This is a genomic window from Pseudomonas sp. JL23, from assembly GCF_056933585.1.
The window spans coordinates 2,504,467-2,619,809 of the sequence record NZ_CM167795.1 but is presented as its reverse complement, the minus strand read 5'-3'; the positions used below and the strand labels follow the sequence as shown (position 1 = coordinate 2,619,809).

Below are 115,343 nucleotides of genomic sequence, written 5' to 3'. Positions count from 1 at the left end.
GGTACTTGGGTATGCGGCCCAGTCCCGCATCGATACTGGCGTGATGCCACGCCTCACTGTTATCCATATGTTGAGCACTGATATAGAACGACTTGAACGCACCGTTTAATAAGTAATCAATGCGGTAGTGTTTGCTCTGGGACATCTGCGTTGCGCCTCCATTAGTGGCATCCTTGGAATTACAACGGACCGGCGGGCAATAAAAAAAATTCAGTCTTTTTCAAAGTCGGCAGACCAATAGCATCTGCCGACTTGAATAACCGCGCTCAGCGAATCCCCAGGCGCTTGGCCAGTCGGCTGAGATTGGCTCGATCCACACTCAGCTCCCGGGCAACTTGCGCCCATTTGCCTTGATGCCGAACCAGGGCGTCGTCGATGAGGACTTTCTGGTAGTGGTCAACAGCGCTTTTCAGGCTCTCGCCCTGGTTGACCGACACGGGTCTGTCCTGCCCGATCTGCGGCTCGCTGGTGGGTTGTTCCTGCGCAAGATCCAGGGCGGCGGCTTCGATGGTGAGGATGCGCGGGCGCTCTCCGTGCCCGGCCAGGGACTTGAGCACGGCGCGGCTGATCAGGTGCTCCAGTTCGCGGACATTGCCGGGCCATGAGTAGCCGACCAGCAGTTTCTGCGCCTCGGGGTTGAGACGCAGGCTGCGCAGGCCCATGCGTGCGCGGTTTTCTTCGAGGAAGAAACCCGCCAGCAGCAGGACATCTCTGCCGCGCTCGCGCAGTGGCGGAACACGCAGGGGATACACACTCAAACGGTGGTACAGATCAGCGCGAAAACGCCCGGCGCGTACTTCCTCGGCCAGATCGCGGTTGGTGGCGGCAATGATGCGTACATCGACGTGATGTTCCTGATCAGAGCCGACCCGCTGCAACTGGCCGCTTTGCAGCACCCGCAGCAGCTTGGCTTGAACCGGCAGCGGCAGCTCGCCAACTTCATCGAGAAACAGCGTACCGCCGGCCGCCAACTCGAATTTGCCACTGCGCCCGCTGACCGCACCGGAGAACGCGCCTTTGACGTGACCGAACAGTTCGCTTTCCACCAACAGCTCCGGCAAGGCCGCGCAGTTGAGGCTGATCAGCGGTTTCTGCGCCCGTGGCGACTGGCGGTGAATGGCTTCGGCCACCAGCTCCTTGCCGCAACCGGTCTCGCCGGTGATCAACACGGTCAGGGGACTGTTGCCGACCAGCTGGATTTCTTCTTGCAGGCGTTTGTGTATCGGGCTTTGGCCGATCAGTTCACGGGGGTTGCGACCGCCGGCAGCACGTTTATAGATTTCCGCGAGCTGGCGCTGGTCCTCGAAATTGCGCGCCAGCTGCTGGATACGTTCGCTGGCCATCACCGTGGCCGCCGCCAGGCTGGCAAAGGCTTGCAGGTTATCCAGGTCCGCCTGGCCGAAGCTGGTCGGGTCAAGGGAGTCGAGGGTGATCAGGCCCCAGAGCTTGTCCTGCACGTACAGGGGGCAGCCCAGGCAGTCATGGACTTCAAGATGCCCGGCCAGGCCCTGGACCAGGCCGTCGTAGGGATCCGGCAGTTCGCAGTCGCTGGCAAAGCGCGTCGGCCCGAGGTTTTCCATGATGATCTTCAGGCGCGGATGCTCATCGACCTTGAAGCGCCGCCCCAGGGTATCCGGGCTGAGCCCCTCCACCGAGAGCGGCACCAGCACGCCACCTTCCAGCTTGAGCAGGGCCACGGCATCACTGGGCAGCAACTGGCGCAGCGAACTCAGCAGGCGTCGATAGCGCTCATCGTCCGGCAACTCACGGGACAGGTCGGCCACCAGGGGCACCAGGGCGGTCAGCAAGGGGTGTGTCATTACGACTCCGGGCAACGACTATGCAAGGGGTCATTATGACCCTGATCACAGACCGCGTGAACGGATAATCTGCCTGCAGACGACGGACTATCGACTGCATATTGTTAATCAATTGAAACAGCAAAAACGTCGACATTTCTGACGCCAGCCCACCGACGAACAAGTTGCAGGGCTATTGATTTTATTGAGATGGAGAATTCGCAGTTACGTTACATAGTGCGCCTGTCCCCCCGGCCGGAGTGCTGATCAATGCCCAGAATTCAGGGAAGAGTTCTCGAAACTTACCCACCCTTAGTTGTCGATCTCGACGGCACCTTATTGCGCTCTGACTTGTTGCTGGAAACAACAATGGCATTCGTTCGAAGCCATCCCATGCAACTTTTCAAACTGTTTGGGTGGCTGATCCACGGCAAGGCGGCACTCAAGCAAGGTCTGGCCCTGGCCACTCAGCTCGACGTTACGGTATTGCCGTACGACCCGGCCGTCATCGAGCTGATCGAGACCGAGCGAGCCAGTGGCCGCATGATCATCCTCGCCACTGCCGCCCACGACAGCCTGGCCCGACGGATTGCCGAGCACTTGCAATTGTTCGATCTGGTCTGGGCTTCCGACGCTGAACGCAATCTGTCGGCGGACAACAAGCGCGATGTGCTGGTGGCGCATTACGGTGAGGGCGGCTTCGACTACATGGGCAATTCCCGGGATGACCTGAGCGTCTGGCAGGCATCGCGCAAGGCCATAGTGGTCAACCCCGAAGCCGGTGTGCAAAGTCGCGCCCAGGCCCTGGGTAATGTCGAGCAGGTAATCGAGTCCAACACTGCCAGTCTCAAGGACTGGCGCAAGGCCCTGCGCCTGCACCAATGGATGAAGAACGCGCTGATTTTCGTGCCATTGCTGGCAGCGCATCAGCTCAATCAGCCGCTGCAAATGCTGAACGGCCTGCTTGCCTTCCTGTTTTTCGGCCTGTGCGCCTCCAGCGTGTACATCCTCAACGACTTGCTGGACCTCACCGACGACCGTCATCACCAGAGCAAACGCAACCGACCGTTCGCCAGCGGGCGCCTGTCGATCAGATCCGGGCTGGTGCTGGTGCCGCTTTTGCTGCTCGGTGCCTTCGGCGGCGCCGCGCTGCTCCTACCCTGGCAGTTCTGCGCCGTGCTGGGGGCCTATTATCTGCTGACGCTGGCATATTCGTTGTCGCTGAAACGGCAAATGACCCTCGACGTGATCGTCCTCGCAGCGCTCTACACCTCACGCATCCTCGCCGGTGCCGCCGCCTTCAACCTGCCGCTGACGTTCTGGATCCTGGCCTTTTCCATGTTCATGTTCCTCAGCCTGGCGCTGGTCAAGCGCTATGCGGAACTGCGCGAAGCCCGGCTCAAGGACCTCAAGGACAAGACCCGCGGTCGCGGTTACTACCCCGCCGATCTGGACATGATCGCCTCCCTCGGCGCCACTTCCGGGCATCTGGCGGTCATGGTCCTGGCGCTCTATATCCACGAAGGCACCACGGTAGCGCTGTACAGCCATCCCCACGTGATCTGGCTGGCCTGCCCGCTGCTGCTGTTCTGGATCACCCGGGTGTGGATGCTGACCCATCGCGGACAGATGAATGACGACCCGGTGGTGTTCGCCATTCGTGACCGGGTCAGCCAGTTGATCGGTGCGTTGTTCGCCCTGGTGTTCTGGATCGCCGCATGAATACCGACCTGCATTCGTGGGGGCGCTACCCCCTGGCCGCGCAACAGGGCCATGCCTGTCCGTGGATCGACGACCTCAGCGGCCATGTCAGCCGGGTGATCCGGGATCACGGCAGCAGCCTGCCCTATGGCAATGGCCGCAGCTACGGTGACAGTTGCCTGGCCGCCAGCGATCAGGTGCTGCAGATGCGCAGCCTGGACCGCTTTATCCGCGCCGACTGGATAAACGGCACAATCCGCGTCGAGGCCGGCATCACCCTGGCCGAGGTCCTCGCGGCGGCGATTCCCCATGGCTGGTTTCTGCCAGTGACTCCCGGTACACGCTTCGCCACCATCGGCGGTGCCATCGCCAACGACGTACATGGCAAAAACCATCACCTGCGCGGCACTTTCGGCCGCCATGTATTGCGCTTTGGCCTGCTGCGTAACGGCGAACCGGCGCGCATCTGTTCGGCGCTGGAAAATCCGCAGCTGTTCGCCGCGAGTATCGGCGGCCTGGGCCTGACCGGGGTGATCAACTGGGCCGACCTGCAACTGATGCCGATCCAGGCCAGTCAGATCGATACCCAGGTGGTGCGCTTCGCCAACCTGGCGGAGTTCTTCAGCCTGTCCGCTGAACTGGATCATTTGCACGAGTACAGCGTGGCCTGGGTCGACTGCCTGGCCAAGGGCAGCGAAACCGGCCGTGGCGTATTCATCGTCGGCGATCATGCCCGCTATGGCAGCCTCGACGTCTGCCATGAGCGCTCGCTGAGCGTGCCTTTTACTCCGCCCTTCTCGCTGATCAATCGTCTGTCGCTACAGACCTTCAACACCCTGTACTGGCACGCCCACCCGGCCAAATCCAGCCAGCAGCGCAGCGCCTATGAGCCGTTCTTCTATCCGCTGGATCGGCTGCAGCACTGGAATCGCATCTATGGCCCGAGGGGTTTCCAGCAGTACCAATGTGTGATTCCCGAGGCAGCTGCCGAAGTTGCCATGGCCGAACTGCTGGGGACCATTGCCGACACCGGCCAGGGTTCGTTTCTGGCGGTGCTAAAGCGCTGCGGCGACATGACCTCGCCGGGGTTGCTGTCGTTTCCGCTGCCAGGCACTTCCCTGGCCCTGGACTTCCCGCAGCACGCTGACCTCACCCACAGCCTGTTTCCGCGCCTGGACGCCATTGTGCGAGCGGCAGGCGGCCGACTGTACCCGGCCAAGGATGCCCATATGAGTGGCAGCGATTTTCGCCAGGCCTACCCCGCCTGGGAGCAACTGGAAGCGCTGCGCGACCCTTCCCTGATGTCCCGCTTCTGGAAACGAGTGATCCTATGAAACGAGTCCTGATCATTGGCGCCACTTCGGCCATTGCCACCGCCTGCGCCCGCCTGTGGGCCGCCGAAGGCAGTGATTTTTTCCTGGTCGCACGCCAGGCCGAAAAACTGGAAATCACCGCCGCCGACCTCAAGGGTCGCGGTGCGAAAAAGGTGGTCGGACACAGCATGGACGCCACCGATATCGCCGCTTACCCGCAGATGCTCGCCCAGTGTCTGCAAGCCCTGGGGCAGATCGATGTGGCGCTGATCGCCCATGGCACCCTGCCCGATCAGAAAGCCTGCGAGCAGGATGTCGACTTGGCCATGCAGGCGTTTGCCATCAACGGCACGTCGGTGATTGCCCTGCTGACGGTACTGGCCAGGCAGTTCGAAACCCAGCGCTGCGGCACCCTGGCGGTGATTTCTTCGGTGGCAGGTGATCGCGGGCGCCCCTCCAACTACCTGTATGGCGCGGCCAAGGCGGCGGTCACGACCTTTAGCGAAGGCTTGCAGGCGCGGCTGTTCAAGGTCGGCGTGCATGTGCTGACGATCAAACCCGGCTTTGTCGATACGCCCATGACCCGCGGCCTGAACTTGCCGGCGGCGCTGGTGGCGCAACCGGCCCAGGTCGCCGAACGGATTGTCCATGGTATTACCCACAAGGTGCCGAGCCTCTATGCGCCGGGGTTCTGGGCCTTGATCATGCTGGTGATCCGCGCCATTCCACAGCCGCTATTCAAGAGGTTGAACCTGTGAGCGAGGCATCGGTGAACAAAAGCCTTAGCCTGTCCGGCTGGCGTTACCGCGCCGTGGTGCTTTCCGTGGTGGCGTCGGCTCTTGGTTATCTGGGATTTTCCCTGTGGGGCGGCTGGCAGGCGGTCAGCAACGCCATTGGCGAAGTCGGCCTGATCGGGATTGTGATTGCCCTGGGCATGTCATCGCTGAACTATGCCCTGCGCTTCATCCGCTGGCAGATCTACCTCAATGTGCTCGGCCACCGCCTGCCCTGGCGACCAAGCCTGAATATCTACCTGGCCGGCTTTGCCCTGACCACGACCCCCGGCAAGGCCGGCGAAGCCCTGCGTGGGGTGCTGCTAAAGACTTGGAATGTGCCCTACCCCCAAAGTTTTGCGGCATTTTTCAGCGAGCGCCTGTCGGACCTGTTCGCCGTGGTACTACTGGCGTTGTTCGGTCTGTCCCTGTACCCGGCGGCGCAAACCATGGTGGTCGCGGGCGTGGCGTTGATCGTCATGGCCTTGCTGATGCTCTCCCAACGGCGCCTGCTTGAGCGTCTGGCCCAGGCCAGTGCCCATGGGGAAAGCCGCCTGCATCGGCTGTCCGGGCATCTGTTGGAGGTGTTGTTGCAGGCGCAACACTGCCATCGCCTCAAGCTGCTGCCCGGCGTGACCCTGCTCAGCGTGCTGGCCTGGGGCGCCGAGGCTCTGGCGTTTCACTGGATCCTCGGCTGGATGGGCGCCGATATCAGCCTGACCTTTGCCGTGTTCGTCTATGCCTTGGCCATGCTCGCCGGGGCCATCAGCTTCATGCCCGGCGGCTTGGGTGGTGCCGAGGCAGTGATGGTCGCGCTGCTGATGTGGAAAGGCATGGCCAGCGCCGATGCGATTGCCGCCACCGTGCTGATTCGCCTGGCGACCCTGTGGTTTGCCGTCGGCATCGGCGCGTTGATGCTGCTGCGCATCAGGAGCACCGGGCAAACGGAGGAGAAGATTTGAGATTTTATCGATTGAGCGCAGCCAGGACGGTTGCGACACGGCATAGGAGCGAAAGTATGACCCAGACCCTGCGCATGGCCCTGCTGTTGCTGGCGGCGGCCGTCGTCGCCAGCTTTGTCGCCTCCAGCGGCCCGATCCAGTGGATGGACAACGGCGCATTCCTCGCTGACGCGACTCAAGGCCATTACCTCAGCGAGAGCCTGGGGCCGTTGGAGCACCCGCTTTATCAGTTCTTCAACAGTCTGTTCTATGCCCTGTTCGGCTCCTGGCTGCTGAGCCTGCTCAATTCGATCCTGCTGCTGCCCATGGCCTGGTTGATCTACCTGCTGGCCCTGAATGTCGGCGCAGACCGCCGCCTGGCCCTGCTGGCAGCAGCGGCGGCAGTACTGTCCCATGCCGTGTTCTGGATCTCGACCAAGACCGAGGTCTACATCTTTCACTCACTGTTCGTGTTGCTGGCGTACTGGATTCACCTGGACCGGCAATCGCGACTGAGCAGCCTGAAAAAACTCTTTCTGATCGGCCTGGTCACCGGCTTGGGCGCTTCGGTGCATCAACTGACCTTCGTGGTCCTGTTGCCGCTGTATATCCAACTACTGGCACGCTACAAAAGCCGGATCCTGATCACCCTGCCCGGCTTCGCCCTGGGTTTTGCCCTGGCCTGGCCGGCGATTGCCCACGACCTTGGCGATGGCCTTAACCTGATCGACATCGCCCGACGCTATATGACCGGCACCACCGCCAAAGCCAGTGGGTGGCAAGGCAGCCTGTTTCGCTTCGACGATATGTGGCACGAGAAGAACTCGGTGTTCCTGTTGCTGTTGTCGCTGCTGGGCCCGCAACTGCTGGGCTTGATCATGTTTCCCGGCGACAGCCGGCAACGGCTGCTGTGGAGCGCGGCGGTGCTGAACTTTGTCTTCGCGGTGTCCTACAACGTCACCGACCGATTTACCTTCTTCCTGCCCGGCGTGCAGTTGCTGTGCATCCTCGGCATCCTGCGCCTGCACAGCCTGCTGCCGACAGACCGCCAGGGCAGCGCGCTGCTGCATCTGTCGGTGCTGACTTCGCCGGTGGTATTGCTGCTGGTGTATACGCTTTACAGCTGGGGGGCGATCCGTTTGCCCAGCCATACCGAGCCGCTGCCGGTGCGCAACGATATCCACTATTTTATGGTGCCCTACCTGCCGGATCGTTCAGCAGAAAGCTTTATCCGCGCCTACGCCACGACCATTCCCGAAGGCGCGCTGATCCTCGCCGACTGGACCCCCATGGGCGCCCTGCGCTCGGCCCAGGCCAGCGGCGAGCTGCGCGGGCGCAGCCTGTTGCAGTGTGATGAGGCCGGCAATATCGACCCCTACCTGCAAGGCCCCGGCGCCTGGCTGGTGCGCACCAGCTATTGCGCCATGGTCGGCGAACGCTATGCCCTGGAGCAGCGGGCGCTGGGGTATGTGTTGCATAAAAAATAGGCCGGATTATCGCGAGCCAACGCTCTCGCACAATAAACATGCCCCTGTAGGAGCTGCCGAAGGCTGCGATCAGCGGTGCATCAGATAAATCCCATCGCAGCCTTCGGCATCGCCTACAACTAAAGAACCTACACCGCGCTGGACGCCGGACCTCAGCCCTTCTTAGACTGTGTCGCTGCATGACGAAATGTTGCGAAGCATGTCAAGGTGAGGAATAGGGCTCGATGAATCGAAATGAACTGCGCAAGGCGGACATGAACCTGATGGTCGTGTTCGAAACCCTGATGCAAGAGCGCAACGTGACCCGTGCCGCTGAAAAACTGTTCCTTGGCCAACCCACCATCAGCGCCGCGCTGAACCGTCTGCGGGCATTGCTCAACGATCCGTTGTTCATCCGCGTCGGCCACCGCATGGAGCCGACTGCCCGAGCCCACGAGATCCTGCGACACCTGTCCCCGGCGCTGGATGCCATGTCCATGGCCCTGGGCCAGACCCGCGAGTTCAATCCGGCGCAAAGCAACATGACCTTCCGCATCGGTATGTCCGACGACGTTGAGTTCGGTCTGTTTCCGGCGATGCTGCGTGCGTTGCGGGTCGAGGCGCCGAAAGTGGTGATCGTGGTCAAACATGTGGACTACTGGAATATTTCCGACCTGCTGGCGTCCGGCGAAATCACCGTCGGCGTCTGCCTGACTCGAGAGCTGCCAGCCAATGCCAAGCGCAAGACCCTGCGCCGCATGAAACCCCAGGTGGCCCGTGCCGATGGCTCGAGTGAGCCGCTGACCCTCGACGAATACTGCTCGCGCCCCCACGTGGTGGTGTCCCATGTGGCGAATATCAGCAGCTTTGCCGATGACTGGCTCAGTGCCCTGGGACGCAAGCGCGAGGTGGTGTTGTCGGTGCCGCAATACAGCACCCTGCCGGCCTTGATGGCAGGCACCAACCTGTTGGCCAATATTCCGGCGTATACCGGGCGGTCGATGATGGAGTTGGGATTATTGAGGCATGAACCCCTGCCCTTCATCACGCCGGCGCTGGAACTGTCCATGGCCTGGTTGAGTGTGATGGACAACGATCCGGCGGAGCGCTGGCTGCGTTCGCAGCTGGAGAAACACATGGGGGACGAATCCGTTTCGGCCCCCATGCAGCCTGAGTGAGGCTTAGCCGAAACGACCGGTGATGTAGTCTTCGGTCTGGGTTTTCGACGGCTTGGTGAAGATGGTATCGGTGTCGCCGTGTTCGATCAGTTCGCCCATGAACATGAACGCGGTGTAATCCGAGCAGCGCGCCGCCTGTTGCATGTTGTGGGTCACGATGACCACGGTGAACTGCTCTTTGAGCTCGGTGATCAGCTGTTCGATACGACCGGTAGAGATCGGGTCGAGCGCTGAAGTCGGCTCATCCAGCAGCAACACTTGTGGACGCAGGGCAATGGTGCGGGCGATGCACAGACGCTGCTGCTGACCACCGGACAGGCTCTGGGCGCTCTGCTTGAGCTTGTCCTTGACTTCATCCCACAGCGCGGCACCACGCAGGGCCTCTTCCACACGCTCTTCCATCTCGCGACGGGAGAGTTTTTCGTGGTGTTTCACCGCGTAAGAGATGTTGTCGTAGATCGACATCGGGAACGGCACCGGCTTCTGGAACACCATGCCGACGTGGCTGCGCAGGCGGTTCATCGAGTAATTAGGGGCCAGGATGTTTTCGCCGTTCAGAATCACTTCGCCCTTGGCTTCCTGCTTCGGGTACATCGAGTAGATACGGTTGAACACGCGCAGCAGGGTCGACTTGCCGCAACCCGATGGGCCGATGATCGCGGTGATGCGTTTCTCGGGAATGGTCATGTCGACCGATTTCAGTGAACGAACACCGTTGTAGAAGAAGTCCAGGCCGCGTACCTGAATCTTGGTTTTTTCGTCGGCAAGGGAAAGGTTATTCATCAGGACGCCCTATTGCGCAAAAGGAGTAAACGGGAACTCAGACTCAGAATCAGTACGAACAGCGTCAGAATCAGTGCACCGGCCCAGGCCAGGGAGTGCCAGTCATCGAACGGGCTCATGGCGTACTGGAAGATCACCACTGGAACGCTGGCGATCGGCTTGAGCATGTCGCTGCTCCAGAACTGGTTGCCGAATGCGGTAAACAACAGAGGTGCGGTTTCGCCGGTGATACGGGCCAGAGCCAGCAGCACGCCGGTTACGACACCGGCCTTGGCGGCGCGCAGAACGATCTGCAAGGTCAGCTTCCACTGCGGTACGCCCAGCGCCAGCGCAGCTTCACGCATGGTGGTCGGTTGCAGTTGCAGCATTTCGTCGGTGGTGCGGACCACGACCGGGATCACCAGCAGCGCCAGGGCCAGAGCACCGGCAATCGCCGAGAAGCCGACCTGGTGATTGGTGATGGCGTTGAGCGGCAGGATCACTGCGGTATAAACGAACAGACCCAGGACAATCGACGGAGCCGAAAGCAGGATGTCGTTGACGAAGCGTACGGCATTGCCCAGCTTGGTGTGGCGAGCGAACTCGGCCAGCCAGATACCCGCCATCAGACCAATCGGCGTACCGATCAACAGGCCGATACCGGACATCAGGAAGCTGCCGTAGAAGGCGTTGGCCAGACCACCGGAGGAACCCGGTGGCGGGGTCATCTCAAGGAACAGGCGGGCATTGAGCGCCGCGAAGCCATTGATGATGGTGGTCAGCAGGATCCACACCAGCCACAACAGACCAAACACCGTGGCGCCGCAACTGAGCACCATGGCGACTTTGTTCTTGATGTCCCGCTTGCGGTACAGATTTTCGTTAGCGGCCTTAGTCATAGCCCCTCCTTGCGCGATAGACGAGACAGCATCAGGCGGGCGATCGCCAGAACGATGAAGGTAACCACGAACAGCAGGAAGCCCAGGGCAATCAGCGACGAGCGATGCAGATCGGTGTAGGCCTCACTGAACTCGTTGGCGATTACCGAAGCGATCGAGCTGCTCGGCATCATCAGCGATGCGGAGAACTGGTGGGCGTTACCGAGAACGAAGGTCACCGCCATGGTCTCGCCCAGTGCCCGGCCGAGACCAAGGAACACGCCGCCGACTACTGCCGAACGGGTATAAGGCAGGACGATATCCCAGACCACTTCCCAGGTCGTACCACCCAGCGCGTAAGCCGACTCCTTGAGGGTGGTCGGCACGCTGCGGAACACTTCAGTCATTACCGAAGTAATGAAGGGAGTGATCATGATCGCCAGCACAATACCGGCGGTCAGCATGCCGATACCCAGGGGCGGCCCCTGGAAAATCGGGCCGATCAGCGGCAAGGCGCCCAGGTAATCATTGATCCATGGGGCCAAGTGTTCAGCCATGAACGGGCCGAATACGAACAGGCCCCACATGCCGTAGATGATCGAAGGAATGCCCGCCAGCAATTCGACGGCGGAGGCAATCGGCATCCGCAACCACGGCGGCGCCACTTCTGTTAGAAATACTGCGATGCCGAAACTCACCGGTACGGCGATCAGCAGCGCGAGAAAGGATGTCACCAGAGTGCCGTAAATCGGGACCAACGCACCGAAGTGACCGTTGACCGCATCCCACTCGGTACTGGTAAGAAATTCGAAGCCAAAGGTCTTGAACGCCAGGGCACCGCCCCAGAGTGTGGAACCTGCGATACTCGCCAGCAGGACCAGCACCAACAGCGCCGCGCCCAGCATCGTTCGACGAAACCAGGCGTCGTGACGATGATCGCGTGCTGCGCGTTTTTCGCTTTCGGATATAACGTCAGGGACGACAGCAGACATATATTGGGTGTTTTCAGTCATGGTGGGGTCCACTCGAAAAGAAACCCTGCCATCGAGTGGTCGATGGCAGGGGTTAAGCCGGATTACCTGAGGTTACTTCTTGAACTCGGTTTTCCAGTAGTCTTCGATCTTGCTGACCAGCGACTTAGGCAGCGCTACGTATTCCAGCGCCTCAGCCTGAGACTGGCCTTTTTCCAGGGACCATTTGAAGAAGTCGAAAGCAGCAGCGCTTTTCTCGGCGTTCTTCGGTTCTTTGTACATGATGATCCAGGTGGTGGCGGTGATTGGCCATGCAGCGTCACCTGGAGCGTTGGTCATGATCAGGTTGAAGTCTTTGGCGTCTTCCCACTTGGCGCTGTCAGCAGCGGCAGCGAAGGCTTTAGCGTTAGGCTCGATGACCTTGCCAGCAGCGTTTTTCAGCTTGGTGTAGGAGATTTTGTTCTGAGTAGCGTAGGAGTACTCAACGTAGCCGATCGAACCTTTGATCTGCTTAACGTAGGCAGCCACACCTTCGTTACCCTTGCCACCCACGCCCACTGGCCATTGCACAGCGGAGCCAGTACCAGGACCGGTTTTCCACGCGTCGCTGACTTTGCTCAGGTAGCTGGTGAAGTTGAACGAAGTACCCGAGCCGTCCGAACGGTGAACGACGGTGATGGCTGCGTCAGGCAGTTTCACGCCGGAGTTCAGAGCAACGAGCTTCGGATCGTTCCATTTGGTGATCTTGCCCTGGAAGATGTCAGCCAGAGTCTGGCCATCCAGTTCCAGCTTGCCGGTTTCGACGCCTTCGATGTTGATCACCGGCACGATACCGCCGATGACGCTTGGGAATTGACCCAGGCCAGCTGCTTTCAGATCGTCAGCCGACAGAGGAGCGTCGGAAGCGCCGAAGTCAACGGTAGCGGCCTTGATTTGAGCGATACCACCACCCGAACCGATGGACTGGTAGTTGATGCGATTGGCGGAATCCTTGCTGTAGTCCTGGGACCACTTGGAAATAACCGGGAAAACGAAACTCGAACCAGCGCCTGTAACATCAGTCGCGTGTGCCATGCCGCTCAGGCACATCGAAGCCAGAAGCAGCGACAGACGTTTTTTAGTCAACAGAATCACGGTGATACCTCAATCCAAGAGAGTTTGTGGGTGGTCCACACTTAAGAAGGCCCGAGGCGGATTTAAAACCTGAAATGTTGCTGTTTAATGACAGTCTCTCGTTCGCCGCTGAAATCGAGGTTTTTTGTAGCCGATTTCCTACACCTGACTCTCTTTGGATAAATATAATTTTCTATTTAAAACATAAAGTTATGATAACTCATAGAATATATCAAAACGCCATCACGGCATTAATGGCGCTTAGCCAGCCCCTTCCCCGCCCTCCCCCTGATTACCCGTTTTTTTGCACCGATCCAGAAGTTGGATGACCTTAAAAGCAATTACTTAGGGGTGGTATTAATAGGAATTGGTCTAGCAGTCTTTCCAGGTATTGGCGATGTAACGCCCGCTGGCGCGCCTTTATTTTAGAGAGCCTTTTCACAAACCGAGTAAGCGCCCATGAACACCTGTCAGTTGATAAACGCCAGCCTTGTCAGCCTGTCGCTGCTTGCCAGCTGGGGCGCAAATGCCCATGAAACAGGCTCCGCGAGCGAAAAGATCACCGTTCTCGACCAGCAGCCGATGCTCAATGCTCCCGGTCTCAAGGCCATGGTGTTGACGGTGGAATATGCTCCGGGCCAAGCCTCCATTGCCCATAGCCATACCGGCAGCACCTTCGCCTACGTGCTGGAAGGCGAGGTGGTCTCCCAAGTCAATGATGGCAAGGCCATTACCTATAAGCAGGGCGAAACCTGGTACGAACCGGCGGGCTCGAAACATTACGTTTCAAAAAACGCCAGCACTAGCAAACCGGCGAAGATTTTGGTGTACATGCTGCTGGGTGATCAGGACAAAGTGCTGGAGCCCTTGGCCAATAACTAAGACTCCAGTGCCCGCCACTGCACATAGCACACCACCACAGGCATACCGTGCTCGGCGCAGAAGTCCAGCCAGCGCAACTGGTTGTCCTGCAGGCGATCCCCCGGCCCCTTGACCTCAATCATGCGATAACTGCGCTGCTGGGGGAAAAACTGGATCAGGTCCGGCATGCCCGCGCGATTGGCCTTGATATCCAGCAACAGGCGGCGAAACCAGTGGCGCAAGTGTTCAGCGGGCAGGCAATACAGCGCCTGCTCCAGCAGTTCGGCGCTGAGCACGCCCCAATAAACGAAGGGCGACTGCAGCCCGGCCTTGCTCACGAAGTGCTCGCGGATGGTGTCCTTGTAGGCCTCAGAGTCCAACTGCGCCAGGCAGGCGTCAAAGAGTTCGACCCGACGCGGATAGAAATCCGGGCTATGCAGATCGCTGGGGCCACTGTGGAACGGATGGAAGAACGCCCCCGGCAGCGGCGCGAACACCGCCTGCCAGCACAGCAGGCCAAACAGCGAGTTGATCAGGGCATTCTCGACGTAATGCACCTGGGCGCCCTCTTCATGCAGATGCAACTGGATCAACTGCTCGACACTCAGGTCCGCCTGGGGCACCACACTCAGGTCCAGACGGCTGACTTCCCGAGCCGCCCGCCGCCGCTCAACCGGCAAACCCAACGCCCGTTGCAGACGTGGCAATACCCGTACCAGATGCTGCAACTCGGCGTCGCTGCGCGGTTCGGCCCGCACCTTTTCCAGCAGAGCCATGGCTTGGGCATGGTCGCCATTGAGCTCCAGCACGCGAATGTGCCGCGAACGGGCGCCGGGATACTCACAAGCGGCATACAGCTCAAGGGCCAAGGGCCAGTCCTTGAGCCGCTCGGCCTGCTGCCCCAGCTGGAACAGCAGCTTGGCCCGGCGCATTTGCAACCAGGGATTGCGGCTTTCAATGGCACAGGCATGCTGCGCCAGCAGGCTCAGCTCGGCGCCCTCCTCCAGAGCCTGGCGGCAGGCATGCAGGCGCATGCAGGTATCGATATCGACCCGTTCGTTGATGCCCCGGGATTCCAGGGAGAATTCGACCTTTTCGTAGCGATACACCCCCAAATCGGCAAGGACGAACTCCGACCAGTCCTGATACAGATTGCCGAAATACAGCAGGCGCAAGCGGTCGCTGATTGCCATGATTTGCAGACTAAACAGCGGATCGGTGCACTCGGGATACCACTGCGCCCAAGGCCGGGCCAGTGGATACTGGGGCTGCAAACGGGCCAGCAGCGCCGCCTTCTTCTCGCTGGTCTTGATCCCCTGCTCACGAAAACAGACGCTCAGCTCATCCTTGCGCAACAGCCCGAACAGTTGCTCCAGACTGATCTCGGCCTGACCGTCGACCCAGCCATTGGCCAGCAACGGTTGCACTGCCAGCAGGGTGTCACCCAGCTCGGCATACTCCAGCTTGCTGGCGCGAAACAACGTGCCCTTGCGCATGATCATGCGCACCAGCAAACCCTGGCTCGGTTCGGGCAGGTGCGCAAACTCTTCGATAAAGCGGCGTTCCTGCGCATCCAGCAGGTCATCATAGCGACGCGCGACCCAATCCAGGGCCTGTCGAAAGTTTTCCAGGTAGTACAGCGGATTTTCCAGGGGATCTGTAGTCACGAAACGGTTCACGGCGTAGGAAACGGACATGCCAAGGATACTGGCTATCCATACAGATTCCAGCCCCCCATCGTCAGGCGCGGCTTATTGGCCGATCAATGGCAGGCCGACAGCCTATAGAATCACCCCACCATCTTTGTCGAGGGATCGTCATGAGTGCGCTTATTTATCTGGCCGGCTTCGATGTATTTCGCCCGGACGCCACCGAGCATGGCCGTTATCTGAAAAGCCTATGCGCCCGCCACGGCCTCGAAGGCCTGTATCCGTTCGATAATGAGGTGCCGACGGACCAGCCCCCTGCCGCAACGGCCGAACTGATCTGCGGGATGAATATCGCCATGCTGCGCCGCTGCACAGCCGTATTGGCCAACCTCAATATGTTTCGCGGCCTGGAGCCGGATTCAGGCACCGTCTTTGAAGTGGGCATGGCGGTGGCACTGGGCAAGCCGGTATGGGCGTACTTCGAGTCAACCGATTCCTTGCGCGAACTGGTGCCCCACGACGCCAACGGCTTCGATGCCTGGGGGATGCAAGTGGAAGATTTCGGCTTGCCGCGCAACCTGATGCTGGCCTGCACCTGGGCGGGCAGCAGCGCGACGGTGGAGCAAGGGGTAGAAGCGTTGGCGAAGTATCTATCGCCTGCCTGAAAGTTGATGTGGGAGCGGATTCATCCGCGAAGGCATCGGCACCTTCAACATCCTCGGAGCTGACGACCGTATTCGCGAGTAAATTCGCTCCCAACTGATTAACCAGGGGAACCCTGGGTTAACCCAACATCGACGAACCGACATCCAGCTTGTCCGAGTCACTGAACTCGTCCAGCCCGAGGATATCCAGGTCCAGTTCGCCTTCCGGATCGAAATCTTCGTCGGCGTCGGCATCGTTCAACGGCGATTGATCACCACCGAAATGGTGGTCTGCATGAGCCCAAACAGGCACGGTTTCAAGTTCAGTATGTGTCTGCATGAGGGCTGTCTCCTTATCGTCCTTCCCATAACCGGGCTTCAGCCCGTAAATGACAGGCTAACCCAGACCAGCCAGTTGCCGCTACGGTCAGCTTTAGGCCCAACTGAAAAATTGTGCGCTGCCCTCACGCAGCATCTGCACCATGCCCTGGCCCGCCGGTGACAGGTAGCCACCCTTGCGCACGCTGACGCCGACGGTACGTTTCATGGTGGTCTGGGGCAGTTCGACCTCGCGCAGATGCTGCATGATTTTGCCGAACTCCAGGGTCTCGCGGGCGATGAAGCTCAGCAGGTGAGTCTGGGCGATCAGCCCCGGCAGCAGGGAAATCGAGTTGGCCTCGATCTGCACCCGAGGCGCTGGCAATGACTGTCGGGCAAAAGCTTCATCCAGCCATTTACGCGACGACACCCCCAGCGGCGGTAGCACCCAGCGGTAATCGCATAGATCGTGCATCTTATAAGGCTGCTGAAAGATCGGATGCTTATGACTGGCCACTACCACCGCTTCATCTTCGAGAATGTTGAAGCTGGTGATCTGTTCGTCGCTGGCAATCACTTGGCAGATGATCATGTCCAATTGCCCGGAGTTGAGTGACTCACGCAGCAGGTCGTCCTGACCGATGACCAATTTCAAAGTGATATCCGGCGCGCGCAGGAGCAATGCCGAGGTGAGTTTGGGCAGCAGATGCTCGGCCATGGTCGCCGCACAGCCCACGCGGATATTACCTACCGTGCCACTGGCAAAGTCCCGCACCTCGCGTTGGGTCTGGGCAATGCTCTGTTGCAGCACCTTGCCCCGGGCCTGAAGCAGTTCGCCCACCGGGGTCAGCTTGATGCGTCGGCCATCGCGCTGGAACAGTTTTGTGCCAAAGGACTCTTCCAGACGCTGGATGCTTTTGGTCAACGCCGGCTGGCTGCGGTTGAGCTTTTCCGCCGCCCGGCCCAGATGCCCGAGTTCGGCAATGGTTTCGAAATAAGCCAGATCCCGCAGATCCATAATTGATCAACCAAAGTTATCGATTCATGACTATTAGAAAATAGACTTGATCGATTCAGCTGTCGATACTGACGGCGTTAAACGCCATCCCGCTGCCGTCATCAATGAGGAGAACCTTCTTGCCACGCGCTGCCACCCTGTCGCTACCCACCCTGCACCCATCCCTGCAATGGCTGGCCCTGGTCGTCCTGGCAGGTTGCGCCGGGCAACTCCTCGCTCAACTGCATATCCCCGCTGCACTGTTCCTCGGCCCCATGCTGGTGGCTATTGGCTTTGGTGTCAGCGGCGCAACCATCCGCATGCACAAACAGGCCTTTCGCCTTGGCCAGGGCACAGTGGGAGTGCTGGTGGCCCACTCCATGAGCATGGGCGTACTGATGACAGCGCTGGAGTCCTGGCATGTGATGCTGCTGGGCACGGTGCTGACTATCGTACTCAGCGCCGTGGTCGGTATCGGCCTGGTGCGCTACTCGGGGATTCCCGGCAATACCGCAGCCTGGGGTACGGCGCCCGGTGCGGCCTCGGCCATGGTGGCGATGGCCGAAGACTACGGCGCTGATGGCCGCGTGGTAGCGACCATGCAATATGTACGCGTGGTTTGTGTGGTGATGGTCGGCGCAGTCGTTGCCAGGCTGATCGGCGCACCGGGTAGCGGTACGGTCGCTCACAGCGTCGACCTGTCACTGCACGGTGCCAATCTGGTGAATTTCGGCCTGAGCCTGGCGGTGATCGTCGGCGGCGTGCTGGTCGCTGCACGCCTACCGGCCGGTGCGCTGCTTGGCCCGCTGTTTATCGGCGGCGCACTGCAACTGAGCGGCCTGCTGCAAATCACCCTGCCGCCGTGGATGCTGGCTCTGGCGTATGGCTGCATCGGTGGCTATATCGGCCTGCGCTTCGACCGCGCCACCATCGACTACGTGTGGCGCCGCCTGCCGACGATGATCATTGGCTCACTGGTGCTGATCCTGCTCTGCGCCCTGTCGGCCTGGGTGATGGCGGCGATGATGGGCAAGGACTTCCTTTCTGTGTACCTGGCCACCAGCCCCGGCGGCCTGGATGCCATGGCAATCATCGCCATCGACACCCATTCCGACGTCGGCTTCGTGCTGGCCATGCAGACCCTGCGCCTGTTCGGCGTGATCATCAGCGGCAGTTACCTGGCGCGGCAGATCATCCGTTTCGCCCCCAAACCTGCCTGAGACCCTGTCAGACCAACGCCAGACCACTGGCCAGGCTCGGCGCCAGCGGCAGCATCGGCAGCAGTACCGCCTGATAGGCGTGATAGAGATCCGGCTTGCCGCCCCAGATATCAGCGCTGGGCAGGTTGTCCGGATTCAGCTCATGGCGCCAACTGCCGTGTTCACGGTCGATGAACAGGGTCTCGTTGAACTCCCAGAACACCCGGTACCAGTCCTCATAGACGTGCTCGCCGGTGCGTTGCAACAGCGACGCTGCCGCTGCAGCCGCTTCGCAGTGCGTCCAGTGCAGGCGATGGCGCACCACCGGGTGATTTTCCCAGTCCAGGGTGTAGACGATGCCGGGCTTGCCATCGACGTTCCAGCCGTAGCGGCAGGCGTTGGCGAACAGACCACGGGCATCTTCGACCAACCAGTAAGGCGCTGGCATTTGCGCGCGCTGCAACGATGCTTCGAGGTGCAGCAGCAACCGCGCCCATTCAAAGGCATGGCCCGGCGTGGTGCCGAACGGACGGAAGCCATCCGCCGGGTTCTCCAGGTTGTAATCCTTGAGGGGCTGCCAATCCAGGCTGAAATGTTCGATGACCTGAAAGTCGTTGGCCACGGCATGGCCATGAATCACTCGTTCGACAATGCTCAGCGCCCGCGTCAACCAGCGCGCATCGCCTGTGACATCGGCCAGGGCGAGAAAGGCCTCGGTGCTGTGCATGTTGCTGTTGGCGCCGCGATAGGCTTCCTCATCACGCCAGTCCCGGGCGAAGGATTCGCGCATCGCGCCCTCTTCTTCGCTCCAGAAATGGCTATGAATGATCTGGATGGCATCGTTGAGCAGCACCTGCGCCCCAGGACGCCCGGCGACCACGGCGGAGCTGGCGGCCAGGGCGACAAAGGCATGCAGATAAGCGGCCTTGCCCGTGTCAGCGGCGTATTCCAGCGGCGCGCAAAACCAGCCGCCGTGTTCGGCATCACGCAGCGGCCCGGACAACGCAGCGATGCCGTGGTCAACCAGCGCAGCACAGCCAGGAATGCCACGGATATGGGCCATGGCAAAGCTGTGAGTCATGCGCGCGGTGTTCATGGTTTCGGCGTGGGCGTCAGCGGGCAGGCACCCCTGATCGTCGAGATTGCCGAAGCCCTGAGGGAGTTTTGCGGCCTTGGCGAAGGCCAGCAGGCGATTGCCTTCCTGTTCCAGCCAGTGCCGATGACCGGGGGCACGCAACCAGCTGCTGAAGGTGTAATTGTTATTGTCCATGGGCTGTTTCGCCTCCATCGATGGTCGAGTCTCAGCGGCCGGACCAGGCGGCCGTGGCGCATGATGCGCGCCACGGCGGGGGTACGGCAAGCCACCTGGATCACGGGCTGGTGGGAGCCGCCTTGGTGGCGATCGAGTGCGAAGCGCTCGCAAAAGCGTCGGTGACTGAGCCGAAACTATCGCCAGCAAGCCGGCTCCCACAAGGCCTCATTTCACATCATGGGGAAATGCAATCAACAATCATCACACCCGGAACCGCGCCACCACCTGACTCAACTCTGCCGCCAGTCGCGACAGCTCGTGGCTGGACGAACTGATCTGGTTGGCTCCCGTGGTCGATTGCATCGACAGGTCGCGGATATTGACGATATTGCGGTCCACTTCCCGGGCCACCTGGGCCTGTTCTTCGGCGGCGCTGGCGATGACCAGGTTGCGCTCGGAGATCTGCTGGATAGACGCAGTAATCGACACCAATGCCTCCCCTGCCCCCTGAGCCAGGGTCAGGGTCGAGCCGGCCTGTTCGCGGCTGGCCAGCATCGACTCCAGGGCCTGGGCCGAGCCACTGCGCATGGCCGAGACCATCTTGTCGATTTCCAGGGTCGATTGCTGAGTGCGATGAGCCAGAGCACGCACTTCATCCGCCACCACGGCAAAACCGCGACCGGATTCCCCGGCCCGTGCCGCTTCGATGGCCGCGTTGAGGGCCAACAGGTTGGTCTGCTCGGCAATCGAGCGAATCACGTCCAGCACCTTGCCGATATCCTGAGACTGGTCGGCCAGGCTCTGCACCAGGTTCGAGGTCGACTGCACGGTGCTGGTCAGGGTCTGGATCGACTGCACGGTTTCCACTACGCGCTTCTGCCCGGCCTGGGCCGAGTCATTGGAATCGTTGGACGCTTCGGATGTGGACACCGCATTGCGTGCCACTTCTTCGACCGCCGAAGTCATTTCGTTGACCGCCGTGGCGGCCTGATCGATTTCGGCGTTCTGCTGATGCAGGCCGCGGTAGCTGTCTTCAGTGATCGAATTCAGTTCGGTGGCCGCCGCCGCCAGTTGCGTGGCGGAGCTGCCGATATGGCTCATGGCCGAACGCAGGTTGCCCTGCATCTGTTCAAGAGCGCGTTGCAGGCGGGTGACTTCGTCGCTGCCATCAACCTTGATGGATTGGGTCAGATCGCCCTTGGCCACATGTTCGGCCGCCGTTACCGCGTCTTCCAGTGGGCGCACGATACTGCGGGTCAGCCACAGCGCCAGGCCTATGGTGCCGAGACCGGCGATGATGACGAAAATCAGCACAATGGTGCGCGAGTGATCGTACTGCGCTTCGGCCGACTTGCCCTCGATCTCGACCTGTTTGGCGTAGTACTCGCTGAAGTCGTTGAGCTGCTTGCCGGAACCGTCGACGATGGTTTTCATATCCACCAGCAACAGCTTGAGCAGGCCATCGCGATTGCCCTGGTCGGCAAGGACAAACGATTGCTGCAAGCCTTTCTGATAGTCATTCAGGGTCGCGCGGAACGGCTCGTACAAGGCGCGCTCTTCAGGGGTATCGACAAACTTGTCCAGGGTTGCCAGGCGATCGCTCAGGTCCTTGTTGCGCACATCCATCTGACCACGATAGGTGGCGATATTCTTCTGATCCGGATCCAGGGCCATGCGCAGTGAGATCGTGCGGATGCGCAGCATGATTTCACGAATGTCGTTGACCACGCGGATGCTCGGCATCCAGTTGCTCTCGACGGCCAGCTCGCTCTGGCGAATCGTCGACATCTGCACCATGGCGAACCAGCCAAGCAACACGACCAGCAGAGAAATAAGGGTGAAACCCAGGCCCGCGCGGCGGGCGATGGTCATAGCGCGTACATTCATGGCCGCAGTCTCTTGTTATGAGGGCAGTGTCGAGGACAGTTCTAATTGTCCTACAACTTCAGGCTATCGACCTGGCCGCCCTCTTCTTGACCCTGCGCGAAGAAAAATTACCCAAGCGGTTCATACATGAATCACCGCTCAAACCTGCTCCGATATCTCGATCAGATTGAGGTCCGGATCCCGTACATAAACCGAACGAATCGGCCCGGTGGCGCCGGTGCGCATGATGGGGCCTTCGATGATTGGCCAGTCGACGGCGTGCAGGTGCTCGATGACCTCGTCCAGCGGGATCGAGGCGATGAAACACAGGTCCAGCGCCCCCGGCACCGGAACATGGGCCTTGGGCTCGAACTCCTGACCGCGGATATGCAGATTGATTTTCTGGTTACCGTACTTGAATGCCATGCGCCCGGCCCCGAAGGTTTCCAGCTGCATGCCCATGACCCTTGTATAAAAGTCGACAGTGGCATCGGCGTTGACGGCGGTGAGGACCAGGTGGTCGAGATGATCGATCATGATGTGATCTCCTTGAGTGGCGACTCTTGCTGTTGCATCTCCATGACCCGCGCCGGCACCGGATGCAGGTCCAGGCGGCGCCCGGCCTTGAGGATCTGGCTCGGGACATCATGGCCAATCAGGTGCGGTAATCGCCCGGCAGCCGCCAGCACCCGATCCAGGTCAATGCCGGTGTCGTAGCCCATCAATTGCAGCATATGCACCAGGTCTTCGGTGCAGACGTTACCGCTGGCTCCCGGCGCATAAGGACAACCGCCGAGGCCGCCGAGGGACGCATCGAAGCGGTCAATACCGGCCTCGATGGCCGCCAGTGCGTTGGCCAGGGCCATGCCACGGGTATTGTGGAAATGCAGGGTGGTCTGCAGGTGCGCGAAGCGCTCGCGAACCTGCGCCGACAGCGCCCGGACCTGGCTCGGAAAAGCCATGCCCGTGGTGTCGCAAAGAGTCACGCCACGCACGCCCAGTCCGGCAAAACGGTCAACCCAGCGCAGCACTTCATCGTTGGCGATATCCCCTTCCATCGGGCAGCCAAACACCGTGGACAGCGACACATTGATTGCCACCGGCCCCTGGCCGACAACCTGCACCACTTCCTTTAACTGGGAGAAGGACTGTTCGCGGGTCATGCGCAGGTTCGAACGGTTATGGCTCTCGCTGACCGACATCACCAGATTGGCTTCATCGATGGCACAGGCCAGGGCCCGTTCGGCACCGCGCACATTGGGCACCAGCACGGTGTACTCGACGCCCGGATGACGCTGGATGCCCTGCATCACCTGCTCAGCATCACGCAACACCGGGATGGCCTTGGGCGAAGTGAGCGAAGTGACTTCGATCTTGGCGTAGCCGCACTGGCTCAAGGCATCGACCATGGCGATCTTGTCGGCGGTGTCGATGAACCGGGCTTCGTTCTGGAAACCGTCACGGGTGGCGACTTCCTGGATATACAAGCGTTTCATTGACTGGGCTCCTGTTCAGATGATGCCGCGACTACGCCATTGGGCACGGTGCTCGGCGTCGATACCCAGGCTTTCGAGAATTTCGTCGGTGTGCTGACCCAGGGTCGGCGCCGGCCGCTCGACGCTGCCGGGGGTGACGCTGAGTTTGGGCACGATGCCTGGCAGGGTGACGGGCGTGCCGTCGTCCAGATGGCTGTCGAGGAGCATGTCCCGGGCGCGATAGTGGGGGTCGCTGGCGATATCGGCTGCGTTATAAATCTTGCCCGCCGGAATCCGCGCCTCGGTGAGCCGGGCCAGGACGTCGTCCAGATCATGCTGCGCGGCCCAGGCGGAAATCGCTCCATCGATCATCTCGACCTGGCGCACGCGCCCGTCGTTATGGGCCAGCGCCGGATCGGCGGCCAGATCAGGGCGCTCGATCAGGGCCATCAAACGCTGATAGATGCTGTCGCCATTGCCGGCGATCAAGGCATAGCGGCCGTCGCGGCAGCGGTAAGCGTTGGTCGGGGCAATCCCCGGCAGGCTGCTGCCTGCGGGCTCACGGACCACATCGAACACCGAGTACTCCGGAATCAGGCTTTCCATCATATTGAACACTGATTCGTACAGTGCGACGTCAATCTGCTGCCCGGCACCGCCGTTCTGCTCACGATGGCGCAGAGCCATGAGCACGCCGATCACCCCGTGCAGTGCCGACAGGGAATCACCAATGGACACGCCGACCCGCACTGGCGTGCGCCCCGGCTCTCCGGACAAGTGACGCAGCCCGCCCATGGCTTCGCCGATCACGCCAAAGCCGGGACGGTCGCGATAGGGGCCGGTCTGCCCGTAGCCGGAGACCCTGAGCATGATCAGGCCGGGATTGAGCGCCCGCAGCGTCTCCCAGTCCATGCCCCAGCCTTCGAGGGTGCCGGGGCGGAAGTTTTCGATCAGCACATCGGCCTCGGCAATCAGCCGTCGGGCGACTTCCTGGGCTTCGGCTTCGCGCAAATCCAGGGTCACCGAGCGCTTGTTGCGCGAGGACACCGCCCACCACACCGACGTGCCGTCATGCAGCAGGCGCCATTTACGCAGCGGATCGCCACTGCCCGGCGGTTCGACCTTGATCACATCGGCACCGAACTCGCCCAGCATCTTGGCGGCAAACGGTCCGGCAATCAGCTGGCCCAACTCGATGACCTTGATTCCCTGCAAAGGCTTTTGCATAAGCTCCCCGTTAGTGGTTTGATCTTGCGTGGGGAGGATTGTCACCCTTGGGCGGGCTGCTGAAAATCGGTTATTCGTCCATGACCCTTTCCCAACGGGAAAGCCTTGTCATGCAGGCTGAAGAAATACGCCGCTCCTGTAGGAGCGGCTTCAGCCGCGAGGCTTTTAAAGGCCTCCCGGCTAAAGCCAGTCCTACAAAAAAGCGCTGTGCCTACAGATCCGGTGCTTGACCTCCAACTTGCAGCGCCTGAAACAATCGCAGTGCCTCCGGCTGCAACCCCGCCACCGATTTGACCCCCAGCAACAACGTACGCGTGGCCCAGTCATCGGTCAGCGCAACCGAGCGCAAGCCGGGGCCGAACGGGCCAGGCTGCAGCAGCTCGGGGCGCACGGCAGCGTGGGGCAGCACGCCAATACCCAGGCCCGCCTCGATCATGCGGCAGATGCCATCGAAGCTGCTGACCTGGATCCGCACATTGAGCACCCGCCCTGCCCGTAGCGCGGCATCGCTGATCCGCCGCAGCAACGAGCTGCCCTGATTCAGGGCCACATAGTCGTAGGCCAGGGTGTCGCTGAAGGCAACGCTGGACAGCCCGGCCAGGGAATGATCGGCAGGCACCAGCACGGCCAGTTGATCATGGCGATAAGCGAAGGTCTCGAGATGCGGCGCCGGCACGTTATCGGCAAACACGCCGATATCGGCGCGCCCACTGCCCACCGCCTCGATGATCGCCTCGCTCAGGGCCTCCTCTAGGCTGATGCGTAGCTGCGGGTTGTCCTTGAGAAAATGCGCCAGGTCGTCAGGCAAAAATTGCAGCACCGCCGAGGTATTGGCCCAGACCTTCACATGCCCACGCACGCCCACGGCGTAGTCGCCGACATCCACGGCCATGCGATTGACCCCATCAAGAATGCTCCGTGCATGCTGACGCAGGCCCTGCCCCGCCGAAGTCAACTCCAGGCCGCGAGGCAAGCGGATAAACAACGCGCAATCGGTGATGCGCTCAAGCTCGGCAATGCGCTTGCTCAACGCCGACAGGGTCATGCCCGCATGCTCGGCGGCACGGGTCAGGCTGCCATGCTCGGCGGCGAGGAGAAAGACACGCAGGGACTGCAGATCGAAGTGGGCGGGGTTGATCATGGGGGGCCTCTCTCAAATCAGTCTACGTTGGAGCGAGGCTTGCCCGCGAACCGGACAACGCGATGCATAAGACACACTGCAGCGAGGCCTTCGCGGGCAAGCCTCGCTCCAACAGGCGCTCGATCTATTTTCTGCAGCGGTTGGAATAAACCCCAGCCCGCTTCGTCGTACAGGCTCAAGAAGTTAAACCTACCTGTAACGAGAGAAGCTGCCATGAAAACCACCCTGATCGCCCTGACCCTGCTGACCCTGAGCGCCGTTGCCACTGCCGCCAGTGCCAATACCCAGAACCAGGTGCCGGTAGAAAACTACACCTATGCCACTCATCTGGATATCGCCAAAGTCACCCATACCCCGGACATGGATTTCTGCGGCGTCAAGCCGGTGCAACTGGGCTACATCGACCACGCCGGCCAGCCCCACAACCTGCGCTATCAAGTCGTCGGCAATGGTTGCGACAGCGACAACTGAGTCGAAAGCGGGCGGCTACAACAACAATAACGCCCAGCCCTTCCCCCACTCAGCGCCTGGCTGCCAGCTGCCATACCCGCGCCAGATCCCGTGCCCGCTCATGCAGCAATGTAGCCGCATGGCGACAGGCGAAATCCAGGGTCATCGGCCCGCTGGCCAGGGCAAATGCAGCACTGATGCCGTGCGGATACAACTGCTCGTAACCTTCGCCCAGGGTGCCCGCCAACACCACCACCGGCACACCCTGGCGACGGGCGACCCGCGCCACGCCAAAAGGCGTCTTGCCGCGTAGGGTCTGGGCATCGAAGCGTCCCTCGCCGGTCAGTACCAGATCAGCGCCAGTCAATGCCTCGGCCAGACCGTTCAAGTCGGCCACTACTTCGACACCCGCACGAAACGACGCCTGCAGATACGCCTTGGCGGCAAAGCCCATACCCCCTGCCGCACCGCTGCCAGGTTGATCGCGTACATCCTTGCCCAGTACCTGCGCCGTCAGTTCGGCGAAATGCCCAAGCGCAGCGTCCAGCGCCAGCACCTGTTCAGGTGAGGCGCCCTTCTGCGGACCAAAGATATGGGACGCGCCATTAGGGCCACATAAGGGGTTATCGACATCGGCGGCGATTTCGAACTGCACATCGGCCAGACGCTTGTCGAAACCGGACAGATCAATCCGCACTGCCTCGGCCAGGGCCAGACCACCGGCTGCCAGGGTCTGACCGCTGGCGTCGAAGAAACCTGCCCCCAGCGCTGCAAGCATGCCGCTGCCCGCGTCATTGGTGGCGCTGCCGCCGATGGCCAGAATGACCCGTCGGGCGTCCTTGTCCAAGGCGGCACGGATCAATTCACCGGTGCCGAACGTGCTGCTGATACAGGCGTCGCGCTGTTCAAGACTGAGCAATTGCAGGCCGCTGGCCATGGCCATTTCGATGATTGCCGTGCGCGATTCTTCGAGCCAGCCCCATTGCGCGTCAACCGGCTCGCCCAGCGGACCGCTGACGGTATTGCTCTGCCACTGGCCATTACAGGCCGCCAGCACCGCTTCGATGGTGCCCTCGCCGCCGTCGGCCATGGGGCACTTGACCAGTTCGGCGTCGGGCCAGACCTCTGTCAGGCCCGTGGCAATGGCATCGGCGACAGCCTGGGCACTGAGGCTGTCCTTGAAGGAGTCGGGGGCGATGACGATTTTCATGGGATATCTCTTCAAACAACACTATTCGAATTGGCGATATTTCTTTGTGGGAGCGTGGCTTGCCCGCGAAGGCGATGGGTCAGGCATCAAATCTGTATCGGATGTACCAGTCTCTTCGCGGGCAAGCCTCTTTCCTACAGTTGTCTATCCGCAGATACTCTCACTGCCTCAACCCTTTGCCGCCTGCCCTTCGCACAATGAACCGCCCGGCGCTTTGGTCATTCGAACAATGCCCGCCTCAGGCCGGGCGCGGGCTCATGTGCAGACCCAGGCACAGACGCAGCAGATCATCGGTGCGATAAGGATCGCAGCCACTCAGCTCAGCGATCTTTTCCAGACGATAGCGCAGGCTGTTGCGGTGGATGCCCAAGGCTTCGGCGCAGGCCTGGCTTTCGCCGCTGTATTCGATCCAGCCGCGCAGGGTTTCCAGTAGCTGGGCGTGATCACGCAGGCGGTTGAGCGGTTCGGTCAAGCCTTCGGCCAGAGGGTCATGACGATAACGCCAGAACAACACCGCCAGCCGGTTCGGCGCCAGGCGCAGCAAACGCTGGCCGGGCTGCACATGGCTGGCGTAATCAAGCAAGTCGCTGGCGGCGGCGCAGGCCTGGCGCAAACCCGGCAAATCGGCCGAGCGCTCCACCGTGGCCATGCGCGCTACCGCCCAGCCCTGTTCGTCGAATTGCTCCAGCAGCAGGGCATCGTCGCGCTCGCGGCCTGCGGCCCGGCACCAATACAACAGCGTCGGCTCGCGCATCACACACCAGCTATTGGCATAGCGGCCATTGAGCCAGGTCATCACTGCGCCACCCGCTTGAGATTGCGCGGGCAACTGGATCAACACCGCCTGACGCGGCAACTGCGGTTGCAGGCCCAGTTGTTCGGCTTCCAGCACCAGACTGTCCGGGCAATCGGCCAGTAACAGCCGCGACAGCAGGTCCTCGCTGCGCTGCTGCCGCCACTGTTCACTGGCCTGCTGGCGGCGGTGTTCCATGAGCATTTCCGCAGTCATGCGCACCAGCTCACCATAGACCCGGACCCGCTCCGGCTCGCCGGTGATACCCAGCACTCCCACCAGCTTGCCGTCGAGCATCAGCGGCAGGTTCACGCCCTGGCGCACGCCATTCAGGCTTTTGGCCGCCTGCTCGTCGATTTCCACCACCCGACTGTTGGCCAATACCAGTTGCGCACCTTCGTGACGGGTATACAGGCGCTCGGCATCTCCGCTGCCGATGATGATGCCCAGGTAGTCCATGACATTGACGTTGCACGGCAGAATCGCCATGGCCCGGTCGACGATGTCCTGGGCCAACGCGTGATCAAGGGCAAACATGAGCAGCTCCTGCCAGGTTATTCATGAGGCGCCAGCCGTTCGCGGCTGTTGCTCAGGTGGGTCCACATGGCGGCGCGAGCGGCGTCCGGGTCCTGGCGGCGGATGGCGCTGAGCAGCGCCTCGTGTTCGAGGTTGGCCAGATGGGCATGGTGCGCCAGATTGACTCCGGCCCGTTCGCTGGAAGCAATACGGCTGCGGGGAATAATGCCGCTGCCCAGGTGCTGCATGATCTCGACGAAATAGGCATTGCCAGTGGCTTCGGCAATCAGCATATGGAAGCGCCGGTCGGCCTCGACGCAGCTGTCTTCGTTGGCCAGCAGTTCCTGATAATCATCCAGCGCCTGACGCATCGCCGCCAGATGCGCATCGGTGCGACGCAGCGCAGCCAGGGCCACGGCCTGGGTTTCCAGGCCCAGGCGCAGCTCGAGAATGGCACGCACACCGGAGGCGGTCTCAACCTTCAAGTGCAGGCCCGTGGACTCGTTGCGCTCCAATACAAAAGTGCCGACGCCATGGTGCGTCTCCACCAGCCCGGCCGCCTGCAATTTAGAGATGGCCTCCCGCACCACGGTGCGGCTGACGCCATGCTCGCGGACGATCTGGTTTTCCGAAGGTAACTTCTGCCCGGCCGCCAGCCTGCCCGACGCGATGCGCTGGCTGAGGTCAGCGACCAGGTCGGTGGCCAGGTTATGCGGGCGACGTCTGGCGGGGCTTGGAACGGGGTCGGGCATGGCTGCGGATCCGGCTGCGAATCACGCGATCATAGCATCGGCCTTGTATGACGAGTCAGCCTCAGTACTTGTTGAACTTGTATAACAAGTAGCTGAAATCAGCCTGAATCGGGATCACCGCTGATCCATAAAAAGGATATCTCTTCATTTTAAAAACCTCGATGAAATATTTATTTACAGCTTTCAGCTCATCAAAATCAGCGAAAAATCGACTAAAAACCACAAATAACGCTTAAATCACGAAAAAATCACCATTTTCAAAAAACAGTTTCAAGTCGCAAAAGAACATTGATCGCCTCTTGCGCCGGTTTTTTTTACTTGTATGATGACGAACAACACCAGGGGCCTCATGCCCCGCCCCGCATAAAAATAACGAGTGGGACATCACAATGAAGACATCCAATCCCGGGATGAACGCTGCTGACGATTCGGTGCTGAAATCCGCCGTTTCCAAGGTCAAGCGCCATATCCTGCCGCTGTTCGTAATCATGTTTATCGTCAACTACATCGACCGGGTGAACATCGGCTTCGTGCGTTCGCACATGGAGCATGACCTGGGTATCGGTGCAGCCGCCTACGGCTTCGGTGCCGGGCTGTTCTTCCTCAGTTACGCGCTGTTCGAAGTCCCCTCCAATATCCTCATGCAGAAAGTCGGCGCCCGCCTGTGGCTGACTCGCATCATGTTCACCTGGGGCCTGGTCGCCGCCGGCATGGCCTTTATCCAGACGGAAACCCACTTCTATATCCTGCGCTTCCTGCTGGGTATCGCCGAAGCCGGCTTCTTCCCCGGCGTGATCTACTACTTCACCCGCTGGCTGCCCGGCGTCGAACGCGGCAAAGCCGTGGCGATCTTCCTCAGCGGCTCGGCTCTTGCCTCGCTGATCTCCGGCCCGCTGTCCGGGCTGCTCCTGCAAATCAACGGCCTGGGCCTTAAGGGCTGGCAGTGGATGTACCTGATCGAAGGGCTGTTTTCGGTAGGGCTTTGCGTGTTCGTCTGGTTCTGGCTCGACTCGCGCCCGGCCGATGCCAAGTGGCTGAGCCAGGAAGAACAACTGGCCCTGACCACCGCCATCGATGACGAGCAGAAAGCCCGCGAAGCCGCCACCCCGGTCAAGCCGTCGATGTTCGCACTGCTCAAGGACAAGCAAATCCTGCTGTTCTGCGTGCTTTACTTCTGTATCCAGCTGACCATTTACGCGGCGACCTTCTGGCTGCCGAGCATCATCAAGAAAATGGGCGACCTCAGCGAAATGCAGGTCGGCCTGTTCAACTCGATCCCGTGGCTGCTGTCGATTATCGGTATGTACGCCTTCGCCTCGTTCTCGGCGAAATGGAAAAACCAGCAAGCCTGGGTCGCCACAGCACTGTTGATCGCCGCCGCCGGGATGTTCATGTCCACCATCGGCAGCCCGATCTTCGCCTTCGTCGCCATTTGCTTCGCGGCGCTGGGCTTCAAGTCGGCCTCGTCACTGTTTTGGCCGATTCCCCAGGCGTACCTGGATGCACGGATCGCCGCCGGAGTCATTGCCCTGATCAACTCGGTGGGCAACCTGGGCGGCTTCGTCTCCCCGGCCACCTTCGGCTTTCTGGAGCAGCACACCGGCTCGATCCAGGGCGGCCTATATGGTCTGACGGCGACGTCGATCATCGCCGCGATCCTGGTCTTCGCCGCGCGCAACGTGCCCAAGGGCAGCCCGGCGCCGGCCCCGGTGATCAAACCGGCCACCAGCCACTCCTGAACCTCTATTCAACGCGACTCGTTTTTACAGGATTCCGTTATGAACACGCTCAATACCCAGATCAGCAAAGCCCCGGTCATTACCAGCCTGCAAGTGGTGCCGGTGGCCGGCCATGACGACATGCTGCTCAACCTCAGCGGTGCCCACGGCCCCTACTTCACCCGCAATATCGTGATCATCAAGGACAACGCCGGCAACACCGGAGTCGGCGAAGTGCCGGGCGGCGAGCGGATTCGCCAGACTCTGGAAGATGCCCGCCCGCTGCTGGTCGGCCAGACGCTGGGCAACTACCAGAAGATCCTCAACAGCGTGCGCCAGGCCTTTGCCGAGCGTGATGCCGGTGGTCGCGGCCTGCAAACCTTCGACCTGCGCATCACCATTCACGCTGTCACCGCCCTGGAAGCGGCCCTGCTCGACTTGCTTGGCCAGCATCTGGACGTGCCGGTTGCCGCCCTGCTCGGCGAAGGCCAGCAGCGTGATGAAGTGAAGATGCTCGGCTACCTGTTCTACGTCGGCGATCAGAAGAAAACCAATCTGGCCTATCGCACCGAAGCGGACGCCGATAACGACTGGTTCCGCGTACGTCACGAAGAAGCACTGACCCCGCAAGCCGTGGTGCGCCTGGCCGAAGCAGCCTATGCCCAATACGGTTTCCAGGACTTCAAGCTCAAGGGTGGCGTGCTCAGCGGCGATGCGGAAATCGAAGCGGTCACCGCCCTGGCCGAGCGCTTCCCCGATGCCCGCATCACCCTGGACCCCAACGGCGCCTGGTCGCTGAAAGAGGCCATTCGCCTGTGCCGCGATCAGCATCACGTACTGGCTTATGCAGAGGACCCTTGCGGTGCCGAGAACGGTTACTCGGGGCGTGAAGTCATGGCCGAGTTCCGCCGGGCCACGGGCCTGAAGACCGCGACCAATATGATCGCCACCGATTGGCGCGAAATGGGCCATGCGATCCAGCTGCAATCAGTGGATATCCCCTTGGCCGACCCGCACTTCTGGACCATGCAGGGTTCGGTGCGCGTCGCACAGATGTGCAACGAATGGGGCCTGACCTGGGGTTCCCATTCCAACAACCACTTCGACATTTCCCTGGCCATGTTCACCCACGTTGCCGCCGCCGCACCGGGCGACATCACCGCCATCGACACCCACTGGATCTGGCAGGACGGCCAGCGCCTGACCAAGGCCCCGCTGCAGATCGTCGGCGGCTGCGTGCAGGTGCCGAAGAAGGCTGGCCTGGGTATCGAGCTGGATATGGATCAGGTGGCCAAGGCTCACGAACTGTACAAAGGCATGGGCCTGGGCGCCCGTGACGACAGCGTCGCCATGCAGTTCCTGATCCCGGACTGGAAGTTCAACAACAAGCAGCCTTGCCTGGTGCGTTGAGCCTCACTGTTTTGACGCCTCTCTTGTGGGAGCCGGCTTGCTGGCGATAGCAGTAGATCAGTCAATGACGCTGCTGCGAGCGCTTCGCACTCGTTCGCCACCAAGGCGGCTCCCACAACAGCGATATATGACACTTGCCACCCCTGGCGCCCGGCACGCAACCCCCTTGCGTGCCGTTTTTCTATTGACGGCATGCTAAGGTTCGCCCCATCTTCCCCTGCGATGCCTGCCCATGTCCGCGCTCTCCCAAACCCACCCACGCCTGACCATCGCCGCCCTGATCGGTCTGGCCTGCGGCGCTGCCTCGATCTATGTTGCACCGTCCCTGAGCCTGATCAGCCATTGTCTGATCGGCTGGAATATCGGCGTCTGGCTGTATCTGATCCTGATCATGATCCGCACCTTCCGCACCAATGCCGACGACGCCCGACGCATCTCCATGGTCGAAGACGAGAACGCCGGGCTGGTACTGGTCACCGTCTGTATCGCCGCCCTGGCCAGCCTCGCTGCGATTATCCTGGAGCTGACCGGCAGCCAGGGCCTGGCCAATAACGAGAAAGCCCTGCGCTATGGCTTTACCGGCCTGACCATCATCGGTTCATGGCTGTTGATCGGGGTGGTGTTCAGCCTGCATTACGCGCGGCTCTATTACACCTGGCCAGGCAAGGAACCGGCCCTGCGCTTTGCCGATGGTGAGCGCAATCCGGATTACTGGGACTTCCTGTACTTCTCCTTCACCTTGAGCGTTGCCGTGCAGACGTCCGACGTCGGTGTTGCGACCCGGATTTTGCGCAAGGTAGTGCTGGCGCAGTCGCTGATCGGGTTTCTGTTCAATACCGCAATCCTGGGTTTTTCGATCAATATTGCGGCGGGCCTGTTTGGCTGATTGACGAAGCAGTGGGACCGGCTTTAGCCGGGAAGACACAATCGCCTTAACCTCAGGTCTAGCGCCGCAACACCTGCCGCCTTCCCGGCTAAAGCCGGTCCCACATCAGAGCATGGCCGACCTCCTGAAAAAGCTGCTATAACGCCCATCCAATAACTCCAATCCTTGGCTTTAGCGAGGCACAATCGAAATGACGCAACCTGCCCTTCTGCGAATTGCCGTGCTCGATGACTGGCAATCCATCGCCAGCGGCGTACTGGACTGGTCAGTCCTCGACAGCGTCGGTGAAGTCAGCTTTCTCCATGAATACCCTGCCGACACCGCGACCATGGTCGAGCGCCTGGCCTTGTTCGACGTGATCTGCATCATGCGCGAACGCACGCCCTTCAACGAAGCGCTGCTTTCGCAACTGCCGAACCTCAAGCTGCTGGTCACCGGCGGTATGCGCAACGCCGCCATCGACGTCGCCGCAGCCCGCCGCCACGGCATCGAAGTCTGCGGCACGGAAAGCTACAAGCACGCCGCTCCCGAGCTGACCTGGGCACTGATCATGGGCATCACCCGTAATCTGGTCAGCGAGGCCAACTCCCTGCGCGCGGGCAACTGGCAGATCGGCATTGGCAGCGACCTGCACGGCAAGACCCTCGGCATTCTCGGCCTGGGCAGCATCGGCAAATGGATCGCCCGCTACGGCCAGGCGTTCGGCATGAAAGTCATTGCCTGGAGCCAGAACCTTACCGCAGAAGCGGCGGCCGAAGTCGGCGTGACCCGGGTCAGCAAGCAGGAACTGTTCGAGCAGTCCGACATTCTCTCCGTACACCTGGTCCTCAGCGACCGCAGCCGCGGCCTTGTGGACGCGCAAGCGTTGGGCTGGATGAAGCCTTCGGCTTACCTGATCAACTCCTCCCGCGGCCCGGTCGTCGATGAGGCAGCGTTGATCGACAGCCTGCGCCACAAGCGCATTGCCGGTGCGGCCCTGGATGTCTTCGATATCGAGCCACTGCCTGCCGACCATCCGTACCGCAGCCTCGATAACGTGCTGGCCACGCCCCATGTCGGCTACGTGACGCAGAACAACTACCACATGTTCTACAGCCAGATCATCGAAGATATCCAGGCCTGGCATGCCGGCAAGCCGATTCGCGTGTTTGCCTGATAGCCGGCTGGGTGCAACCTTGTTGAAGCGAGGCTTGCCCGCGAATGGCTTGACTGGGTATGTCTGACACACCGGGTTGCCCGGTTCGCGGGCAAGCCTTGCTCCAACAGGTGACATCCTGATTTTCTGCGTATGAAAAACCCTCGGCGAACGACGGGCGAGCGATTGTGTCTCAAAGCCACGCCTCCCCGCTCACCACGTCAAGGAAGTCCCCATGACCACCGAAAACGACGGCAAGACCCCAGGTCTGTCTGCTGAAGAAGAACGCGAAATCGACAAGAACCAGCCGCCCCGCGCTGCCGTGCTGCACGAAACCATTCGTGCCCAGGGCGATCAGGAGCTGGAGCGCAGTGTCGCGGCGTTGTTCTGGTCGGCCCTGGCCGCCGGATTGACCATGGGCCTGTCACTGATGGGCATGGGGCTGTTCAACGCGCGACTGCCGGACGGCGAAGCCAGCAAGGTGATTGCCAGCCTCGGCTATTGCGCGGGCTTTCTCGCGGTGATCCTGGCGCGGCAGCAGTTGTTCACCGAGAACACCCTGACCGCCGTACTGCCAGTCATGACCAAACCGACCATCAAAAACTTCGGCCGGCTGCTCAGGCTGTGGAGCGTAGTACTGGTGGGCAATCTGATGGGCACCTTGTTGGTGGCCTATGTGATGCTGCATTTGCCGATCTTCGACAGCAAGACCGACGCCGCCTTTCTCGAGATCGGCCGCAAGGTCATGGAGAACGGCGTCGGCCAGATGTTCGCCAAGGGCATCGTCTCCGGCTGGATGATCGCGACCATGGTGTGGATGATTGCGTCGATGGAAGGCGGCAAGATCTGGATCATCGTGCTGATCACTTACCTGATGGCCCTGGGCGATTTCACCCATATCGTCGTCGGTTCTGCGGAAGTTTCCTACCTGGTATTCGCCGGTGAGCTACCGTGGAAGGACTTCATCACTATTTTCGCCGGACCGACCCTGGCCGGTAACATCATCGGCGGCAGTTTTATCTTCGCCCTGATCAGTCACGCCCAGATCCGCAGTGAGCGCGACCGTACAACACGCGAAGAGCAACGCCAGCAAGCCTTGCGCCAGCGGCGTTTGGCTGAAGAGGCTGCCTCCAGCGACAAGACTTAAATTTTTATTTAGAAAGCCCCTGCGTTTTTAGGGGCAAAATGCAGCCTTCAGCCTTTAATTGATAGCGACAGGCCACATGACTCGAATTCTGACAATCGAAGACGATGCCGTCACCGCAAATGAAATTGTTGCCGAACTCAGCAGCCACGGCCTGGACGTGGACTGGGTCGACAACGGCCGCGAAGGCCTGGTGCGGGCGGTCAGCGGCGACTACGACCTGATCACCCTGGACCGCATGTTGCCGGAAGTCGATGGCCTGGCCATAGTCACCACTATCCGCGCCCTGGGTATTTCCACGCCAATCCTGATGATCAGCGCCCTGTCCGATGTCGACGAGCGGGTGCGCGGCCTGCGCGCCGGTGGCGACGACTATCTGTCCAAACCCTTTGCCTCCGACGAGATGGCCGCCCGGGTCGAAGTGCTGCTGCGCCGCCGCAACCCGGTGACCGCTGCCGAAACCGTGCTGCGCGTCGCCGACCTGGAGCTGAATCTGATCAGCCGAGAGGCCAGCCGTGGCGAGCAGCCGCTGTCGCTGTTGCCCACCGAGTACAAACTGCTGGAATTCCTGATGCGCAACAGCGGCCAGATCATCACCCGCATGATGATTTTCGAGGAAGTCTGGGGCTATCACTTCGACCCCGGCACCAACCTGATCGATGTGCATATCGGTCGTCTGCGCAAAAAGATCGACCCGCCCGGCATGACCCCGCTGATCCGAACCGTGCGAGGCTCCGGTTATGTCATTGCCGAACCCGTCTAACGGTTGGCGCTCTTCCAGCAGTCGTCTGCTGGCCTTGTACAGTTTTCTGTTCGTCGCCTGGAGCGGCATTCTGCTGGGCTTCCTGTACTGGGAAGTCACCAGTTATCTGGATAATCTGGCGCGCCACTCGCTGATGCAGCGCCAGCAGTTGTTTTCCCGCTTCGAAGGCGAACAACTGGTCGAGGCCCTGACCACCAGCGTGACCTACGACATCCGCACCGTGGACGCCTATGGCCTGTTCGACATGGACAAGCTGCCGATCAACGGGCCGATCCACCGCATTCCCCGGCATCTGCCGCTGGATGGGCAGATCCACGAGCTGAAGAACTGCACCGACTCCAACGACCCCGACCTGCCCAGGGACAGCTGCGATGCTGTCGCCATGCAGACCCGTGACGGCCGCTGGCTGGTGTTGGTACGGGACAACGGTTCGCTGTTCGCGGTGGCTACGCTGATCCTGCACGCGCTGTTCTGGGGGATCTCCCTGACGATCATTCCCGGCGTGGCAGGCTGGCATCTGTTGCGGCGTCGGCCGTTGCAGCGCATTCGCGGCATCCAGGCCAGCGCCGAGGCGATCATCGCCGGTGATCTGGCCCGGCGCCTGCCGGTGTCCAACAGCCGTGACGAACTGGACATGCTGGCGGTGATCGTTAATGCCATGCTCGACCGTATCGAGAAGCTGATGAACGAGGTCAAGGGCGTCTGCGACAATATCGCCCACGACCTGCGCACGCCCCTGACCCGCCTGCGCGCCCAGCTCTATCGCATCCAGCAGCAATCCCCTGAAGACTCGACCCAGGGCGAGCAGATGGCCCAGGTCATTGCCGACGCCGACACCCTGATGGCGCGCTTCCGCGGCCTTCTGCGCATCTCCGAGCTTGAGGATCATCAGCGTCGCTCGGCCTTCGTCGAACTCGATCCCAAACCCCTGTTGCTGGAGCTGTACGACTTCTACCTGCCTCTGGCCGAAGAAGGTCACGTATCCCTGCATGTCGAAATCGCCAACAACCTGCCACCGGTGACCGGCGACCGCGCTCTGCTGTTCGAGGCCCTGGCCAACCTGATGAGCAACTCGATCAAGTTCACCCCGGCCGGCGGCAGCGTACTGGTGATAGCCCGCGCCGAACTCGACAGCACCGTGATCGAGGTCCGCGACTCCGGCCCGGGCATCCCCCAGGCCGAACGCGAGGCAGTGTTCAAGCGCTTCTATCGCAGCGAGAGCGGCAACCAGTCCAGCGGCTTCGGCCTGGGCCTGTCCATTGTCGCCGCCATCGTCAATCTGCATGGCTTTCGCCTGCAGATCGGCAACAGCCCTTCGGGCGGCGCGAGCCTGGTACTGGAATGCCGACAGATGACGGATCTGGGTTAGGTCATCTCAACGGTCACAGGATACAATTCAACGGCTCCATTTGCCTCTACGGGACCACAAAGCCGTCGTCCCGGGTACCTGTGGGACCGGCTTCAGCCGGGAAGGCGATACCACTGGCAATAGGGATGCATCGTCCATACCTGCCTCTTCCCGGCTAAAGCCGGTCCCACAGTCTCGTGTTTGTCAGGCGATAGAGCAGGAAAAAAAAAGCCCATGGCAGCAGCCATGGGCTCAACGAAGACCGTCGAAGGGAGCGTTCTTTACTCAGCCAGGCATGCAGTCGAAGTCATGGCTGCGGCCCAGTTGCTTGCCGCTGGCGTCTTCCAGTACAGCGCTGTAATCCTCACCCAGGCTGCTCTCGACCACTTTGTAGCGGCTGCCGGCCTTGAACTGGTTGAAGTTGATATGGGCGGTGCAGCGCTCCTGATTGTTATCGCCGTCGGGCTCAATGATCAGGCTCAGGTCCAGGCGGTGGGCGCCGGGGGTGACGTCGAAGTAGCGGCCGTCATTGAGGCGTTTGCCATCCAGGTTTTCGGCCATCAGCACTGCTGACGGCTCTTCCTTCAAGCCGATCCAGGCTTCGTCGGGATCGGGCTTGGGCATGGGTCCCGCGCAGGCCGACAGCAGCCCCACCAGACCCAGCATGGGCAGCAACAGCAGTGATTTGGACGACATGGTGAATAACCTCGGCAGTGGAAAATGCTGTTCCCTTATGTGTCAGGGCTTGCGATGGGGCCAGCTTGGCGAGGGGGTGGATGAAGCTCAAATGAATACCCGATGAAAGCTCCTTGCTGGCTCGGGTAAATCTTTGTTCATCCGTATGAAAGCCGCCTGTTAAGTCCGCACACCAAGACTGCCGTGATTCCAAAGCGGAGGTTCCTGGCATGCTCGGGCTGGTAAAGACTGCACTGCTCAAGCCCTACACGTTTATCGTGTTGGCGATTTTCATCTGTATCGTCGGGCCGTTGGCGGCCCTGAAAACCCCCACTGATGTATTCCCCGATATCGGCATTCCGGTGATAGCCGTGGTCTGGCAGTACAACGGGCTGTCTCCCGACGCCATGGCCGGGCGGGTGATCTACACCTACGAGCGCTCCCTGAGCACCACGGTCAACGACATTGAGCACATCGAATCGCAATCGCTACCCGGCATGGGCATCGTCAAGATCTTCTTCCAGCCGGGCGTGGATATCCGCACCGCCAATGCCCAGGTCACCGCAGTGTCGCAGACCGTGCTCAAGCAGATGCCACCCGGCATCACGCCACCGCTGATCCTCAACTACAGCGCTTCCACTGTGCCGATCCTGCAAATGGCCTTTTCCAGCCCGACCCTGTCGGAAGCGCGGATTCGTGACCTGGTGCAAAACAATGTGCGCCTGCCCCTGACCGCCGTGCCCGGCATCGCCCTGCCCACGCCCATGGGTGGTCGGCAACGGCAGATCACCCTGGACCTGGACCATCAGGCCCTGGCCGCCAAGGGCTTGTCCGCCCAGGACGTCGGCAACGCCCTGGCCGCCCAGAACCAGATCATTCCGGTGGGTACGGCGAAGATGGGCAGCGACGAATACACCGTGCTGCTCAATAACAGCCCCAAGGCCATTGATGAACTCAACCAGTTGCCGATCAAGACCGTCGATGGCGCCCTGATCACCATCGGCCAGGTGGCCCATGTGCGCGACGGCTCGCCGCCGCAGACCAACGTGGTGCGGGTCGATGGCCGCCGCGCAGTACTGATGCCAGCGCTGAAGAACGGCAATATCTCGACCCTGTCCATCGTCGACGGCGTGCGCAACATGCTGCCGCTGATCAACGAGACCCTGCCGCCGGAAATGAAAACCTCGCTGCTGGGCGATGCTTCGGTATTCGTCAAGGAGTCGGTGGGCAGTGTCGCCCGCGAGGGCATTATCGCCGCCCTGCTGACCAGCCTGATGATCCTGCTGTTCCTCGGCAGCTGGCGCTCGACCCTGATCATCGCCGCGTCGATTCCCCTGGCAGTACTCTCGGCTATCGCCCTGCTCGCCCTCAGCGGCCAGACCCTCAACGTCATGACCCTCGGCGGTCTGGCCCTGGCCGTGGGCATTCTGGTGGATGACGCCACGGTGACCATCGAGAACATCAACTGGCACCTGGAGCAAGGCAAGGCAGTCAAGGACGCGATCCTCGATGGTGCCCGGCAGATCGTTGGTCCGGCCTTTGTCTCGCTGCTGTGTATCTGCATCGTCTTCGTGCCGATGTTCATGTTGCAGGGCATCGCCGGGTATCTGTTCCGGCCCATGGCCCTGGCGGTGATCTTCGCCATGGCCAGTTCGTTCCTGCTGTCGCGCACCCTGGTGCCGACCCTGGCGATGTTCCTGCTCAAGCCCCATGTGCTGGAACAGGGCGCCGGGCATCACCCGGAAGACGCAGTGATCAATCATCACGAAGGCGACCAGCATGCGCCGCCGCGCAATGCCCTGCTGCGCAGTGCCTTGCGCATCCAACAGGGTTTCGAGCACGGTTTCTCGGCGGTGCGGGACGTTTATTACGGTCTGCTGGGCCTGGCCTTGAAGTACTACAAGCGCTTCCTGATCGGTTTTCTCACCTGCGTGCTGGCCAGCTTCGCCTTGCTGCCAAGCCTGGGCCAGGATTTCTTCCCGGCCACCGATGCCGGCGCCCTGGCCCTGCATGTGCGCCTGCCCCTGGGCACGCGTATCGAAGAAAGCGCCGCCGCCTTCGACCGCATCGAGCAACGCATCCGCGAGATCATCCCCGCCAACGAACTGGACACGGTGATCGACAATATCGGCATCCCCTTGAGCGGCATCGATATGGCCTATAGCAGCAGCGGCACCATCGGCCCCCAGGACGGCGATATTCAGGTCACCCTCAAAGCCGAGCATGCGCCCACCGCCGATTACGTCAAGCGCCTGCGCGAAGCCCTGCCGCACAGTTTCCCCGGCAGCCACTTCGCCTTCCTGCCCGCCGATATCAGCAGCCAGATCCTCAACTTCGGCAACCCGGCGCCCCTGGACGTGAAAGTCTCCGGCCCCGACGGCGAGGCCAACCGCGCCTATGCCCTGGAGCTGCAACGACGCCTGCAACATGTGCCCGGCATCGCCGATCTGCGCATCCAGCAGTCCACCGGCTACCCATCGCTGCAAGTGAATGTCGACCGTCTGCGCGCCAAGCAACTGGGCATCACCGAGCACGACGTCACTACCAGCCTCGGCGCATCCCTGGCCGGGACCTCACAAGTGGCGCCGACCTACTGGCTGAACCCGAAAAACGGCGTGTCCTACTCCATCGTCGCCGCCACCCCGCAATACCGCATGGACAACCTGCCGACCCTGGAAGCGCTGCCCATTACCGGTGCCGACGGTCAGTCGCAGATCCTCGGCGGCCTGGCGACCATCCAGCGCGTGGACAGCGCGGCGGTCGTCACTCACTACAATATCCAGCCGACCCTCGACCTGTTCGCCAACGTCCAGGGCCGTGACCTCGGCGGCGTGGCCAAGGACGTGCAGAAGGTCATCGACGGCGCCGCAGCCCTGCGCCCGAAAGGCGCGACCATCACCCTGCATGGCCAGATCGACGCCCTGCATGAAGCCTTCAGCGGCCTGAGTTTCGGCCTACTCGGCGCGGTAGTACTGATCTACCTGCTGATCGTGGTCAACTTCCAGTCCTGGCTCGACCCGTTCGTGATCATCACCGCCCTGCCCGCCGCTCTGGCCGGGATCGTGTGGATGCTGTTCCTCAGTAATACCTCGCTGTCGGTGCCGGCCCTGACCGGGGCGATCCTGTGCATGGGCGTCGCCACGGCCAACTCGATTCTGGTGGTGAGCTTCTGCCGCGAGCGCCTGGCCGAACATGGCGATGCCCTCAAGGCCGCCATGGAGGCCGGTTATACGCGTTTCCGCCCGGTGTGCATGACCGCCCTGGCGATGATCCTCGGCATGCTGCCCCTGGCCCTGTCCCAAGAGCAGAACGCCCCCCTGGGCCGTGCCGTCATCGGCGGCCTGATCCTCGCCACCACCGCCACCCTGCTGTTCGTGCCCGTGGTTTTCAGCCTGGTGCACCGCCGCTCACCTTCTCGTGCCGTTGTTGGAGAAACACCCCATGTCGTCTGAACACGCCCCTTCACACAAACGCCTGATGCTGGTCGGCATTGGCGGCCTGACCCTGGCCGCCCTGCTGGTGGCCAACGGTCTGGCCGCGCGCACCCGCCATGAGCAGTCGGTTACCGCCTGGACCGAGACCCAGGCCCTGCCGGTGGTCAACGTGTTCCAGCCGTCCCACAACGCCCAGGGCAACACCCTGCAACTGCCCGCGCACCTGGAGGCGTGGAGCAAGGCACCGATCAATGCCCGGGTCAGCGGCTACCTGAAAGACTGGAGCAGCGATATCGGCAGCCAGGTCAGCGCCGGACAGGTCCTGGCGACCATCGACAGCCCCGAACTGGATCAGCAACTGGCCCAGACCCGCGCCCATCTGGCGCAGCAGACCGCTACCGCAAAACTGGCCGCCACCACCGCCGAACGCTGGCAGAACCTGTTGGCCAACCATTCGGTATCACAGCAGGAAGTCGACGAGAAACTGGCCAATGCTGCGGCAGCCAAGGCCGATATGCAGGCGGCCGCCGCCGACTATGCACGGCTGACGGATCTGGAAGCCTACAAGACCATCCGCGCACCGTTCGCCGGGACCATCACCGCGCGCAATACCGATATCGGTCAGTTGATCAAGGCCGACGACGGCGGCGGCACACCCCTGTTCAGCATCGCCGATACCCGTCGTGTGCGCCTGTACGTGCCAGTGCCGCAGAACTACGCCAGCATCATCACCCCCGGCATGCAAGTGCAGTTGACCGTGCCCGAGCATCCCAACCAGCAGTTCAGCGCGCGCCTGCTCGGCGATTCAACGGCCGTGGATCCGCGCTCCGGCACCCTGCTGGCCCAGTTCGTTGCCGACAACCCCGACGGCGCCCTGCTCCCCGGCGACTACGCCGAGGCCACCCTCAAGGTCAGCGCCTCACCCAATGGGGTAAGCATCCCGGCCAGCGCCCTGATTTTCCGCGCCGCCGGTACTCAGGTCGCAGTGCTCGACGGGCAACAGCATGTACATATGCGCACCATCCATATCGGCATGGACCTGGGCGACCGCCTGGTAATCGATCAGGGCCTGGCGCCGAATGATCGGGTGGTGGATAACCCGCCGGACGCCCTGCGTGAGAACGACCCGGTGCAACTGGCCGACGCCGGAGGTGCCCATGCGCCCAAGGCTTGATGCACTGGCGTTGCTGATCGCCCTGGCCCTGCAAGGCTGCTCCCTGGCACCGACCTACCAGAAACCCGAGGTGGCCCTGCCTGCGCAGTTCAAGGAGAGCCAGATCGGCCCCTGGCATAGCGCCCAGGTCACCGACCGCGTACCTGATCAGTGGTGGCAGCTGTACCACGACTCGCAACTGAACGACCTGCAACAACAGTTGCTCAAGGCCAACCCTGACCTTGCGGCGGCACTGGCCCACTATGACGCCGCCCAGGCCTATGCCAGCCAGTTGCACGGCGGCCTGTTCCCGCAACTGGGCGCCTCTCTTCAGCCGCTGCGCCAGCGCCAGTCGGATAACCGGCCGTTACGCGGCGACACCCAGCCGTCGGTCTATAACAGCGACACCCTGAGCCTGGGTCTGAGTTTCGATCTGGACCTGTGGGGCCGGATTCGCAATCAGGTGGCGGCGGGCGACGCCCAGGCCCAGGCGTCCGGTGATGATCTGGCAGTGGCGCGCCTGAGCCTGCAACGTCAGTTGGCCAGCCTGTATGTGCAGGTGCGCGGCCTGGATGCTCAGGCCAAGATCCTCACCGACTCTCTGGGCGACTATCAGCAAGCCCTGCAACTGACCCGCGATCGCTATCAGGGCAAGATCGCCTCAGAACTGGACCTGACCCGGGCCCAAAGCCAACTGGCCCAGGCCCAGGCGCAACTCGACGACATCCAGGCCCAGCGCAATTTGGGCGAACATGCGATTGCCGAACTGGTGGGGGCCCTGCCCAGCGCCTTCAGCCTCGCCGTCGATACCCGGCCCTTGGCCTTGCCGACGATTCCCGCCGCCCTGCCCGGCAGCCTGCTGCAACAGCGTCCCGATATCGCCGCCGCCGAACGCCGGGTATTCGCCGCCAATGCCGGGATCGGTGTCGCGCGGGCGGCCTGGTATCCCGACTTCAGCCTTAGCGGCCTGCTGGGCGGCCAGACCCAGGGCGCAGGCAACCTGCTCACCGCCGCCAACCGCTTCTGGGCCGTGGGGCCGGTGGTCAGCCTGCCACTGTTCGACGGCGGCCGCCGCAGTGCCGCTGATCGTCAGGCCAGGGCTGAATTCGAGGAGGCCGCCGCCCGCTACCACGGCCAGGTGCTCAAGGCCGTGCGCGAAGTGGAAGACAATCTGGGCCAGCTACGCGACCTGCAACGCGAAGCCCAGGACCAGCAGGCCGCCGTCGACGCCGCCCAGCATGCCGAACAGATCGCTATGAGCAGCTACCAGGCCGGCGCGCTGAATTACCTGGACGTCGTCACCGCCCAGACCACCGCACTGGAAGCCCAGCGGCGTTTGCAGGTGGTGCAGAGCAGCCAGCTGCAGGCCAGTGTCGGTTTGCTGGTGGCATTGGGTGGGGGTTGGAAAGCCTGAATCTGTGGGAGTTGTCACGACGTCCCTGGCATCGCGCTGTCGCGCAGCAAACACCCTGTGGGAGCAAGCTTGCTTGCGAAGGCATTCCAATTCAGTAAATTGCGTTGTGTTTGATGAGAGCGGCGTCTATTTGAAAAGGCGCCGATCCACATCAAAAACCAAACTGGTGGCGTTGGTGGGGGTTGGAAAGCCTGACTCTGTGGGAGCGAGGCTTGCCCGCGAAGGCAATTGTTCAGCCGCAGAAGATGTCCCGTATGTACCGAGCTCTTCGCGGCGGTGCGGCAGTCCGAAATGCCTCGCTCCCACGGGTCAGCAGCGTCAAAAGCTAAACAACTGCGCAGGCGAATCAATCAGCATCGCCTGGCGCAAACTCTCTGAACAGCCCAGGGCCCGCAACTGCTCCATCACCGTACCATAGCCGACAGCCTGTTCATGCTGGGTATGCGGCCAGTCACTGCCCCAGACCAGACGCTGTGGGCCGAGGCTCTGTTCCAGCAGTGGCAGTACCGAGCAGGCGAATTCGAGGTTCTGCCGGGTATCCCCGGCCAACCGGTAAATCGCCGAGACCTTCATCCACAACTGCCCGGTGGTGCCCAGGTCGAGCAGCTCGATAAAACCGGCCTGATTCACCCCAAGACGCGCATCCGGACGGCCGAAATGATCGACCACGATCTTGCAGCCAAACGGCAGCAAGGCACGCACCAGCTGCGGCAAGTCTTCCACCTGACGATGCAGTTCGATATGCCAGTCCAGCTCGGCGATATGCCCGAACAGCACCTGCCACTCGGGCTCGGTGAAATCCGGCAATGGCTTGCCCATCAGATTCAGACGGATGCCCGTCACGCCCTGAGTGGCCATGGCCTGCAACTCGGCCCGGCTGATATCCCGAGCGACGACCACGACCCCGCGCAGCTGCTCAGGGGCCTGGGCCAGCGCCGCCAGCAGGTAACTGTTGTCGGTACCGAGGAAACTCGGCTGCACCAGTACGCCATGGCTCAGGCCGTGCCGCGCCAGATTGGCCAGATACAGCGCCAGGGTTGCGTCATAGTCGGGGGTGTAGCGGCGCGCGCTGGTCAGTTGCAGATCACGACTGAAGACATGGGCGTGGCTGTCGATGCCGAGAATCGGCGCGGTACGGGTATGGGGCATGGAACTCGTCTATGTAGAAAGACGCGGCGCAGGAGCACGCCGCGCAACAAGGGATCTATCAGGCCTGCTGTGTCTGGGGCGTCTCGGCCGTGGCCGGAACACTGGTTTCCAGGCTGCGGCCACGGGTTTCCGGCAGCAACAGCGCGGCCAGCACGGCAACACCGTAGGCAATCCCGGCGTCGATGCCGATGGCCGAGCCCAGGGACATGGACTCGCTCATATGACCGACCAGGAACGGGAACACCGAAGACAGCACGCGGCCGAAGTTGTAGCAGAAACCGACCCCGGCACCGCGCACGTCGGTGGGGTACAGCTCGTTGAAAAAGGCACCGAGGCTGGCCGGAATACCTGCGGCGAAGAAGCCCAGCGGGAAGCCGAGAAACAGCATCTGTGTGTTGGTCAGCGGCAGGAATACATAGCACTGCACCGTGGTCACGCAACACAGGGCGAACAACAGGATGTTTTTGCGCCGACCGATGCGATCGATCATCAGGCCGCTGGCCACGCAACCGCACCAGAAGGCGAAGATAATCACCGCCAGGTAGCCGCCGGAGCTGAGCACAGACAGGTTGCGCTCGGTCTTGAGGAAGGTCGGCAGCCAGGTCATCACCGCGTGATAACCGCCGTGGGCGCCGAGGCCGAGCAAACCGCCGAGCAGGGTCACGCGCAGCAGTTCAGGGCGGAAAATACCGGCCAGGGACTTGAAGAAACTCTGCGGGATGGCGTTCTCTTTCTGCAGGCGCTGGAAGCTGTCCGGCTCTTCGACGTTACGGCGCACCCAGATGATCAGCAGCGACGGCAGCAGACCGACCAGGAACATCACGCGCCAGGCCATATCCTGCGGCACAAAGGAATAGATCAGGGTGAACACACCCACCGCCAGCCCCCAACCCACAGCCCAGGCGCTCTGTACCGTACCCATGACCTTGCCGCGATATTTCGGCTGGATGGTCTCGGCCATCAGCACCGCACCGGCCGCCCACTCGCCGCCGATGCCAAAGCCCTGCAGCGCCTTGACGATCAGCAACTGATTGAAGCCGGTGACGAAGGCGGACAGGAACGTGAACACTGAGAACCAGAGGATCATCCACTGCAGGGTACGTACGCGACCGTAGCGGTCCGACAGCGTGCCGCCAACCCAGCCACCCAGGGCCGAGGTCACCAGGGTCACGCCGCTGATCAGGCCTGCGTCACCTTTGCTCAGGGCAAAGGCGGCAATCAGTGCTGGAATCGCCAGACCGAACATTTGTACTTCCAGGGCATCCAGCGACCAGCCGCCGAAGCAGGCCCAGAATGTCTTGCGCTCGCGCGCGGTGATTTGGCGATACCAACTGAACATGATTGTTGTCCTTATAAGTGTGGGCAGTGTTGCAAGGCGTCAGCGAATGTCGACGCTGTAGCGGAAATGGCTGGCATGACCGCGCGAGCGACGCCACTCCAGAGGATGACCGGCGTAATTGCGGGCCAGACGTTCGATCACTACCACCGGGCTGTTGGCCGGAATCTGCAGCAGACGCGCATGCACATCGCTGACGGCTTCGGCGGTAAGGGTTTCTTCGGCGTAGGCGACGACCTGGCCGCAGAGCTCTTCGTAGATCGGGTAGAGCAATGGGCCGTGGCGATCCAGTTCGGTCTCCAGCAGCGCCTGGAACTGCACGCGCGGCAGCCAGATTTCCTCGGCCAGCACCGGCTGGGCATCGAGCAGACGCAGACGCACTATGCGAATCACCGGAGCATCGGGCATCAGGCCCAGGGCATGACTGACAGCCGACGGCGCCAGCAGCGGCTCGATGGACAGAATGCGACTCTCCGGCACCCGACGCTCACCGGCAGCGGTCTGGAAGCGGAAGAAACGGAATAAAGAAGACTGGAATTGCGGGCGGCGGATGAAAGTGCCACGGCCCTGTTGGCGCTCGAGAATATTCTCGGCGACCAGCATGTCGATGGCCTTGCGCACCGTGCCGGTGGACAGGCAGTACTCACTGGAAAGCGCAGCCTCGGTAGGAATCGCCTCCCCCGGACGCCAGCGGTTATTGGCGATTTGCTCAGCCAACTGGTCACGCAGGCGTTGATAAAGCGGCAGACGGTCGTCACTGGAAAGCTGGTTCATGGTCGAGCTTCACTGTTTTAGTTATATAGTCATCTATATGAATCTAAGTGAAGTATTCTCCTGATACAAAGTGACGTCAAGGTGCCAGTAGGAACTTTCGTCGGTTCACTCACCGCCGCGGAAGATGAGTCGACTTCACCGGCCTCTTCGCAGGCAAGCCTGCTCCCACAATGCAAACGCCCTGCTGAATTTGTGGGAGCGAGGCTTGCCCGCGAAGAGGTCCGTACATTCGGCACATCGTCATCGGCTGATAAATAGCGTTCGCGGGCAAGCCTCGCTCCCACATATTGACTGCGTCTAGCGGCTGGCCACGCGCAATTCGTCGCCGCCCGAAATCGATTCGGCAATCCGCTTCACCAGATACTCGGCATCCCGGGCAATCCCGGAGAAACGCCCCGAACCCCAGGTGTACAGCCACGGCAGCCCAAGGAAATACAACCCCGGCTGGGCGGTAACGCCGCGCGTGTGGCCCGGATGGCCGCGACCGTTGAATACCGGCGCCTCGACCCAGGTGAAATCCGGGCTGAAGCCGATGCACCAGATGATGCTGGTGATGCCGGCGGCGCTCAGGTCCAGCTCGCCACGTTCCTGCTGCGGCGCCCAGCGCGGGATATAGACCTCCCCTGTCGGCGCCTCGATACCCTGCTCGGCGATGTACTTGTCGATGGAGCCGTTGATGCGGTTATAAACGGCGTCGGCGCTGTCCAGGCTGCGGGCCAGGTCGGTGGAAAACTGCAGGGTCGAACCTTCGAGGCCGTCGAGGCGACCGAACAGCTCCATGCCTTCAGCGGCGAACCGGCGCAGGTCGATATCGCGCCCGCCATCGCGACCGGTGACGTAATGGTTGGTGTTGTCCCGCACACCTTCGCGCAATGGATGGGCATCAACGCCGATATCGTAGTAGCCCATCTCGGCCAGCCAATCCACCACGTCGCGCCCCCGGTAAAAGCGTGCGCAACGCGGTGCATCGCCCACCGCCAGGAACACCTTGCGTCCGGCCAGGTGCAGGTCTTCGGCGATCTGCGCACCGGACTGACCCGAACCCACCACCAGCACATTGCCCTCGGGCAGGCTTTGCGGGTTGCGGTATTGCTCCGAATGAATCTGGGCGATATCCGCTGGCAGACGCTCGGCCAGACGCGGAATGATCGGCGTGTGATAACCACCCGAGGCGACGATCACCTGATCAGCCGTGAACTCACCCTTGGACGTATGCACGTCGTAACCGCCATGACTGCGCGGTACCACACGACGCACCGTCACCCCTTCCAGGGCCGGGGCATTGACCTTGGCGACGAAGCCGGCCAGGTAAGCGTTGATCTCATCCTTGACCATGAAGCCATGGGGATCAGTGCCCGGATGCTCGATGCCATAGCGATAACCCGGCAGCGCACACTGCCAGTTTGGCGTGACCAGACTGAAGGCATCCCAGCGCTGATGCCGCCAGGCGTGGGTCAGGCTGTTTTTTTCCAGCAGCAGATGGTCGATGCCCTGGGCTTGCAGGTAATAACTGGCCGACAACCCGGCCTGGCCGCCGCCGACGATGATCACGCTGTAGTGCGGGGGTTTGACTGAGGTGAGATGTGGCATGGGTGAGTCTCCAATAGCGATGAGTACGCAAGCCGTTGGAGCGAGGCTTGCCCGCGAAGGCAATGTTTCAGTTTCAACAAATCGGCCGGATGTACCGACCTCTTCGCGGGCAAGCCTCGCTCCAACAAAATGGTGTTAGGGCTAGAAAGAACTCCACCCCGCCCCGGTAACCCGGCCGCCGCCTTCGGTGCGCATGCTCAACACCGCCACCGGCCCGTCCTGCTGGCGCGAGGCCTGGCCCTTGAGTGAGTTGAGGGTGTCCATGGCCGAGCTGCAGTAGAAGCCCTTGACCTGTTTGACCCGCTCGGACGCGTTGTTCAGGCCGCCTTCGATGCGTTCGAGAAAATCCGCCAGCGGGTAGCTGGCGCCTTCCTGAAGATGGTCGTAGATCACCGTGGACGGCGAGTAACCGGCTGTTTCCTTGCCGTCGGGCCAGCGGATTTTGAAGTTGACTGCGGGCATATCAGTGCTCCTGTGGTTGCACGGAGGAAAGATCGAGTTGCGCATAGCTGAAGCCGGTGAAAGACCGCTCGCGCAGGTTCCAGAATTGGTCGTGTTGTACGCCGTCGCGCACGTTCAGCGCACCGCTGTCGGTGACCTGGCCGATGCGTTGGCAACGCAGGCCTTCGAAGGCAAAAGCGGCCTGGACGTTGTCCCAGTCGGCGGCGTCGAGGGTCATGAGGAAGCCGTAGCTGGGGAAGACTTGCAGCCAGCGCAGCAAGTCGCCGTCGGCCGGGCATGGCAGGCACGCCAGATCGATTTCGGCGCCGCAACCGGTGCTTTCCAGCAGCATCAGCAGGCTGCCCAGTACCCCGGCGTTGCTGATGTCCTTGGCCGCCTTGAGCAACCCGGCTTCGGCCAGGCGCGGCAGCACCTCAAGCTTGCTGCGCAGGCGTTCGGCAGGGACGCCTTCGAAGGCTTTCCAGTACGTGCTGTCGGTGTGCCAGACACCTTCCAGATCCACGGCCATGGCAATCACCTGCCCCGGCATCACATGCAGGCTCGACAGCAAGCGACTGGCAATACCGGTAATAGCTACGGCCAGCGCCATCGGGTTACCCGCCGCCTGACTGGTATGGCCGCCCGCCAATAACAAGCCGTAGGCGCGGCAGGCCGCCTGGATTCCGGCGAGGATTTGCCCGGCAGCGCCTTCATCGTGATGCCAGTAGGCATTCACCACCGCCGTCGCCCGGCCGCCCATGGCGGTGATATCGCTGACGTTGGCCATCACTGCCGACCAGCCGGCGAACCACGGCGCCGCACTGACGAAACCGGGCAACATGCCTTCAATAGCCAGCAACTGGTAGTGCTCACCGCAGGCAATGGCTGCCGTGTCGTCGCCGGGCAAGGCATACAGCTGCTGACGGGTCAGAGGCCGCGAGTGATCGGCCAATACCGTGGCCGGTTGTTGAATGGCCTGCTTGGAGCGCATCGCCGGAGTATCTCGCAGGGCTGCCAGCAGTTCGCCAAGAGGCAGGAAATCAGCCATGACGAGCCCCCTTCAGTGGGCCCAGTGATACCTGGCGCGGCATGAACGGATAGCTCGCCAGGTCCGCCTGCATCAGGCAATGGGGCTGACCGAGTAACTCGAGGGGCTCCAGAGTCCGCCAGTGCAGACTGTGGAAATACGCCTCGTTGGCCTGCTGCACCGTGGCGTGAAACACCTCGCAGCCCAGCTCCTTGGCCCGAGATACCGCCTCGTTAACCAGCGCCTTGCCGATCATGCTGTGCCGGCGATAGGCCTGAGCCACGCACAAGCGCCCGCCGAACCACAGCCCCGGTTGCGGCTGATAGATGCGCACGGCGCCGACCACTTGATCGGCCATGCCGCAGTTACCTGCCAGGGCGACAATGGCAATGGCCTGGAAGTCGTGGCCGTCCTTGTCCTGGGGCAGCAGTTGTTGCTCGTCGGAAAACACCGCCCGGCGCAGGGCGTAATAGGCCTGCTTCTCCCACGGCTCGCTGGCGGGCTTGACCACCAGTTCACCGGCGCGAAACGGCTCGAAAGTACTGTCGACCAGGGCATAGGCCAGATTGGGCATGAGCGTGACTCCCGCAGTTATTCGTGGCTTTTCAGGGCCGAGCAGGCCCCGCACTTGGCGCATCCGGCATTGATCTGCTCCGAGTGCAGGCCATGCCGACGCAGGCTGGCGCCGATCTGCGGATACAGCCGTGCCATCATGGCGCTGTCAGGTTTCGGGTGACGGGCCAGGGGCGTGCCGTCGATGGGCACGAACGGCACGACGAAGGGGTACACACCCAGGGCGCTGAGGCGCTCGCTCATCTCGACGATGGCCGCTTCGCTGTCGCCCAGCCCGGCGAGGATGTAGGTGCTGACCTGACCGCGTCCAAACACCCCGACCGCCGCCTCGAATGCCTCGAAATAACGGCTCAGGGGCACTTCGGCCTTGCCCGGCATGATGCGTTGGCGCACCTCGTCGGTGACCGCTTCCAGGTGCATGCCCAGGGAGACCACGCCGCTGTCGCGCAGTCGGCTGAACCAGCGGTCATCATCCGGTGGCTCGCACTGGGCCTGAATCGGCAGATCGACGGCGGCGGTCACGGCCGCCGCCGACTCGCAGAGAATCGCCGCGCCACGGTCCGGGGTCTGCGGGGTGCCGGTGGTCATTACCATATGCTTGACGCCATCCAGTTCCACCGCCGCCTTGGCCACCTCTGCCAGTTGCTGCGGGCGCTTGCGGGCGATGGTCTTGCCCGCCGCCAGGGACTGGCCGATGGCGCAGAACTGGCAGGAAGTACCGCGATCATTGAAACGGATGCAGTGCTGCAACACGGTAGTCGCGAGCACGTCACTGCTGTGCAGCGTGGCGATCTTCCAGTAAGGAATGCCGTCGTCGGTGCTCAGGCCATAGAACTTCGGTACACCGGGCATCTGCACCTGGCCGACCTGCTGGCCCTGGCGGAAAATCAGCGCATGGCTGCCGTCTTCGCTGGGTTTGGCCTGATAGGGCGAATCCTGGGACGCCTGATTGAGGATCGGGATCATCGAAGTACGGCTGCCGACGGTCAGCGCCTTGTGATCGGAAGGCCCGGCGCCACCCTGGCGCGACAGGCCGTTCTGCGCCGCGGGCCAGCGCAGGCCGTGGCATTGCAGCTCGGCGAGCAGTTCACTGTTGTGCATGATCAACCTCCTTCACTGGATGAAGTGCGCCAGCGCGCTCATGCACATGGGCGGTGGGCGTGCGGTCGATCAACAGGCTCAGCAGTTCCGGGCGGCTGTAGTGGCCGACCGAATCCATCATGCGTTTGCGTTTGTCGATCAGAGCCAGATCGAGGTCGGCAATCACCACCCCTTCGCCACTGCGCAGGGGTTCGCCGAGGACCTTGCCTTCGGGGGAAATGATCGCGGTAAAGCATCCACCGGAAATCGGCCCCAGCTCGCAGCCAGTGTCCTGCATGATCCGGCCCTGCTGATCGGCATCCAGCCAGGCGGTGGCGTTGACCACGAAGCAGCCGCTTTCCAGAGCGTGATGGCGGATGGTGACTTCGATCTGTTCGGCAAAAATGTCGCCGACCAGAGAGCCGGGAAACATCGCCACATGGATCTGCTCGCCATCGGCCATCAGGGCATAGCGCGCCAGGGGGTTGTAGTGCTCCCAGCAAGCCAGCGAACCGATGCGCCCGACCGCGCTGTCCACGGCACGCAGGCCGGAACCGTCGCCCTGCCCCCAGACCATGCGCTCATGGTAGGTCGGGGTGATCTTGCGTCGATGCTGAATCAGGCTGCCGTCGGCATCGAACAGTAACTGGGCGTTATAGATAGTCCCGCCGTCGCGCTCGTTGACGCCGATGCTGGCGACGATGCCCGCCTCGCGACAGGCTTCGCCGATCTGCCGGGTGACGTCGGAAGGTACGGTAACGGATTGTTCCAGCAGCAACAGATGCTGCTTGCCCATGGCAAACGGCGGCTGGACGAAGGAAAAATAGGGGTAGTACGGCACCACGGTTTCCGGGAATACCGCGAACTGTACCCCTTCGCGACCCAGCTCCAGCAGGGTGCGGCACAGCTTGTCGACAGTGGCCTGGCGCGAGTACAGCACCGGGCTGAACTGCACGGCGGCGGCGCGGATGGTGGTCATGGTGGGGCGTCCTGATAGTGCGCTGTTGATAGATCCCCTGTGGGGCCGGCTTGTGGGACCGGCTTTACCCGGGAAAGGGCCAGTACAGCCGATGCATCTACATCGCGGGTAATGCCGTCTTCCCGGCTAAAGCCGGTCCCACAAGGGGTTCGCGCAGGAGGGGGATGGGTTACGCCGTCCAGGTATCGATAATCAGCGCACCCTCGCGCCGCATCAGCAGGCGCAGGTCCATGACGTCCAGCGGGTTGATCGGGCGGATGCCTTCGATCAGGGCTTTTTCGGTCTGCCCGTACAGGGCCTGCAAGGCAAAGCGGCAGGCGTAGACTTCGCCGCCTTCGGCCATGAACGCCTTGATCTGGTTATTCACCGCCAGATGGCCCGGAAAAGCTTCGGCGCCCAGGGTCGGGAAGCCGCGTTGCACGCCCAGCTGCACACCCGGTCCGTACAGCAGCACTTTGGTTTCGAAACCTTTGCGCAGCAGGCGCTTGGCCTGAAGCATGTTGACCAGGCCGATGGAGCCCTCGAAGGCGATGGTGTGGAAAGTGATCAGGCATTTTTCGCCCGGCTCCGCCTTGACGTCCTCGAAGACTTTTTCTTCGTAGTTGACCAGGAAGTCACCGTCTTGATAGTGGGCAATGTCTACGCTTGGCATCGTGTCGCTCTCCGGCTGTGGGTGTTTTCGGGTTTACACCGGCACTAGAGCGAAGGCCGTGCCAGCCTGCGGAATGATTTTTTACATCAACACAAGTCATTGATTAATAAATACTTACTCATCTGATACGGTTATAAATCGCTTCTCTGATGCTTTCGCCCGATCACGCATTCCCGTAGAAATACGAATATTCGTAGCGCTTCATCACGAGATTTCGTAATGACCGAGACCGACTCCCTCAGCGGTTGGGCTGACCTGGCTTATTCTTCGCGGCACATGGTGTTCGAGCACTGTGCCGAGGCCATCGCCCTGCTCGATCCATTCGCCGACCGCTTTGGCGATCTGAATATCGCCACCTGCAAGCTGCTCGGTTATCCACGCCAGGAACTGCTGAACCTGCCGGTGAGCAAACTGTTCGGCCATCAATTGGCGGACCTGATCGTCTTCACCCAGGCGGTGATGGACAAGGGCCAGGGCTGGAGCGACGACCTCAGCTGCAACTGCAAGACCGGCGAGCGCATCGAGCTGGAAATCTCCGCCACCACCTTGCAGGTGCGCGGCAGCCCGCAACTGATCCTGGTGTTGCGCGAAGCCAGTCGTCAGCAATACCAGCAGGACCAGGCCTATACCGAGCGGACCATGCGCGGCGGGCTGATCGAGTGGCGCAATATCCTCAACCTGTTCCAGGAGTCCGAGCGCGACAACCAGCTGCTGCTCAGCTCCGTGGGCGACGGTATCTACGCCATCGACAGCGATGGCCTGGCCACCTTCGTCAACCCGGCCGGGGCGCGCATGCTCGGCTGGGAGGTCAAGGACATGATCGGCAAGAACATCCACCGCATTCACCATCACAGCCATGCCGACGGCAGCCACTATCCGGTGGAGGACTGCCCGATCTACAAGGCGGTGCATGACGGCGTGGTCCACGAGGGCCGCCAGGAAGTGTTCTGGCGCCGCGATGGCAGCAGCTTTCCAGTGGAATTCACCAGCACCCCGGTGATCTCCGACGGTCGTATCGCCGGGGCCGTGGTGGTGTTTCGCGATATCACCGAACGGCGCACCACGGAAAACCAGCTGCATGTAGCGTTGGAAGAGTTGAAGGTGCTCAAAGAGCGCCTGGAAGAACAGAATGCCTACCTTCAGGAAGAGATTCATATCGAGCACAACTTCCGCGAGATCGTCGGCCAGAGCGAACCCATCCTCAAGATCATCCGCCAGATAGACGTCGTCGCGCCCACCGATGCCAGCGTGTTGATCAATGGCGAGTCCGGCACCGGCAAGGAACTGATCGCCCGGGCCATCCACCAGGCCAGCCGCCGCAGCGCTCACCCGCTGATCCGCGTCAACTGCGCGGCGATCCCCACCGAACTGTTCGAGAGCGAGTTCTTCGGCCATATCCGGGGCGCCTTTACCGGCGCGGTGCGTGATCGCGTCGGGCGCTTCGAACTGGCCGATGGCGGCACGCTGTTCCTCGACGAGATCGGCGAGATCCCCCTGGAGCTGCAAAGCAAATTGCTGCGGGTCTTGCAGGAAGGCCAGTTCGAACGGGTCGGCGAAGAGCGCACGCGCAAGGTCGATGTGCGCATCATTGCCGCGACCAACCGCGACCTGCGCCAGGAAGTCGGGGCCCGGCATTTCCGCGAGGACCTGTACTTTCGCCTTAACGTGTTCCCGATCCAGTCCCCGGCCCTGCGCGAGCGGCCCATGGATATCGCGCCCCTGGCCGCGCACTTTCTCAAACAGACCGCCAAGCGCCTGAACATGCCCGGGCGGCGCCTGCGCAACAGCGATATCGAACGCCTGCAACGTTACTCCTGGCCGGGCAATATCCGCGAACTGCAGAACGTCATCGAACGGGCACTGATCACCTCGACCGGTGCGGACCTTAATCTCGATCTGCCGGACGAGCCGAAAGCCGCTGCGCCCGCCACGGCATCGACAGAAGAACGCATTCTTACCGACGCACAATTGCGGGATCTGGAACGCAACAATATGCAGGCTGCGCTCAAGGCTTGCGGCGGCAAGTTGTTTGGCAAAGGCGGTGCGGCAGAGTTGCTGGGGCTGAAGCCGACAACGCTGGCTTCGCGGTTGAAGCGGCTGGATATTGATATCCAACCGTAGGACCGGCTTTAGCCGGGAGAGCTCTCTCGCAGCTAAAGCCGATCCTACTGCCATTCTTTGGATTACCTGATACACCGCCTTTCGCAGCCTTCGGCAGCTCCCACAGTACTCCATGCCAATTGCGGCACTTGCAAGACGCTGCCATTCTTTTCAGACATACCCGCTATCGATACGCACGACTAATGACCCGCCGAGAAAATCGCTAATCTAGCTTTCATTGCGATTTGTCTCCGCTCCAGGAACGCAACTTGACCGCCCCTCCCCGGGCGGTTTTTTTTCGTCCAGGCTTTATGGCCGGCTCGCCGCGCGCTGCAACCAGGCGTTGAGGTCGTTCATTTCAGTGTTGTTGATGGTGTGGCGCATGCCTTCGTAGAGGTGATAGTCCGGGTTCAGGCCCAGGGTTTCCAGGACCACGCGGGCACCGCTGGCGCTGCTGGCCGGCAGTACCGGGTCGAGGCTGCCGTGGCCGATGAAGATCGCCAGGGACTGACGGCTATTGTCCGGCTTAAGCTCCTGTTGCAGCACCGACAACACCTTACCGCTGAGCACCGCAATACCGCCAACAAGTTCCGGATGGCGCAGGGCAACTTCGTAACTCATGATCGCCCCCTGGCTGAAACCGATCAGGAATACCTTGCGCGGCTGGGTGTGGTACTTCTCGGTGGCTTGGGCGATGAATTGGCCAAGCAGCTCGTTGCTGCGTTGCAGGTCGGCGGTCACACCGTCGTATTCTGCTGCGTCGGGCCGGCTGGCGAACCAGCGATAGGCGCCTTCCTGCTGGGTGAAGGGGCCGCGCACCGACAGGTAGTTGTACTCGGCGGGCAGTTCGTCCTTGAGGCCGAACAAGTCCTCTTCGTTGGTGCCGGAGCCATGCAGGAAGATGACCAGGGGCTTGTCCGGAATGCTGTCGTCGATCTGGGCCAGGTAGCTCAGGGCCAGATCGGTCTGCAGGAGCGGATCAGCATGGACGGCACCGGTCAGAGCCAACAACAGAACAGCGAAATACTTCAGCATCGCAACAAGACCTCAGGCGGAAAATCGCAGCCATCATACGGGGCTCACTGAATGCTTTCAGTGAAATCTCCGTACGGTCGTCAACTTGGCACAGAATTTTCAACACTTACCGGGCAAACCTGCAAAACACCACTGACACAGGACGTTCAGCGCCCATCGCGCACCAGCGAGAAACGCCGCACGGCCCACCGTTCATAAACAGTGCAGAAAGTGGCTCGCGTATCCACTGACCTGACGCTCTACCTAAAGGAAGAAGTAGCCATGAACTACCTGTCGTTGCTGATCAATGCCTTTGCCCCTCAACGCACCGCAACCGCCGAAGCCGACGGTGACACGCTGATGGTGATCAACCCCCTCGCCGCCAGCCAGCTCAGCCACGAAGACCTGGCCGCCAGTGATGACTACCTCGACGAGATGCTCGATGGCACCGAGTGGCATATGTCACTGATGGACCTGGCCAGTCTCGATAATGCGACGAGCCTGTTGCCGCGTTCAGCCTGATCGATACCTGTGGGTACACCTGTGGGACCGGCTTTAGCCGGGAAGGCGCATTCCCGGGTAAAGCCGGTCCCACAGCACTGCCCCTATTCAGATCACCGGTCACCCGCGCCCCTTGATAAATGCCCTCGGCGCAGCCATCTAGTGAGCTTTGCGGCTTTTAATCTGGAGCGTATGCGTGACGACGGAAGATGCGGTATTGGCGAGCGAACCGGTGGAACTCAAGCGAGTGACTACGGAAATGGACGAGTCCGAGGACCGTCTGCGCCTGGTCGGCGAGATTGAATCGGGCGAGCCCATGGTGTTCTGGCTGACCCAGCGCCTGCTCAAGCGCATGCTGCCACACCTGTTCAGCTGGCTGCAGCCCTCCTCCAGCGCCAGCCGCGCATCGCCCGTACCGGACTACCACACTGACGCGATCCAAGCCTTTGCCCAACAGGCCGCCGTGGCCCAGTTGCCGCATCAGGCCCCGGTACTGGCTCACCCTCAGGACAGCCGTCTGCTGGTCGATGCCATCGACATCACCCGTACACCGGACATCATCGCCCTGACCTTCAAGAGCGGCGAGAAAAAGGCCGCCCTGCTGCTGGCGCAACAACCCCTGCGCCAGTGGCTGGCCATCCTCCACGAACAGTGCCGCACCGCCGAATGGTCGATGGATGTGTGGCCGGAGTGGATTGTCGACAGCAAGCCAAACACGACCCGGCAGGTGCGGGCGACGATGCATTGATACCGGTCTGAGGTAAAACAGACACAGAACTCCTGTGGGACCGGCTTTAGCCGGGAAGACGTATTCCCGGCTAAAGCCGGTCCCACAGGAGCCGGCCGCTGGGATCATGCCACCCGCAACGCCTTGAGCACCGCCAGCCCTTTGTCAGCAAAGACTTCCGCCTGACGCGTCAGCTCGGCCAGGTTGTCTTCGGGGCTTTCCATGGCCTTGCCGTCCTTGAGCAAGCGCTGGCCCTGTTCAGCGAGAATCTGCCAGACGTACTGTGCCCATTCTGCGGGCTGCTTGCGGCCCAGGCGGATAGCGTTGAGGAACAGTTGCTGGAAGCGATCCACGGTCACGCCACCGCCGGTTACCGGGCTGGCCAGCACCTCGACGCGCTTGTCGAAATGCGCCTGCTGGCACAGATGCTGGTTCAGCGCCGCGCAGCGTACCTGCACCTGTTTTTCAGCCGCTTCGCTCTGACACGGGGCAACGGCCCCCAGGCCGACCAGAATGGCAATGGCCTGGCTGAGGATCGGATAGCTCGGTGACGGCAAGGCCGCAGCCAGTTGACGCATGGTTTTCGGCGCATAAGCCTTGGCCGCCAGCGCTTCGAGCAACGGCGCGTAGATTTCCTGCTGCAGAGTGGCCTCGCCCATGGCGCCCGTGACCTTGCTCGGCACGCTGTCGGCGGACTGGGTCAGCACGAAGCGCGTATTGAGCATGCGCTCGCGTTGTTCGCTGTCGGCCAGCTTGCTCGCACCGCGTACGTACAGGTCCTTGCGGAACTGTTGGTTGACGAAATAATCCCGGGCCTGCTCGCGCATGATCGGGTGCTCGATGGTCTTGAGGAAGGTCTGGCCTTCGGCACTCAAATTGATCGCATCCACGGTGTCCTGGGTCACGGCAGTGCAGGCGTAGTCGAGCTTGGCCGGAGCCAGAGCGTCAACCACGTCGGTAAAGTACATGACGTTCCAGTCACGATTGAAGTACTCGTGGGCCACATAGTTGCGGTTCTGCCCCATCACCGTCTTGAGCTTGGCATCCAACCCCGGCACCGCTCTGGCATAGGCTGGCTGGGCCGCCAGCAGCGCTTCGGAAAACTTCAACGCCGCCTCGACCCGGCCCACGGCGCCACTGGCCGGCGCGGCAAAGCGATCATGCAGGGTGAACAGCTGGCGCAACGGCGCCTGGGGCGACCAGCCCGGCAGGCAGTTGTAGCTGATATAGAGCACGCCACCTGGCTTGAGATGACGGCGGGTGAACTCGACGATCAGCTTCTGGTTGTCGCGGCTGATCCAGGTCCAGATGCCATGCAGGCTGATGCTGTCGAATTGCGGCAGGTCTTGCCGGGCCAGCAACTGCTCGAAACTGTCGTCATACAGCCGCGCCGAGCTGTTAAAGCCAGCGGCCAGGCTATTGGCATGGTTGGCATGGGCCGGATTGAAGTCGGTTGCTACATAGTGCCCGGGGTTGGCGGCAGCGTGAATATTGACCGAGACACCCTGACCAAAACCCAGCTCACAGTGGTAGGCATTAACACTCTCGACACCGCCCAGGCCTCTGAGCAGCAGACAGTAGCGCTGGAACACGGGATTGATTTCCCGGTAATAGCCATAGGTGTAACCCACGTCCGTGAAATAGCCGTCGTTCCAGGTATCGCTCATAGGTTCAATCCGTTAAATCTACAAAAAAAGAGAGAGTTTTTTTATAGATGCACGAAACACTCCCTACAAGAAAAAACTCTCATTTGCGGGGATTTGTCCGATCAGATATCCCGATGAGTGCATTGCCACGCGGATGAAAGGCTAGTGGCGGGTTTGTTTCTCAATGTTTCATGGGCATATCCGGCCAGCATCGGCAATATCTTGCAGGACACGTCTCTTTCTCTTGAGTGAAGTTTCCGAGACAATCCCCACCCTCTTGTGCCTGTGAATTTCGGTCTCTAGTCTGCGCCGGTCGTTGCCCATTCAACGACCGGGTGTAGTAGCCCGGCTTTATCAGGCGCACTGCGCCACCTTCTGCAAGGCGCTTTTTTACGGCCTGGTTTTTATGGTGGCCGTGCGCAGGACACCTTCGGGTGTACCGGGTGCCTGATCTCCGGACTACTACCCTGTGCGCGGCCGCCACCCTGATCGTGTAGTAGCGATGACGGTGACGGCTCCTAATCAGTGATCAGGAGTCAAATCTTATGCAAGACACCACCCCCGCCCCACCTTTCACAGTCAACGAAAACCTTACCGCCATCGAAGCCCTGAACCATGCCAGCGATATGCTGCGCTGCAACCGGGTGTCGCTCTATGAATGCGCCGATAACCTTAAGGATCCGGAACGCAGTCAGATCTTTGCGGCGGTGCAGCAGATGCAGTTGATCGATGCGTTAGTGAGCAAGGCGCTGGACAAGTTGCCGGGTTCTTAACACGCAGCGGTCTTGTTGGAGCGAGGCTTGCCCGCGAAGGCAGTGTGTCAGGCTCTGGAAATGCGCTGGATATCCTGGCCTCTTCGCGGGCAAGCCGCGCTCCCACAAGGTTTAGCCGATGCGCCACTCTCACCAATTATCTGCCAACCCCAACAACCCCAGAATCTGCTTACGCAAATCCACCAGATACGGATCATCGCGATGGCGCGGGTACGGCCTTTCGATGGTCAGTTGCGCCTTGATACTGGCCGGGCGGTCGCTGAAGACGATGACGCGGTTGGCCAGCAGCAGCGCCTCTTCGACATCGTGGGTCACCAGCAGCGCCGTGTAGCCCTGGCGTTGCCAGAGATCGATCAGTTCCTTCTGCATGGCGATGCGGGTCAGGGAATCGAGTTTGCCCAGGGGCTCGTCGAGGATCAGCAGGCGCGGTTCGTTGACCAGAGCCCTTGCCAAGGCTACCCGTTGCGCCATGCCGCCGGACAGTTGTCGGGGATAGGCACGACCAAAGGTGCTGAGGCCGACCTTGGCCAGGGCCGCATCAATTTTTGCCGAGTGAGTCTTGAGCAGGCCCTGGGCTTCCAGACCCAGAGCGACGTTGTCACCCACCCTGCGCCACGGATAGAGCGTCGGGTCCTGGAACACCACCACCCGGCTCGGGTCCGGGCCTTTGATGGGTTCGCCATCGGCCAGTAAGTTGCCACTGTCCGCCGGTTCCAGCCCCGCCACCAGGCGCAGCAACGTCGACTTGCCGCAGCCCGAAGGCCCGAGCAGCGCGACGAATTCACCGGGGGCAATGTCCAGGGAGACCTTGTCCAGCACCGCCAGGCGCTGGCCTTCCAGGGAAAAACCGTGGCTGATGTTGTCGATACGCAGGGCCAGCCCGGCCGTGCTTGCGGTGTCTGTCGAAGCGGCTGCCGCTACCATTTCATTGCTCCTTGTTGCCAGGCCAACAGCCGGTCACGAATCAGGAACAGCGCCGAAATCAAGCCGGAACAGGCCAGGGCCATGATCAGCAGCGCTGCGTACATATTGGCGTAGGCCGCCCAGCCCTGAGCCCATTGCAGGTACCAGCCGATACCGGATTTGACCCCCATCATTTCCGCCACCACCAGGGTCGAGAACGAGGCGCCCAGGCCCATGAACAGGCCGACGAACACATGGGGCAAAGCGGCAGGAATCGCTACATGGAAGATCAGAAAACTCTGCTTGGCACCGAGGGTTCGGGCCACGTCGTAGTAAGCCTTGTCGACACTGGCCACGCCCGACCAGGTCAGTACCGTGACCGGGAACCAGGTGGCCAGCGCAATCAGAAACACACTGGCGCTCCAGCTACTGGGAAACAGAAAGAAGCACAGCGGCAGTAAGGCGGTCGACGGCACCGGGCCGAGGATGCGCAACACCGGGTGCAGCCAGTAGCCAATACTGCGCGACCAACCGATGGCGACCCCGGCGATAAACCCGGTCGCCGCGCCCAAGGCCACGCCGCTGCCAAGCAGCAACGCCGAGTGCCAGAGGCTGTCGGCCAGGCGCGGCCAGTCCTCGACATAGACATCGAGCAAGGCTTGCGGCGGCGCGAAAAACGGCACCGGCAACAGGCCCAGCTTGGCGGTAAGCAATTCCCAAGCGCCGAGCAGAATCGGCAAGGCAATCAGCCAGGCCCCGGCCCCGCGCACCCGCCGCGCCAAACCCGGCCACCAGCGCCCGGCGATGGCCGCGACAACGATCAGCGACGCCACCACCAGGGACAAACGCGCCAGGCCGTCGGTCATCGGCCAGTTGCGGCTGGCGTTGGGCCAATAGCTGATCAGCGCGGCAACGCCGACCCAGGCCAGCACCGCCAGCACGCCTTGCGCCCAGAACTGCACGGGGCGGCGCGCGGCAGGGCTGCCAATATCGGTCAACTCAACTGAAGACATCGGCAGTGATCTCCTTGGCGAAGGCGTTGGCGTCGGTGCTGGCGCGGATCACCTCGACGCCTTGCAGATCCTTGACGTAGGTGGCGATTTCCTTGGTCAGCGCCGCGCCGACGGCATGGTGGCCGTGGGTATGATCGTGAAGAATCGCCTCGACTTCCTCGGTACTGGTATTCAGGGAATAGGCCTGGAAACCCTTGGCCACTTCATCCGGATGTTTCACCGAGTAGTCGTGAGCCTCGAGAATGGCCTGGGTCAGGGCCGCCGCCACTTGCTTGTTGTCACGGGTCAGCTTGCCGGTCACGCCGACCACGCAGCAGCTGATATCGGCGTATTCCTCAACCAGGTTGGACGACAGCTCCCTGGCCTTGCCGCCCTTGATCAGGCGGTACATGAACGGATCGCTGCCGCTGATGGCCTGCACTTCGCCGCGCTCCAGGGCAGTGCCGAGCAGGTCGGCGGGATACAGGCGCCACTCGACATCACGTACCGGATCGACGCCGTGGCGCTTGAGCAATACCGAGAAAAAGTTGCGGTCCGGACTGGCCATATCGGTGACGCCGATGGCCTTGCCCTTGAGGTCTTCCAGTGTGTTGATGGAGCCACTGGTGGCGCTCAACAGACGCAGGCAACCGCCATGGGTGCCGGCGGTGAGCTTGACGTCGAAGCCTTGCTCCAGCGCCTTGAGCCAACGCAGAGCCATACCGATCCCGGCGTCGGCCTTGCCAGTGGCGATGGCTTCGAGCAGCACCTCCGTGGAGTTGCCGAAGTTGACCAGCTCCACATCCAGGTTGTGCCTGGTGAAGAAGCCCTGGCCATGGGCGATAACCACCGGCGCCAGGCACACGGCATTGAGGTTGATGGCCAGTTTCAGCTTGTGTGGCTCGGCCAGGCGGATGAACTCGCCGGTGCCGACAGGCTCGCCATCGGCGTGATGCCCGGCATGCTCATCGGCAGCCCAGCCAAGGCGCGGCAGGCTCAACAACAGCGGGCTGGCCAGGGCGACGCCGGTCAGACCCAACAGACGACGGCGGCTCAGGTGATCAAATCCGGCCATGCAGGTATTCCTTGCAGAAAAGAGGACGAAGCTGTGACCTGAAAGTCCTTTTAATAACTTTTCTCAAGGTTCCAGCGATTGGTTAGAACCCTATCACCGAACAAAACATTACAGAAATGCATTTAATTTCTAAGAAAAGATGCAAATTATCTATCAAAAAAATCACCGGATACCGCGCAATGTGAGAGCGAGGCTTGCCCGCGACGGCGATATCAGGGTTCAACAACCTCTATCGGATGTACTGACCTCTTCGCGGGCAAGCCTCGCACCCACACGACTTAATAACCGCGCGACCGTCAACACGACCAACGCGAGGCCCAACGACAGCCCCAACATGCCCTCATCCCCCGCCACCTCCCGCACCGCCGCATAACACCAGGGCGCGGCGGCCGCACAGACAAATCCCGGCGCCAGTAGCCGCCCCACCAGTTGCGCATACTGGCCATGCTCGAACAGCTCAAACGGCAGGCTGGCCCGCAGCAGCGTCGCCAGACCATTCATGGCGCCATAGCCAAAGACAAACACACAAGCAAGCCAGATCCGCCCCTGACTGCACAGGCCGATGGCAAAGCTCAGGCTCAGGCCCATGCCGACCCAGACATTCAGCCGCAGCGCCGACAGCGATCGCGCCAGCAAGCTTTGCGCCAGGCGCGAGCAGGTCTGGCCGATGCCCCACAGGGCCGCCAGCCAGAGTGGCAGGTTGAAGTCGAGCAACAGGCCGGGCAGATGGGCCGACAAACCCGCCGAGATAAAGCTGATCAGGGTCACGCTCAGGGCGTAGCCAAGCTTGCGCGGCCAGGGCACCGTGGCAGGCGCCTGGTCAATTTGCTGCGCTGGCGCTGCGGCGGCGTTGGGCAGGCCACTCAACAGCAGGCCGCTGCACAAGGCCAACACGCCATACAGGGCAATGCCCGTGCGCCAGCCAAAAGCGTCCAGCAAACCATGACCCAAGGGCCAGAACACCGCCGAAGCGAGGCCGCCCAGCAAGGTGATCTGCACCATCACCGGCCGGGCTGCGGCGCCCGCCAACCCTGCCAGGGTGGCGAACAACGTGTCGTAGAGTGACAGGCGCATGCCCAGGCCCATCAACGCCCAGGCCGCGAAATAACCGCCCGACGTGCTGCACAGCGACAAGCCGATGCAGCCTGATGCATTGAGCAGCGCGCCGATCTGCATCAGCCGCCGCCCGCCCAGTCGCTGAATCAGCGGGCCACTCAAGGGCGAAATCAGACCCATGACCAACAGCGCCACCGACAACCCGGCAAACACCTGCTGACCGCCCCAGCCCGTATCGGCAACGATGGCCGGGGCAAAGGCCCCCGGCAGATAGAAAGTCACGCCCCAATTGATCAGTTGCGCCAGGCCCAGTTGCAGCACGACGCGACGCGGCAGGCTGTCCATGGCCGATCAGCTCGGCGCGCTGGCGTCGCCTTCACCCAATGCCCGCTGCATCAGCACGGTGTCGACCCAACGCCCGTGCTTGAACCCCACTCGCTCGAATACCCCAACGCGATGAAAGCCCATGCGCTCATGCAGGCGGATCGAGGCAATGTTTTCGCTGTTGCCGATGATCGCGATCATCTGCCGCCAGCCCCCGGCGACGCAGTGCTCAATCACATCTTCAAGCACCGCCTGGCCGATGCCCTTGCCGGCCAGGCCATCACGCACGTACACCGAATCCTCGACGGTAAAGCGATAGGCCGGGCGTGGCCGGTAGAGGGTGGCATAGCCATAACCCACCACCTCGCCGTCCAGTTGCGCGACGCGATATGGTAAGCCCTTGGCGAGGACGTCGGCGCGGCGCCGTTGCAGTTCTTCCAGGCTCGGCGCCTCCAGTTCGAAGCTGGCAATACCGGTCAACACATGGTGCGCGTAGATCGCCTGGATGGCAGGCATATCGTCGTCCCGGGCGTCGCGCAGGATCAGGTGGTCAGCTGGCATATCGGTCTCGCTTGGCGGGCTGCAAATAAAGTACAGCCATGATGCCGCCCGGCCATCTCTAAACAAAGCTATGATTAATCATCCAAAGCATAAGTAAAACTTTGATATGAATCGTCTCAACCTAAATCACTTGCACACCTTCGCCCAGGTCATTCGCCGGGGCAGCTTTTCCGCTGCAGCCGAGGGCCTGAGCCTGACACAGCCAGCGGTAAGCCTGCATGTCCGTTTGCTGGAACAGCGGCTGAACCTGCGCCTGATCGAACGCGTGGGCAAACGCCTCAAGCCTACGGCGGCGGGCCTGATGTTGCTTGAGCATATCGGCCGCATCGACGCGGTGGTCGAAGACGCTCTGCGGGAGCTGTCCAGCCATGCCGAAGGCGTCGCCGGGCAGATCGCCATCGGCACCGGCGCCACGGCCTGCATTCATTTGCTGCCGCCACTGTTGCAGGCACTGCGCCAAGAATTTCCTGACCTGGATGTGCGGGTCAGCACCGGCAATACCGATGGCATCCTCAAGGCGGTAGAAGAAAACCGACTCGATCTGGCCCTGGTCACCCTCCCCGCCGCCGGTCGCAGCCTGGTGGTGACGCCATTGCTGGAGGATGAATTCGTGGCGATTTTCTCCGCAGGCACAGACCAGTTGCCAGAGTCACTGACACCGGCCAGCCTCAGTGAAGCGCCGCTGGTGGTGTTCGAAGCGGGTAGCAGCACGCGCTTGCTGATCAACGAGTGGTACTTGCAGGCGGGCCTGCGGATCAAGCCGGTGATGGAGTTGGGCAGCATCGAGGCGATCAAGGAAATGGTGGCCGCCGGGCTGGGCTACAGCATCGTGCCACGCATGGCGGTGGCCGCCGAACATCATCGCCGTGGCCTGCAGGTGCACAGTCTGGATCCGCCCCTGAGCCGTACCCTGGGCATCGCCCTGCGCCAGGACAAACCCCTGAGCAAAGCATTGCGCACAGTGCTTGATGCCTTGCAGACGCTGGCCTGAAGTGGTCACTTGTTCACGCTGGAAATGGCACGTACTCTGAAAGCTCGCTGAGCCCCTTTATCTCTGTGTCAGGGACGCCACCATGCAGTTCATTTCGTTGCTGGACGCCACACCCGAAATCCAGGCCGAAGTCCGCAACCTGCGCAATCAGACCGCAGTGCGCAAGTTCATGTACACCGAGCATGAAATCTCCCTCGACGAACATTGCGCCTGGCTTGAGTCCCTGAAAGACAACCCCCGGCAATCGGTATTCGTGGTCATGCACGACGACCAGCCCGCCGGTGTGGTTTCACTCAACGCCATCAATGCCCTGCATCACAGCGCCGACTGGGCCTTCTATCTGGACAGCGCCCTGCAAGGCAAAGGCATCGGCAGCCAGGTGGAGCTATGGTTGCTCAACCATGCATTCGATATCGTGCGCCTGGAAAAACTCAACTGCGAAGTGCTGCAAAGCAATATGGCGGTGATCCGCCTGCATGAGAAATTCGGCTTCGTGATCGAAGGCGTGCGCCGGCAGAACGTAATCAAGGACGGTCGGCGCATGGACGTGGTTTTACTGGGGATTACCCGTGAAGAATGGCTGGAGCAGCGACCGAAGATGCAGGCGGTACTGGACCGGTTGACGCGCTGAACCTGCTACGGGAAAACCGGCGCTGCCTTGGCGCGAATGCCTGAGGCCAGCAGCAACACAATGGCAGGAACAATCACCACACTGGCGGCCAGCATCGCGTCCTTGAGCCCGCCCACATTCAGGCTTGCACCGCCGATAATCACACCCAGGCCAATCGCACTATTGAGTACAGCGGTGTGCACGGCGGTCGCCGGTACAGTCAGTGACCCGGCGATCTTCAACACCCAGGTTTGCAGGCCCGTGAACAACGCTGAAATCGCCACACCCCAGATCACCAACAGGCTCACCACTGCTGCGATCCCCAGTAACGGACCGTACAGGCCGAGGATCATCAGGGCTGACGCCAAGGCAATCAGCGCAGTAAAAATGAAAGGCTTCAGGCCACGATCGATGAGGACAGCACTTAGCAGGTTGCCCACAAACCCCGCGGCGCCGAAGACGAACAACAGCACGGCAATCAGGCTGGCGGTAATGCCGGGTACCTGAGCAATGAAGGGTTCGACAAAGGTATAGGCGCCGAAATGTGCAGCCGCCGTCAGCGCGGTGACCGCGTAGGTGATCAACAGATCCTTGCGCCGCAGCACTGCGGCAAGCCCGCCGCCTGCGGCCGGAGAGTGGATGCGCATCACCGGAAGCACCATGGCCATGGCCGCAGCGCTGAGTACGCACAACAGCGCCAGAGCCTCGAACGCCGTGCGCCAGCCATCGTGCTGCCCCAGCAGATTGACCAATGGCACTCCCAGGACCGTCGCCACGGTAATACCGCCCAACACCACTGACGTCGCCAGCCCCACCCGATGGGCCGGGACAATATGCGCAGCGGTCGCCGCCACCACGGCCCAGAACACCCCATGGGCCACGGCTCCGACGGCACGGGTGCCGAGCAGCGTCAAAAACTCCGGAGACAGTGCCGCCAAAGCGTTGGACAGCGCCAATATCAGCATCAAGGCGATCAGCAGGGTCTTGCGCGGCACCCGTTGGTTCAGCCAGCTGGATAGCAGCCCGCTGGCGGCGCCGATCCAGGCGTACAGGGTTACGGTCAGGCCAACGGTCGACGGCGGCTGATTCAAGTCAGCCGCTATCTGCGACAACAGGCCGATAGGGGCAAATTCACTTGCCACCATCGTGAACGAGGCCACGCACAGCACGCCGATGGCACAGCCGGTTCGCACATTTGGGTTGCTCATGGGTAATGCCCGCCCTTGTCTGCCTGTATCGGGATGAGCAACCGAAGGTACTCGTCAATCTCCCCCGCCGCCCCCGCAACCACCACCACAGCCCCCGCCGCCGCAGCCGGAACTGCTGTCACCACCGGAGCTGTCACCGCCGCCACAGCCCGACGCCGAATCGCTGCCACTGGAATCGCCGCCGCCATCGGAGCCGACACCGGAGGTAAAGTCGCCGCCACAGTACACCGTCGAGTCAGTGCCCGCGCGCTTGACCGCCGTGCAGTCGACGACATAGTGAAAACCATCACTGATATTGAGCTTGGCATCCAGGGCAAACAGCAGCGGCAGGCGCAGGGCGTTCTTGGGGAAGATGTTTTCTTCGCGGCAGGCGTACCACCAGCAGCGGCGCAATCCGGCATCGGCCTTCGCCGCGGCTTCCTTGCCCAGGGCCGCCGCTGGCGTGTGATGCAGAAGACCGCCAAAGGCTTTCTTGCAGAAAGACTCGTACTCGCGGGTATGCAGGATGAATTCGTGCCACAGGTCATCCACCACTTGCGACGGCATCGACACGTATTTCTGCCCGCTCTTCAGATAGGCAAGGAAGAACTGACGCATGCCCTGGGCCACCAGTTGGCAGTCCTTGATCTGCAGATGGCTGTGGCGGCGCATCAGCATCTCGAACAGATGCGCGGGCAAGGTGTACTGGCGGATGTAGTGCTCGCGCTTGTAGATCAACCCGTTTTGACGGATTGCCAGGAGGACCCAGACCACAAAGGCCAACAGCAACGCCAAGGGAAACAAGATAAAGAACATTAGGACATCCATGTGGGGTTTATACATTGAGCCTGGTAACGCATGACCTGTAGGAGCTGCCGAAGGCTGCGAAGCTGTACGTCAGACAAATCCATTCGCAGCCTTCGGCAGCTCCTCACTTTAAGGAACAGAGAATCAGGCAATGAGACAGTGACCGCTGCGCTTAGTGCCCGCAAGACCCGCCATGTGACAGCGCGCACAACCTTGACGCGACATGCCAGGTTGCGCCGCCTCAAGGGAGGTTGTACGATGACTGCTGACTATCGAGTACCCGCGCTGCCTCACGCGCGACCATTGCAATTCGGCAACCCAGCATGAGCGTCTGTTGCACCGTTGCGTGCAACCGGCCCCACCGTCAAAAAACAACAGGAGATACCGATGCCTAACGTTCTCGGCCATAACTTCATCGCTGGCGCCCGCAGCGCCCTTGGCGAACCGCAACACAAAAGCCTCGACGCCACCACTGGCGAGGCCCTGCCTTACAGCTTCTACCAGGCCACCGACGCAGAAATCGATGCCGCTGCCCTGGCTGCCAAAAGCGCCTTTCCCGAATACCGCCAACTGAGCCCGGCTCGTCGCGCGGAATTCCTCGAAGCCATCGCCGACGAACTGGATGCCCTGGGCGACGATTTCGTTGCCGTGGTCTGCCAGGAAACCGCCCTGCCCGCCGCCCGTATCCAGGGTGAGCGCGGTCGTACCAGCGGCCAGATGCGTCTGTTCGCCAAAGTCCTGCGTCGCGGTGACTACCTCGGTGCACGCATCGACCTGGCCCTGCCGGATCGCAAGCCGCTGCCACGCGTCGACCTGCGTCAATACCGTATCGGCGTCGGCCCGGTTGCCGTGTTCGGCGCCAGCAACTTCCCGTTGGCCTTCTCCACTGCTGGCGGCGATACCGCTTCGGCACTGGCCGCCGGTTGCCCGGTGGTATTCAAGGCCCACAGCGGCCACATGGCCACTGCTGACCTGGTCGGCTGCGCCATCATCCGCGCGGCTGAACGCACCCAGATGCCAAAAGGCGTGTTCAACATGATCTTCGGCAGCGGCGTCGGCGAAGGCCTGGTCAAGCACCCGGCCATCCAGGCGGTCGGCTTCACCGGTTCCCTGAGCGGCGGCGATGCCCTGTGCAAAATGGCGTCGGAGCGTCCACAGCCGATTCCAGTCTTTGCCGAAATGTCCAGCATCAACCCGGTGGTCCTGCTGCCGCAAGCCCTGAGCAGCCGTGGCGATACCGTGGCCAAGGACCTGGCCGCTTCCGTGGTCATGGGTGCCGGTCAGTTCTGTACCAACCCGGGCGTCGTGATTGGCCTGCGCTCCCCGGCTTTCGCCGCGTTCCTTGAGCAGCTCAAGGAGCACATGGGTGGCCAGGCGCCGCAAACCATGCTCAATGCCGGTGGCCTGCGCAGCTACAGCAAGGGCGTCCAGCACCTGCTGTCGCACCCGGGCATCACCCACCTGGCGGGTAAACCGCAGGAAGGCAAACAGGCCCAGGCCCAGTTGTTCAAGGCCGATATCAGCCTGCTGCTCAACGGCGACGAACTGCTGCAGGAAGAAGTCTTCGGCCCGACCACGCTGGTCATCGAAGCCGCTGACGATGCCGAGCTGAAACAAGCCCTGCTGGCCCTGCGCGGTCAACTGACGGCCACCCTGATCGGCGAGCCGTCCGACCTGCAACAGTACAGCTGGCTGCTGCCACTGCTGGAAGAGAAAGTCGGCCGCATCCTGGTCAACGGCTACCCGACCGGTGTTGAAGTCTGCGAAGCCATGGTCCATGGCGGTCCATACCCGGCGACGTCCGACGCACGCGGTACTTCGGTGGGCACCCTGGCCATCGACCGCTTCCTGCGCCCGGTCTGCTACCAGAACCAACCGGACAGCCTGCTGCCCGCCGCGCTGCAAAACGCCAACCCGCTGGGCCTCAAGCGCCTGGTCAATGGCGAGTGGAGCGACCAGCCGATTGCGTAAGCACGGTTGATTGTTGCTGCATACGGAACGGCGTGACCTTGGGGTCGCGCCGTTTTCCGTTAGCACAGCCAAACCGATCGTCAATCAAAACAGGGCTTGTGTGGGACCGGCTTTAGCCGGGAAGGCGTCATGGCTGATCAAGAAAATGTATCGGTTGTCCTGACGTTTTCCCGGCTAAAGCCGGTCCCACAAATATCATTCAATTCAGATTCCGGTGAGTTTGTTTGATGGAGACAACACCATGAACGCGATACCCGCAGGCCGCCGCCCTTCCCGCAGCCTGGCGCAGATGCTGGTCGAGGAGCTGACCCGGCTGATCGAGGACGGCGCAATTGCCGTGGGGGAAAAACTGCCGCCGGAAAAGCTCATCACCGAGGAACACGGTGTCAGCCGTACCGTGGTGCGCGAGGCCATTTCCCAGTTGCAGTGCCTGGGTCTGGTGGAAACCCGCCATGGCATCGGCACCTTCGTGGTCGGGCAGATCGCCGCGCAGCCGCAGCCGCAAACCGATCGCACCCTGGGCGATGTACTGGCGGTGATCGAACTGCGCATGGCCGTGGAAGTGGACGCTGCCGGGCTGGCCGCCAGCCGCCGCAATGAGGGGCATCTGGCACGCATGGCCGCTGCCTTGGCGACGCTCGATAAAGCCGAGGTCAGCCGTGCCGAAGCGGTGGAGGCCGACTATGACTTCCATCAGCAGATCGCCCTGGCCACGGACAATCGCTACTTCGCCGATATCAACGAACACCTGGGCACCGAGCTGATTCCCCGGACCCGGCTCAATTCCGCCGCGCTGGGCAATACCGAACCCGGCGAATACAACGCGCGCCTGCGCCATGAACACCTGGCGATCTACCAGACCATTGCCAATAGCGACCCGGCCGGAGCCAAGGCCGCCATGCACACACACTTGAGCAATATCCGCGAGCGCCTGCGCCAGGCCTATCTGCAGCGTGAAGGCTGATTACAGCCGCGTGGTCACCACGCCACGACGCAGGGTCTGGCGCTGGATGATCACCACCAGCACGGCAGCAATCGCCGTCGTGGCGACCATTACGTAACCGATCGTCTCGAAGCCGAGCAATTTTCCGTCGCTGCCGAATGCGATCAGGTGCCCGGCCACCAGCGAGGCACAGCCCCCCGACAGTTGCTGCACCGCCGAGTTGAGGGCATTGAACGAGCCGCGCTGATTGGGCTCCGGCAGCGTGCTGATCAAGGCCTGGAACGGGATGATCCGCGAGAAGATGCCAAGGAACAGCAACACGTTGACCAGGATCAGCCACGGCAGAGTGGTCGTCTGCAAGTGGGTGTAGATCAGCACCATGATGATGGTCATCACGCAACCGCCCAGAAACACCGGGACCTTGCCCAGGCTGTCTGCGGCCTTGCCCACCAGCGGCCCGACGAAAATCGTGCCCAGGCCGGTGACCAGGTAGATGGTCGGCAGATGGCTGGCGTCGATCCCCAGGTTATTGATGACGAAGGCGCTGCTGAACGGCATGAGCATGTAGCCGCCGGTCGTCAGCAAGGCCATGGCGGCGAAGGCCGTCAGATAGCGGACCTCGGTGACGGTATGCAGCAGATGCATGAACGGGCTGCGCTCCTGGGGCAGCTTGAGGTGCTCGTTGACCGGTTTGAGGAACAGGATGATCACCAGTGCGCCGATACCGCCAATCACCACCAGAGCGAGGAACGCCGAGTGCCAGCCCCAGTGGTTCGACAGGTATAAGCCAAATGGCAGGCCCAGCACCTGGCTGGCGGCAAAGGCGGTCTGAATAAAGCCCATGACCCGCCCGCGCAGTTGCGGGCTGAACAGGTCGGCTGCGATCGCCAGGACAATCGAGCCGATCACCCCGGCGAAAATCCCGGTGACCATGCGCGCCAGCAACAGCGCCTCGAAACTCCCGGCCAGGCCGCACCACAGCGTGCCGACGATAAAGCCACCGTAGAAAAACAGCAGCAGCTTCTTGCGGTCGAAACGGTCGGCGAAGCCGGCGGTCAGCAGCCCGGACAATCCGGCGCTGAAGGCGTAGGCCGAGACGATCATGCCGAACTGGCTCGGCGAAATATCCAGCGCCGGCATGATCAGCGCGCCCAGGGGCGACATGATCATGAAGTCGAGAATGACCGCGAACTGCAGGAAGGCCAGCAGGCCGGTGACGAACTTTTGATAGCGACTGAATTGTGTCGCGGGGATTTCGTTGGGAGCAGTCATCGCAGTCCACTGGAGTTGATCATCAAGGCGGGCTGCAATATGCCATAACCCATCACTGCGGTGGGATCCAATCAACCGGCCTCGATGAACCTGCCGTTATAAACCCGCCTTTATAAACCAAGGTATAGGCCCTGCACCCCCATGTACAAGTGACGCTCCTTGGGCACCGGTTTACTGTTCAGTCGCTCCTGTCGAAACAAGTCCGCCGCCCCCCGAGTGAGGGGTTTGGGACGCCAGACAGGCTCAACACTGTCTGTAATCAGGAGTTCTCACATGATGCCTTTGACCCGCCGTTTTTCTGATCTGCCACTGGATCTCGCCCTGCCCGGTCATGTCAACGACGAAGCCAGGGCCGCCCTGGCGCAACTGCTGGCCGAGCAGTTGCACGTCAGCGCCGAACTGCTCGCGGTGATCCAGCAGGTGCGCTGGAAGTTGCGGGCCATGACCTACAGCGCGGTCAAGGCACTGTTCGAAAACCTTGATCGCAGCGGCCAGGATTTTCTGCGTCTGGTCAGCCAGCGCCTGTCGCACCTGGACCGCAAGGCCGCCAACTCGGTACTGGTCGCCCATACCTTCGACGACGTCGGCTTCAGTGACTGCTTTGCCGCCCTGCATGAGCGCAGTCGCAGCCTGAGCCAGCTGATCGTCAGAACTCAGCAGCGGTTGGACCAGGCCTTCGATAGCGCCGACTACGCCACGGTCAATCTACTCAGTGAAATCGTCTACCGCGCCGGTCAGTTGCTGGCGCTGGTGGAGATGAATATACCGGCGGGCAGCCCGAAAGCACGGCGCGCCGCCACCTCTCGCCACACCCTTGCCGCTTCGGAAGTCTGGCCGCTTGGCCCCTCTTTCGAGGCGGGAATGATCTTCATGTAAGAACCTGCTGTAACCATTGTAATGCCCTCCCTTGGCGCCCTTCACGGGCGCCTTTTTTATCTGCGCCGCTTTTTCTGAGCAACTGAATCAAAACCATTTTTGTGGGACCGGCTTTAGCCGGGAAGAGGATATGGCAGGCGATAGAAATGTATCGATCGTACCTGCTTTTTCCCGGCTAAAGCCGGTCCCACATTGATGCTGTGTTGGCTGCGCGGCCGCGCGTTGTCAGCGATATGGATCATTTCAATATCCGGCACACACGGCATAATGCACCACGCCGTCTGTCCGCCCGAGAACCGCCTATGAACGATCTTCAGCAACTGAGCGAAAGCCACGGCATGCTCCTGGTATTCCTGAATGTGCTGCTGGAGCAGCTCGGCCTGCCGATCCCGGCGTGGCCAACGCTGATCGTTGCCGGTGCCCTGGCCATGCAGAATCCGCCGTTGCTGGGCGCCAGTGTGGTGTTGGCGATGCTGGCCTGTGTGATCGCCGATCTGGCCTGGTACTTCGCGGGCCAGCGCTACGGCGGGGCGCTGCTGCGGACCATTTGCAAGATCTCCCTGTCCCAGGACACCTGTGTGCGCCAGGGCCTGAACCTGTATGGCCGGATCGGCCCGCGCGCCCTGCTGGTGTCCAAGTTCCTGCCGGGGGCCGGGGCTTTGGTCACCACTGTGGCCGGTATCAGTGGCACGCCGCTGCCTGTGTTCTTTCGTTACTCCCTCGCCGGTTCCTTTATCTGGGCCGGTTCCGCGCTGCTGATCGGCCAGTTGTTCGCCGACGCCCTGACCGCCGTGCTCGACCTGCTGGCCCGCTACGCCGTGCTTGCCGGTATCGGCATCGCGGCAGCCCTGGCCCTGTTCATCGCCTGGAAATACTTCAAGCGTGTGCAACTGCTGCGCCGCACGGCCCGCGTGCCGCGGATCAGCGTTGATGAGTTGCGCGCCCTGCAGGACGGCGAAAATACCCTGCCGGTAATCCTCGACGTGCGCCCCAGCTTCAACGGTGGCGTACAAGGCATCCCCGGTGCGATCAATGTCAGTCTGGAAGATCCTCTTGATGATCTGGTGCTGCGCCTTGGCGATGCCGACATCGTCATTTATTGCGCCTGCCCCCACGAGTTGTCGGCGGCGCTGCTGGCCGAGAAACTGGGCAAGCATGGGGTGACGCGGATCCAGGCCCTCACCGGCGGGCTGGACGCCTGGCGTCTGGCCAACGAGTGGTTACCCGAAGAAGATGCACAGTTTTAATATTATCGACCTATAAAATCAGCCGATTACATAATTAACATATAACCAAAAAGACTTTCACAGCCTTTTCTTATAGATATAAATTCACTTCCAGACCCACCCCTTGCCAGGCGGAGGCTAATTTTCCGGGGGTGGCGACGTGTTCGCTCGGTTCAGCCGCCCCTTTGTCGGTCGCCCTGAAAGAGCCTTGCCATGACTGCACACCCCTTCAATCGCCGCGACTTTCTGCGCGCCAGCTCCGTCGCCCTGGGCGTCGCCGGGCTGTCTTCGATGGCTCCCGCCTCGCTGTTCGCCGCCGAACCCTCGCTGTCCGGCCTGACCCTGGGCGTCGCCACCTACAAGGGCCAGGACTCCTACTTCACCAGCGACGCAGGGACTGACAAGACCCCATACAAAGTCGACTACGCCGAATTCGCCGGCGGCAACCTGATCGTCGAAGCCCTCGCCTCGGGCAGTCTGGATGTCGGCGGCATGAGCGAGATCCCGCCGATCTTTTCGATCCAGAGTCATCGTGAACCCAAGCTGATCGCAGTGTTGCAAGGCGATGTGAACAATCAGGTGATCCTGATCCCCAAGGAGTCCACCCTCGAATCGATACAGCAATTGCGCGGCAAGCGCGTCGGCTATGTGCGCTCGACCACTGCCCATTACTTCCTGATCAAGGCCCTCAAGGAACAGGGCTTGACCATGAACGACATTACCCCGGTGGCCCTGACCCCGCAGGACGGTTTCACCGCCTTTCAAAGCGGCCAGCTGGATGCCTGGGTGATCTACGGCGTGTTCATTCAATTGGCGAAATTCCGCAGTGGCGCCCGAGTCCTGAAGACCGCCCTGGGTTATCTGTCCGGTAACTACCTGATCGCCGCTCGCCCTGCTGCATTGGAAGACCCGCTGCGTAAACGGGCGATTCAGGACTACCTGCAGCGCCAGGCTCGCACCTTCGACTGGATCAACGACAACCCCGAGCCCTGGGCGGCCAAATCGGCGAAATTGCTTGGCGTGGACAAGGAAGTGTTCCTCGACGTCTACCGCAATCGCAGCCAGCCCTACCGGATGCTGCCGGTCAGTGCCGAGGCGATCGCTTCGCAGCAGGAAGTCGCCGACCTGTTCTTCGAGGCGGGCGTGTTGAGCCAGCGCCTGGATGTCAGTCCGCTGTGGGACCGGCAGTTTCAGTTGTTGTCGGCCTGACACCAAAAAAAAAGCGTCCTGATCTCATCAATTAAAAAGGCTTTTCTGTGGGACCGGCTTTAGCCGGGAAGACCATCTGGCGGGCGCTAAAGATATATCGATCATGCCTGCGCCTTCCCGGCTAAAGCCGGTCCCACCTGAATCTATGGCCTCAATTATGGAATACACCCATGCCCCAACTCGTTATCGCCAGCCAACTGGCCCCGGACTTCAATGAAGTCATTCGCCAACGTCGCCCGGATATTCGCCTGATCGACATCCCCGCCGGTACGCCCACCGGGTTGCCGCCAGAAGTGCAGGTACTGCTGGCCCGGCCAATCAATGTGCGCGGTTATACAGCCCCGGACACACCGCCTGAGGGCTGGCCCTACAGCCTGCGCTGGATTCATGTGGTCTCCTCGGGCATCGATTTCTACCCCGGCTGGTTTCTGCGCGGGCCGCAACTGACCACCTCCAAGGGCAATGCCGCCGAGAATCTGGCCGAGTTCGCCCTGGCGCTGATCTTCGCCGAAGCCAAGCGCCTGCCGCAGATCTGGGTGCATGACGCGCAATGGCAGTTCACGCCGCTGGCGCCGGTCAAGGGCAGCACCCTGGGCATTCTCGGTTTCGGTGCCATTGGTCAGAGCCTGGCGCAGAAGGCTCGCGTTCTGGGCATTCGGGTCATCGCCCTGCGCCGTAACGCTGCGCCGCTTGGCGTGGACGGTGTGGAGGCGGCGCGGGATATCCATGAGCTATTCGCCGAATCCGATCACTTGGTAGTGGCCGCCCCCTTGACCGACGAGACCCGCCACCTGATCAACCGCGACGTATTGGGCAGCGCCAGGCCCGGCCTGCATCTGATCAATATTGCCCGCGGCGGCCTGCTTGATCAGCAGGCGCTGTTGGAAGCCCTGGACGACGGGCGCATCGGCCTGGCATCGCTGGATGTTACCGACCCGGAACCGCTGCCCGACGGCCACCCCCTGTACCACCACCCCAAGGTGCGCCTGTCACCCCATACCTCGGCCATCTCGACCCGTAGCCGCGAGGATATCGCCGACACCTTTATCGCCAACCTCGAGCGCTACCTGGCCGAACAACCACTGAATAACGTCGCGGATATCCACCGCGGTTACTGAAGATTCCACTGCAACAGCGTCCGACCCCGCACCCGGTGGAGGCACCCCAACAACTGGAAACACTGCCCCCCTTCACCTATGCGAGCACACCCATGACGCCACATTTTCCGTTGAACCGCCTGGCCCTGGCGCTGCTGGCCGGCACCCTTGGTCAGCAGGCCCTGGCCGATGAACCGGGCAAGGACGGCACCCTGTCCGTGGTCACGGTCACCGCCGAGCACCGCAGCGAAGACCTGCAAAAGACCCCGGTGGCGATCTCTGCCTTCGATGAGAAAGCCCTGGAAGACAAACAGATCAAGAACGTGCGCGATATCGCCGGGCAGGTGCCCAACCTGACCCTGCCGCGCCAGTCGATCTCCTACAGCGCCCAGACCTACGGCATTCGTGGCATCGGCGAGACCGACCCGATCCAGGAGTCGGCCGTGGCGGTGTATGCCGATGACCTGTATATCCCCCGGGCGATTTCCTCGATGCTCGACTTCAACGATGTCGAGCGCGTCGAAGTGCTGCGCGGTCCCCAAGGCACCCTGTATGGCCGCAACAGCAGCGCCGGGGCGATCCGCGTGATCACCCGCGACCCGACGCAGGAGACCCATGGTTTCTTCGAACTCGGCGCCGGTAATTACAATGCCGCCAATGGCCGTCTGCTGATCAGCGGGCCCTTGATCGACAACACCCTGTTCGGCAGTTTCTCGGCGACCCGCTTGACCCGGGACGGCACGGTGTCGGACCCGACGCGGCACTCGGACGTCAACAATATCGATATCCAGTCCTACCGCGGCAAGCTGCGCTTCAAACCCGACGACTCGCCCTGGGACATCCAGCTGACCCTGGCCAGCACCTTCGATCGCGGCGATACCACCAGCTATTCACCGTTCGATGCCAGCGGCCATTTCGACAAGTTCAAGAGCTACAGCAGCCTCAATCCCAAGAACCGCCTGGACCAGGGCAGCTCGGTGCTGCGGGCGATCTATGCCATCGACGACCACCTGAGCTTCAAGTCAGTGACGGCGTACTCGGCCTTCCATCAGCCGGTCAATTACGACAACTCGGGCCAGGCCGCGCTGATCCAGCAGAACCTGATCCTCTATAAGCAGAATTACGCGACCCAGGAATTCCAGCTCAACGGCGACTACGACAAGTTCAGCTTCACCACCGGCCTGCACCTGTACCGCGAGAAGTTCGACGCCGACCGCGACAACCTCACCTACTCCATCGCACAGAAGCGGGTGATCGGCCAGGGCCAGTACAGCACCACCCAGACCGAGAGCTATGCCCTGTACGGTCAGGGCAGCTATCACCTGACCTCACAACTGTCGCTGATTGCCGGGCTGCGCTATACCCGCGAGCACAAGAATTTCGACTTCGCCAACTACGGCATCACCACCACGCGGCAGATCACCGGCACCAACTTCACCGCCGACGACAGCCATTCCTGGCAATCCACCAGCCCGAAAATCGGTTTCGAATACGCCTGGACTCCACACCTGAACCAGTACGGTTACGTGGCCAAGGGCTTCAAGGCCGGCGGCTACGACAACCGCGCGCCGACCCAGGCCGCCGCCGAGCAGGCGTTCTCGCCGGAAGACGTCACCACTTATGAAACCGGCTTCAAGGGCGACTTTTTCAACAACCGCCTGCGCGCCAACGTGGCGTTCTTCTACAACAACTACAAAGATCTGCAGACCAACGCTTACGAGCCATCACTGGGCGTCAACCTGCGCACCAACGTCGGCCGCGCCCATACCTACGGCGTCGAACTGGAAACCCTCAGCGCCCTCACCGACGACCTGCAACTGAGCGCCAACGTCGGCTACCTGCAAAGCCAGTACGACGACTTCCAGAACGCCAGCGGGCCGGGGGTCGATGCCGATGGTAAGCAACTGGTCCTGTCGCCGCGCTGGAACGCCAGCGTCGGCCTCAACTACACCGTTCCGGCGGGCATACCGGGCACCGTGCTGGTGGGCACGGATGCGCAGTTCCAGACCAAGTCCTACGCCAATGCGCTGAACGACGACATTCAGGAAGTGCCGACCCAGACCTTCTGGAATGCCCACACCAGCTACATCACCCCGGACGGCCACTGGACCACCACTCTGGCGGTGAAAAACCTCCTCGACCGCGCCTATCCGCAGTCGGTGGGTTATATCCCGTCCAGTGGCCAGCGCTATTACTCGATCAATGATCCACGCACGTTGCTGCTGACGGTGCGGTACGACCTCTGATACTCAGGCGAATAAAGAGCTTTGTGGGACCGGCTTTAGCCGGGAAAGGGGCCAGTGTATTCGATGGATACTCATCGCCTGTTCCAACGCCTTCCCGGCTAAAGCCGGTCCCACAGTCCAGTGTCCGGAGCACATCAGTGCTGCGCCAAGCTTTACTGGGTTGATTGCGACAGATGCACTTCAAAATATCTGATCATTTTTTGATCACCCCCCTCCAGACCGCCCATTGACTGGCATACCTAGAGTTATCCACAGACATACCCCCGGTTTAGGTGGACAACTTTCCCGTGAATTCAAGCGTTTAGCCATGACCGACCGGTCACTCGGGCAACACAGGGGGAAGCAGTGATTACAGCTGGATGAAATGGCAGAAGGCTATGAATGAAAAGACTTCTCATTTATATTCAGCAGTGTTTCAGCCTGTTTCGAGTTCACTGTGCCGTTCGATCCCGTCAAGCCATCCCTGCTCAACACCTTGGTTCGTCACTATGACGAGCTGGTGGACCGTGTGCGCCGGCGTTTTGGTGACCGCGGTTTTGCCCATGAAGTGGTGCACGACGTCTGCGTGCAACTGCTGGAAAAACGCGATAAGGACGGCGTGCACTCGCCCCTGGCCCTGCTGCACAAGATTTCCCATGACCAGGCCGTAAGTCGTTATCGCAGTGAAAAACGTCGGCAGTCGTGGATCGTTACCCTGCCGGAGCTGCCGGACACGATCTGTGAAAGCCCTTCGCCACAGCGCTGCTGCGAAACCACCCGGGAACTGGAACACCTGGCCCAGGCCATCGCTCAGTTGCCGACGCGCTGCCAGATGGTTTTCGTCATGCACAAGGTCCACGAGATACCTCAGGCCGAAGTCGCCACCCAAATGGGTGTGTCACTCAAGACGGTGGAAAAGCATCTGCGCCTGGGCATGGCCGCCTGCCGTGACTACCTTGCACGTCTGGAGACGCAGCCATGAGTCCGACGCCTGCTCCAGAGCAGCCGCTGTCCCGGGAAGACGAAGCCCTGCTGCGCCATCGCGAAGAACTGCGCAAACGCTTCCCCCTGCCCACACCCAAGCCCCGCAAACCGCGCAAGGCAGCAGGCGCGGCGGCGTTGCTGATTTTTCTCGGCGCCGGACTGGCCTGGCTTGACCCGGCCTATCGCAGCGAAACCTACAGCACGGCCATCGGCCAACACCTCAGCAGCCAACTGGCCGACGGCAGTCGCCTGACTCTGGACAGCAACACCCGCGTCGACGTCGAGTGGCATGTGCGTTCGCGACGGGTTGTGCTGCACAGCGGCCAGGCGTTGTTCGATGTCTCGCGCACGCTGCTGCGGCCATTCGAAGTCGAGGCCGGAACAACCCGGATCAAGGTCCTCGGCACCCTGTTTGGCGTGCGCCATCTGGACGATAGCGTGCGCGTGACCCTGGCCAGGGGCAACGTCAGTGTCAGCTCGACTCTGCCCGGCGAAGCGCCACAGCAATTGATTCCCGGCCAGCAACTCGAGGCCAGACAGGGTCATCTACTCACGCCTGCGACGGTGGATGTCGAGGCGGTGCTGGCCTGGAAAGACAACCGACTGGTCTTCGAACGCACGCCCCTGGGCGAAGCGCTGGCGGTGATCCAGCGCTATCGCCAGGCACCGATCCGCCTGGATGACCCGAACCTGACCAACCTGCCGATCAGCGGCACGTTCGACAGCAGCAACGTGGAAAACCTGCTCGCTTTGCTGCCGAGCATTCTGCCCCTGAGCCTTGCCAGCGACGCCGATGGCACCCTGCATGTACGGCGTAAAAACACCGCCTTGAAAAAATAATTGCGCAACCAGGTAGGGTTGCGCGGGCTTCATGACGGCTGTCTGTACATAGCCCACGTTATTCAAGGAAGTGCCTTACATGAAACAGCCTTTGCGCCTCAGCCGTCGGCGCCTGCCGTTGTCCCTGCTTGCCAGCAGCCTGCTGCTCGCGTTGTCCGGCCTGGTGCAAGCCCAGGAGCGGGTCGCCATCGACCTGCCCGGCAGCTCGCTGGACAAGGCCCTCAACGCACTGGCCCGGCAATCGTCGGTGCAGATCATCTTCGCCAGCGATATCACCAGCGGCAAGAGCGCCCCGGCGCTCAAAGGCAGCTTTACCGCGCAGGAAGCCCTCGATCGCCTGCTCGACCACAGCGGTCTGCAACCCCAGGCCCGGGATGAGCACACCTTTATCATCGTCCCGGCCGGAACCGCTTCGGCATCGACGCTGATAACGCCCGCTGCCGTGATCGCCCCTACCGATATCGCGCCCATGGTCATCCGTGGTGATGTACTGGGTAACGCCAGTAATCCCGAGGTTCTCAGCTACTCCGGCAGCCGTAGCGTGATTGATGCCACAGACTTGCACAAAGCCAGTACCCGTGGCGTCGACGAAGCCCTGCAACACGTGCCCGGGGTGAAGATCTTCGATGAAACCGGCACCGGCGCCCTGCCGCAGATTGCCGTGCGCGGTCTCTACGAGAGCCGTAGCGGACGCATCCAGGCGCTGTCCGATGGCATCCCCCTGGCCCTGGCGCCCTATGGCCAGACCGGCCTGTCGTTGTTTCCGGTGACCATGGCCACGGTGGACCGGGTCGATATCGTCCGCGGTGGCGCCGCCGTGCAGTACGGCCCGAACAACGTCGGCGGGGTGATCAATTTCATCAGCAAGCCGATCCCCCGCGAGCTGCAAACCACCCTGCAGGAGCGCACCACCTTCAATGCCGGCGGCCGACAACTGTGGGATTCCTACGTCGGCACGGGCGGCTACCTGACCGATAATTTCGGCCTGCAGCTGGACCTCAATACCATCACCGGCGAAGCCGGGCGCGAACACTCCGACACCGATATCCAGAACTACCGCCTGCGCGGCCAGTGGAATATCGATGACGACCGCGACCTGAGTTTCGGCGTCCAGCATTACAAGGCCGACATGGACCTGGCCGGCGCCCTCAGCGTCAAGGACTACAAGCACGACCCACGGCAATCGACGCGCCCCATCGACCGCTTCGAAGGCGACACCGACCGCGTCTGGGGCACCTACACCCAGCGCCTCGGCGCCATGGGGCCGTTCGATTCGGTGGAGTTCAGCTGGACCAACTTCGCCCACAAGAGCTACCGCAACTTCGTCGTCGGCCTGCCCTTCACCCCGGATGGCAAGGCGGCGACCAAGCAGGATGGGCCACGGGACTTCCGCGTCTGGGGCAGCGAGCCACGCCTGAGCATGAGCATTGATGGCGATGAGGTCAGCCAGACCTGGCTGCTGGGTGCGCGCTATGTCAGCGAGGATATCGACTACAAAGTCGATCGCCAGAGCCTGACCAGCGGTGTGACGGCGCCCTTGCGTAACTGGAAATTCGACGACGACGCCAAGGCCTTTTATCTGAGTAACGCCATCGGCCTGCTCGACCACAAGCTGACCATCACCCCCGGCGTACGTTATGAAAACGCACGCATGGACTACAACGACGGTATCACCGGTTTCCAGAACCAGAACAAGTCTGAAGAATGGCTGCCCGGCCTGACCGTCGGCTATCAGGCCAACGACGCCTGGTATGTCTACGCCAACGCACAGAAATCACTGCGTCCGCCGCAGGTCACGCAGATCGTCAAGGAAGGCTCGGTGGGCGCTGAACTGGCCTGGAACTACGAGACTGGCGTGCGCTACACCCCGTGGGACGGCATGCGTGTGGATTTGGGCCTGTACCGCATCGATTTCGATGACCAGATCGTCTACAACGCCACCACCGACCGCTATGTGAACCTGGGCAGCACCCGCCATCAGGGCATCGAAACTGAAGTGTTCTGGACCCCGCAAGCGATGCGCAATCTCGACCTGCACGCCAGCTACGCCTACCTCGACGCCAGACAGCGCAACGGTGACTTCAAGGGTAACGAAGTGCCATTCGCCTCGCGCAATCAGTTGAATGTCGAGGGCCGCTACCGCTTTGCCGAGCACTGGACCTACAGCCTCGATGGCCTGTATGTCAGCAGCGCCTATACCGATGCCGCCAATAGTGGCGCCGAAGACGCTAGCGCTTCGGTGGGCAAACTGCCCGCGTACTGGCTGTGGAATACCGCGCTGGAGCGTGAGTTCAAGTTGCAGGACAAGAGCGTGCTGACCGCCTCGGCGGGGATCAGCAACCTGTTCAACCGCGAGTACTACTTCCGTGGCATCGACACCAGCCCCTGGGGCCGCCAGCCTGCGCCGCAGCGGTCGTTGACCCTGGGGGTCAATTACCGGTTCTGATCCGAGACAGTGGGGGCAATTGTGGGACCGGCTTTAGCCGGGAAAGCGCAGGTTGATTCGATAAATTTTTATCGTCTGTGCTGCCGTCTTCCCGGCTAAAGCCGGTCCCACACTTGATCCCTGCTCCGGCCTGAACATCAGGCGGTGTAGTCCAACGGCAACGCCGTCGTGGACTTGATCTGCTCCATGGCAAAGCTGGAGCTGATATCGGTAATGCCCGCCAGTTCAATCAGGCGCTTGTACACCGAGTCGTACCCGGCGATATCCGGCACCACGATGCGCAGCAGGTAATCGGTATCCCCGGCCATGCGGTAACAGGCCACCACTTCGGGCAAGGTATCGATCAAGGCATGGAAACGCCCCAGCCAGTCGGCGTTGTGCTGGTTGGTACGAATCGCCGCGAAGACCGTCACCGCTACATTCAACTGTCGCGGGTCGAGCAAGGCCACGCGCTGGCGAATGATTCCCTGCTCTTCGAGCTTCTGCACCCGCCGCCAGCAGGCGGTACTGCCCAGGCCAATGGCGTCGGCGATCTCGGCGATAGGCCGGGTGCAGTCGGCCTGCAGGATGCTCAGGATGGCTTGATCGAACTTGTCCACGGCGACGCTCCGGAGGGTAAAAATGCGGCGGTTTCAGGGTTATGGCGATGAAGATAAACGGGCATCGGACCAATATGGAATTTAATTCCTTAAAATAGCCATTTAATAGAATGTAATTCGACAAAACCATCAATACTCCGTCGAGATATCAATTTTTTTTCAGCCCTACGCTAGTAATCTTTTTGCCATTACCGCTAGCCCAGGCCCCTGACCATGACCACCACTCCTTGTTACTTCGATTACGCCGCCACCACCCCGGTCGATGACCGCATCATCCCGCTGATGGTCGCCTGCCTCGGTCGCGAAGGTGTCTTCGGCAACCCGGCCTCCAGCTCCCACAGTTTTGGCAATCAGGCCCGCACCTGCGTCGAACTGGCTCGCCGCCAGGTCGCCGAACTGGTCGGCTGCGCCGCCGACGCCCTGGTCTGGACCTCGGGCGCCACCGAATCCAATAACCTCGCCATCAAGGGCCTGGCCGCGAGCAATCCTGCCGGCCACATCATCACCAGCGTGCTGGAACACAAGGCGGTGATCGATACCGTGCGCCAGTTGGAACAGGCCGGCCACCCGGTGACCTGGCTGCAACCGGGCAACGACGGTCTGATTCAGCCAGAGGCCGTGCGTCAGGCATTGCGCCCGGAGACCCTTCTGGTGTCGCTGATGCTGGTCAATAATGAAATCGGCACCACCACTGACATCGCCAGCATCGGCCAGATCGTCCGCGAGCACGGGGCGATTTTTCATGTCGATGCCGCCCAGGGCACCGGCAAGGTGGCGATCAATCTGAGCGAGCTGGCGGTGGACCTGATGTCGTTTTCGGCGCACAAGACCTACGGCCCGAAAGGTATCGGTGCGCTGTATTTCAACGAGCGGGCGCGACCGCTGCTGGCGGCGCAGATCCACGGTGGCGGACATGAGCAGGGCCTGCGTTCCGGCACCCTGGCGACCCACCAGATCGTCGGCATGGGCGCAGCCTTTGCCCTGGCCAGCGCCGAGATGCACGAGGAAAGCCAACGCATTGGCCAGCTGTCCCGGCAACTGCGCGACGGCCTGCTGCAATTGCCCGGCGTCAGCCTCAACGGCAGTCCCGAGCAACGCATCCCCCACACCCTGAACCTGTGCATCGACAGCCCCGGCTTCAACGCCATGAGCCTCGCTAATGACCTGGCTTTCTCCACCACATCGGCCTGCAACTCGGCGAGCAATGCGCCCTCACACGTGCTGCTGGCATTGGGCCTGAGCCCTGCACAGGCGTCGAGCAGCCTGCGCTTGAGCCTGGGGCGCTATACCCAGGCCGAAGATGTGCAGCGGGCAATTACCCTGATCGGGCAGAAGCTGACGGCGCCTGCCACGACCTTTTGGTAAGTCATGGCGCTGATTCGGTGGGACCGGCTTTAGCCGGGATGAGGTCGGTACAATCGCTGCATTTTTAATGCATGTACCGCCGCCTTCCCGGCTAAAGCCGGTCCCACAGGGTTCCCTCGGCAATCCCTATTCAGCAAACACCGGCTCACCCAGATTCAGCATCAGCCGGTTGGCCCAGGCAAAGATCGAGATCGCGTGAATCAGGTCGAGCACTTCTGCATCGCTCAGGCCCTGCTCACGCAATGGTTTGATCTGCTCGGGGCCGACCTCGGCAGGGTTCAAGGTCAGGTCGATGGAGAACTGCACGATGACCTTTTCCCGCGCAGTGGTGCCTGCCGTGTGGGGATCGGCGAAGACGTCGGCGATGACGTCATTGCGCTTGGCCAGTTGCTCGAAGCGCTGGGCGTGCACCGAGGCGCAGTACACGCAGCGGTTGATGCGTGAAACCACAGTGCTCGCCAGTTCGCGCTCGGCACGGGACAAACCGCCGGGTGCGTACATGATGGCGTTGAACGCCTGGGAACGCTGACGCAGGATATCCGGCTGATGGGCCAGGGTCAGGTAGTAGTCCGAGACCTTGGCCTTGGGATGGCTCTCTTCCAGCACGGCAATCTGCTCCGGCGTGGCGCTGGCCAGGTCAATCTTCGGCAGCCAGGCCTTCCAGCCCAACTCTTCACTGGTGAAACCGTTGCTGCGAATCGGCTCGCTCATGACTGGGCTCCTTGCAATGCGCTGAGTCCGGCAAGCAAGCGCGTCTGGTAAGAAAGATAGGCGATCAACTGGGCCAGTACGACGATCTCCGTAGTCGCCAGGCCAGCATCCTGCAATAACTTCAGGGCGCTCTGATCACCCTCGACCGGCGACAGAATAAGGGTCCGGGTAAAACCCAGAATCGCCCGCAGGCGCTGATCGGCCAGGGCCTGAAGGCTGTCGTTTTGAATAGTCGCCAACACGTGCGGGGCGACACCCCGGCCTTGCAACTGTTGCAGGTAGTGCTCGGCGAGGGCTGTTTGCGGGGTCAGGCTGGCAGCGTACAACGCCACCGCCAGGCGCTCGACCAGGGTCAAGTCGCCGGGCAAGTCCTCGGCGAAGAACAGCTCATGGCTGCCCTGGGTCGCGGCCACGACCTTGTCCCGGGCATGGCGCACGCTGTGCAAAGGGGCCGGGGCAGCAAGCCCCAGCAGATTGTCGATCAGATCGGTGCTCATTGTGGGTCCTGTCGTAAGGCCTGTAGGAGCGGCTTTAGCCGCGAGATTGCCCTCCCGGCTAAAGCCGGTCCTACGGTCCTGTGTGTGTGTGTTGCCGCGCGACAGCGTAGTGTCAGAGGCGTGTCTTGAATTCAGAAGATCAAGGTTGCACGGTAACCATGCTCGCCGTAGTACGGTCGCTGACCAGCGGCTGGACTTTCAGGCCTTTGCGCGCCGCCCAGATGTTCTGGTAATGGAACAGCGGGATGATGCCGACGTCCTCGCTGACCACCTTGACCGACTCCTGCAGGATGGCCCGGCGTTTTTCCTCATCAAACTCGGCGGTGGACTGGGCCAGGGCCTGGTCCACCAGCGGGTTACTGTAGTGACCCCAGTTCGAGGCGCCCTGGCCTTTGGCGCTGTCCACGGTGCTGAGGATATTGGTCAGGGCATAGGCCGCTTCGCCAGTGCCATTGCCCCAGGCAATCACGCTGACCGCCAGTTCGTTCTTGTTCGCCTTGCCTGCATAGACCGCCCACGGCAGCACTTCCAGCTGCACCTTGACGCCGATCCGCGACCAGAACTGCGCCACCGCCTGCATCGCTTCCGGCGCCTGCGGGTAACGGTCACCCGGTACGTGCACGGTCAACTGGAAACCGTCAGGAAAGCCCGCTTCAGCCAGCAGTTCCTTGGCCTTTTTCGGGTCATAGGGAATGTTCTTGATGGCCGGGTTGTAGCCAAAGGTGTTGGCCGGCATCCACTGATTGGCCTCGGTCACCGTGCCTTGCATGATGCGCTCGTCGATGGCCTGGCGATTGATCGCCAGGGACAACGCCTTGCGTACGCGCAGGTCACGCAGCGGGTTTTCGGCCAGCGGCTTGCCGGCGTTGTCACGAATGAACTCGTTGGGGCCTTCGCGGAAGCTAGGCTGAATCAGCAACGCGCGCAGCCCCTGATAAGCGAAGACGCTGACGTTCGGGCTCTTGCGCAAACGCTCCACGTCAGTCGGCGAGACCTTGTCGATCACGTCGACGTCACCGGCCAGCAACGCGGCGGTACGGCTGGAGGCATTGGGCACGAAGCGGTAATCGACCTTGTCCCAGGTCGCCTTGGCACCCCAGTAGTCGTTGTTGCGCTCGAAGATGGTGCGGTCGCCCGGCACATAGGAGACGAAACGATAGGCGCCAGTGCCGACCATGGCCTTGCCCGAGTTGTAGTCGGCGCTGCTGGCGGTGGCGCCGACGTGGCGGCTGACGATGTAGATCGAGTCGATGTCCGGCAGCAGGTTGGCGTTGGGTGCACGGGTCTTGACGATCAGGGTGTGGGCATCCTTGGCCTGGGCCGATTCGACGGTGCGCAACGCGCCGGCGTAGGAGGCAACGCTGCCCGGCACACTGCGCGCGCGTTCGAAGGAGAACACGAAGTCATCGGCGGTCAGTGGCACGCCGTCCTGCCATTTGACGTCCTCGCGCAGGTCGAACTGCCAGGTCTTGTCGTCCAGCACTTTCCAGCTTTTGATCAGGCCCGGCAGCGTGCGGTCATCGTGACGGTTGACCAGGGATTCGAAGGCATGGATGGCCACCGAGCGGTCACCGGCATAGTTGTTCAGCTGCGGGTCCAGGGAGGAAATCGGATCGGCGAAGGCGATGCGCAGGTCTTGCGCGGCTGCGGTACCGGCCGCGAGGATCAGGGCCGAGGCCAACAGCGATCGTACAAATACAGGTTTCATGGGTCGTTCCTTGCACGCAATGGCATGACGGGCTGCTTGCCCGCGGCTTGGTTAGTCGTTGAGGTGGCAGGCGCTCAGGTGGTTGGGTGCAACCTCCCGGAGCGTTGGAACTTCCTCGCGGCAGCGCGCCGTGGCATGCGGGCAGCGAGGATGAAAATGACACCCGGCGGGCGGGTTCAGCGGGCTGGGGATTTCCCCTTGGATCGCGTCATAACGGCTACTGCGAACATCGAAACGCGGAATCTGCGCCAGCAGCGCCTGGGTATAGGGATGATTGGCGCGGGCGAACAGATCATCGACCGTGGCGCTTTCCACCACGCGCCCCAGGTACATCACCACCACACGGTCGCAAAGGTGCTCGACCACACCCAGATCATGGCTGATGAACAGGTAGGTCAGGCCCAGCTCATCGCGCAGGTCCATGAACAGATTGAGAATCTGCGCCTGAATCGACACATCCAGCGCCGCCACTGATTCATCGCAGACCAGCAGTTGCGGCTGCACGGCCAGGGCCCGGGCGATGCCGATGCGCTGGCGCTGACCGCCGCTGAACTGATGCGGATAACGCTGACGCAATTGCGGGCTGAGCCCGGCGCGTTGCAGCTGGGCGCTGACGTAATCGTCGAACCCGGCCTTGTCGGTCAGGCCATGGAGCAAGGCGCCTTCGCCGACGATGCGGTCAACGCGCAGGCGTGGATTGAGGCTGGCGGACGGGTCCTGGAAGATCATCTGGATCTGCAGGCGTACGGCCTGACGCTCGGCAACGCTGAGGCTGTCGAGGGGCTTGCCATTGACCGACGCCGTACCGGACGACACCGGCAGCAGCCCGGCGACCATGCGCCCGAGGGTCGACTTGCCGCAACCGGACTCCCCCACCAGTCCCACCACTTCACCGCGCTGAATGCGCAGGTCGACGCGGTCGACGGCATGGGTCACAGGCTTTGGCCGAGCCAGATGCAGACGCTGTAAAAGGCGTTGCGCCGCAGTGTTGTCAGCCGCCTTGCCGAAGGTCTTGCTGACCTGTTGCAGCTCGACGATAGGGCTCGAATGATCAGCGCGCATCGGCAGCTCCCGGATGAAAACAGCGGACCAGACGGCCGGGTTCGATTTCCTGCATCTGCGGCTCTTGCGCACACATCTTTGAAGCCCGGCTGCAACGGGCGGCGAAGGCGCAACCCACCGGCATTGCCAACAGATTCGGCGCCATGCCGGGAATCTGCCGCAAGCGTTGTCCGCGTTTATTGCGGCTCGGCAGACTGTCGATCAGGCCTTGGGTGTAAGGGTGTTGCGGGCGGTCGAGAACCTCATCAACGCTGCCCTGCTCGACGATCTGCCCGGCATACATCACCGCAATATCGTCGGCCAGCCCGGCTACGACTGACAGATCGTGGGTGATCCAGATCAGCGAGGTGCCTTGCTGGCGCACCAGCTTCTGTACTTCACTAAGGATCTGCGCCTGAATGGTCACGTCCAGAGCGGTGGTCGGCTCGTCAGCGATGATCAGGTCCGGCGCATGCAGCAAGGCAATGGCAATCGCCACACGCTGGCGCATGCCACCAGACAGCTGGTGCGGGTAGGAACGCAGGCGCTCGTCGGGGCTGGCAATACCGACCAGGCCCAGGGTGCGGCTGGCATGCTCGCGGGCTTCGCGTTTGCTCATGGATGAATGAGCACGCACGGCCTCGATCATTTGCGTATCGACGCGCAGCACCGGGTTGAGGGTCATCATCGGGTCCTGAAAGACCATGGCGATGCGATTGCCCTGCAACTCGCGCAATTGACCCGACGCCAGTTTCGTCAGATCGCGGCCCTGAAACAGCACTTCACCGCCGCTGATGCGCCCCGGCTCATCGACCAGACCGAGAATGGAAAAACCAGTCACCGATTTGCCCGAACCGGACTCGCCAACCAGCCCGAGGATTCGCCCTGGTTGCAGATGCAGAGACACCCCGCGTACCGCAGGCAGCACACCGGCATGGGTATAAAACGACGTGCACAGATTGCGCACCTCAAGAGTCGGCTGGCTCATCGCTGCAACCTCGGGTTCAGGACATCACGCAGACGATCGCCCACCAGATTGATGGCGACAATGGTCAGCAGCAGCGCCAATCCGGGGAACACGCTGATCCAGTATTCATTGCTGAGCATGTACTGAAAGCCGTTGGCGATCAGCAGGCCCAGGGACGGCTCGGTAATCGGCACGCCCAGGCCAAGGAAAGACAAGGTGGCTTCCAGGGTGATGGCCCGGGCGATCTGCAAGGCACCGATGACAATCAGCGGCGGCAGACAGTTGGGCAGAATATGCCCGACCACGATGCGCCACGGACCAACGCCCTGCCCCCGCGCCGCATCGACGTACTCACGACGGCTTTCGGTCAGTGCCTGGCCACGGGCAGTGCGGGCGTAGTAAGCCCACTCCAGCACCACCAGGGTCAGCATCACATTGCCCACACCCTTGCCCAGCCAGGCGAGGATCATCAGGGCCATGAGGATCACCGGGAAGGACAACAGCAAATCCACCAGACGCATGATCAACGCATCGACCCAGCCACCCACGTAGGCCGACAGCAGCCCGAGCAAGGTGCCGATCACCGCCGCAATCAGCGCTGAACCGATGCCGACCCACAAGCTGATCCGCAGCCCGTAGATAATCGCCGACAACAGGTCACGACCCTGGCCATCAGTGCCCAGCCAATAGGTGTAACCGGCGTCCATATTCGGGCTGCCCGGCGCCAGACGCGCATCGAGCACGTTGAGCTGCATCAGATCGTAAGGGTTTTGCGCGACGATCCAGGGCGCCAGCAAGGCCAGCAGGATAATCAGCACTAACAGCGCCAGACCGCCCACGGCCACCGGCGAGCGACTGAACTCATTGACCACCCGACGCCACGGCGACTGCGCCTTGAGTGGGACGGTTTCGACGGCGCTCATCGGCTCGCCTCCACACGCACACGGGGGTCGAGCAGGTAATACAGGCTGTCGACGATCAGATTAAGCACCACGAAAATCACCACGACCACCATCAGATAAGCCACCACCACCGGCCGGTCCAGGGTGTTGATGCTGTCCAGAATCAGCTTGCCAGCACCGGGCCAGGCGAAAATACTCTCGGTCACCACCGCATAGGCGATGGTCGACCCCAGCTCCATGGCCAGTACCGTGACCAGGGGAATCATGCTGTTGCGCATCACATGCATCAGCATCACCCGCGCAGGCGTCAGGCCCTTGGCCCGGGCAAAGCGCACGTATTCCTGCGGCAGCACTTCGCGCACACCGGCACGGGTCAGGCGCAGCACCAGGGAAAACTTGAACAGCGCCAGATTGAGTGCGGGCAGCAGCAAATGCTGCAGGCCATCCAGGGTCAGGAACGACCATTGGATACCGAACAACTCACGGGTATCGCCGCGCCCACTGGCAGGCAGCCAGCCGAGCTTGATGGAGAACAGCATGATCATCATCAGCGCCACCCAGAACGCCGGCAGGGAGAAGCCGACAATGCTGCCCGCCATCAGCAGGCGCGACAGCGGATGGTCCGGGTAACTGCCGGCAAACATGCCCAGGGGCACGCCAAGGACGACCGCCAGCAACATGGCACTGAACGCCAGCTCAAAGGTGGCCGGCAGGCGCTGCATGATCAGGCGCATGGCGTCTTCGTGATAAACGAAGCTCTGACCGAGATTGCCGTGCAGCGCGCCCTGTACAAACAGCAGGTATTGCTGCCACAGCGGTTTGTCCAGGCCCAGATGGGCAATGGCCTGCAAGCGCTCGGCCTGGTTGAGGTCTTCGCCGACCAGAATATCCATGGGGTTGCCGATGGCGTTAAGACCGACGAACACCACCAGGGTCATGACCAGCACCACCAGCAACGACTGGCTGATGCGCCGTACCGCCCAACCGATCATCCGCGCAACTCTTCGAGCGTAGGCTGGGCCACCACCCACTCATCACCCAGCAGCTCGGGCTCGGCATAGTTCTGCATGGCGGTGAAATGCTGCTCGATGTCCTCGTTGAACAATTGCCCGGTCAGGCCGTGGGCCAGGCGCTTGGCACCTTCGCTGATGGCCGGGATATCCCCCGAGACGGCGCCGTAGCTCAGGGCTGCCGGGTAGTTGAAGCAGTGGATCTTGCCGATACCCGGGCAGGCGCCGGGAGTTTTCTCCTGAAATTCGAAACAGGTACCCAGGTCCGGCAACTCGGCCAACTCGGCGTCGAACTCATCGGCAGGCGGGGTGAAGCGAGCGCTCCAGGTCTGGATATGCCGGGCAAAGCTGGCGAATTCCGGACGCAAGGCAAAGTCGGTACGAAAGCCCGTAGCGAAGACCAGAAAATCGTACTCCAGCCTGGCATTGGGCGTATTCAGCACAATGGCGCCTGCCGGATCGAGGCTCGCCGAGACAATCGGACTGTTGAGCAGGAAACGTGAATTCGCTGCACGCGACACACGTTGGGTGCTGCCCCGTGGCGGCGGCACCTGCTGCGCATTGAGATAGCGACGGATGCGCCACTTCCAGGCATCCGGCAGGCGCCAGTAGCCGTGGGTCATGCCAGGATTGCCGGCGCCCTTGCCCTTGTTGACCCGTGGCAGGTCAGCGCGGCGAACCAACAGATCAACCCGCGCGGCACCGGCCTCCAGGGCAGTCGCAGCACTGTCCATCGCCGAGGCTCCGCCACCGATAACGCCGACGCGCTTGCCGACAAACCAATCGTCCTGCAGGCCGTCCGCCGAATGCGCCCAGAGCTCGTAGGGCAGGTCTTTGGCGAACTCCGGCACCCAGGGCCCACCCAAGCCATCACGGCCGGTGGCCAGCACGACATGACGGGCCAGCACCGTACGGGTCTGCCCGTCGTGAACCAGATCCAGCTCGACCAGCTCATCGGCCCGCGGCTGAACCCGGCTGACCCGGGTGTCGTTGTGCACATCCAGATTCAGCACCTGGCGATACCAGCGCAGGTACTCGGCCCATTGCAGGCGCGGGATCTTGTCCAGGGCAGCCCATTGCGCCTGACCGAACTGCGCCTTGAACCACGCCTGAAAAGTCAGCGCTGGCAGCCCCAGCGCCGGGCCGGTCAGTTGCTTGGGCGAACGCAGGGTTTCCATGCGCGCCGTCGTCGCCCAAGGGCCTTCGAAACCGGCTGGCGCCTGATCAAAAATACTTGCGGTCACCCCCAGATTGCGCAACTGCGCCGACAACGCCAACCCGGCCATGCCGCCACCGATAATCGCCACATCCAGCGTTGCCTGGCCGTCACTCAAACGCGGCTTGACCCAGGGGTTGGCGGGCAGCTCCAGCCACTCCATATCCTGGCGCAGGCGTTGTTCCAGTGCAGCGAGGCCGATGGGGGCGTTAAGGTCAGACATGGGCAGGTACTCGGAATGGCGATCAGGGAATGGCCCCGATCTTTATTCAAAAAACGCTCCAAAACCTCAATAAATGAATTCATAAAGGCCATGAATGCGAAAAATGAATACTAAAAGGTGTTTTTTATTCCGACAACTTCCGTAAAGGCATATTGATAGAACCGATTGTGATAAGCGGTATCGCGCCTGCTTTCAGACGCGCACCGTTATGCAGCAAAAATGCTAATGAGGGGATGGGGCTTATTCAGCGTAGATGCTCTGCAACAACGCATCATGATCACTGGGCGGATGCATGATCATGTTCGGTAGCAACTCCTGGGCTGAAGCAGCCAGCTCCTGAATCAGTGCCTGGGTCACTTCCGACAACGGATGGGCAAAGGCCGAGATCAAGCCAAAGAAGAACGGGATGTTGCAGGCAATCGGCCGCACCACCACGCCCTCCAAGGGGACGCCCGTTGCCGTGAAGGGATCGACCATCGCGACCCCGAGGCCGACACGCGCCATCTGCATGGCAATCAACGAGGTGTTGGTGTCGAACATGTTCGGCGCCTGCAGGCCAAGATCGTGGAACGCCTTGTCGATGCGGCGGCGAAAGCGGAATGGATTGGACATGGTCACCAGATCCTGCCGGGCCAGCAACTCCATGGGCAGCACCGCGTGTTCGGCCAGGGGTGAGTCGGCAGCCAGTACCGCCACGCAAGGCGCCTCGCCGATCCAGTGGATATCCAGGCCGCGATGTTCAGTGGGCAGGCTGACGGCACCCAGATCCATGGTCTTGGATAACACCGCCTGCACCACGTTTTCCGGAGTCATGCTCTGCAACTGGATCTGCTGCGGGCGCAACCCGACGGGCAGTCGCGACAAAGCCAGGGGCAACAACCCGGTAGCCAGGGCCGTAATGGCCACCAGCTTGATCTGGCGATTCTCGTCCTGAGCCAGGTGCTGGGCGCGCTGGCGAATATTGCGAATTCCCAGCAGCGCGCTCTCCACCTCGGCATACATGGCAAAGGCCTTCTGCGTCGGCGTAACCTTGGGCCCGCTGCGCTCGAACAGGGCAAAGCCCAGTTCCTGCTCCAGCTCCTGGATCACCCGCGTGACCGAGGGTTGCGAACGGCCGAGCATTTTCCCCGCCGCAGTGACACTGCCTGCCGACATCACCGCGGCAAAGGCTTCGAGTTGACGCAGATCCATAGACACGCCTTGCAAGAAAGTAACGGGACCGGCCGACCGGCTTACCCTGAAATCGCCCACCAGTCTACACGCAGCTATCCACAACTATGGAAGCCGATCAAATTGCCACCATGCCTCCGGCATGCTGTAGATCATGCATTTTTAGTTGAAAAAACTCGTTGACAATCAATACTTTCAAATCAGAAAACGCAATTGATCACTTTTTGATCAACCGGGTAAAAACCATGAAAAGCGTGGCATTCAGAGAGTTATCCACAGAGATACTCAAGGTTTTCGTGGACAACTCTGGTGACGAAGCAGCGGCGAAAAAATCATAACCGCTTACCAATATGCCAAGGCCGACATTAACAAGCCACGTGCGGCATCAGACGAATATCGATACGACGATTGGCGGCTCGCCCTGCCTCACTTTCATTACTGGCTATGGGCTGCCTGTCGGCAACCCCCTGGATGGCAAAGCAGCGCTCCGCAATTTCACCCATGCGTTGCATCCAGTCGCGTACCGCCATCGCCCGGGCTTGTGACAGATGCAGATTCTGTGTGGTATCCCCCGTGGTGTCGCTATGCCCGGTGATGACAATCAGCTTGTTCGGCCGGGCTTTGATTTCGGCCAGGGTATTGATAAGTGACCGTGTCGAATCGGGCTTGATCTCGGCGCTGCCGGGGGTGAACAGGTGCAGGCTGTACAGTTGCACAGGCTCGGCAGGCGGGGGCTGGCGTTGGAACAGGCTCGCCTGACGAGATATTTCGTGGCCGTCGCTATCCGCCAGCCATCCCCACCAGGCAACCCCGCCGGCCAGCAATATTGTGGCTACCGTTGCGCCAAGCCATACAGCGATTTTCCGTTTTCTTGGCCGGAACGCTTCGGGCGGCGGCGCAGCAGGCAGGATGATAATGGGGGCAACAAGGGCAGGTTCAGGGCCTCGCAATATGGGCCGCGCACTCTGTATCAGGCCCAAGGGTTGCTCTTGGCGCTGAATCAGACTGGCCAGTTGCTGACGCACAACCTCAAGCATCAGCAACGGTTCCTGGATCTGGCGCGCCAACTGCCCGCTCAATCGCTCAAGCCCGACACTCAGATGAGCAAGCACTGACAGATTCCAGGCGTGGACCTCCAGGCCTCGCAGCAGCGGCTGTAGTTGCGCAAATAACCAGGCCAGACAATCCAGGCGCTCCGACGCTGCTGCGGGCCACAGGCTCGACCATTCGCCAACCAACGCTTCGATCATCATGACGCTTTGCGTCATGCCTTCCAGGCCATGAAGATGACTGCGAGCCAATGTGTAAGCAGCCACGCTCTGCAACTCCGCGCCATTCTTGCTGAACAACACCAGACACAGCTGCTCCACAATGACCCAGTCAATATCCGGGCAAGCCGGATGATTCAACTTTGCCAGCTCCTCGCTCAGCGTCTTGAACTCACTGAAACCGCGCGGATCGCCACCTACGCGCACACGCATCTCGAACAACCTCGGAACATCGGTCATCATCGGCTTCCTGGCTTGGGCAGGTAGTTCTGCTGTTTCAGGTGACGGACCAATACCTTGCCCTCGGGGCTCAGGCTGGTACCGAACATCACCTTCTGACCACTCTTGAGTTGTACGTCCACGGCGTACTCCAGATGCCCCGGCATCACCTGCGGCAACAAGTCGATATCCAGCGCCGCCAGGCGTGGCTCGTATTTGAGCAGGGTCTGGCGCATGGTTGTCATCAGCGCATGGGCGCTTGCGGGCAGGCCCTGCAGAATGCCGCTCATGGCTGGCAGACCGTAATCGGGCAAATGACTGAGCGTGCCTTCGCGGCTATTGAGGATGCGTTGCATATTGTCCAGCACCGACAAGGTGTACTGGTCCTGCTCATCGACCTGGTGCAGCTCCAGTTCGCCATTGAAGTTCTGCAATAGGGTTTCGTAGAGCGATGGGTTGAGATCGGGCATGCACTACTCCTTGACCAGCGGGCGCAGGGTCAAGCGGTTATCGCCGAGTTCGATCATGCGGGCGCGATCCGGGTGCAGGTCATCACGGGTCAGGGTCAGGCGCCAGGTGTTGGACTGGATATCAGGTTCGCGGAACAGGCCCACCACGGCGACGACCTGGGCGTCCTTGTCCAACGACACATTCAACTGCGCGCCCTCGCCCGGTTTCACCAGCACGGCCCGCACATCGAGCAGATCACTATTGAGCTTGCTGTCGTCATTGCTCAGCAGGCTGTCATAGCTGGCGCGTTCGACTGCCTTGTCGCTACGCAACTGGTAGACCCGCACCAGGGTGGGTACGGTCAAGGCGTTCATATCCACCTCGTCGGTGTTCATCGCGATGCGGCTGCTCAGGTCCAGATGCAAGGTGTTTATCTGTTTGTAGAAAACTGCCTTGGCAGCAGAAGAGGTGCCGTCAGCGACGGTCTGGGTCAAACCGCAACCGGACAGTAGTAGCGCGAGGACCGCCACCCTCAATGGATTAAAAACGGCGTAAATCATGTTCCATTTCTCCTTCGTAGCACGGGCGATGCAGGCCCTGATAGCGGCCCATGTTGATCGTGATGGTGTCGTCCTCCTGCCAGGTGTCAGCGCCTGCGCCCAGGACCGCAGTCAGACCCAGCATGAGCGGCGCACGACTCAATACCGGTTCTGGCAGGCTGCGTACCGGCAAAGACAATTGAAGTTTTGCGGTACAACGCCAACCCAGATAAACCCGCAGCAGCACCAGAAGGTCGGTATGCAAATGGGCGCCCGGTAACCAGCCACGGGCTTCGTCTCGGTTTTCAGTGAACAGGGCCAAGTGCAACTGACTGTTGGCATCCTGCCCGCAGCTGCCCAATGGCAAGCCTTGGGACAGGCGCGCTGGATGAGCTGCGCACAGCCCGGCCGGACGCTTCAACACAACCCGCCGCGGCCAGTGCGCGGTGATGCGCGCTCTGGTATTGGGTGCTAAAAGCCTGACGAGCGCGGTAATACCTTCAGCGTTGCGAGTCGGAAGACGCATCACGCTGAGCAGCGCCAGGAAGCGCGACATGGGCGTGGCAATATGCTTGGCGGTGCCGGGGATCCCCAGACCAACCAGCCCCAACAGACACAGAGAGGTTTGATCAGTACCGCCCGCCTCGAACGACGCCGGATAGGAGTACTTGCGCCAGATGCGATAGAACTGGGTGAAGATCCGGTGGTTGAAAATATCGAGGAACGCCTCCAGGGCTTCATGGCCTTCGCGACGCTGGGCAATATCATCCAGATAGACTGTCGGCAACGGTGAATCGACGCCGTAAAGGCCGAGCAGACGGGTGCGTACCGTGGCAGGTTGGTGGGGTCGATTTTCGTCGAGTTCGATCGACTTAAGCTCTCCGGCGGGAAATCCCATGCCTGGGTCAGGCCGAAAGCGCACCACGTCGTCCATTGGACTTGCCGTGCTGCCCAAGGGTGGATGGCCGGGCTGCGCCTGCTCCAGCAGTTGGCAAAAACGGTACAGGTTGGCCTCGGCGACCCACCCTTGTAGCGTTCTCAGCAAACCGTCGGCTTTCAACCGGGAATTCGTTGACTGTGATTCTCGCTCCATCGCAGGCACCTCCCACTAGGTTGCAGGATCAAGGTGAGCTGGTTGAACAGGTGGATGTCCGCGTACAGGGCAAAGAAGCGACTGAGCATCTCGCCAAACAGGCTGATATCGCCATCGCCACTGAAACCATTGGCGTCCAGGGTTATTTCGATATCCACACCGCGCAGAAGAAAGCCCTTTTCGAAACGCTCGATCAAGTTGTGGTGTACCTCGACTATCGCCTCCAGACGCCGCCGATTCAGTTCAGAGCCGGTCCAGTCGTACAAGGCCAGCGTGCCGCGCAGCACCTCAGCGCTATCCATCATTGGCAGGAAGTTGGAACCCAGATGGCTAAGAACCCGCCAATGAAAGCGATCACGATTCGGCGGGTAGCACGGCAGGGTCGGCGCACATAGATTGCGTACCTGCAATCCGCCCTCGCAAGATCGCACGACGGTATCAAGCAAGGTGCTTTGCAGTGCCTTGCGCGGCAACTGGCCGTTGGTACCGGTCAAGTGCAACGACAGGCTGACGTTCTCGCGCAGATGGTCCTGATCAAACCCTTCACCGCCGAGAATCAGCCAGGTGTCATGCAATCCATCGGCACCACGTTTGAGGCGGGTATGGAAATATCGCTCGGGCGCCTCATCGCGCAGCATGCCGCCCTTATGGCGAAAGCTGGTGAATGGCACATAGTCCTGACGCTCGGCGTTTTTTGCAGAAGTGACCTGATCCACCGAATAGATTTCGATATGGCCATCCTGCAAGCGCACGGGCCTGAGCAAATAATCGGTCTGCAAAGGGTTCAGTATTATCGGGTCGGCATCCAGGTCGAACAGATTGATCACCGCAACACAGTGCAGGCGCAGATGTTCGGCGTTGAGGACAAAATCCCGCGGCCACGATCGACGCAACACCACCTCCAGCTCGAACCACGCCATGTCGGGTTTGATGCTCATCTGCTCAAGCCCATTGATAGCCACGAACATGAACTTTTCAGGAAAGGTGAAATATTCCAACAGCAGTTGATAGCCGCTGAAAGCACTATCACCCTTGGGCCACAGGCGATCTTCATCGCGAAATCCCTTGGCCGAGAAATGGCATTCCAACCGATTGCGGTCCGCCTCATCCGGCAGGCGAACATAAATGGCTTGAGCTTCAAGCGTCAGGGCCTGGTGCAGTGCGTTGGCCAGCGGCGCATCGGCGTTGATGTAAAGTGGTATATAACTCAGGTCAATCTGGTTCCAGGCTTGCATCGCACCGCGGCTAAAGCGCAGTCGGAGTCGAGAACGGCCGTCCGGTTCGTGTTCAACCCGCAGTAAATCCAGGGCAAGCGGACGCAACGCCAGGTCCTGAGTGGTGGTGTAGCGGCAACGCGTACGCTGCGGTCCAACGGGCTGCGACACGACTTCAAAGCCCCTGCCGAGCACCTCGCTGCGCTTCATCTGCGCGACATCCGGAGCGAGCTCGACAATCGATAGCGAAGGAATGGTGCGCAGATAATGCGGCCACAGGAGGCTGACCAACCCTTCGGTCAACTCCGGCAGATCATCATCAAGTTTCTCGCGCAGACGCCCCATCAAGAACGCAAAGCCCTCGAACAAGCGCTCCACGTAAGGATCCTGGGCGCCGGGCTTGTCCAGATTCAACTGTGCGGCGCGTTCCGGAAAGGCTTGCGCGAACTCTTTGCCAGCCTCACGCAAATAGCGCATCTCGGCATCGAAATAGCGCAGTGTCAGATTATCGTCGTCCATCAAATAGATCCTGGTGTATGAAAATCAGCCGCACAGTACTGCGGCGCGTACAGGGTCCAGTGCCACCAGCTCAGCCAGCAGCGCCTCCATGCGTCTTGCGAGTGCGGGTTTGTCGGCATCGCTGCGCTGCACCCTCATGCGTAGCAACTTGAGCAGACGGGCCTTGACCTCGAAGCACAGCGGCGGCTCCCAATGCGCCAGTGCCTGTTGGTGTGCGGTAGCGTCCAGTTCCCCCAGCAGATGCAGGGCCAGCTCGCCCTTGGCGTATTGCTCGGCAACGCGCGCCATGACCAGGCGCAGCAACCAGCGCTGGCGCCCGGTCTCGATGCCTGAGCGTGCGGCCAGCCAGGCCAGTGCGGCGTCGATACCTTCGCTGTCGGCCTGAGCCAGGGCTTCATTTTCCAGCGAGAGAATGTCGGTATCTGTACCGGTGCTTGCAGCTGGCGCCGCAGCAGGCAGCATGTGCTGCTGTCGATTGCCGCTGACATGCTGAGTAATCCACTCCCGAGTGGTCTCGCTGGCGAAAGGTGTGCCGTCGTTCCAGCACAGCGTTTCCAGCCCTGGCAAGCGCTCCAGAAACATCCCCAGATCACGCTTGGCAATCTCGGCCCAATCGCTGTGCGGCGCAGGCTGTTTGCTTAACGCCTGATAGAGATACCACTGCAGGTCCAGCCAGAAATGGTTCACGTCCTCGGCGTACATTCGCTCTACCTGGCCGAGCAGCTCACCCCAACTCTGCTGCATGTAAAGCCGCTTGAGCTGCACTCCGTACTCGCCGCGCGGGGGCGCCAAATGGGTCTTGTCGCTGCTGTCCTGAAGTGGCGGGCGCAGCAGAGTGTCCCAACGCAGGCTCTTCATGAGGCGGTGGGCCGCCAGCCAGCCATTGGGCTGCTCGCGCAGATACGCCGAGAGGGTCCGGCCCGCGTCCAGCAGGTCGCGTCCTGACTTGATGGCTGCAACGGTTGGTGCAGCCCTATGCTCACTCGTTTCAAGGCGGGCGCTGTATTGGGGAACCACTGCATCCACCCCCCCAGACTGGGTCAGGCGAGCGGACAAAGCGGCATACAACACCCCCAGATCCGGACGCTGATCCTGTGGCCAGCCCTCAAGCCCTTGCTCGAGCCAGGCCAACGCCGCCACCGTACGCTCAGCCTCACTTCTCACCACCTCGGGATACAGCGACAGACTGGCCAGTACCTTTGCGCTGGTCAGCCATTCCAGAGCCATCTTGCGACTGTTGGGGCGCATGGGCAGCATGTCGGCGTTATAGCGCTCGACCAATGCAGCCAAAAGGGTAAGCCCATCTGCCAGCCCGGCCTCGCCATCTCTGTGCAAGCGCGCCCACAGGTAATAGGTGATCACGCGCAGGTCCTTGCAACTGTTGGTAAGCAGCTTCTGCCCGAGGTTAATCACCTGATCAGTGTCCGCTCCGGACAACTTGTTGACCTCTTCGCGCATTATCTGGAAGTCATCGTCATAACCGGGATCCTCGCCCGCAGGGGAGTCCGCAGTAATGGGTTGCAACCATTGCGCCCAGTCCTCGGCGTTCTGCCGCGCTTGGGCTAAGGCATCGCGCTCACCCAGGCAAGTGGCAATCAATGTGTGCAGACTCATTCATAATCTCCATTTTTCACGTAAGGCTGCACTGCCCCGCCGCTCTCGAGGAAAACCTGCCTGGGCAATTTGAACCCGCGCAGCTTGAGCAAGGCCAACGGCCCCGCACCCAGTTCAGTGCGCAGGTGCCAGGTCAGGTTGAGGCCGTCGGGAGCCTTGATTTCCAAGCGGTAGCGGCTGTCGCCATCGTCCAAGGGTGTGACCTGGGCTTTTTCCAGCAGGCGGATCAGGCCCCAGGTACCGGCGTAGTCGCCGTACAGGCGTTCGTTGGCGATGACGCTGGTCCAGGTCAGGGTTGCACCGGGATGATCGCTGCGCCCGGGCCAGTCGAAGCGTTGCCATTTTTCCCGCTGGTTGAAGTAGTGGTGTTTCACCCCGTTGAGAATGAATGTGGTGTCGACGATGTCGCGCACGGCCTTGCCCTGCAGCTCGAAACTCAGGCCCATGCCGCCATCGGTGTAGAGCACGTCGGCCAGTTCGCCGAGCTGGTTGATCGCCTTGAGAAACTGCGGATTCAGGCGCAGGCCCTGGCTGTGGCGCGGGTCGGCCACCCAGCGATTGCCTTCCTTGCGCACCACGCCGCTTAACTGCTGTTGCAGAAACTGCTCGATACGCCCGGAGTCGGCGCGGATCAGTTGCCCGAGCATGGGCAGCGAGGCATCGCTATTGGTCGCGGCGAAGGGATAGCGGCTGGCGAAAGCGTTGTTCCAGTGATCGACAATTGCCCGCTGCCATTGCTGATTCAGCGCCCGGGCAGAAGGTTGCAGCACGTGCTGCCAGGCCTGATCCAGGGGCTGCACGAACAGAGTCTGGCCGATGCTGCCCCACTCCGCACCGAGGCTGGCGGCGATCAGGTTGGCGTAGGCCTGGGTGTCGGTGAGCTCGACGCTATTGCCCTGAAACACGTTCTGCGCCAGGGCCTGGCTGATGGCCTGGGGATCGGTTGCCTGGCTGATCTGTTGCAGCTTCAGGCGGACCCGCGTGACCTGGGTGAGGAAGGCTTGCAGGCTCAGGCTGTCGTTGCCTTTGCTCTCCGGGTCGGTGCCGAGCAGAGCCAGCAAGGGGCCGAAGGTGGCGTCCAGCGGACCGCTCGGGCCTTGGGCCAGTTGATCGATGGCGGTTGTTTTGTCCTGGCTGATCAACTTTTGTGCGGAGTTAATGAGAGAGTCGGCCAAGGCCTGATTACGAGTCCCGGCGCGGCCCTGATACGCCAGGGCATTGACCAGAGCAATCAACGGCGACTGACGCACGTCGCTCATCATGCTCAGTTGATCGATCACCTCACCCAAACTATCCGCGCGATGCCAGCGCAAGCTATTAAGAAAATCCAGCCAGACGCCGCTGTAGTCCTGAAAATAGCGCTCAGTCAGACGCTGCTTGAGCATCGCCGGGGTCAACTCCACCGCCAATTCGCCGGGCGCCTCGCTGAGCACCCAGTCGATTTCCTCACGCCGTGCCTCGGCAATCTCATCGATGGACCGGCGTACCTGCCCCTCCCAGGCCTGACGAGTAAACACGCCCGGTACGCTGGCGGTGGTGGAAAACAACGTCCAGGCCTCGGTGTCACCGACCATCTGCCGCAGGTTGAGATCAGGAAATTGATTGGCGCTGCGGTCGAGGACCTGTTGATAGAGCGCCGACTCGGCATTGCGCTGGCCCAATTGGGCAAGGAGGATTTGCCGGACCTTGGCGATCAGCACGGGATCGGCATCGATGTGCCAGTCCGGATGGGCGGGCAATTGCTCGGCGTAGAACTGCCAGAGGTTGGGGTTAAGTCCATCGCGCACGGGGGCGGTGTCGCTCATGGCTTTGATCAAAAATGCGGGATCGGCCTTCTGCGGCTGTGCCAACATCAGATAGGCCTTGAGCGGCTCATAGGCATGCCGCGCCGCCTCGGCCCGCTCCGGGCTGCCGGGTTTAAGGGCGACCAGGGCGCGCAACTGGCCTTGCAGATGGGCGACCATCGGGTCGCGAATCAGCTTGGTATTGGCTTCGACATAGCGCGGCCACAGGGCGTCGAGGAGGATGTCGTTTTTGCTCAGACCGAAGCGCAGGTGCCAGGGCACGCCGTGTTGCGCGCGGTAGTCCAGGCGGGCGACTTCGTGGGCCAGGTTATGGAGGGCCAGGATTTGCTCGTGTGGGGTTTGCGCCTGTTGCAGGGCGGTCAGGGTGTTTTGCTCTTGCAGGATAAGGGCACGGTTGCCGTTGAAGGATAGGAGCAGGCCGATGGACGAGACCAGAGCCGACGCCATAAACAAGGCATAGAGCATTCGGGTCGCAGGCCAGCCCAGGCGACGGCCTTTACCGCCGCGCTCACCGAGCACGCCCTGCCAAGTCGCATCCGCGCACCAATGGTTACTTTGCAGATCCTGCGCTTGAGCGGCGGGCAACGGCAGGCTGAACCACAGGCCGCGCAAAGGCAAACCGTAGGCGAACTCGCCGAGCAGCGGCGTCAGGGCCTTGCGCCAGCGGGCAATGCCTTCCACGTGCAAATCACGGGACAAGCGCGTCAGAAAATCATGGGTGATCTTGACCTTCATCTGCTTCCAGCCAAGCTGACGCAGCGGGTCCACCAGTTGCGTGAGGCTGTCTTCCAGCTGCTGCGCGGTAAAGCGTGCAGCCAGGCTGACGCCCACCGACTGGGTTTCACGTCCACTCTGGATTGAGAGACTGGCACAGACCTGCCACAGATGGATCGGCAACTGCCAGTTCAGCGAGCGCGCCAGGTCCTGCAGGCGGCGCACGCCCTGACTCATCGCCGCCGCATCGCTGCTGCGGGTCTTGTCCAGCGCCCAGATCACCCCGTCCAGCGCCCGCCAGCGGCTCAGGCCCTGCCACTGCTCGGCAAAGGTGACCTTCAATTCATCCTGCGCCCGGCCGCCCCACAGCAATACGCTGTGCTGGCCTTCCAGCCAGTGCTTGTCGGTCAGGCCGGGGGCGATGGCTTCGACGTGTTCGGGTTCGCCGACCACCAGCAGCAGCCGCACCTTGTAGCGCCAGAGAGGGCCGTAGTGTTCGCTGAGATACGCACGCGCCTTCGCTCCTTGGTTCGGTTCAATGGCTGCGGGCTTGGGCAGCGAAGGCAGCGGCTGACGCCCCACCCGCATCAGTTTGCCAATGCTGTCCTGCAGTAACTGCCATACCACCAGCGCGACGACAAACAACACCATCCAGCACAGCAGCGCCTTGAACAGCAGATCACGCTCCCTGACCTGATCAATGGGCGGCGCGCCTTCCCAGCCCCACCAGATTACGCCACCTCCGGCGACCAGGAGCGCCGTGATCAGGGCCAGCAGCAGCGTGGTTTGCCAGAGCGGTGTTTTTTCAGTTTCAAGTTCTTGAGTCATCAGGTTTCACGACTCCCAGGGTCAAGGTGTGATGAGGGTCATTGCCCAGCCAGGCGCAAGGCACACCATGGGCCTGGGCATAAGCGGCGGCCAGGGTCTGCACGACCATGGCTTCCAGGCTGCCCAGGGCGCCGAAGTTGGCGTCCTGCACGAACGGGCGGATATTCCAGTTCAAGGCCGACAGTTCGGTGATTTCAGGTTGGGAAAACGACACGCAGGCAGGTGCGGGTTTATCCAGCTCACTCTGTTGCAACACCCGCTCGGCCACCGTCGCCAGGTCTTCGGACTCGGCGGCGAACCATTCGCCACGGCAAAAGCGCACACCGCCCTGCGTGCCGAGCAGCCACAGCACCGCCGCTTCCCCGGCCGGCAGGTGGCTATTGGCTTGCGGTGGCAACGACGCACAGCCGGCACAGAGAATCCGCGCATCAGCGGCCGCGCCCTGCAACTGATCGATGATCACGTCCAGGCTGGCCAGGCCTTGCCAGGGTTCCGGGTGCTCCGGCAGTTTTACCTGCGGGCAGGAGCTGGCCATTTGTTCGACAAAGGCTGCCCAGGCGCTGGCGGTGCCTTGCCAGTAGCAGCGCAGGGGTTGCAAGGCGATGGAGGTTTCATGTTGTCCTTTCCACTGCATCGCAAGCAGCATCGCCAGCTTTCGTTCGCGCCCGGCGATACCGTTATCCGTGAGCTGACGCAGACGCATCACCAGGCCGCCATCGACTTTTTCCGCAACGGGCGGCTGGTGATCCGGGGTAAACAGTTTCTTGCGCGATTCAACGGAGTTACAAACCGGCCCGACCAGCACCGCCTCGACCAGCGCAACCTGCTGCCGATGGCGCGTCCACCAGGCACGCTGAATCTGCCGCGCCGTCTCGGTGTAAGTGTGAGCAAAGTGCTGATTGAAATGGACGTACAGCACCCGCAGCAGAAACACCGTCAGCCACAACAAAAGCACGCCGACCATGCCGACGATCATGACCCTTGGCTCGTACAGATCCGCCAGGAATAATTTGCCGCCCACGATCAGAACGCTCAGCAATGCAGCGCCACTGAGCCACCAGCGTGAGTAGACCGGAGTACGTGCCCGCGGATAAGGCGCGAAATAGGGGGCCTCGTTCATGGGGCCACCGAGAAGTCAGGCTTTGCGGATTCGGTTGAGTTGTTGGGTTTTATCACGCCCAGAATAGAAGTGCGCCGAGTACCTCGCCATCCTCTTGCAGAAGCGTGACTCTTACTTTCGACATGTCGGACAAGGAGCGTCAGTGCAACCATATCCGGCAGGTCATCGAGCACATCAAAGTTGATATCCTGCGTGTTCCAGTCATTACCCCAGTCGGGCTCAAACAGCCGGATATCAGGCTTGGCAAACGACACGCAGATTTGAGCGGGCATTTTCCCCATGCCCAGTTGCTGCGCTGGTTCGACCGCTGGCGGGATCCTTTTGGCTTTTTCATCAAGCCAATTGCCACGGGAAAAAAGCAGCCTGCCCTCAGAGCCGAATAACCAAAGCAACCCTGCATTTCCCCCAGGCTGAGGACCCTGCGGCATGAGTGTTGAGCACCGACAACCCGCGCAGAGAATGTATGCATTGTCAGGTACGTCCTGTAACTGATCGATGATTGAGTACAGACTGGTGATGCCTTGCCAGGGCTCAGGATGTGTAGGCAGTAGAACGTCCGGGCAAACTGTCGCCATCTGCTCCACATAGGCTTCCCAACTATCCTGTGAGCCCAGCCAATAGCAACGTACCGGCTGCAATGCGACAGGTCTCGACTGCTGCACATACCACTGCATAGCGAGCAATCTAGCCAGTTGCCTCTCGCGTTCGGTGGTATCGACTCCGGACACGGCTCCGTAATGAATCGCAATCCACTCACGAGGTTCTGTTGGGTTGGCTGGTTGACGTTCAGGACCGTACAGGTCCTGTCTGTCATCGGGCATGCTGTAAGTAATATCTACCAGCACCGCTTCGACCAATGCGGCTTTCTGCCGATCGCGCGCTTGCCAGTCTTGCTGAGCTTGCTTCATCGATTCGTTATGGCGGAGTACGGCGCTGCGATGACCGACGTAATCCAATACTCGAATTAGAAAAGCCAATAGCCATACAAACATGACAACAACGAGAATTGCGCCAGGAATAAGCGATGCGTACGCAATGCCGGAGGCCTCCCGGATCTCGTGCATACCATAAGCCAGCATCAAAAAACCGATGATCAACCAGAACCAGTAGGCTGGGCGTGGGGGCATGGCAACGGGCTTAAACTCAAACTTCTTGCTCATGACACCACCGTTCCTTCACCCATGGAGCTGACCAACGTGCAGCCACAGGCACAACGATGCCCCGCCAGCGCCACGGCACAGCCGTCGACTTCGTACAGGTCACTGCCTTCGGCGATGGCGTTCAGGCCATGCAGAGTGCAGAGCACCGCATCGCCCTGGCAATGGGCTTGCCGTAATAGGGGTAATGCCCCTCCAGCACCTCGCCACCAAACTCACGCAAGGCGTCGCCTTGTCGAATCACGAACTTCATGGCATCACCTCTCGCACTCGGGCGCTCTCGGGTTGTGGACAGGACTGCGGCTCCGGCAGGCGCAGCGGCGTCTTGATCGGGTAGTCGGGGCTGCCATAGGCGTAGCAGGAGGTCGTGACCTCAAGCTCATCGCAGGGCAGGAAATGCACGGTGATGCCGCAGACTTTTTGGTCGGTGTAGTCGGGGACGGCTACTTCTTTGCTGTGTTTGCGTTTTAATGCGCGCACTTTATTTCTCCAAATCAGGTACTTGGCCTCGTCAGCAAAGCCTGGGAAGTCGTCGGAATATGCCGATCCAGTGTCCCAATCAACCCGCACCTTCATGCCCGGTTGCCAGCGTTTCGGGGCAATGTAGCAACACCCCCCCCCGCCGCCCTGATACGGACCAATAATGTCGATACCTGACTGGCCATCGACGCTAAAGCGGTTGATGGCCCAATGGGTGTGGTTGATGGCTTCGATGGTACTGGCTTGGGTGTTCAGGCTAAGCACCGTGGCGGCCAGCCCGCACAGAACAGCAAACAGCGAGCGCAGTGGGGCAAAGTAATAGTGAGTAGCATCAGACCGGCGCATTGTTCACCTCGCTGGCCTGGGCGTGGTAGGCATTCCAACGGGCGGCGATGGATCTTTGTGTCTCGGCCTTGCGCTCGGCGTCCATGGGCGCTGGCTGCGCGGGTAGCGCCTGCTCAATACATTGCAGGCGTGGATCACCCGGCAGTAGCGCCTGACCGTTTCTGTCATAGGGCGCCAACTTTCTGGAGTTGGTCTTGCCGAAGAACACCATGCGCTCGCGCAGGTAGCTGCCGAGGGGTTCACGGGACCAGATCGGCAAACTTAAGAACATGTAATAGAGAAACCAGGCGCGGGAATCGTGGACCTGATTGTCGAACAGATCGCGCAACAAGCGCTCGGGCTGACAGGCCTCGCGAACGTCATCCTGGTAAGTGCGCCAGCGCTCACTTGCAAGGCTTTTCGCGGGTGGGAACATCCGGCCGACCAGGGCCTGAGCTTGCGATGTCATCCACTCGCCCCCGGTCATGGCGGCTTCGAACTGCCGGGCGGCCTCAGGCGTTGTGGGCTTATCCCATCCCAACCGGATGGCCAAGGCGTCAGGGCCTCTATCGCGGTAATGCTCGGCAAACTCCTCAGCCGCTTCGCGCAACTGGGTTCGCGCCATATCCGGATCAAAGTCCTTGAAGCCGGGTTTCATCGGTTTTTTGACCGTGCCACCGCCGCGCTCGTTGGCATATTGCTGCTTGCGGTCCGCTACGATCAGCGCATGTTTACGGTCGCGCAGGGCTTCGGCTTCGGCGCGGATGGCAGGGTCGGCATGATCATCTGTTGCCGCCTGGTAGAACGCGGTCTGCTTGAGGCTGCCACCGGCATAACGATCAATGCGCCAGGCAGTGATCCAGGCCATCTGTGTGAGCAGGGCTTCTTCCAGCGCAACGCTGCCGGACAATGGCTCATAGCGTATGGCCTGTTCGTCTGTTATGGGTTGCTCGGCAGGAGGCAGACCAAGGGTGACTTGACGCCAGGCGTTGAAGCGGTTGATCAATACTGGAGAAACACCAAACTCTTCCAATATGTCATCTTCCATTGCTCTCCATAGTTCATGCCTCTTTGGTATGGGCAAGATAGCCTTCGGTACTTTCAAAGGCGCACCATGGGCGAAGGCGTCGGCATATAGATCATTCAAGGCAATCTGCGACAGCAACAGGCGGTCATCGTCACCAATGGCCTTGCCCTGATCCCCCGGCGGATATCCCCCGCCCTGATCGGAGTGCATGCCGGGATGCAGCACCTCCACGCTATTGGTCGGGTAACGGCCATCCTCGCGCCGGATCGAGTCCAGCGGAAAGCACAGCCGCTGCTCATGGCTGGCCACGATATGCAGGCAACGCTTGACCAGTTCACCGTCGGGCAGTTGCTGATTGCCGTCGGCCCAGCCCTGATGGCCTTCGGCCCAGGGAATGATATCGGCCGCGCCCACCGAAGCCACGGTATCCAGCAGGCCGAGGTACTCGACCGTAATGGGCAACGTCACCGTATTGTTCATTTTCAGGGCAGGCGGGTTCTCGTAAGCCGTTTTGCCGAAGGGAATCAGCAACTCATGCAGCCAACTGACAAAAGCCCGCGCCGCCGCCGCGCCCCGGGAAAAACCATAGACATACAGCTTGACCCCCAGCAGTTGGCACTGACCGGCGTTGGGCCGCATGGCAATTTCCAGGGGTTTGACCAGGGGCCAGAACTGCGTGATGAACTGGCGCTTGCGATTCTGGCTACCACTCACGGCCTCCATGCCGTGGGCGGTGCCCATGGCCTTGACAGCGGCGCGCAGGCTGTCGTTGTCCTGCCGGGGCAACTTCAGCGCACGGCGCAGGGCATCGATGATCATCAGCAGGCCCCAGTTGATCCGTTCTTCGCCAAAACCGGCGAAAGCCAGGCCATAGGTGCCGTAGTCAAAGTCGCCCACTTCCGGAAAGGGCGTGCCAACGCCGGGCATGTAGTACTTGTAGTACTGGCCATTGCCCGTGCCGGGTTCATCGGTCAGGCGCTGGGCCTTCTCGTTATGTGCAGTGCCACCGGCATAGCCATCACCGATGCTGGCGCGAAATAGCCGGGCGATATTGGTCGGGTGCGGTGCATTGCCGGACTCATACAAATCGTTATTGAGGTTATTGCCCGTGCCGTCGAAAAACAGGCTGATATGCAGAGTCTTGCAGCACGGCGGCTCAACCGGGTGCCCGGCCGCCACGCTCAGGGCATCCTGGTAATCGTCTTCGAGTTGCTGCTGACGCTGGATATTCTGCTGGACCTGCTCGGGGCGGCTGGGCAAACGGCCCTGCATGGGAAATTGCGGCGGGTACCAGAGAGAGGCAGGTTTCATTGCGGACATGATTGTGGCTCCGGCAATTGCAACGGGGTCTTGATCGGGTAGTCGGGGCTGCCATAGGCATGGCAGGAGGTGCTGACCTGCAATTCATCGCAGGGCAGGAAATGCACGGTGATGCCGCAGACTTTTTGGTCGGTGTAGTCGGGGACGGACACGACCTTGCTGTGCTTGCGCTTTTGCGCCTCAAGCTTGTCAACCCAAGCGAAGTACTTGGCTTCATCGGCAAATCCCGGAAACTCATAGGCAAGGGGGCTTACCCCACTGGCTCCCGTTTCCCAATCCACCCGCACCGTCATCCCCGGCTGCCAGCGTTTCGGGGCGATATAGCAACAACCTCCGCCACCCCGTTGGTAGGCGCCGATAATGTCGATACCCGACTGGCCATCAACGCTGAAGCGGTTGATGGCCCAGTGTGTGTGGTTGATGGCTTCAATGGTGCTGGCCTGGGCATTCGGCGTGAATAGAGTGATGGCCAGGCAGCAGGCACTGCTGAGCACGGTGAATTTCATTGCGGACATGATTGTGGCTCCGGCAATTGCAACGGGGTCTTGATCGGGTAGTCGGGGCTGCCATAGGCATGGCAGGAGGTGCTGACCTGCAATTCATCGCAGGGCAGGAAATGCACGGTGATGCCGCAGACTTTTTGGTCGGTGTAATCGGGGACGGCAACGATTTTGCTGTGTTTGCGTTTTTGTGCCTCAACCTTGTCGACCCAGGCGAAATACTTGGCTCTATCTGCAAACCCCGGACTTTCATAGGCCAGCGGGCTCATGGCACTGGCTCCCGTTTCCCAATCCACCCGCACCGTCATGCCCGGCTGCCACCACTTAGGGGCGATATAGCAACAACCTCCGCCACCCCGTTGGTAGGCGCCGATAATGTCGATACCCGACTGGCCATCAACGCTGAAGCGGTTGATGGCCCAGTGGGTGTGGTTGATGGCTTCGATGGTGCTGGCTTGGGCAGTTGAGGCGAGCAAGCTGATGGCCAAGCCGCAAAGCGTGGCTGCCAGCGCCTGGGACAATGAGGTTTTAAGCATCGGTTTTTTCCTGCCCATGCAGTCGCGCGAGGGCGAAAGCCGCGCGTTCGGGCTTAAGCAACAATCCCGCCTGACTGGCCTCAAGCAGAGCAGCGAAACAGGTTTGAAATCGCTGTTCGGCGTTCGAGGTACGAGGCAGGTTGTCTACCAATTGACTAGCCTCACCGGCACATCTGAGGGCAGCCATCTGCAGGTCATCTAGCACGATGGGGCCTGGGGCCTCCGGGTGGGCAGGTGCTGCATCCTCGCCTGGCAGGTACTGAGGCGCACCATTGCGATCAAGCCAACTCCAGAACACCACAGGGCGCAGCAATAGCTGTTGCTGCTCAGGATCCAGGACATGACTGAGCAGTTGCGGGAGCAGGCGTGCGCTATAGAAGCGAAACAGCCCCAAGTCGTTGCCATGGCGCGCCTCTGCGCAGGCACCGAAGTGTTCGGCCAAGGTCTCAAAGGGCCAGCGCGAGGCCAGCAACAAAAGCGGCAGATTGTTTTGGTAGTGCTCGATCAGATTGATCAGCCAGAACCGCTGCAGCGGTTGCGCCAGATCGACCCGCACCAGCAGCGGCACCAGATCGTCGTCGCCTTCTTCCGCCAACCCGCTGAACAGCGGGTGCCAGAGCAGTGGCGGCTCGACGCTTAGTACGCTGCGCAGCAGAAAATCAGCGTTGCGGGCCTGATCGATGATGAGGTCAATGCTGCTGATGGCCGCATCGACGCAGCTGTCTTCGAGCAATTTGAACCAGGTATCGATATGAGTAGCGGTCATACTTTTCTCTCCTTGCGTACAAACCCTGTTTCTTGTGCGGCGGCCTTTATCTGGCATTCCCGGCACACCGACCCCGGCAACTCCGGCAAGGCAAACGCCTGCCCCTGCGGCCCCTCGACCCGATGCCGGCCCTTGATACTCACCAGCCCCGGCCCATGAATCTGGATCTCGCCACTGGGGGTGATGCGGATATAGCCGCCGCCACTGGCCAGGGTGATGCCGTTCTTGGCGGTCAGTTGCAGGTGGCCTTGCACCGATTGCACGGTGATGTCCTGCTGGGCGATGAGGTTGAGCAGGTCGCCGTGGGACTCGATTTCCAGCGGGCCTTTGCCCGAGACCAGGCGCATGCCTTCCTGTTGGGCCAGCAGGGAGATGGCCTGGTTGGACTGGGCCGACAGGCGCTGGGCGGCGGCGAGGTGGATGTCATCCTGGCTTTGCAGGTACATCGCCTTGCCGCTGTTGAGCAGCAGGCTGGCGGGAGTGACCGCAGCGATGCCGCTTGGGGCGCTGAGGAGGATGGCCGGGGCGTGCAGGTTCTTGGCGTCGGTCTGCAACTGGCGCAAACCGTCAAGGGCGGGCTCTTGGCTGTGGTGGGCCTGGGCGACGGTTTGCCAGCCGACCATTTGTGCATTCGCGCCCTCGATCAGATGGGTCGCCGGGGTCATGTCCAGCGCTTGGCCCTGGGCCTTGGCCTGTTCATCGGCACTGATCAACACACCCTTGCCACCACGAATCGCGCCCCAGCCATCGCTGCGCAGCTCAAAACCTTCACCGCGCTTTTTCTTCTCGGCATCGACCAGATGCCCCAGATTCAACTGGCTCTTGCCGCTGTACTCGGTGCTGAGCTTGACGTGCTCTTCACCGCGTTTGTCTTCCATGCGCAGTTTGTTGTTGGCCGGGGTGCGCAGCACGTTACGGCTGTCGTCGCGCCGGGCCAGGGTGACGTGATCGGGGTGCTGGCTGTCGTGCAGGGCGTGGGCGATGTAGGGGCGGTCGGGGTCGCCATTTTCGAAGGCCACGGCCACTTCGGTGCCGCAGATCAGCGGCAGGTGCAGGCCGTAAGTGTCACCCGCGTAGGGCCGCGCCAGGCGTAGCCACATGCTGGTGCGGCCTTTTTCCCACTGGTCGCGGTCGAACAGGAAGCGCACCCGGTAGCGGCCCTGCATATCGATTTCAGCGTAGAGATCGTTGGGTTCCGGGCTGGTGATGCGCGCCGGGACGGTGCCGGCAATCATCGGCTTGGGCACGACGGCTGGGCGAAAGCAGACGGTTTCCGAGTAGGGAATGGCCGTGAAACTCGCCTGAAAGGAACTGCTGCGGCTGGCCTGGCTGATCAGCTCGACGATGACAGCGCCGGGCTTGAATGCCAGCGGCGCGCCGTCTTTGACGCTGAGCACCTGGGCCAGGCCCAGGGTGGCGCAACTGGTGACACCACTGAGGCGGGTCTGGTCATTGAGGTAACGCTCATGGCGCAGGCGTGCGTAGAAAAAGCCGCTTTCGCTTTCGAGGAATTCGTCCTGTTTGATCGTATGGCCAAGGATGGCGTAGGGCTCGGCGTAATGGTAAGCCTCGCCGTAGGTGGTCTTGGCGCCACGGGTCTGATCCACTTCACCGTCGAGCCATTCCCGCGCCTTGTGGTACTGATAGGCGCGGAAGCTGATGTTCTTTTCCACCACCTGATGACTGACCTGCAGGTCCCAGACGCCGTCCTCGCCACTGCTGTTCAGCCCCGATTGCGGGCGGTACGGTAAGTTGATGTCGAACTGGTAATAGCGCTGATCATCGTGAAACTCCACGACTTCGACCTGCACCTTTTCATGGTTGCCGATGCGATACCAGATGCCGACTTCCGCCAAGAGCCGGGAGATAAAAGCCAGGTCGCTTTCATCGTATTGCATGACCTGATCGCGCACGGGGTATTCGCGTGCCAGTTGGTCGAGGTTAAATTCATAAGCATCAAAATCATGGTGCTTTTTCAGGACTTCCTTGACGATCTCGGGGACCGACTGCTTCTGAAAAATACGGAAGTGCTTGCCCTTGTCGAGCAGTGCCAGTCGGGGCCGCACTATAACTTCGTAACGGGCTTCATCGACGGAGTCGGACAGGCGCCTGAACGCAGTGATCAAACCATGCAGCGTGCGCAGCGGCGGCTGGGGAAC

General features: G+C 61.4%; 101 protein-coding genes and 1 pseudogene (2 of these 102 only partly in view). 37 read left to right on the top strand and 65 right to left on the bottom strand.

The features are described from left to right. Window positions 1-145: the 5' portion of a DUF6555 family protein gene (locus AC1Z24_RS12270; protein ID WP_259109169.1), read on the bottom strand. Its footprint begins 80 nt before the window's first position; only the first 145 of its 225 coding nucleotides appear in the window; its start codon is at window positions 143-145; its stop codon lies off the left edge, out of view. Window positions 146-266: 121 nt separating this feature from the next. Further along, on the bottom strand, window positions 267-1,820 hold the full coding sequence (gene norR, locus AC1Z24_RS12265) for a nitric oxide reductase transcriptional regulator NorR (protein ID WP_483745857.1): 1,554 nt from the start codon (window positions 1,818-1,820) through the stop codon (window positions 267-269). Between the two features lie 249 nt (window positions 1,821-2,069). Between norR and AC1Z24_RS12260 the strand changes: the two genes are divergently transcribed. From AC1Z24_RS12260 to AC1Z24_RS12235, 6 genes are all read left to right on the top strand, one after another. Beyond that, window positions 2,070-3,521: a UbiA family prenyltransferase gene (locus tag AC1Z24_RS12260; RefSeq protein WP_483745856.1), complete on the top strand. Its 1,452-nt coding sequence runs from the start codon at window positions 2,070-2,072 to the stop codon at window positions 3,519-3,521. After that, entirely contained in the window at window positions 3,518-4,834 is a 1,317-nt protein-coding gene (locus AC1Z24_RS12255) for an FAD-binding oxidoreductase (protein WP_483745855.1), read from the top strand. Before AC1Z24_RS12260 ends, AC1Z24_RS12255 begins: the two co-directional genes overlap by 4 nt. Continuing rightward, window positions 4,831-5,571, top strand: coding sequence for an SDR family oxidoreductase (locus AC1Z24_RS12250; protein WP_483745854.1), 741 nt, complete (start codon window positions 4,831-4,833; stop codon window positions 5,569-5,571). The genes AC1Z24_RS12255 and AC1Z24_RS12250 overlap by 4 nt, the downstream gene beginning before the upstream one ends. 11 nt (window positions 5,572-5,582) lie before the next feature. Beyond that, entirely contained in the window at window positions 5,583-6,548 is a 966-nt protein-coding gene (locus AC1Z24_RS12245) for a lysylphosphatidylglycerol synthase transmembrane domain-containing protein (protein ID WP_483745853.1), read from the top strand. A gap of 56 nt (window positions 6,549-6,604) precedes the next feature. Then, window positions 6,605-8,014: a protein O-mannosyl-transferase family gene (locus AC1Z24_RS12240; protein WP_483745852.1), complete on the top strand. Its 1,410-nt coding sequence runs from the start codon at window positions 6,605-6,607 to the stop codon at window positions 8,012-8,014. Window positions 8,015-8,238: 224 nt separating this feature from the next. Then, window positions 8,239-9,171 carry a LysR family transcriptional regulator gene (locus AC1Z24_RS12235; protein WP_483745851.1) on the top strand — a complete coding sequence of 311 codons (933 nt, stop codon included), beginning with the start codon at window positions 8,239-8,241 and terminating at the stop codon, window positions 9,169-9,171. A 3-nt stretch (window positions 9,172-9,174) separates the two neighbouring features. Here the strand turns inward: AC1Z24_RS12235 and pstB are convergent, their stop codons facing one another. From pstB to pstS, 4 genes are all read right to left on the bottom strand, one after another. Continuing rightward, on the bottom strand, window positions 9,175-9,954 hold the full coding sequence (gene pstB / locus AC1Z24_RS12230; protein WP_259109185.1) for a phosphate ABC transporter ATP-binding protein PstB: 780 nt from the start codon (window positions 9,952-9,954) through the stop codon (window positions 9,175-9,177). Beyond that, window positions 9,954-10,832, bottom strand: coding sequence for a phosphate ABC transporter permease PstA (gene pstA / locus AC1Z24_RS12225; RefSeq protein WP_259109187.1), 879 nt, complete (start codon window positions 10,830-10,832; stop codon window positions 9,954-9,956). Before pstA ends, pstB begins: the two co-directional genes overlap by 1 nt. Then, on the bottom strand, window positions 10,829-11,824 hold the full coding sequence (pstC, locus tag AC1Z24_RS12220) for a phosphate ABC transporter permease subunit PstC (RefSeq protein WP_259109188.1): 996 nt from the start codon (window positions 11,822-11,824) through the stop codon (window positions 10,829-10,831). The genes pstA and pstC overlap by 4 nt, the downstream gene beginning before the upstream one ends. A 72-nt stretch (window positions 11,825-11,896) precedes the next feature. Beyond that, complete coding sequence (gene pstS, locus AC1Z24_RS12215; protein ID WP_483745850.1) at window positions 11,897-12,916, bottom strand: phosphate ABC transporter substrate-binding protein PstS; 1,020 nt, start codon at window positions 12,914-12,916, stop codon at window positions 11,897-11,899. 438 nt (window positions 12,917-13,354) lie between these two features. Here pstS and AC1Z24_RS12210 point away from each other — a divergent pair, with 438 nt between their 5' ends. Then, window positions 13,355-13,777 (top strand): cupin domain-containing protein, encoded by a 423-nt coding sequence (locus AC1Z24_RS12210; RefSeq protein WP_483745849.1) that lies wholly within the window; start codon window positions 13,355-13,357, stop codon window positions 13,775-13,777. Here the strand turns inward: AC1Z24_RS12210 and AC1Z24_RS12205 are convergent. Further along, on the bottom strand, window positions 13,774-15,453 hold the full coding sequence (locus AC1Z24_RS12205) for a VRR-NUC domain-containing protein (RefSeq protein WP_483745848.1): 1,680 nt from the start codon (window positions 15,451-15,453) through the stop codon (window positions 13,774-13,776). The two genes, AC1Z24_RS12210 and AC1Z24_RS12205, sit on opposite strands and share 4 nt — an antisense overlap. Before the next feature lie 122 nt (window positions 15,454-15,575). Between AC1Z24_RS12205 and AC1Z24_RS12200 the strand changes: the two genes are divergently transcribed. Further along, complete coding sequence (locus tag AC1Z24_RS12200; RefSeq protein WP_483745847.1) at window positions 15,576-16,070, top strand: nucleoside 2-deoxyribosyltransferase; 495 nt, start codon at window positions 15,576-15,578, stop codon at window positions 16,068-16,070. Between the two features lie 118 nt (window positions 16,071-16,188). On the opposite strand, the gene AC1Z24_RS12195 is transcribed toward AC1Z24_RS12200, so the two are convergent. Both AC1Z24_RS12195 and AC1Z24_RS12190 read right to left on the bottom strand, forming a co-directional pair. Next, entirely contained in the window at window positions 16,189-16,389 is a 201-nt protein-coding gene (locus AC1Z24_RS12195; protein ID WP_259109198.1) for a hypothetical protein, read from the bottom strand. 93 nt (window positions 16,390-16,482) lie between these two features. Then, window positions 16,483-17,385 (bottom strand): LysR family transcriptional regulator, encoded by a 903-nt coding sequence (locus AC1Z24_RS12190; protein ID WP_483745846.1) that lies wholly within the window; start codon window positions 17,383-17,385, stop codon window positions 16,483-16,485. A 119-nt stretch (window positions 17,386-17,504) separates the two neighbouring features. Here AC1Z24_RS12190 and AC1Z24_RS12185 point away from each other — a divergent pair, with 119 nt between their 5' ends. Continuing rightward, the gene (locus tag AC1Z24_RS12185; protein ID WP_483745845.1) at window positions 17,505-18,584 is read left to right on the top strand and encodes an AbrB family transcriptional regulator; all 1,080 of its coding nucleotides are present in this window, start codon (window positions 17,505-17,507) and stop codon (window positions 18,582-18,584) included. Between the two features lie 7 nt (window positions 18,585-18,591). Here AC1Z24_RS12185 and AC1Z24_RS12180 read toward each other — a convergent pair whose 3' ends face one another. From AC1Z24_RS12180 to AC1Z24_RS12155, 6 genes are all read right to left on the bottom strand, one after another. Then, complete coding sequence (locus AC1Z24_RS12180; protein ID WP_483745844.1) at window positions 18,592-19,833, bottom strand: D-mannose isomerase; 1,242 nt, start codon at window positions 19,831-19,833, stop codon at window positions 18,592-18,594. A gap of 243 nt (window positions 19,834-20,076) precedes the next feature. Beyond that, window positions 20,077-21,702 (bottom strand): methyl-accepting chemotaxis protein, encoded by a 1,626-nt coding sequence (locus tag AC1Z24_RS12175; RefSeq protein ID WP_483745843.1) that lies wholly within the window; start codon window positions 21,700-21,702, stop codon window positions 20,077-20,079. 138 nt (window positions 21,703-21,840) lie between these two features. Beyond that, window positions 21,841-22,218, bottom strand: a complete 378-nt coding sequence (locus AC1Z24_RS12170) for a VOC family protein (protein WP_483745842.1) — start codon at window positions 22,216-22,218, stop codon at window positions 21,841-21,843. Then, on the bottom strand, window positions 22,215-23,177 hold the full coding sequence (locus tag AC1Z24_RS12165) for a hydroxymethylglutaryl-CoA lyase (protein WP_483745841.1): 963 nt from the start codon (window positions 23,175-23,177) through the stop codon (window positions 22,215-22,217). The genes AC1Z24_RS12170 and AC1Z24_RS12165 overlap by 4 nt, the downstream gene beginning before the upstream one ends. A 15-nt stretch (window positions 23,178-23,192) precedes the next feature. Next, window positions 23,193-24,383, bottom strand: coding sequence for a CaiB/BaiF CoA transferase family protein (locus tag AC1Z24_RS12160; RefSeq protein ID WP_483745840.1), 1,191 nt, complete (start codon window positions 24,381-24,383; stop codon window positions 23,193-23,195). 211 nt (window positions 24,384-24,594) lie between these two features. After that, window positions 24,595-25,524, bottom strand: a complete 930-nt coding sequence (locus AC1Z24_RS12155; protein WP_483745839.1) for a LysR family transcriptional regulator — start codon at window positions 25,522-25,524, stop codon at window positions 24,595-24,597. Between the two features lie 213 nt (window positions 25,525-25,737). Here AC1Z24_RS12155 and AC1Z24_RS12150 point away from each other — a divergent pair, with 213 nt between their 5' ends. Beyond that, window positions 25,738-25,995 carry a DUF2790 domain-containing protein gene (locus AC1Z24_RS12150; RefSeq protein WP_483745838.1) on the top strand — a complete coding sequence of 86 codons (258 nt, stop codon included), beginning with the start codon at window positions 25,738-25,740 and terminating at the stop codon, window positions 25,993-25,995. Between the two features lie 49 nt (window positions 25,996-26,044). On the opposite strand, the gene AC1Z24_RS12145 is transcribed toward AC1Z24_RS12150, so the two are convergent. From AC1Z24_RS12145 to AC1Z24_RS12135, 3 genes are all read right to left on the bottom strand, one after another. Further along, on the bottom strand, window positions 26,045-27,184 hold the full coding sequence (locus AC1Z24_RS12145; RefSeq protein WP_483745837.1) for a glycerate kinase: 1,140 nt from the start codon (window positions 27,182-27,184) through the stop codon (window positions 26,045-26,047). Window positions 27,185-27,422: 238 nt separating this feature from the next. Continuing rightward, window positions 27,423-28,514 carry a sugar diacid recognition domain-containing protein gene (locus AC1Z24_RS12140; RefSeq protein WP_483745836.1) on the bottom strand — a complete coding sequence of 364 codons (1,092 nt, stop codon included), beginning with the start codon at window positions 28,512-28,514 and terminating at the stop codon, window positions 27,423-27,425. A gap of 17 nt (window positions 28,515-28,531) precedes the next feature. Beyond that, entirely contained in the window at window positions 28,532-29,245 is a 714-nt protein-coding gene (locus AC1Z24_RS12135; RefSeq protein ID WP_483745835.1) for a FadR/GntR family transcriptional regulator, read from the bottom strand. Between the two features lie 389 nt (window positions 29,246-29,634). On the opposite strand from AC1Z24_RS12135, the gene AC1Z24_RS12130 reads away from it, so the two are divergent. The 7 genes from AC1Z24_RS12130 (at window position 29,635) to AC1Z24_RS12100 (ending at window position 37,670) form a co-directional block, all read left to right on the top strand. Further along, window positions 29,635-30,984, top strand: coding sequence for an MFS transporter (locus tag AC1Z24_RS12130; RefSeq protein ID WP_483745834.1), 1,350 nt, complete (start codon window positions 29,635-29,637; stop codon window positions 30,982-30,984). 39 nt (window positions 30,985-31,023) lie between these two features. Beyond that, complete coding sequence (gene gudD / locus AC1Z24_RS12125) at window positions 31,024-32,373, top strand: glucarate dehydratase (protein ID WP_259109225.1); 1,350 nt, start codon at window positions 31,024-31,026, stop codon at window positions 32,371-32,373. A 232-nt stretch (window positions 32,374-32,605) separates the two neighbouring features. After that, on the top strand, window positions 32,606-33,259 hold the full coding sequence (locus tag AC1Z24_RS12120; RefSeq protein WP_483745833.1) for a DUF1345 domain-containing protein: 654 nt from the start codon (window positions 32,606-32,608) through the stop codon (window positions 33,257-33,259). A gap of 190 nt (window positions 33,260-33,449) precedes the next feature. Then, window positions 33,450-34,415: a D-2-hydroxyacid dehydrogenase family protein gene (locus tag AC1Z24_RS12115; RefSeq protein WP_483745832.1), complete on the top strand. Its 966-nt coding sequence runs from the start codon at window positions 33,450-33,452 to the stop codon at window positions 34,413-34,415. Window positions 34,416-34,629: 214 nt separating this feature from the next. Beyond that, on the top strand, window positions 34,630-35,541 hold the full coding sequence (locus tag AC1Z24_RS12110) for a formate/nitrite transporter family protein (protein ID WP_259109232.1): 912 nt from the start codon (window positions 34,630-34,632) through the stop codon (window positions 35,539-35,541). 76 nt (window positions 35,542-35,617) lie between these two features. Beyond that, window positions 35,618-36,301, top strand: coding sequence for a response regulator transcription factor (locus tag AC1Z24_RS12105; RefSeq protein WP_259109234.1), 684 nt, complete (start codon window positions 35,618-35,620; stop codon window positions 36,299-36,301). Beyond that, on the top strand, window positions 36,279-37,670 hold the full coding sequence (locus AC1Z24_RS12100; RefSeq protein WP_483745831.1) for a sensor histidine kinase: 1,392 nt from the start codon (window positions 36,279-36,281) through the stop codon (window positions 37,668-37,670). Before AC1Z24_RS12105 ends, AC1Z24_RS12100 begins: the two co-directional genes overlap by 23 nt. A gap of 264 nt (window positions 37,671-37,934) precedes the next feature. On the opposite strand, the gene AC1Z24_RS12095 is transcribed toward AC1Z24_RS12100, so the two are convergent. Then, entirely contained in the window at window positions 37,935-38,345 is a 411-nt protein-coding gene (locus tag AC1Z24_RS12095) for a PA0061/PA0062 family lipoprotein (RefSeq protein WP_483745830.1), read from the bottom strand. Window positions 38,346-38,554: 209 nt separating this feature from the next. Between AC1Z24_RS12095 and AC1Z24_RS12090 the strand changes: the two genes are divergently transcribed. From AC1Z24_RS12090 to AC1Z24_RS12080, 3 genes are read left to right on the top strand one after another with little or no spacing between them, the layout of a single operon-like run. Further along, window positions 38,555-41,776, top strand: coding sequence for an efflux RND transporter permease subunit (locus AC1Z24_RS12090; RefSeq protein WP_483745829.1), 3,222 nt, complete (start codon window positions 38,555-38,557; stop codon window positions 41,774-41,776). Then, window positions 41,766-42,932, top strand: coding sequence for an efflux RND transporter periplasmic adaptor subunit (locus tag AC1Z24_RS12085; RefSeq protein ID WP_483745828.1), 1,167 nt, complete (start codon window positions 41,766-41,768; stop codon window positions 42,930-42,932). The genes AC1Z24_RS12090 and AC1Z24_RS12085 overlap by 11 nt, the downstream gene beginning before the upstream one ends. Then, window positions 42,916-44,325: an efflux transporter outer membrane subunit gene (locus tag AC1Z24_RS12080; RefSeq protein WP_483745827.1), complete on the top strand. Its 1,410-nt coding sequence runs from the start codon at window positions 42,916-42,918 to the stop codon at window positions 44,323-44,325. Before AC1Z24_RS12085 ends, AC1Z24_RS12080 begins: the two co-directional genes overlap by 17 nt. Window positions 44,326-44,643: 318 nt before the next feature. Here AC1Z24_RS12080 and AC1Z24_RS12075 read toward each other — a convergent pair whose 3' ends face one another. The 10 genes from AC1Z24_RS12075 to AC1Z24_RS12030 all read right to left on the bottom strand — a co-directional run bounded on the left by AC1Z24_RS12075 (window position 44,644) and on the right by AC1Z24_RS12030 (window position 53,926). Further along, the gene (locus AC1Z24_RS12075) at window positions 44,644-45,474 is read right to left on the bottom strand and encodes an amidohydrolase family protein (protein WP_483745826.1); all 831 of its coding nucleotides are present in this window, start codon (window positions 45,472-45,474) and stop codon (window positions 44,644-44,646) included. Window positions 45,475-45,532: 58 nt separating this feature from the next. Further along, a complete protein-coding gene (locus tag AC1Z24_RS12070) occupies window positions 45,533-46,813 on the bottom strand; it encodes an MFS transporter (protein ID WP_483745825.1) in 1,281 nt (426 codons plus the stop codon). 39 nt (window positions 46,814-46,852) lie between these two features. Further along, window positions 46,853-47,584, bottom strand: coding sequence for a GntR family transcriptional regulator (locus AC1Z24_RS12065; protein ID WP_259109245.1), 732 nt, complete (start codon window positions 47,582-47,584; stop codon window positions 46,853-46,855). A gap of 297 nt (window positions 47,585-47,881) precedes the next feature. Beyond that, on the bottom strand, window positions 47,882-49,174 hold the full coding sequence (locus tag AC1Z24_RS12060; RefSeq protein ID WP_483745824.1) for an MSMEG_0569 family flavin-dependent oxidoreductase: 1,293 nt from the start codon (window positions 49,172-49,174) through the stop codon (window positions 47,882-47,884). A gap of 141 nt (window positions 49,175-49,315) precedes the next feature. Then, window positions 49,316-49,636, bottom strand: coding sequence for an MSMEG_0570 family nitrogen starvation response protein (locus tag AC1Z24_RS12055; protein WP_483745823.1), 321 nt, complete (start codon window positions 49,634-49,636; stop codon window positions 49,316-49,318). A gap of 1 nt (window position 49,637) precedes the next feature. After that, complete coding sequence (locus tag AC1Z24_RS12050; RefSeq protein ID WP_483745822.1) at window positions 49,638-50,663, bottom strand: sll0787 family AIR synthase-like protein; 1,026 nt, start codon at window positions 50,661-50,663, stop codon at window positions 49,638-49,640. After that, window positions 50,656-51,216: an MSMEG_0567/Sll0786 family nitrogen starvation N-acetyltransferase gene (locus AC1Z24_RS12045; protein WP_483745821.1), complete on the bottom strand. Its 561-nt coding sequence runs from the start codon at window positions 51,214-51,216 to the stop codon at window positions 50,656-50,658. The genes AC1Z24_RS12050 and AC1Z24_RS12045 overlap by 8 nt, the downstream gene beginning before the upstream one ends. A gap of 17 nt (window positions 51,217-51,233) precedes the next feature. Then, window positions 51,234-52,316, bottom strand: coding sequence for an MSMEG_0568 family radical SAM protein (locus tag AC1Z24_RS12040; protein ID WP_483745820.1), 1,083 nt, complete (start codon window positions 52,314-52,316; stop codon window positions 51,234-51,236). Then, window positions 52,303-53,274: a Nit6803 family nitrilase gene (locus AC1Z24_RS12035; RefSeq protein ID WP_483745819.1), complete on the bottom strand. Its 972-nt coding sequence runs from the start codon at window positions 53,272-53,274 to the stop codon at window positions 52,303-52,305. Before AC1Z24_RS12035 ends, AC1Z24_RS12040 begins: the two co-directional genes overlap by 14 nt. A 169-nt stretch (window positions 53,275-53,443) precedes the next feature. After that, the gene (locus AC1Z24_RS12030) at window positions 53,444-53,926 is read right to left on the bottom strand and encodes an MSMEG_0572/Sll0783 family nitrogen starvation response protein (RefSeq protein ID WP_259109252.1); all 483 of its coding nucleotides are present in this window, start codon (window positions 53,924-53,926) and stop codon (window positions 53,444-53,446) included. A 219-nt stretch (window positions 53,927-54,145) separates the two neighbouring features. Here AC1Z24_RS12030 and AC1Z24_RS12025 point away from each other — a divergent pair, with 219 nt between their 5' ends. After that, window positions 54,146-56,047, top strand: coding sequence for a sigma 54-interacting transcriptional regulator (locus AC1Z24_RS12025; RefSeq protein ID WP_483745818.1), 1,902 nt, complete (start codon window positions 54,146-54,148; stop codon window positions 56,045-56,047). A gap of 288 nt (window positions 56,048-56,335) precedes the next feature. Here the strand turns inward: AC1Z24_RS12025 and AC1Z24_RS12020 are convergent, their stop codons facing one another. Then, a complete protein-coding gene (locus tag AC1Z24_RS12020; RefSeq protein WP_483745817.1) occupies window positions 56,336-57,061 on the bottom strand; it encodes an alpha/beta hydrolase in 726 nt (241 codons plus the stop codon). Between the two features lie 210 nt (window positions 57,062-57,271). On the opposite strand from AC1Z24_RS12020, the gene AC1Z24_RS12015 reads away from it, so the two are divergent. Both AC1Z24_RS12015 and AC1Z24_RS12010 read left to right on the top strand, forming a co-directional pair. Continuing rightward, window positions 57,272-57,562, top strand: a complete 291-nt coding sequence (locus tag AC1Z24_RS12015) for a hypothetical protein (protein ID WP_483745816.1) — start codon at window positions 57,272-57,274, stop codon at window positions 57,560-57,562. Window positions 57,563-57,737: 175 nt separating this feature from the next. Beyond that, the gene (locus AC1Z24_RS12010) at window positions 57,738-58,289 is read left to right on the top strand and encodes a hypothetical protein (RefSeq protein ID WP_483745815.1); all 552 of its coding nucleotides are present in this window, start codon (window positions 57,738-57,740) and stop codon (window positions 58,287-58,289) included. A 104-nt stretch (window positions 58,290-58,393) separates the two neighbouring features. Here AC1Z24_RS12010 and AC1Z24_RS12005 read toward each other — a convergent pair whose 3' ends face one another. Then, window positions 58,394-59,935 carry a methyltransferase regulatory domain-containing protein gene (locus AC1Z24_RS12005; protein WP_483745814.1) on the bottom strand — a complete coding sequence of 514 codons (1,542 nt, stop codon included), beginning with the start codon at window positions 59,933-59,935 and terminating at the stop codon, window positions 58,394-58,396. A gap of 524 nt (window positions 59,936-60,459) precedes the next feature. On the opposite strand from AC1Z24_RS12005, the gene AC1Z24_RS12000 reads away from it, so the two are divergent. Then, window positions 60,460-60,687 carry a DUF6124 family protein gene (locus AC1Z24_RS12000; RefSeq protein ID WP_483745813.1) on the top strand — a complete coding sequence of 76 codons (228 nt, stop codon included), beginning with the start codon at window positions 60,460-60,462 and terminating at the stop codon, window positions 60,685-60,687. A 129-nt stretch (window positions 60,688-60,816) separates the two neighbouring features. Here the strand turns inward: AC1Z24_RS12000 and AC1Z24_RS11995 are convergent, their stop codons facing one another. The 5 genes from AC1Z24_RS11995 to AC1Z24_RS11975 form a co-directional block, all read right to left on the bottom strand. Continuing rightward, window positions 60,817-61,611 carry an ABC transporter ATP-binding protein gene (locus AC1Z24_RS11995; protein WP_483745812.1) on the bottom strand — a complete coding sequence of 265 codons (795 nt, stop codon included), beginning with the start codon at window positions 61,609-61,611 and terminating at the stop codon, window positions 60,817-60,819. Next, window positions 61,605-62,603: an ABC transporter permease gene (locus AC1Z24_RS11990; protein WP_483745811.1), complete on the bottom strand. Its 999-nt coding sequence runs from the start codon at window positions 62,601-62,603 to the stop codon at window positions 61,605-61,607. The genes AC1Z24_RS11995 and AC1Z24_RS11990 overlap by 7 nt, the downstream gene beginning before the upstream one ends. Further along, window positions 62,590-63,657, bottom strand: coding sequence for an ABC transporter substrate-binding protein (locus AC1Z24_RS11985; RefSeq protein ID WP_483745810.1), 1,068 nt, complete (start codon window positions 63,655-63,657; stop codon window positions 62,590-62,592). Before AC1Z24_RS11985 ends, AC1Z24_RS11990 begins: the two co-directional genes overlap by 14 nt. A gap of 219 nt (window positions 63,658-63,876) precedes the next feature. After that, window positions 63,877-65,058, bottom strand: coding sequence for an MFS transporter (locus AC1Z24_RS11980; protein ID WP_483745809.1), 1,182 nt, complete (start codon window positions 65,056-65,058; stop codon window positions 63,877-63,879). Window positions 65,059-65,064: 6 nt separating this feature from the next. Further along, window positions 65,065-65,598 (bottom strand): GNAT family N-acetyltransferase, encoded by a 534-nt coding sequence (locus AC1Z24_RS11975; protein WP_259109267.1) that lies wholly within the window; start codon window positions 65,596-65,598, stop codon window positions 65,065-65,067. Between the two features lie 106 nt (window positions 65,599-65,704). Between AC1Z24_RS11975 and AC1Z24_RS11970 the strand changes: the two genes are divergently transcribed. Then, a complete protein-coding gene (locus tag AC1Z24_RS11970) occupies window positions 65,705-66,589 on the top strand; it encodes a LysR family transcriptional regulator (RefSeq protein WP_483745808.1) in 885 nt (294 codons plus the stop codon). 82 nt (window positions 66,590-66,671) lie between these two features. Next, a complete protein-coding gene (pseH, locus tag AC1Z24_RS11965; protein ID WP_483745807.1) occupies window positions 66,672-67,220 on the top strand; it encodes a UDP-4-amino-4,6-dideoxy-N-acetyl-beta-L-altrosamine N-acetyltransferase in 549 nt (182 codons plus the stop codon). 5 nt (window positions 67,221-67,225) lie between these two features. Here the strand turns inward: pseH and AC1Z24_RS11960 are convergent, their stop codons facing one another. Beyond that, window positions 67,226-68,407, bottom strand: a complete 1,182-nt coding sequence (locus tag AC1Z24_RS11960; RefSeq protein ID WP_483745806.1) for an MFS transporter — start codon at window positions 68,405-68,407, stop codon at window positions 67,226-67,228. A gap of 54 nt (window positions 68,408-68,461) precedes the next feature. Continuing rightward, window positions 68,462-69,202 (bottom strand): glycine-rich domain-containing protein, encoded by a 741-nt coding sequence (locus tag AC1Z24_RS11955; protein WP_483745805.1) that lies wholly within the window; start codon window positions 69,200-69,202, stop codon window positions 68,462-68,464. Window positions 69,203-69,580: 378 nt separating this feature from the next. Between AC1Z24_RS11955 and AC1Z24_RS11950 the strand changes: the two genes are divergently transcribed. Together AC1Z24_RS11950 and AC1Z24_RS11945 are read left to right on the top strand one after the other, a co-directional pair. After that, the gene (locus AC1Z24_RS11950; protein ID WP_483745804.1) at window positions 69,581-71,164 is read left to right on the top strand and encodes an aldehyde dehydrogenase (NADP(+)); all 1,584 of its coding nucleotides are present in this window, start codon (window positions 69,581-69,583) and stop codon (window positions 71,162-71,164) included. Between the two features lie 241 nt (window positions 71,165-71,405). Further along, the gene (locus AC1Z24_RS11945) at window positions 71,406-72,128 is read left to right on the top strand and encodes a FadR/GntR family transcriptional regulator (RefSeq protein WP_483745803.1); all 723 of its coding nucleotides are present in this window, start codon (window positions 71,406-71,408) and stop codon (window positions 72,126-72,128) included. On the opposite strand, the gene AC1Z24_RS11940 is transcribed toward AC1Z24_RS11945, so the two are convergent. Beyond that, a complete protein-coding gene (locus tag AC1Z24_RS11940) occupies window positions 72,129-73,379 on the bottom strand; it encodes an MFS transporter (RefSeq protein ID WP_483745802.1) in 1,251 nt (416 codons plus the stop codon). Window positions 73,380-73,652: 273 nt separating this feature from the next. Here AC1Z24_RS11940 and AC1Z24_RS11935 point away from each other — a divergent pair, with 273 nt between their 5' ends. The 8 genes from AC1Z24_RS11935 to AC1Z24_RS11900 all read left to right on the top strand — a co-directional run bounded on the left by AC1Z24_RS11935 (window position 73,653) and on the right by AC1Z24_RS11900 (window position 84,282). After that, a complete protein-coding gene (locus AC1Z24_RS11935; RefSeq protein WP_483745801.1) occupies window positions 73,653-74,255 on the top strand; it encodes a BAR domain-containing protein in 603 nt (200 codons plus the stop codon). A gap of 302 nt (window positions 74,256-74,557) precedes the next feature. Continuing rightward, the gene (locus AC1Z24_RS11930) at window positions 74,558-75,502 is read left to right on the top strand and encodes a VTT domain-containing protein (RefSeq protein ID WP_483745800.1); all 945 of its coding nucleotides are present in this window, start codon (window positions 74,558-74,560) and stop codon (window positions 75,500-75,502) included. A gap of 192 nt (window positions 75,503-75,694) precedes the next feature. Further along, the gene (locus AC1Z24_RS11925; protein WP_483745799.1) at window positions 75,695-76,690 is read left to right on the top strand and encodes an ABC transporter substrate-binding protein; all 996 of its coding nucleotides are present in this window, start codon (window positions 75,695-75,697) and stop codon (window positions 76,688-76,690) included. Between the two features lie 170 nt (window positions 76,691-76,860). After that, entirely contained in the window at window positions 76,861-77,808 is a 948-nt protein-coding gene (locus tag AC1Z24_RS11920; protein WP_483745798.1) for a D-isomer specific 2-hydroxyacid dehydrogenase family protein, read from the top strand. A gap of 92 nt (window positions 77,809-77,900) precedes the next feature. Beyond that, a complete protein-coding gene (locus tag AC1Z24_RS11915) occupies window positions 77,901-80,033 on the top strand; it encodes a TonB-dependent receptor (protein WP_483745797.1) in 2,133 nt (710 codons plus the stop codon). A gap of 436 nt (window positions 80,034-80,469) precedes the next feature. After that, window positions 80,470-80,994: an RNA polymerase sigma factor gene (locus tag AC1Z24_RS11910; protein ID WP_483745796.1), complete on the top strand. Its 525-nt coding sequence runs from the start codon at window positions 80,470-80,472 to the stop codon at window positions 80,992-80,994. Further along, on the top strand, window positions 80,991-81,836 hold the full coding sequence (locus tag AC1Z24_RS11905; protein WP_483745795.1) for a FecR family protein: 846 nt from the start codon (window positions 80,991-80,993) through the stop codon (window positions 81,834-81,836). Before AC1Z24_RS11910 ends, AC1Z24_RS11905 begins: the two co-directional genes overlap by 4 nt. A gap of 79 nt (window positions 81,837-81,915) precedes the next feature. Further along, window positions 81,916-84,282, top strand: coding sequence for a TonB-dependent siderophore receptor (locus tag AC1Z24_RS11900; protein WP_483745794.1), 2,367 nt, complete (start codon window positions 81,916-81,918; stop codon window positions 84,280-84,282). 137 nt (window positions 84,283-84,419) lie between these two features. Here AC1Z24_RS11900 and AC1Z24_RS11895 read toward each other — a convergent pair whose 3' ends face one another. Then, window positions 84,420-84,881, bottom strand: a complete 462-nt coding sequence (locus AC1Z24_RS11895) for an Lrp/AsnC family transcriptional regulator (RefSeq protein ID WP_483745793.1) — start codon at window positions 84,879-84,881, stop codon at window positions 84,420-84,422. A 213-nt stretch (window positions 84,882-85,094) separates the two neighbouring features. On the opposite strand from AC1Z24_RS11895, the gene AC1Z24_RS11890 reads away from it, so the two are divergent. Next, window positions 85,095-86,246: an aminotransferase class V-fold PLP-dependent enzyme gene (locus AC1Z24_RS11890; protein WP_483745792.1), complete on the top strand. Its 1,152-nt coding sequence runs from the start codon at window positions 85,095-85,097 to the stop codon at window positions 86,244-86,246. 126 nt (window positions 86,247-86,372) lie between these two features. Here AC1Z24_RS11890 and AC1Z24_RS11885 read toward each other — a convergent pair whose 3' ends face one another. The 25 genes and pseudogenes from AC1Z24_RS11885 to AC1Z24_RS11765 all read right to left on the bottom strand — a co-directional run. Continuing rightward, window positions 86,373-86,957, bottom strand: coding sequence for a peroxidase-related enzyme (locus AC1Z24_RS11885; protein WP_483745791.1), 585 nt, complete (start codon window positions 86,955-86,957; stop codon window positions 86,373-86,375). Continuing rightward, entirely contained in the window at window positions 86,954-87,454 is a 501-nt protein-coding gene (locus AC1Z24_RS11880) for a CMD domain-containing protein (RefSeq protein WP_483745790.1), read from the bottom strand. The genes AC1Z24_RS11885 and AC1Z24_RS11880 overlap by 4 nt, the downstream gene beginning before the upstream one ends. A 139-nt stretch (window positions 87,455-87,593) precedes the next feature. Next, the gene (locus tag AC1Z24_RS11875; RefSeq protein ID WP_483745789.1) at window positions 87,594-89,162 is read right to left on the bottom strand and encodes an ABC transporter substrate-binding protein; all 1,569 of its coding nucleotides are present in this window, start codon (window positions 89,160-89,162) and stop codon (window positions 87,594-87,596) included. Window positions 89,163-89,213: 51 nt separating this feature from the next. Then, complete coding sequence (locus tag AC1Z24_RS11870; RefSeq protein ID WP_483745788.1) at window positions 89,214-90,224, bottom strand: ABC transporter ATP-binding protein; 1,011 nt, start codon at window positions 90,222-90,224, stop codon at window positions 89,214-89,216. Further along, window positions 90,214-91,191, bottom strand: coding sequence for an ABC transporter ATP-binding protein (locus AC1Z24_RS11865; protein ID WP_483745787.1), 978 nt, complete (start codon window positions 91,189-91,191; stop codon window positions 90,214-90,216). Before AC1Z24_RS11865 ends, AC1Z24_RS11870 begins: the two co-directional genes overlap by 11 nt. Continuing rightward, a complete protein-coding gene (locus AC1Z24_RS11860) occupies window positions 91,188-92,093 on the bottom strand; it encodes an ABC transporter permease (RefSeq protein WP_483745786.1) in 906 nt (301 codons plus the stop codon). Before AC1Z24_RS11860 ends, AC1Z24_RS11865 begins: the two co-directional genes overlap by 4 nt. Beyond that, window positions 92,090-93,064: an ABC transporter permease gene (locus tag AC1Z24_RS11855; protein ID WP_259109312.1), complete on the bottom strand. Its 975-nt coding sequence runs from the start codon at window positions 93,062-93,064 to the stop codon at window positions 92,090-92,092. Before AC1Z24_RS11855 ends, AC1Z24_RS11860 begins: the two co-directional genes overlap by 4 nt. After that, entirely contained in the window at window positions 93,061-94,521 is a 1,461-nt protein-coding gene (locus AC1Z24_RS11850; protein ID WP_483745785.1) for a SidA/IucD/PvdA family monooxygenase, read from the bottom strand. The genes AC1Z24_RS11855 and AC1Z24_RS11850 overlap by 4 nt, the downstream gene beginning before the upstream one ends. Window positions 94,522-94,761: 240 nt before the next feature. Then, the gene (locus tag AC1Z24_RS11845) at window positions 94,762-95,712 is read right to left on the bottom strand and encodes a LysR family transcriptional regulator (RefSeq protein WP_483745784.1); all 951 of its coding nucleotides are present in this window, start codon (window positions 95,710-95,712) and stop codon (window positions 94,762-94,764) included. Window positions 95,713-96,056: 344 nt separating this feature from the next. Next, complete coding sequence (locus AC1Z24_RS11840) at window positions 96,057-97,199, bottom strand: OmpA family protein (RefSeq protein WP_483745783.1); 1,143 nt, start codon at window positions 97,197-97,199, stop codon at window positions 96,057-96,059. Then, on the bottom strand, window positions 97,199-97,648 hold the full coding sequence (gene tssE / locus AC1Z24_RS11835; RefSeq protein ID WP_483745782.1) for a type VI secretion system baseplate subunit TssE: 450 nt from the start codon (window positions 97,646-97,648) through the stop codon (window positions 97,199-97,201). Before tssE ends, AC1Z24_RS11840 begins: the two co-directional genes overlap by 1 nt. A gap of 3 nt (window positions 97,649-97,651) precedes the next feature. Then, a complete protein-coding gene (gene tssJ / locus AC1Z24_RS11830; protein ID WP_483745781.1) occupies window positions 97,652-98,188 on the bottom strand; it encodes a type VI secretion system lipoprotein TssJ in 537 nt (178 codons plus the stop codon). Then, window positions 98,169-99,260 carry a type VI secretion system baseplate subunit TssG gene (gene tssG / locus AC1Z24_RS11825; protein WP_483745780.1) on the bottom strand — a complete coding sequence of 364 codons (1,092 nt, stop codon included), beginning with the start codon at window positions 99,258-99,260 and terminating at the stop codon, window positions 98,169-98,171. Before tssG ends, tssJ begins: the two co-directional genes overlap by 20 nt. Next, entirely contained in the window at window positions 99,224-100,993 is a 1,770-nt protein-coding gene (gene tssF / locus AC1Z24_RS11820) for a type VI secretion system baseplate subunit TssF (protein WP_483745779.1), read from the bottom strand. Before tssF ends, tssG begins: the two co-directional genes overlap by 37 nt. Before the next feature lie 24 nt (window positions 100,994-101,017). Beyond that, window positions 101,018-102,607 (bottom strand): type VI secretion system protein TssA, encoded by a 1,590-nt coding sequence (gene tssA, locus AC1Z24_RS11815; RefSeq protein WP_483745778.1) that lies wholly within the window; start codon window positions 102,605-102,607, stop codon window positions 101,018-101,020. Next, complete coding sequence (locus AC1Z24_RS11810) at window positions 102,604-105,954, bottom strand: ImcF-related family protein (RefSeq protein ID WP_483745777.1); 3,351 nt, start codon at window positions 105,952-105,954, stop codon at window positions 102,604-102,606. Before AC1Z24_RS11810 ends, tssA begins: the two co-directional genes overlap by 4 nt. Continuing rightward, entirely contained in the window at window positions 105,938-107,074 is a 1,137-nt protein-coding gene (locus AC1Z24_RS11805; protein WP_483745776.1) for a hypothetical protein, read from the bottom strand. Before AC1Z24_RS11805 ends, AC1Z24_RS11810 begins: the two co-directional genes overlap by 17 nt. Then, a complete protein-coding gene (locus AC1Z24_RS11800; RefSeq protein WP_483745775.1) occupies window positions 107,071-108,234 on the bottom strand; it encodes a hypothetical protein in 1,164 nt (387 codons plus the stop codon). Before AC1Z24_RS11800 ends, AC1Z24_RS11805 begins: the two co-directional genes overlap by 4 nt. After that, window positions 108,231-108,484: pseudogene (locus AC1Z24_RS11795) on the bottom strand (PAAR domain-containing protein). The gene AC1Z24_RS11800 and the pseudogene AC1Z24_RS11795 overlap by 4 nt, the downstream one beginning before the upstream one ends. Next, complete coding sequence (gene tli1a / locus AC1Z24_RS11790; RefSeq protein WP_483745774.1) at window positions 108,481-109,056, bottom strand: Tli1a family immunity protein; 576 nt, start codon at window positions 109,054-109,056, stop codon at window positions 108,481-108,483. The pseudogene AC1Z24_RS11795 and the gene tli1a (AC1Z24_RS11790) overlap by 4 nt, the downstream one beginning before the upstream one ends. Beyond that, window positions 109,043-111,382: a T6SS phospholipase effector Tle1-like catalytic domain-containing protein gene (locus AC1Z24_RS11785; protein ID WP_483745773.1), complete on the bottom strand. Its 2,340-nt coding sequence runs from the start codon at window positions 111,380-111,382 to the stop codon at window positions 109,043-109,045. Before AC1Z24_RS11785 ends, tli1a (AC1Z24_RS11790) begins: the two co-directional genes overlap by 14 nt. Then, window positions 111,370-111,888 (bottom strand): Tli1a family immunity protein, encoded by a 519-nt coding sequence (gene tli1a / locus AC1Z24_RS11780; RefSeq protein ID WP_483746599.1) that lies wholly within the window; start codon window positions 111,886-111,888, stop codon window positions 111,370-111,372. Before tli1a (AC1Z24_RS11780) ends, AC1Z24_RS11785 begins: the two co-directional genes overlap by 13 nt. Continuing rightward, window positions 111,885-112,418, bottom strand: a complete 534-nt coding sequence (gene tli1a / locus AC1Z24_RS11775; RefSeq protein WP_483745772.1) for a Tli1a family immunity protein — start codon at window positions 112,416-112,418, stop codon at window positions 111,885-111,887. Before tli1a (AC1Z24_RS11775) ends, tli1a (AC1Z24_RS11780) begins: the two co-directional genes overlap by 4 nt. Continuing rightward, entirely contained in the window at window positions 112,411-113,184 is a 774-nt protein-coding gene (gene tla1 / locus AC1Z24_RS11770; RefSeq protein WP_483745771.1) for a toxin Tle1 chaperone Tla1, read from the bottom strand. Before tla1 ends, tli1a (AC1Z24_RS11775) begins: the two co-directional genes overlap by 8 nt. Further along, window positions 113,181-115,343, bottom strand: the 3' portion of a protein-coding gene (locus AC1Z24_RS11765; protein WP_483745770.1) for a type VI secretion system Vgr family protein. Its footprint extends 246 nt past the window's final position; the window shows 2,163 of its 2,409 coding nt (coding positions 247-2,409); its start codon lies beyond the right edge, outside the window; the stop codon is at window positions 113,181-113,183. The genes tla1 and AC1Z24_RS11765 overlap by 4 nt, the downstream gene beginning before the upstream one ends.

Bases quoted from the DNA above. Each gene is read 5' to 3' on its own strand.
- norR (WP_483745857.1), bottom strand. From the start codon at position 1,820: ATGACACACCCCTTGCTGACCGCCCTGGTGCCCCTGGTGGCCGACCTG.
- AC1Z24_RS12260 (WP_483745856.1), top strand. From the start codon at position 2,070: ATGCCCAGAATTCAGGGAAGAGTTCTCGAAACTTACCCACCCTTAGTT.
- AC1Z24_RS12255 (WP_483745855.1), top strand. From the start codon at position 3,518: ATGAATACCGACCTGCATTCGTGGGGGCGCTACCCCCTGGCCGCGCAA.
- AC1Z24_RS12250 (WP_483745854.1), top strand. From the start codon at position 4,831: ATGAAACGAGTCCTGATCATTGGCGCCACTTCGGCCATTGCCACCGCC.
- AC1Z24_RS12240 (WP_483745852.1), top strand. From the start codon at position 6,605: ATGACCCAGACCCTGCGCATGGCCCTGCTGTTGCTGGCGGCGGCCGTC.
- AC1Z24_RS12235 (WP_483745851.1), top strand. From the start codon at position 8,239: ATGAATCGAAATGAACTGCGCAAGGCGGACATGAACCTGATGGTCGTG.
- pstB (WP_259109185.1), bottom strand. From the start codon at position 9,954: ATGAATAACCTTTCCCTTGCCGACGAAAAAACCAAGATTCAGGTACGC.
- pstA (WP_259109187.1), bottom strand. From the start codon at position 10,832: ATGACTAAGGCCGCTAACGAAAATCTGTACCGCAAGCGGGACATCAAG.
- pstC (WP_259109188.1), bottom strand. From the start codon at position 11,824: ATGACTGAAAACACCCAATATATGTCTGCTGTCGTCCCTGACGTTATA.
- AC1Z24_RS12210 (WP_483745849.1), top strand. From the start codon at position 13,355: ATGAACACCTGTCAGTTGATAAACGCCAGCCTTGTCAGCCTGTCGCTG.
- AC1Z24_RS12205 (WP_483745848.1), bottom strand. From the start codon at position 15,453: ATGTCCGTTTCCTACGCCGTGAACCGTTTCGTGACTACAGATCCCCTG.
- AC1Z24_RS12200 (WP_483745847.1), top strand. From the start codon at position 15,576: ATGAGTGCGCTTATTTATCTGGCCGGCTTCGATGTATTTCGCCCGGAC.
- AC1Z24_RS12195 (WP_259109198.1), bottom strand. From the start codon at position 16,389: ATGCAGACACATACTGAACTTGAAACCGTGCCTGTTTGGGCTCATGCA.
- AC1Z24_RS12190 (WP_483745846.1), bottom strand. From the start codon at position 17,385: ATGGATCTGCGGGATCTGGCTTATTTCGAAACCATTGCCGAACTCGGG.
- AC1Z24_RS12180 (WP_483745844.1), bottom strand. From the start codon at position 19,833: ATGGACAATAACAATTACACCTTCAGCAGCTGGTTGCGTGCCCCCGGT.
- AC1Z24_RS12175 (WP_483745843.1), bottom strand. From the start codon at position 21,702: ATGAATGTACGCGCTATGACCATCGCCCGCCGCGCGGGCCTGGGTTTC.
- AC1Z24_RS12170 (WP_483745842.1), bottom strand. From the start codon at position 22,218: ATGATCGATCATCTCGACCACCTGGTCCTCACCGCCGTCAACGCCGAT.
- AC1Z24_RS12165 (WP_483745841.1), bottom strand. From the start codon at position 23,177: ATGAAACGCTTGTATATCCAGGAAGTCGCCACCCGTGACGGTTTCCAG.
- AC1Z24_RS12160 (WP_483745840.1), bottom strand. From the start codon at position 24,383: ATGCAAAAGCCTTTGCAGGGAATCAAGGTCATCGAGTTGGGCCAGCTG.
- AC1Z24_RS12155 (WP_483745839.1), bottom strand. From the start codon at position 25,524: ATGATCAACCCCGCCCACTTCGATCTGCAGTCCCTGCGTGTCTTTCTC.
- AC1Z24_RS12150 (WP_483745838.1), top strand. From the start codon at position 25,738: ATGAAAACCACCCTGATCGCCCTGACCCTGCTGACCCTGAGCGCCGTT.
- AC1Z24_RS12145 (WP_483745837.1), bottom strand. From the start codon at position 27,184: ATGAAAATCGTCATCGCCCCCGACTCCTTCAAGGACAGCCTCAGTGCC.
- AC1Z24_RS12140 (WP_483745836.1), bottom strand. From the start codon at position 28,514: ATGTTTGCCCTTGATCACGCGTTGGCCCAGGACATCGTCGACCGGGCC.
- AC1Z24_RS12135 (WP_483745835.1), bottom strand. From the start codon at position 29,245: ATGCCCGACCCCGTTCCAAGCCCCGCCAGACGTCGCCCGCATAACCTG.
- AC1Z24_RS12130 (WP_483745834.1), top strand. From the start codon at position 29,635: ATGAAGACATCCAATCCCGGGATGAACGCTGCTGACGATTCGGTGCTG.
- gudD (WP_259109225.1), top strand. From the start codon at position 31,024: ATGAACACGCTCAATACCCAGATCAGCAAAGCCCCGGTCATTACCAGC.
- AC1Z24_RS12120 (WP_483745833.1), top strand. From the start codon at position 32,606: ATGTCCGCGCTCTCCCAAACCCACCCACGCCTGACCATCGCCGCCCTG.
- AC1Z24_RS12115 (WP_483745832.1), top strand. From the start codon at position 33,450: ATGACGCAACCTGCCCTTCTGCGAATTGCCGTGCTCGATGACTGGCAA.
- AC1Z24_RS12110 (WP_259109232.1), top strand. From the start codon at position 34,630: ATGACCACCGAAAACGACGGCAAGACCCCAGGTCTGTCTGCTGAAGAA.
- AC1Z24_RS12105 (WP_259109234.1), top strand. From the start codon at position 35,618: ATGACTCGAATTCTGACAATCGAAGACGATGCCGTCACCGCAAATGAA.
- AC1Z24_RS12100 (WP_483745831.1), top strand. From the start codon at position 36,279: ATGTCATTGCCGAACCCGTCTAACGGTTGGCGCTCTTCCAGCAGTCGT.
- AC1Z24_RS12095 (WP_483745830.1), bottom strand. From the start codon at position 38,345: ATGTCGTCCAAATCACTGCTGTTGCTGCCCATGCTGGGTCTGGTGGGG.
- AC1Z24_RS12090 (WP_483745829.1), top strand. From the start codon at position 38,555: ATGCTCGGGCTGGTAAAGACTGCACTGCTCAAGCCCTACACGTTTATC.
- AC1Z24_RS12085 (WP_483745828.1), top strand. From the start codon at position 41,766: ATGTCGTCTGAACACGCCCCTTCACACAAACGCCTGATGCTGGTCGGC.
- AC1Z24_RS12080 (WP_483745827.1), top strand. From the start codon at position 42,916: ATGCGCCCAAGGCTTGATGCACTGGCGTTGCTGATCGCCCTGGCCCTG.
- AC1Z24_RS12075 (WP_483745826.1), bottom strand. From the start codon at position 45,474: ATGCCCCATACCCGTACCGCGCCGATTCTCGGCATCGACAGCCACGCC.
- AC1Z24_RS12070 (WP_483745825.1), bottom strand. From the start codon at position 46,813: ATGTTCAGTTGGTATCGCCAAATCACCGCGCGCGAGCGCAAGACATTC.
- AC1Z24_RS12065 (WP_259109245.1), bottom strand. From the start codon at position 47,584: ATGAACCAGCTTTCCAGTGACGACCGTCTGCCGCTTTATCAACGCCTG.
- AC1Z24_RS12060 (WP_483745824.1), bottom strand. From the start codon at position 49,174: ATGCCACATCTCACCTCAGTCAAACCCCCGCACTACAGCGTGATCATC.
- AC1Z24_RS12055 (WP_483745823.1), bottom strand. From the start codon at position 49,636: ATGCCCGCAGTCAACTTCAAAATCCGCTGGCCCGACGGCAAGGAAACA.
- AC1Z24_RS12050 (WP_483745822.1), bottom strand. From the start codon at position 50,663: ATGGCTGATTTCCTGCCTCTTGGCGAACTGCTGGCAGCCCTGCGAGAT.
- AC1Z24_RS12045 (WP_483745821.1), bottom strand. From the start codon at position 51,216: ATGCCCAATCTGGCCTATGCCCTGGTCGACAGTACTTTCGAGCCGTTT.
- AC1Z24_RS12040 (WP_483745820.1), bottom strand. From the start codon at position 52,316: ATGCACAACAGTGAACTGCTCGCCGAGCTGCAATGCCACGGCCTGCGC.
- AC1Z24_RS12035 (WP_483745819.1), bottom strand. From the start codon at position 53,274: ATGACCACCATCCGCGCCGCCGCCGTGCAGTTCAGCCCGGTGCTGTAC.
- AC1Z24_RS12030 (WP_259109252.1), bottom strand. From the start codon at position 53,926: ATGCCAAGCGTAGACATTGCCCACTATCAAGACGGTGACTTCCTGGTC.
- AC1Z24_RS12025 (WP_483745818.1), top strand. From the start codon at position 54,146: ATGACCGAGACCGACTCCCTCAGCGGTTGGGCTGACCTGGCTTATTCT.
- AC1Z24_RS12020 (WP_483745817.1), bottom strand. From the start codon at position 57,061: ATGCTGAAGTATTTCGCTGTTCTGTTGTTGGCTCTGACCGGTGCCGTC.
- AC1Z24_RS12005 (WP_483745814.1), bottom strand. From the start codon at position 59,935: ATGAGCGATACCTGGAACGACGGCTATTTCACGGACGTGGGTTACACC.
- AC1Z24_RS12000 (WP_483745813.1), top strand. From the start codon at position 60,460: ATGCAAGACACCACCCCCGCCCCACCTTTCACAGTCAACGAAAACCTT.
- AC1Z24_RS11995 (WP_483745812.1), bottom strand. From the start codon at position 61,611: ATGGTAGCGGCAGCCGCTTCGACAGACACCGCAAGCACGGCCGGGCTG.
- AC1Z24_RS11990 (WP_483745811.1), bottom strand. From the start codon at position 62,603: ATGTCTTCAGTTGAGTTGACCGATATTGGCAGCCCTGCCGCGCGCCGC.
- AC1Z24_RS11985 (WP_483745810.1), bottom strand. From the start codon at position 63,657: ATGGCCGGATTTGATCACCTGAGCCGCCGTCGTCTGTTGGGTCTGACC.
- AC1Z24_RS11980 (WP_483745809.1), bottom strand. From the start codon at position 65,058: ATGGACAGCCTGCCGCGTCGCGTCGTGCTGCAACTGGGCCTGGCGCAA.
- AC1Z24_RS11975 (WP_259109267.1), bottom strand. From the start codon at position 65,598: ATGCCAGCTGACCACCTGATCCTGCGCGACGCCCGGGACGACGATATG.
- AC1Z24_RS11970 (WP_483745808.1), top strand. From the start codon at position 65,705: ATGAATCGTCTCAACCTAAATCACTTGCACACCTTCGCCCAGGTCATT.
- pseH (WP_483745807.1), top strand. From the start codon at position 66,672: ATGCAGTTCATTTCGTTGCTGGACGCCACACCCGAAATCCAGGCCGAA.
- AC1Z24_RS11960 (WP_483745806.1), bottom strand. From the start codon at position 68,407: ATGAGCAACCCAAATGTGCGAACCGGCTGTGCCATCGGCGTGCTGTGC.
- AC1Z24_RS11955 (WP_483745805.1), bottom strand. From the start codon at position 69,202: ATGTTCTTTATCTTGTTTCCCTTGGCGTTGCTGTTGGCCTTTGTGGTC.
- AC1Z24_RS11950 (WP_483745804.1), top strand. From the start codon at position 69,581: ATGCCTAACGTTCTCGGCCATAACTTCATCGCTGGCGCCCGCAGCGCC.
- AC1Z24_RS11945 (WP_483745803.1), top strand. From the start codon at position 71,406: ATGAACGCGATACCCGCAGGCCGCCGCCCTTCCCGCAGCCTGGCGCAG.
- AC1Z24_RS11940 (WP_483745802.1), bottom strand. From the start codon at position 73,379: ATGACTGCTCCCAACGAAATCCCCGCGACACAATTCAGTCGCTATCAA.
- AC1Z24_RS11935 (WP_483745801.1), top strand. From the start codon at position 73,653: ATGATGCCTTTGACCCGCCGTTTTTCTGATCTGCCACTGGATCTCGCC.
- AC1Z24_RS11930 (WP_483745800.1), top strand. From the start codon at position 74,558: ATGAACGATCTTCAGCAACTGAGCGAAAGCCACGGCATGCTCCTGGTA.
- AC1Z24_RS11925 (WP_483745799.1), top strand. From the start codon at position 75,695: ATGACTGCACACCCCTTCAATCGCCGCGACTTTCTGCGCGCCAGCTCC.
- AC1Z24_RS11920 (WP_483745798.1), top strand. From the start codon at position 76,861: ATGCCCCAACTCGTTATCGCCAGCCAACTGGCCCCGGACTTCAATGAA.
- AC1Z24_RS11915 (WP_483745797.1), top strand. From the start codon at position 77,901: ATGACGCCACATTTTCCGTTGAACCGCCTGGCCCTGGCGCTGCTGGCC.
- AC1Z24_RS11905 (WP_483745795.1), top strand. From the start codon at position 80,991: ATGAGTCCGACGCCTGCTCCAGAGCAGCCGCTGTCCCGGGAAGACGAA.
- AC1Z24_RS11900 (WP_483745794.1), top strand. From the start codon at position 81,916: ATGAAACAGCCTTTGCGCCTCAGCCGTCGGCGCCTGCCGTTGTCCCTG.
- AC1Z24_RS11890 (WP_483745792.1), top strand. From the start codon at position 85,095: ATGACCACCACTCCTTGTTACTTCGATTACGCCGCCACCACCCCGGTC.
- AC1Z24_RS11885 (WP_483745791.1), bottom strand. From the start codon at position 86,957: ATGAGCGAGCCGATTCGCAGCAACGGTTTCACCAGTGAAGAGTTGGGC.
- AC1Z24_RS11880 (WP_483745790.1), bottom strand. From the start codon at position 87,454: ATGAGCACCGATCTGATCGACAATCTGCTGGGGCTTGCTGCCCCGGCC.
- AC1Z24_RS11875 (WP_483745789.1), bottom strand. From the start codon at position 89,162: ATGAAACCTGTATTTGTACGATCGCTGTTGGCCTCGGCCCTGATCCTC.
- AC1Z24_RS11870 (WP_483745788.1), bottom strand. From the start codon at position 90,224: ATGCGCGCTGATCATTCGAGCCCTATCGTCGAGCTGCAACAGGTCAGC.
- AC1Z24_RS11865 (WP_483745787.1), bottom strand. From the start codon at position 91,191: ATGAGCCAGCCGACTCTTGAGGTGCGCAATCTGTGCACGTCGTTTTAT.
- AC1Z24_RS11860 (WP_483745786.1), bottom strand. From the start codon at position 92,093: ATGAGCGCCGTCGAAACCGTCCCACTCAAGGCGCAGTCGCCGTGGCGT.
- AC1Z24_RS11855 (WP_259109312.1), bottom strand. From the start codon at position 93,064: ATGATCGGTTGGGCGGTACGGCGCATCAGCCAGTCGTTGCTGGTGGTG.
- AC1Z24_RS11850 (WP_483745785.1), bottom strand. From the start codon at position 94,521: ATGTCTGACCTTAACGCCCCCATCGGCCTCGCTGCACTGGAACAACGC.
- AC1Z24_RS11845 (WP_483745784.1), bottom strand. From the start codon at position 95,712: ATGGATCTGCGTCAACTCGAAGCCTTTGCCGCGGTGATGTCGGCAGGC.
- AC1Z24_RS11840 (WP_483745783.1), bottom strand. From the start codon at position 97,199: ATGACCGATGTTCCGAGGTTGTTCGAGATGCGTGTGCGCGTAGGTGGC.
- tssE (WP_483745782.1), bottom strand. From the start codon at position 97,648: ATGCCCGATCTCAACCCATCGCTCTACGAAACCCTATTGCAGAACTTC.
- tssJ (WP_483745781.1), bottom strand. From the start codon at position 98,188: ATGATTTACGCCGTTTTTAATCCATTGAGGGTGGCGGTCCTCGCGCTA.
- tssG (WP_483745780.1), bottom strand. From the start codon at position 99,260: ATGGAGCGAGAATCACAGTCAACGAATTCCCGGTTGAAAGCCGACGGT.
- tssF (WP_483745779.1), bottom strand. From the start codon at position 100,993: ATGGACGACGATAATCTGACACTGCGCTATTTCGATGCCGAGATGCGC.
- tssA (WP_483745778.1), bottom strand. From the start codon at position 102,607: ATGAGTCTGCACACATTGATTGCCACTTGCCTGGGTGAGCGCGATGCC.
- AC1Z24_RS11810 (WP_483745777.1), bottom strand. From the start codon at position 105,954: ATGACTCAAGAACTTGAAACTGAAAAAACACCGCTCTGGCAAACCACG.
- AC1Z24_RS11805 (WP_483745776.1), bottom strand. From the start codon at position 107,074: ATGAACGAGGCCCCCTATTTCGCGCCTTATCCGCGGGCACGTACTCCG.
- AC1Z24_RS11800 (WP_483745775.1), bottom strand. From the start codon at position 108,234: ATGAGCAAGAAGTTTGAGTTTAAGCCCGTTGCCATGCCCCCACGCCCA.
- tli1a (WP_483745774.1), bottom strand. From the start codon at position 109,056: ATGCGCCGGTCTGATGCTACTCACTATTACTTTGCCCCACTGCGCTCG.
- AC1Z24_RS11785 (WP_483745773.1), bottom strand. From the start codon at position 111,382: ATGTCCGCAATGAAACCTGCCTCTCTCTGGTACCCGCCGCAATTTCCC.
- tli1a (WP_483746599.1), bottom strand. From the start codon at position 111,888: ATGAAATTCACCGTGCTCAGCAGTGCCTGCTGCCTGGCCATCACTCTA.
- tli1a (WP_483745772.1), bottom strand. From the start codon at position 112,418: ATGCTTAAAACCTCATTGTCCCAGGCGCTGGCAGCCACGCTTTGCGGC.
- tla1 (WP_483745771.1), bottom strand. From the start codon at position 113,184: ATGACCGCTACTCATATCGATACCTGGTTCAAATTGCTCGAAGACAGC.